This is a genomic window from Hymenobacter sp. 5317J-9, assembly GCF_022921075.1.
In the GTDB taxonomy this organism is placed as follows: Bacteria; Bacteroidota; Bacteroidia; order Cytophagales; family Hymenobacteraceae; genus Hymenobacter.
Genome location: NZ_CP095050.1, coordinates 4,290,449 through 4,404,134 on the forward strand (window position 1 = coordinate 4,290,449; position 113,686 = coordinate 4,404,134).

Sequence of the window (113,686 nt, forward strand, 5' to 3'; positions counted from 1 at the left end):
CAACGCCGAGGGCCGCCTGCTCAGCAACTCGCTCAACAGCTACAAAATCCCCGACATTTACGCCGCCCCCCGGGTGCTGGACGTGCATTTCCTCGACACGCCGGGCCACCCCAAGGCCATCCTGCGCTCCAAGGCCGTGGGCGAGCCGCCGCTCATGTACGGCATCGGCACCTACTTCGCCCTGCGCGACGCAGTGCGGGCCTTCCAGGGCCACACCGCGCTGCCGTTTTCCGCGCCGATGACGCCGGAAAAGGTGCTGGTGAGCTTGTACCCGGAGTTTGTGGGGGCAAGCGAGGCTGCTGCAGTGGCGCGGGGTTAGGGGGTTGTGTATGGCCGAACTTCCTGCAATCTTTCCACCATTGCAGGAAATGGAAATGTCGCGTCCAGTTGTCTCCGACTTAAACGTTAAACGATAGTTGATATGAAGTCATCGAAAAAACGCAACTATGAAATGTGGGCAGCTTATGTGTGGTGGTTATCACTAGCCATAAGTTCGACATTTGGCTACTTGACGCAAAGCGGAGTATTTGATAAGAACCTAGAGAAGCCAGCGTCGCCAGTAGTTCTATTCTTCTTTCACCTCATGATGGCTGGATTTGGCTACCTTGTTTGGAAGGGTTATCGCTGGGCCAAGATGCTTATGTTGGTTGCGCTTATTTACGGAGTAGGAGCAGCCATCTACAATTTTTCTAAAGGCCAGGGTATGGTTCTTCTGCATAGCCCGGCGGGTAACCATACAGTTGTTCAATGGGTTCTAGCCTTAGTAACCGCGACGCTATTGGCATTCAGCTTCATTAGAACAAGGTCAGATGAAATCGCACCTGATTTATCAATACCTGACCTTCCTGCTTCAAGCTAATACAATCATGGCGTAAGTAGGTAAACGTTTGTAATCTGGCCAAATGCATGAAAAGAGGCTGAAGCTCCCGTAGCTTCAGCCTCTTTCAGTTTCTGCCGCAGCTCAGGGCTTTGGGTAAGGGGTTGGGCGGGCGCGGGCCGGGGCGGCGATGGGGCACGGGGCGAGCTTCTCAATGCCACCCGCCGTTTTCTTTTGCCGCACCTATGACGCCGGAAAGGGTTTTCGTACTTTTGCACCCCGATTTTTACAACCCTATCCGTTCCGTGCAACTTACCCGTTCTATTCCCCTCGGCACCCACGTGCAAGGCTTCCTGATTTATGCGGCTGGCGACACTGCCGCCGCGCTGTTGCTGCATCAGTTTAGCTGGCTGCGGCTGCTGGGTATGGCCCTGGTGGGCGGCCTGCTCTACTCCACGGAGGTGCCGGCCTACTTCCGCTGGCTCGATGCGCGGGTGCCGGTGCGCCCCAGTAGCGGCCAGCTGCGCAAAACCAGCCGTGCGGCCCTCACCCTGCTCTACTTCAACCCGCTCTGGATTGCCCGGCACTACGTGTTTCTGGGCGTGTTCGGCGGGGCGGCCGAAACGCTGTCGCTGGCGCTGCTGCCCGTGGCCGGCCGCTCCTTCCTGCTGAACGCGCCGGTGTCGCTGGCGGCCAATTACTACATTCAGAACCGCGTAACAACCGGCCGGCGCTTCATGGTCAGCGCCGTATTTTCGGGCATCATGGCCGTGTCATATGCCCTAAGCGCGGCCTGGCTGTAGCCTAGGGGCGTCCGTTATCTGCTCTGCTCTACTCGAGTAGCTGGGCATAATTAATCGACTATTCTGGTCCGACCGCCCAAGGCGGTCCGACCGGTTGTGGTGAGAACAAATCGGTGGTGCTTCAACCGGTCGGACCGCCTAGGGCGGTCGGACCGGCAGCGCCTGCTCCGTACGCTTGTTTCTGCCCGACTACTTACTACTTGCAAGCATCAGCGGACTTTGGCAGCCGACTTTACCTCGTATAACACCTTGCCGCCTACCATCGTCAGCTCGCTCACCGTGGCGGGCAAGGCGGGCGGCGGCACCGTGAAAATATCCTGCGAGAGCACCGCCAAATCGGCCAGCTTGCCCGGCGCTAAGGTGCCTTTTTGCTGCTCCTGAAACTCGGCGTAGGCCGCGCCGGCCGTGTAGGCCCGTACGGCCTGTTCGCGGGTGAGGGCTTCTTTGGGGTCGGCCAGGGTGGTAGCAAACCAGATGTTGAGGAAGGGGTTCATCGGGCCATCGGAACCCAGGGCGAAGGGAATGCCGCTTTCCAGCAGCGAGCGGAAGGCGCCGTGCAGGCTGGCCGGTGCGCCGTGCTGCGGGTCGATGGCAGCGTTGATGAAATGTGAGGGATTTTGCACAATGACAACGCCCAGGGCTTTGGCGCGGGGCTGCAGTTCGGGGCCCACGCCGTCGCCGTGTTCAAAACGCACGCGTTTCGCGCGCCACGTGGCATCGTCGGCCAGCTCGTGCATGAGGCGCAGGACTAGGCTGGCGGTGCTGTCGCCGGAAACGTGCAGCATCAGCGGCTGGGAAGTTTGCAGGGCGGTGCGTAGTACTTGGCGCACGGTATCGGGCGGCAAGTTGAGGCGGCCGTACCAACCGGGGCGGCCGGCATAGGCGTGGCGCATCAGGGCACCACCATCCAGCGGCGTGGCATCCAGAATGTATTTCACTCCTTCCACGCGGGCCAGCGGCACGGGGTTCGTATCCACGGCGGCCCATTCGCGGCGATTGAAGCCGTAGGCCGTCGTCATTGGAAAGGGAATGATGCGCTGGCGGATGGGCAATGCGGCGGCCCGCACCACGCGCAGGGTTTGGTCGGGCGGCAGCGCGTCGGCCATGCTTTGCACGCTGGTGATGCCGAAGCGCACGGCAGCCGCGCCATAGCCGCGCAGCAGGCGCGTCCAGACGGAATCGGGCTGCTGGCCGTGCAGGGCGCGGCGCGGGGCCCAGTCGGCGTATTCGCTGAGCAGGCCGGTGGGGGCGCCGCCGTCGGGCGTCCGCTCCAAGGTTCCCCCCAGCGGATTGGCCGCAGCGTCGGTGATGCCCAACCGCTGCAGAGCCAGGCTGTTTACCACGCTGCCGTGGCCCCAGGGTGTGCGCAGCAGCACCGGGTGTTTGGGGGCCACGCGGTCGAGGTCATAGCGGCGCAGCTGTGGGTCTTGCAGCGCCAGCAGCCCTACTTCGCCCTCCAGCCAGGTGCCAGGCGGTACGCGGAGGGCCAGCGCGGCCAGGGTGTCGAGCACCTGGGCCGAGCTGGGGCCAGGTATCATGGACGCCTGCGGAAAGTCGAAGAAGTGGCCCAGCGGATGCCCCGGCGGCAGGTGCGTATGGGCGTCGTTGAAGCCCGGCACCACGGTGCGGCCGCGCAGCTCGATGCGGCGCGTGCGGGGACCAGCGAGTTTGCTGATGGCCGCCGTGCTACCCACGGCCACGATTTTATCGCCGCGCACCGCCAGCGCCTGCGCGTAGGGATGCGCCAAATCGGCGGTGAATATTTTGCCCCCCAGCAGCACTACATCGGGCGGGGGCGCCTGGGCCCATGAGCGTCCGGCAAAAAACAGCACCAAGCCAATGGTGAGCAACGATTTCATGCAGCTTTTGAATAGACCAATAAGAATCGACAAATTTATATAACTATCATCATTATAGTTAATAATTTATTAAGTTTGCCTCAGTACCCAGCGCCGTGTTTCATGCAGTAACCCGGCCTTCACCCCCATCAATTTCATTTTATTTATGTCAACTTCTCCTACGCGCCTGCGGCTTGGCCACCTCGCAACTCTGACTTTCCTGGTACTTGGCGCATTGCTGAGCTCGCCGGTTAGCGCCCAACAGGCGCCGGCGCGCGCAATGGCCACCACCGGCCAAACCGTATGGGTTATTGTGAACCGGGTGAAGGCCGACAAGCGCGCGCAGTTCGAGCGGTTTGTCAATGAAATCTTCTGGCCGTCGGCGGCCAAAGTGGGCGCCACCGACCAAAATGCCTTCCGCCACACGCGCGTCCTCAACCCAACCAAGCCCAGCCCCGATGGCACCTACGCCTACCTCTTCATCATGGACCCGGTGCAAAAAGGCGTGAGCTACGACATCGAAGGCCTGCTGAAGAAGGCCTTCGGCAACGAGAAAGCCGCCGAATACAACAAGCTTTTTACTGAGAGCTTGGCCGGCGAACAAATAACGTACGTCAGCACCCAAAGCAAATACTAGTGCCTGGCGTACGGCTCTGAGCTACTCCGCCTTGCTCACAAACGTCTGCTTCGCCCGGATATCCGTCGAGGAGCTGCCCACCAGCACTTCAAATTCGCCGGGCTCGACTACCCAGTTCATGTTGCGGTCGAGCAGGGCCAAATCGTCGGGGCGGAGGGTGAAGTGGATGGTTTTCTTCTCGCCGGGGGCCAGGCTCACGCGCTCGAAGCCGCGCAGCTGGCTGTCGTAGGTGATGACGGTGCTGAGCTTGTCGCGCAGGTAGAGCTGGACTACTTCGTCGCCTTTTACCGGGCCGGTGTTGGCCACGTCCACCGCAATTTCGATGGGGGCTTTGGGGGCGGCTTCGCGGGGCGTTATCTGGAGGCTGGAATAGGCGAAGGTGGTGTAGCTCAGGCCGAAGCCGAAGGGATAGAGGGGGCCGTTGGTGGCGGTTTTGCCGCCGCCGTTGGGGTCGCCGCCGATGGGCTGGTCGGCCTGGGAGGCGGGCTTGAAGGGGAAGTTGAACTCAATCTGGCCGGTGCTTTTGGGGAAGGTCATGGTGAGTTTGCCGCCGGGATTGTAGTCGCCAAACAGCGCCTCGGCGATGGCCGTGCCGCCTGACGGGCCCGGGAACCACGCCTCTAGAATGGCCGGCACCTGGCGCGCCGCCCAGTTGATGGTGAGCGGCTGGCCGTTGATGAGCACCAGCACCACGGGCTTGCCGGTGGCGTGCAGGGCCTCCAGCAGCTGTTGCTGGCGGCCGGGCAAATCGAGCGAGGTGCGCGAGAGGCTTTCGCCCACGGTTTTGTCGTCCTCGCCCAGCACGGCCACGATGACGTCGGCGGCCTGGGCTTTGGCCACGGCTTCGGCGATGCCCTGCTGCTCGGGGGCGCTCAGGGGCGTGGGCACCAGTTCGGTATCGGGCCAGCCGGGGCACACCACGTCGCAGCCCTTGGCGTACTGCACCGTGAGGCCGGGGCCGGCGGCGGCTTGCAGGCCCTTGAGCACGGTGGTGACGGGGTTGTTGGAGGGGCCGTAGCGGCTGATGGCGGGGTCGGGATTATCGGCCAGCGGGCCCACTACGAGCAGGTTTTTGAGCTGGCTTTTTTGCAGGGGCAGGCGGGCGTTTTCGTTTTTCAGCAGGACCAGTGACTCGCGGTTGGCTTGCAGGGCGAAGGCTTCGTCGGCGGGCGTGTGCACGGTTTTGTCGGCCTGCTTGGGGTCGGGCACGTAGGGCTGGTCGAAGAGGCCGAGGCGGAATTTCACGCGCAGCACCTCGCGCACCCGCGCATCGACGGTGGCCTGGGCCAGGCGGCCGGTTTTCACCAGCTCGCGCACATTGTTGATGTAGGTGGCGGGCGTGTAGAAGTTGGTCCACACGTTCAGGCCGGCCTCCACGGCCTGGCGGGTGCCGTCGAGGAAATCGGGCGCGACGTGGTGCTTTTCGGAGATGAATTCCACCGCCCGGCTATCGGATACCACGTAGCCATCGAAGCCGTATTGCTGGCGCAGCAGCTCCGTGAGGAAGTAGTGGCTGCCGGTGATGGGCACGCCGTCCCAGTCGTTGTAGCTGCTCATCACGCCCAGCGGGTGGGCCTCCTGAATGACGCGCCGGAACGGGTAGAGGAACATTTGGTGCAGCTCGCGGGGCGCCACGTGCGGGTCGGTGCGGGCGTTGCCGTCGCGCCCGCCCTTGGGCACGCTGTACACGGCGAAGTGCTTGAGCGTGGACGCCACGCCTTGGCCCTGCACGCCAAGGACCATCTGCTTGCCCAGCTCCGCGATGAGGAAGGGGTCTTCGCCGTAGCACTCCACCACGCGGCCCCAGCGCGGGTCGCGGGCGGGGTCGAGGATGGGCACGTACACGTTGGTGTAGCCCAGGGCTTTGGCTTCGCGGCCCACGGTTTCGCCAGCGCGGCGCACCAACGCCTTGTCCCAGCTGCTGCCGATGCCGATGGGGGCCGGCAAGGGCGTGGCGCGGTCGTGGTTCAGCCCGTGGATGCCTTCGTTGGTGAAATCGACGGGGATGCCCAGCCGCGTTTCTTCCACAAACCAGCGCTGCACGTTGTTGATACCCACGGCGTGCTGGCTGAACGGGTAGGTGTATTTGCTGGCGGCTTTCGGGGTGTTGCGCACGCCGTTCAGCTCCTCGTCGATGTTAGCGATGCCGTCTTTCCACACTTCATTTTTCCAGCCGGGCGTGGGCATTTCGTCTTTCAGCACCCGCCCGAACCCGTAGAGCGTGGCCATCTGGCAGGTTTTTTCGTCCAGGGTCATCCGAGCCAGCAGGTCGTCCACGCGCTTTTCCAGCGGCTGGGTCACGTCCTCGTACACATCGCGCCGGCCGTTTTTGTTGAAGTCGACCCAGCCTTTGTGGTAGAGGTTTTTCTGGGCGTGCGCCGTGGTGGTAAGCAGGTAGCCCAGAGCCAGCAGCAGGGTTTTTTGGGTCATCATAAAGGCAAGCGGGTGGGATAGATGCGCCGTAAACTTCCCGCCGGAATGGCCCGAAACCAACGGCTTTCTACGCAAACGTTTACAGGTTGCGGGGACCGGAATCCGTCATGCACCACCAAGGTATTCTCTTTCAAAGTTGCGCAGCAACTCGATGTTTCGCAGCAGACAGCCAGCGTTTCTCGTTCGGTAGCGGCACCAGAGCCGACCTGTGCTAACTTGCTGAGGCATATCGACTGCGCAATGAACAATTCATTTGGGCAGCCAGAATGCGCTCCATGACATTCCTGCCATACAGCTTCGTTATATGAGGCATTGCTACGCGCTTTTCCTATCCGGCCTGGGCCTGCTTTTGAACCTGACAGCCTGCTCACCGGACACCAAATCTGAAACCCGCGCCAGCCGAAAAACTCCGCCGGTTGCCCTGCGCGACACCGCCGCAACCAGTTCCAAAGCCGAAGTTGGACGAGTGCAGCCCGGTACCGACCAACAGCCAGCAACCGAAGCCCGTTCGGGACGCAATACGGTGCTGGCCCCAGCCGATGATGTGCCAGCAGAAGCCGCTCCCACCGTGCCGCTACCGTCTCGCCGCCAGCTGGCCCGATTTATCCGTCGGCAACGGCGCACGGCAACGTCTATCCCCGCTCCTACCCAGCCGGCTGACCCGGTGCGCCCGGCTGCATTCGCCGCCAGTGCCCCGGCCGCCGCCAGCGCTACGGAAGCAGCTCCGGCCCCCGCCGACGGCCCCAAAACGGCCCAGGTTTTCCGGATTCGGCCCGACCGCGACACCGTGCTCTACGGCACCGAAGGCACGGTGATGCGGGTACCGGCCGGCACCTTTGTGCAGGGAAATGCCCGCCAGAGCACCGCGCCAGAAGGCTTGGTCGAAATTCGGCTGCGTGAGTTTTACTCAATGGCTGACATCCTACTGGAACGCCTCACCACCATGGCCGGCCCCAAGCTGCTCGAAACCGGCGGCATGGTGCAGCTCAGTGCCACTGCAGCCGACGGCTCCGAATGCAAGCTCAAGCCTGGCAGCGCGTTCGAGCTGGGTTTTCCGGCCACCCGTTCCATCGAGGGTATGCAGCTATACAATGGACTGGCCACGCGCTACCACGGCCTCAATTGGAAGCTGGCCCCGCAAGCTAAAACGGCAAAAACCAAGGAAACAACCAAGCGGCAGTATTGGAGCAAGCCGCACTTCAAAGGTGGTTATGCGGTGGCCCGCCATCGCCTGAGCAAGGCCATCGCCTTTGAGCCAGAGACGGCCATGCGGCTCAACGGCAACCAGGCGCCCGGCCAGCTGCACCGCCAGCTCCGGCGGAAAGGCAAGCGCGCGCCGATAGTGGGCAAGGTAGACGCCAGCTTCGAACTCTCAGACAAAGGCCGGGTGATTGACGTTTATTTCCGCAATGCGGCCCGGGTCGACTCGACCTTGAAGGACGCCGTGGTGCAGGCCCTGCGCCAAATGAATGCCAGCCCCACCTACCACGGGGAGCGCCGCAACCGCAAGGCCACCCGCAGCCTGATGAAGGTGGACGTGCGCTTCACGGCCGACCGGCGCGTGCTGGTCGACCACCTGCGCTGGGACCGCGCCACCACCACCGCCTTTTTAAAAGCCGATGAGGAGCGCAAGGCCACCGGCAAAGGCCGTCTCACCAATGCCCAGTTGCAGGCCGCCCCGCTGGAAGCTGTCACCGACGAGCTGTTCAAAAAGCGTCAGGCCAATGCCAAGCGCTACACGGTGGGCACCCTGCTAAGCGAGCAGCTGAACTACGTGAAGGAGCTGGCCGTGTTCCGCATCAAGGTGGTGGCCTCGGCCCAGCCCCTGGGCGCTTACAATTGCGACCGGCCCTTGCCGGAGCGCCTGATTGCCCGCGCCCGGGGCATGGCCCGGAGCGTGACCCAGACCAGCAACATTCGCGCCCCCAGAGGCGGCCTGGATAAGCTGGCCCTGGTGCACTTGGGCCTGGAGCATCCCGCCACCCAGCCGGCCGACATCAGCCTGGTGCTGCGCGACCAGCGCTGCGTGATACGCGGCGATGCTAAGGACGGCCGCGTCATGTTTGAACAGCTGGCCGACAGCACGGCCGCCACCCTCATTGCCATTCGCCGCGAGGAAGGCCAGCTATACCTGGGCCTGCGCGACGTGGTGGTAAGCCAGCGCGTGGAGCCGCCGCTGCAGTTTCGGCCCGTCACGGTAGCCGAATTGCGGGCGGCCGTGGCCCGGTTCGATTTGTAGCTGCTTCGCAACCCCGATGATAAAGGACATCGGCTTCAGGCTGGCTAATCGATTTACCATCAACAAAAAGAGCCCACTACATGCGGTAGTGGGCTCTTCACATTAAAACTCGTCAGGCTCCCCACTCCTGGGTAGAGGGGCCGGAGGTGAGGTGTCGGCGTGAGGTTACGCCTTCGCGCGCCGCCCTTGCAGGATGCGGTAGAACGAGCGGGTCTGCACCTCTTCCAGCGTGAGGCCGGTGGCCAGGATTTCCTCTTCCGAAATCGCGCCGCAGTTCAGGGCTTTGAGGAAGAAGTTGAGCAGGCCCTGGCCGGTGGCGGCGTCGTCGAAAATGTCGCCGGTGAGGGTGCTGATGGCGGCGCGCTCCACGAAGGTTTTCAGGCGGAAAACCGCGTCGTCGTAGCTGCTGAGGAAGAAGTTGTAGGTGGCAGCATAGCGCATTGGCAGCTGCGCGGGGTTCAGGTCCCAGCCTTGGTAGAAGCCGTTGATGAGCGAGTGCGTGCTGTGGTGGTACGCTTGCCGCCAGGCGTTGTGCACCGACTCGCGGTTTTCGCGCAGCTGGGCGAAGGTCAGGTTATCGCCGCGGTGCGGGCCGATGGGCATCACGTTGGTGGCGCCGTCGGAGAGGAAGATGCCGGTGCCGCCCAGCGCCACCTTAGTCATGTGGTGGGCGAAGTCGCACACGGGGTGTGCCATGGTCTGGTACCGGGCCGTGATGCCGCAGCTGGCTGTGTAATCGTAGGTGCCGAAGTGGGCCGCGATGCAGCGCCCCTCGCTGGCCCGGATGATGCGCATGAGCGGATTGCGCCCCTCCTCGTCCATGATGATTTGCGTGGCCTCCACCATCGTCTCCATCTTGAGCGTGCCGGGGGCCAGGCCGTTGGCCTTCTCCAGCAGTTCAAACAGGCGCACCATGGTGGTCATCTGCTCGGGGATGGTCACTTTGGGCAGCATCACCACGAAGTTGTCGGGCAGCTTGCCGCCGGTTTCGGCCAGCAGCGTGGTCAGGAAGATGTCGAGCGTGCGCACGCCACGCTGCTTGAGGTCTTCAGTGAAGGGCTTGATGCGGATGCCGATAAACGGCGAGAGCGTGCCCTGCTGCATGCCTTTGGCCACTTCCTTGGCGGCGCGCACGGCGGTTTCGTCCTCCTCGGCATCCGGCCGGTTGCCGAAGCCGTCTTCGAAATCGACGCGGAAATCTTCCACGGCTTCGCGCTTCAGCTTGGCCACGATTTTATTGTAGACCGAATAAGCCAGCCAGGCGGGCTCCTGCTTGCGGTCCTCGGGGCTCATGGCATCGAGCTTGGCCGTGAGGGCAGCCACATCGGCTTCGAGGTGCGGCAGGTGCTCGTGGTTTTTGAACTGTAGCGCGCGGGCCAACTCCACGAAGTTGGGCGCGTAAGTGAGCAGGTTGTTGAGGGCGATTTCGCCCATTTTCACGCAGGTATCGGCCTTGAAGAGGTTGGCGCCGCCGTACACGGTGTGCACGGGCTGGCGGTCGGGCCGGTCGCCGGGGTAGGTCTGCTGGAATTTAATATTGGCCTCGCCGAGCTGGTCGAGCAGGGTGGCTTTGTCGGATTCGGGTAAGCTGAGTTTCATTGATGGGAATTGATGTTGCGATGTAGAGACGCAATATTTTGCGTCTCGTCGTTGCTGATGTTGTTAGTACTGCGCGGTGCTGACCGTTCTTCTTGCGTCGTTCAACGCCGAGACGCGAAGTGTCGCGTCTCTACACCGTTCTCACGAGCCGCGGTAGGTGGAATAGCCGAACGGATTGAGTAGCAGCGGCACGTGGTAATGCGCGTTTTCGGCCACATTAAACACGATTTCCACGAAGGGATAAAAATTGGCGGTGCCGTCCTGCGCGAAATATTCCTGGGTGTAAAATTTCATTTTATACACGCCCAATTCCAGCTGTTTTTCCTTAGCCAATAAATCGGGAATACGACCGTCGGCGTTGGTTTTGCCGCGCGCAATTTCCTGCCAATTGTCGCCAACTTGCTGCAGCAGCGCAGTGCTGACGTTGGCCGCCGGCCTGCCCTTGGTGGTATCGAGAATGTGGGTGGTTATCTGGCTCATGCGGCGAGAAGTTTTTCAAGGCGAATGCGGGTAATTTTATCCTGCTCGGCAGCGGCAATCAGAATTTCCTCTTCAGGATGGTTGGGCAAACGCGCTTGCAGTAGGGCCAACATTTCGTCGGCCGTTTTGCCGGTGGCGCACACAATGAAGATGTAGCCAAACCTGCGCTCGTAGTCCTCATTGCCTGTGGCTAAAGCCTCTAAAGTCGCTTGCGAAGCCTGTTTTACCGCGGCTTGCTCGCCCTCGGCCCAGGTGCTGGTGCTGGCGAATTTGGCGCGCAGGGCTTCCACATCACCGCCTATTTTGGGGTGGTGGGTGAATGCTTCGCGCCAGTCGGCTTCATCCAGCTTATTCCACACGGTGTTGGCCTCGTCCATCAGCATTTCGGCGTCAGATATGGGGAAAGCGGCGAGCATATTCTCCACCCAAGCGGTCGAGCCGCAGCACTTTTGCAGGGCTTCGGCGAGGGCGGGTTTAGGAAAGTGGTTGAGTTCTTCTAAGGTCATTATCTATTCTCTTTTTCGCGCAGTTCCGGATGGGCAATGTTGCGGGACATAAATTCAATCGTGCCTTTTCCCCGACGTGCTTTTTCAGCGAAAGCAACACCTACGCCGCAGCCGATTAGAGCAATGATTATTGCCGCACTAAATCCCAAGGCATTGCGCATATTTAACCAGATAATTACCCCGATAATTGAGCCAGTAATGGCCGGGGAAATAAATATCTGGAGCCACGCCAGCGACGAAAGTAACCATTCAATGATTTTCATCCGGGCAATTGATTACTTACTGCGGGCAAGATGCTTCGCTGCGCTCTGCATGACGTTCTATCGCACCGTCGGGAAGCGGTTCACGTTCTTGTAGTAGATGTACACCGACGGCTCCTGGCCCATGGCCGTGGCCCACTGCTGGCAATAGGGCGCCATCCAGATGGAATCGCCTTTTTTCACCGGGTACCAGCACTGGTCGAGCATGTAGATGGCCTGGCCTTCAAGGTACATCAGGCCGTGCTCCATGATGTGGGTTTCCACCATAGGCAGGTTGCCGCCGAGGCCGTAGGTGAAGATGTTCACGGCCATATCGAAGCCCGGCTCGTTCGGCAGCAGCTCCTGGATGCGCAGGGCCTCGTCGTTCATGTAGACGGGCGCTTTGCTGTAGTCGCGCTCGCCCCAGTACACGTCCGGCGTGGCGTGGCCCGCCAGCGACTCGTACACTTTGTGGAAGGTGAGCAGCTGCGTGCCGGCCTCGGGCTGGCTGAAATCGTAGCGCTGGCCCACGGGCACGTACACGTACTCGCCTGCTTTAAGCGCGCGGGTTTCGCCGCCTACGGTGGCCGTGCAGCCGCCCTGCACCACGTAGAAGAAAATCTGCGAGGCATCGGTTTCGCCCTGCACGCGGCCGGCGTCAGTCAGGGTGATGAGCGTTTGGCAGAGGCGGGCGCCCATTTGCTCGTTGATGATGACGTTGGTGGTGCAGCCGGTCCAGCCGGGCACGTTGCTGTTGATGTAGCCGTCGGGGGCAATAATGGCGTGGTTGCGCTTCACAATCGAGCGCGTCAGGGCAGACATTTCCATGTTAACGGGTGGGATTTTGGGTGCGGAGAAGGGTAATGAACCGGTCGGCCACGGCCACGGCGGCCGCCAAATCAGCCAGCTCCACGTTCTCCAGCGGGTTATGGCTGATGCCTTTGTAGCAGCGGATGAACATCATGGTGGCCGGAGCTACGAAGGAGATGGGCACCGCGTCGTGCCCGGCGCCACTCACCAGCGGAATGGTTTCGTGGCCGCTGTCGGCAATGGCCTGGGCCAGCAGCGTGTTCAGGCGGGCGTCGCAGGTTACGGGGGCGGTCTGCTGCACGGGCTTCCAGTCCAGGGCCACGTTGCGGTGCCCGGCCACGGCTTCGGCGTGGCTGCGGAGGTAGTCGTAGGCTTGGGCGAGTTGGGCTTCGTCGGGGCTGCGCAGGTCGAGGCTGCAGGTGACTTCGCCGGGAATCACGTTGCTGGCCGAATGGCTGATAGCCAGCTTGCCCACCGTGGCTACCAGCCCGCGGCCGTGCACCTGGGCAAACTGCTCGGCCGTGAGCACAAACTCGGCCGCGGCGCACAGCGCGTCCTGGCGCATGTTCATGGGCACGGTGCCGGCGTGGCCGGCCATGCCCCGGAAGGTCAGCTCCACACGCTGCTGGCCGGCAATGGCCGTTACCAACGCCACGGGCACGTTACGCTCCCACAGCACCGGACCCTGCTCGATGTGCATTTCAAAGTAGCCCAGCCAGTCGGCGGCCGGCAGGGCATCAGTGGCAATACGGGTGGCGTCGGCACCCATGGTTTCCAGGGCCTGGGCCAGGGTGATGCCGGCGGCATCGGACCGAGCCAGCCAGGTGGGCTCAAAGGAGCCGGCCACCACTTTGCTGCCCAGGTAGGTGGTGTGAAAACGCACGCCTTCCTCGTCGCTGAACGCAATCAGCTCGATGTGAAAGGGCAGCTCGACTTTTTGAGCAATGAGGTTTTCCAGCAAATCGAGGCCCATGAGCACGCCCAGCGGCCCATCGAACTTACCGGCGTTCACCACCGTGTCGATGTGCGAGGCCAGCACGAAGGTTTTGGCGTCGGGATTCCGGCTTTCGAGGCGGGCGCGCAGGTTGCCAATGCCGTCGAGACGCGTGGGCAGGCCCGCGGCTTCCAGCCAGCCTTGCACCAGGGCGCGGCCTTCCGCAAAAGCGGGCGTGCCAAAGGTGCGCGTCACGCCGTCGGCGTCTTCGCTGATGGCGGCCAGCTGCTGAATGCGCTGCATGATGCGCTCTGCGCGCAATGTGTATTCCTGCTGCATGCAGCTACCGGGTTAAGAGTTCGCCGTGGTTGGGGCGGAGGACATTCGGGCGCCGAAAAACCTGTTCGCCCCGCATCAACGTTAATTCCACCACGCCCGCCAATTCCTGGCAAATGTAAGGCGACACTTTGTGTTTGTGCTGAATCAGGTCTTCGGTGACTTCAAAGGTCTTTTCGGGGTCGAAAACGATTAAATCGGCGTCGAAACCCACGGCGATTTGGCCCTTGCGCTGGCGCTGGCTGGCCAGCTTGGCCGGGTTGGCGCTCAGCCACTTCACAATATCGGAGAGCGTGGCGCCGCGCTGGCGGGCAGCCGTCCAGAGCACCGGCAAGGCAAATTGCAGCGAGGCAATGCCGCCCCAGGCCGTGGTGAAGTCGCCGCTGGCCATTTGCTTAAGGTCGGGCGGCGCGGGCGAGTGGTCGGTGGCCACGAAATCAATAATCCCACTTTGCAGCGCGGCCCACAACTGGTCATTATTGGCTTTTTCGCGGATGGGCGGCGCGCACTTGAACTGCGTCTGACCGTCCTGAATATCCTCGGCGTTGAAATAGAGGTAGTGCTGGCCGGTTTCCACGGTCAGGGGCAGGCCTTTGGCCTTGGCGGCGGCAATGGGCGCAATGGAATTGGCCGACGACAAGTGCACGATGTGCACCCAGCAGCCGGTTTCCTCGCACAGCCGAATCATCAGGGCAATGGCCTCGTCTTCCCATGCCTTGGGCCGCGAGGCCAGGTAGTTGGGGTACGAGCGGTGGTCGTTCTGCTTCCAGGCGTCGTTGTCTTCGGATAATTCGCAGTGCACCAGCAGCGGCAGGCCGTGGCGGGCCAGAATGGGCATCACCCGTCGCAGGTCTTCCTCCGTGGCGTTCGGAAAATCGTCGATGCCGGAGTGCGTCAGGAAGGCCTTGAAGCCCAGCACGCCGGCCGCAATCAGCGGCTCTATCTCGTCGGCATTGCCCGGCACCACGCCGCCCCAGAAACCCACGTTGCAGTGCAGCTGACCCAGCGTGGCCGCGCGCTTGATTTCCAGGTTCGCGACCGAAGTGGTGACGGGCGCCGAATTCAAGGGCATGTCTACCAAGGTGGTGAGGCCGCCGGCCAGCGCGGCGCGAGTGGCCGTGTCGAAGCCCTCCCAGTCGGTGCGGCCCGGCTCGTTGATGTGCACGTGCGGGTCGATGACGCCGGGCAGCACGGCGTGGTGGCCCACGTCGAGCAGTTCGGCGCCGGCTACGTCGGCGTCGTGGGGCAGCAGCGCGCTGATGCGGCCGTTTTCGATGAGGATGGTGGCGGCGCGCTCACCCTCAGGGGTGACGACGCGCTGGCTGCGCAAAGCGAGGGTTGACATGAGTGGGGAATTTGGCGCTAAATTGGGGGCTTTTTCCCGGTTCAATTAAATTGAAAGGAAAAGAAACGTCATGCTGAGCATTCTGCTTGATGCGCAGAATGCTCAGCATGACGTTCTAATTTTTTTCGATACGCTCTCGGCGCTTTCCCATATGCTCCAATACGTTACCCTACTTGCCCTGATTCTTACGTTTCTGCTGCTGCTGGGCGTCATTTATGCGTTGCAGCGGGTGGCCAAAACGCGGCCTAACGGCGGCGCCGTGGGCGAGGGCGGCGCCACTCTGGAAGGCTACTCCTATGCGCTGATTCTGCTGGCCGTCATCGCGGCGGTGGGCATTTGCTACGTGCTGGCGCGCGACTCGCCGTGGTCGGGCCACATCATGGAATGGCTCAACATTGTGGTGCGCCTCATGCACATCACCTTCGGCATTGCCTGGATTGGCGCCTCGTTCTACTTCGTGTTCCTCGAAAACGCCCTCAACCGCACCGACAACGTGCGCGAAGAGCTGGCCGGCAACCTGTGGGCCGTGCACGGCGGCGGCTTTTATTACCTGGAAAAGTATAAAACGGCGCCCAAGCAAATCCCCAAAAGCCTGCACTGGTTTAAATACGAGGCCTATTTCACCTGGCTGTCGGGCTTCAGCCTGCTGTTTGTGGTATACTACTTCAACGCCAGTTCCATGCTGATTGACCCGCGCGTGCTCGACATTTCGCCGCTGGCGGGCGTGGGCATTGGGGTGGGCTCGTTTGTGGCGGCCTGGCTGATTTACGACGGGCTGTGCCGCACCGAGTTTGTGCGCAGTCCGTGGTTCAAGGTGGTGGGGTTCATTCTGGCCACGGGGTTTGCGTTTTTCTACGCGCAGGTGTTCAGCGCCCGGGCGGCCTACATCCACTTCGGCGCCATGCTGGGCACGCTCATGGTGGGCAACGTTTTCTTCACCATCATCCCGGCTCAGAAAGCCATGGTGAAGGCCGCCACCGAAGGCACCCCGCTCGACCCGCAGCTGGGCAAAAACGCCCTGGCCCGCTCGCTGCACAACAACTACTTCACGCTGCCGGTGCTGTTTGTGATGGTCAGCAACCACTTCCCCAGCACCTTCGGGCACTCCTACCCCTGGGCCATTCTGGCGGCCATCACGCTGGGCACCGCCGGCGTGAAGCACTGGCTAAACCTGCGCGAAAAGCACCAGACCGATACGGCCGTGTGGGTGCTGCCCGCCGCCGTGGCCGTACTGCTGGGCGTGGTATTCGTGACGGCCCCGCCCGCCCAGTCAGGTGGGGTAGCCGGGGGCAACGCCAATACCTGCGCCCAGGCAATCCCCATGAGCCAGGTGAGCCTGATTGTGCAGAAGCGCTGCATTCAGTGCCACTCCTCCCACCCCACCGACGACGTGTTTAAGTCGCCGCCCAATGGCGTGGTGTATGACACGCCTGAGGACATTATTCGCCTGAAAGACAAAATCATGCAACGCGTGGTGGTGACGAAAACGATGCCGCAAAACAACAAAACCCAGATTACCCAGGAGGAGCGCGACCTCATTGCCTGCTGGATTAATCAGGGCGCAAAAAATCAATAACGAATAATAACGGTCATGCTGAGCGCAGTCGAAGCATCTCTACTGCAGTAGTAATTCATGTATTTACAACGAAGCGGTAGAGATGCTTCGACTGCGCTCAGCATGACGTTCTTCTGTTTCTCGCTCTTCATCAAACGCAGAACCCCATGCCTTCCCCTCCCCGCGACTTGCCCGTTTGGATGCTGGCGGCGGCCAGCCTGCGAGCCGGCACGCCCGTGGCGCTGCTGTGCGTGGTGCGGAGCGAAGGCAGCAGCCCCGGCCGCCAGGGCTTCAAAATGGCGGTGACGGATGCCGTGGTGGCCGGCTCCATCGGCGGGGGCATCATGGAGCACAAGTGGGTGGAACTGGCCCGTCAGCGCCTGCGCGAAACCGACGCCGCGCCGCTGCTGCGCCCCCAGATTCATCGGCGGGAGGCGCCGGCCGACCGTTCGGGCATGATGTGTTCGGGCGAGCAGGAGGTGCTGCTGTGGCCGTTCGGTCTTGCCGATTTGGCCACGGTGGAGGCCATTGCCAACCGCCTGCAATCTGGCGGCAGAGGCTCGGTGAGCATCCGCCCGACGATGGGCCTGCAGCTGCACGCAGCTGCTTCAGAGAAATCGACCGCTGCTGAAGAAACTGAAGAAGCACTGTTTTATGCTTTCCAGCCCGGTCCGGACTGGCTTTACCGCGAGCAGTTGGGCTTCCGCGACCAGCTGACCATTGTGGGCGGCGGCCACGTCAGCCTGGCATTGTCGCGCGTGCTGGCCGCGCTCGATTTTGAGCTGACGGTGCTCGACGACCGAACTGATTTACCCACGCTGGACGCCAACGACGCGGCCCACCATCGGCGCGTTATCGACTACGAGCACGTGGCCGCCGAAATACCCGCCGGCGCGCACCGCTACGTGGTGGTGATGACCGTGGGCTACCGCACCGATACCGTGGTGCTGCGCCACTTGCTGGGCCGCTCCTGCCGCTACCTAGGCGTGATGGGCAGCGTGGCCAAGGTGGCCGAACTGCGCCGCGGGCTGCGGGAAGAAGGCTTTTCGGCCGAAGCTATTGCCCGCCTGCGCGGCCCCATCGGCCTGCCCATTCACAGCCAGACGCCGGAGGAAATTGCCATCAGCATCGCGGCTGAGCTGATTCGGGTGCGGCGGAGCAGCGAGCTATAGGAACGTCATGTCGAGCGCAGCCGAGACATCTCGCGTGCCACCACTACTCCTGTCGATTGGATTACTACCACACGCGAGATGTCTCGGCTGCGCTCGACATGACGTTCCTTCATTCCCTATCAAGCCGCAGGCATCCTTAACGTTCCGAGTCGCTGGCGCCGCTGGGGGTTATGTTGCCGTTGGCGAATTCTTCGGTGAAGACGCGGTAGCGGTCGAGGATGGAGCGCACGGAGCGTTTGAGCACGATTTCGCCCATGGGGCCTTCGGGCACGGTCACGCCGGAGGCATAGCCGTTCCACACGGCGCGGTTGGTTTTTACGTCGATGAGGGTGACGAGCAGGGTGCCTTCGGCCAGCAGCAGGCGCACAGGCTGGTAGCCCTGGCGGTCTTCGCGGGGCGTGTCGTCGTCTTCCTCGATGTTGCGCTTAATCCACTGGCTCAGGTCTTCCTGCTGGAAGCCGTGGAAGTTCATGTCGCCCTCGTACACCCGGAAATTCACCAGCATGTCGGGGCGGCGACGGGCCAGCTTGTAGCCCTGGGCCATGAAACGCTGCTGAATGGCCTCGCGCAGCGACTGGCCCAGGCGGCTGCTGTCGGAGGTGAGGCCGGTGCCGGTCACGAAATCGTAGGTGCGGTAGCGCCGGAAGTTGCCGCGGTAGCTGTAATCGGAGTCGACGCGGGCTTCGCGGGTGGTCATGCAACTGGCGAAAATCGCCGCGAAGCTTACGAGGGCAAGCAGAGTAAAAATACGACGGGTCATCTTGGGGAATTTTACGGTAAGCTGAAACCTGAATACGAAAAACAACCGCTCAACGGACTGAGGGTTAGCCTGGTTTTACGAAAAAAGCCGCTGGGTTGACACCCTTGTCCGATTTGGGCGGCGCACTGCCCATACACTCGGCGCCGAAGGCCCGGCGGTTGGCCGCAACACGGCTGAGTCCCGAAAAAAAGTGCGGCCCCCGGCAGCTCTCTGCGCCGGCGCCCGGGCGCCGGCCAACCACCGGCCGAAAACGCTGGCCGCGGGGCAAACCCGGCTCACGTAGGCCGCTGGTGAGAAGCAAAGACGCAACAGGTTGCTCATGGATACCAAGACAGAGATACGTAGCCCCAAGTTACGTAAACCCACCTGATATTCAAAGCTTATCGGTAGCACGGGGCGGCATCGCTGCCTACCTGGGATAGCAAGCGTATTTAGCCCCATAACTGGCGCAACTGGCCGGAGTGCGCAAGCGCCGAACGCGGTAGAGACGCAATATTTTGCGTCTCGTCGTTGAACGGTCCGAACCGCGCCGCCTGCGTCGTTCAGGCGTCGTTCCGGCGCAAGTCGTTCAACGACGAGACGCAAAATATTGCGTCTACATCGTTCTTTATCGGTACCCTGCCGCCTGCAGCTGAAACAGCTCCGCGTAGCGCCCGCCGCGGGCCAGCAGTTCCTCGTGCGAGCCGATTTCCACGAACTGGCCGTTTTCGATGACCAGGATGCGGTCGGCCATGCGGACGGTGCTGAAGCGGTGGCTGATGAGGACGGCGGTTTTGCCTTGGGTGAGCTCCTTGAAGCGCTGGAAGACTTCGTACTCGGCGCGGGCGTCGAGGGCGGCGGTGGGCTCGTCGAGGATGAGGAGCTGGGCGTCGCGCATGTAGGCGCGGCCGAGGGCGATTTTCTGCCACTCGCCGCCGCTCAGGTCCACGCCGCCGTTGAAGCGGCGGCCTATCATCTGGTCGTAGCCGCCGGGGAGCTTGGCAATGACGGCGTCGGCGAGGCTTTGGTGGGCGGCGGTTTCGATGCGGGGCTGGTTGTGGCGCTCCTCGATGCGGCCCACGGCGAGGTTCTGGCCGGCGGGGAGCTGGAAGCGCACGAAATCCTGGAAGATGACGCCGATTTCCTGGCGCAGTTCGGCGGGGTCGTACTCGCGCAAATCGTGGCCATCGAGCAGGATGCGGCCTTCGGTGGGGTCGTAGAGGCGGGCCAGGAGCTTGACGAGGGTGGTTTTGCCGGCGCCGTTTTCGCCCACGAGGGCCAGCTTTTCGCCAGCTTTTAGGGTAAAGCTGAGGTTGCGAATGGCCCATTTTGTACCATTCTTGTACTGGAAGCCGACGTTTTCAAACTCAAACCCCTGCTCAATGGGGCGCGGGAAGGGAATGGGCCGTTCTGTCTGACGCGGCTGCATGACAATGCGCGGCCGGAGCGCAAAGAAGTCGAAGAAATCCTGGAGATACAAGGCGCCGTCGGCCACGGAGCTGAAGCGGCTAAGGATGCCTTCGAGCAGGGCGCGCAGGCGGGCGAAGGAGCCGGCCAGGAAGGTGAGCTGGCCGAGCGAGATGCTGCCGGCCGCGGTGCGGGCGATGATGTAGACGTAGGCACCGTAGTAGCCGGCGGCGCCGATGGCGGCGAAGAGCGTGCCCCAGCCGGCGCGGCGCAGCACGAGGGACTTGTTTTGGCGGTAGAAGTCGTCGGAGAGGGTGCGGAAGCGGCCGATGAGGAAATCGGAGAGGCCGAAAATCTTGACTTCCTTGGCGGTTTCGTCGGAGGCGCCGGTTTGGCGGAGGTAGTCGAGCTCGCGGCGCTCGGGCGTCCAGGAGTGCGAGAGGGAGTAGCTGCGCTCGTTGAAGTGCGACTCGCCGAGGAAGGCGGGCACCACGGCCAGCAGCAGCAGCCCCAGCAGCCAGGGCTGGAAGGCGACGAGGCCGCCGGCGAGGAGCACGAGGGTGATGAAGTCCTGGCCCTGGCTGAGCACCTGGCTCATGAGCACGGTGCGGGAGAGGGTTTGGCGGCGGGCGCGCTCGAGCTTGTCGTAGAAGGTGCTGTCTTCGAACTGGTCGAGGTCGAGGCGGGCGGCGTGCTCCATGAGGCGGATGGAGGACTGGTTGGCGAAGAGGTCGCCGAGCAGCGAATCGAGCAGGGCCACGCCGCGGCCCAGGGCATCGGCGAGCAGCACGAGGCCGAACTCGAGGCCCACGAGGGTGAGCACGGGCGTGAGCTGGCGGGCGGGGGCGGGCAGCTTGGTGAGGGCCACCACGTCGTCGATAATCAGGCGGCCGACGTAGAGCGTGGCCAGCGGCAGAAACGCGCGCAGCAGGCGCAGCCCGAGGTTGGCGGAGGCCAGCGCGGGGCTGGTGGCCCAGATGAGTTTCAGGAAGGCGGGCAGGTGGCGCAGGGCCGATACCCGCTCGCGCACGCTCACGGCGGGCTTTTCGGGGCCGCGCCCGGCGTTGGGGTTCTTGGCGGAGATGGATTTCAGGAAGTCAAACATTGCCGGGGCGTGGGCAAGGTTGGGGCCGGGTTTGGGGGGCGGCCGTTTTGGCAGGGAGAAGCTCGAATGCTCGGAATTAAGCACTAATTAGCAGCTTGAACCACCGTTTTACCCAATTGAATTATGGAATCCAACATTCAAGTAGGCGACTTCTTAGAATTTGATGGTCTATTGTGTATCGTCGTGGCTCTTGCTGGCCCCTACGGAGACGAGGACATTCCAGAAGAACATATTGCCGTATGGTTTGGCGGCAACGACCCAGCAGGAAAGCCCGTCGAAGAGGAGCGATTCAAACCGGCGATTTGGATCATTCCGCAAGAATATTTCAAGAAAACGCCAAGGCCAGAAGTGCTGCATTAATCCGCATTTTATTTTGAGAAAGCGTTTAGCTTCCTCCCATTAAAGCCCCTGCTTCATATTGTCTGCAACAAGGGTACACATGGCTTGAATCGTTATGAAAGTTGAAGAAGTCATTGATAAGCTAACCGCCGATTTCCCCATTGCCACGCGGGCTAAGCTACGGAATCATGATGCGCCTTCGGCGTGGGCCCGATGGTTTATCCTGCCGGTTCCTGGGTATATCGAAGCATCTTCCTATGGGCCCGTCCCGAAGCGCGAGATTGAATGGATTGAACTCGACCCTGTGGAAATATGGCACATCGGCCGGCTCGTACCTCCCAAGCATATTGACCACACCCCCGCCATTTTTCAGCAACTACAAGGCCACGGGGTTGCCATGCAGATAATCGAAGGACTCATCAGAATACCTCTGCAAGATTGAAACGCTCGGTTTCCTTAACTGCGCCAACGCCCCGGCAGCGGCCAAGAAACCCGGCTATGACTCACCGTTTCCCCAGCAGCCCCAGCCCCACCAGCGGCTGGGGCTGCTTGCGGTTCCGGCCGGGGCCGATACCCGCTCGCGCACGCTCACGGCGGGCTTTTCGGGGCCGCGCCCGGCGTTGGGGTTCTTGGCGGAGATGGATTTCAGGAAGTCAAACATGGCCCGGGCGTGGGCAAGGTTGGGGCCGGGTTTGGGGGGCGGCCGTTTTGGCAGGGGGTGGTGGGCTTTGTAGCCTGCGCTACAGCCACGCGCCTGCTTATGTGCGCCAAAAAAGCTTTAGCACACGGACGTTTTAAAGAGCTGCTGACGTTTACGAAACTCATGCCTTCGTGACATTTCGTAAACGTTGATTCGTAAACCAGTTTCTTAAACTCTTCCAGTATTATAGCAGCTTAATTTGGCACTCAGCTTTGAGGCACTGCTAGTAGTACATCAAAAGGAGCATTAAGGCTTGATTCGCTTACCGTTGTAGGTCTGGATTCTTTCTTCGACTGTTGCCTTTTGCATTTGGTGTGCTACGACGCGGATGGTGACTAACAGCAGCACATAGCCAACCAAGATGCCCAACAGTGCTTTTCCGGCGAATAAAAGAGCGTCGCGCATCGGTTTGGGAGTATTGGGGTGGCTAGAGAGTGAAAAAAATGGCTCGGTTCAAATTATCGGTGGGTTTTCTGAAGACTTCTAAATTACTACCTGAAAATTATTCTCCGCCAGCGCGCGTCTGCGAGGGTCCCTCATTCATCCAGTGGAGTAGCCTAAGAAGCCCCGGCCCCGCCAGCGGCTGGGGCTTCTGGCGGTGCCGGCCGGGGCCGCTTGCACGCCACGCGGCCCCTCCTACACGCCACGGACGTGCTCCTACGCATCTCGGGCGCGCTCCTACACGCCACGGGCTTGCTCCTACACGCCACGGGGCTGCTCCTACACATCTCGCGCCTCCTCCTACACGTCTCGGGCATGCTCCTACACGCCAAGCGGCTGCTCCTACACGCCACGGGCTTGCTCCTACACGCCAAGTGGCCGCTCTTACATGCCAGGCTCCGGCCCCAACAAATTTTTGGCGGCTAAAACCCCGTCCACGGCGAATAGGAGCGGATAGCGGGGAAGACAAGTGGCGCAACGTTAGGAATACCTACCTACTACGGGGGAGAATCGGTAGCTTACTGCCTCATCATTCCCAACCCAACTACCCTTTTTATGGATGCCCAAGACACCTCCATCCTCGACAGCGGCCAGCGCGTGGGCCTGGTCGCCGCCGATTATCCCAAAGAGCTGGCGGACTTCCTGCCCCTGCAAGCCGCCAACACGGACCGCGCCGAGCTGGTGACCGCCATCGAGGCCCAGCAGCAAACCCAGGACACCCGTACCACGCCCGCGACGACCGACAAGGACGACGCCCGCGAAAAAATGGCGCAGGCCACGGCCACGCTCTCGGCCAAGGCGGTGGGCTACGCGCTGGCCACCGGGCAGCTGGGGTTGAAGCAGGCCTTCACCCTCTCCTACGCCGACGTGCGCTACGGCGAGGCCACCGAGGACGTGAACCACGTGCGCGACCTGGTGAAGGCCGTGGCGGCCCTGCCCGCCCAGGTGCGCAAAGACTACCGCCTGAGCGATGCCGTGATTCAGGCCCCGGCCGACGCGGCCCAGCTGTTCGAAGACGCCGCCGACGACCAGACCGACGCCAAAGCCGCCCCGCGCCTGGCCACGCTGGCCCTGCCCGAGCTGCTGCGCCGCCTCAGCGCCGCCCTGCGCCTGATGGAGACGCTGCTCAAGGGCCAGCGCACCGATACGGACCCGGCGTTTCAGTGGCCGGCCTTTTATGCGGCCTTCAAGGAGGCCAACAAGCGGCGGGGCCTGCCCAAACGCGCTGGCAAAGCCTCCGCGAAAACCCCGTCGAAACCCGACGGGACGGTGTAAAGGTGCTCGCGCCGGCAGGGCCACTGGGGGCGAGTTATAATGCGGCGGATTTGTACGACCACAAAAAAGGCCCTCACTTTGCGGTGAGGGCCTTTTTTATTGATGGCGGGTTTGGTTCTGGTGGCGTTGGGGCGCTTAGTCGTGGGGGTAGCGGGCGCTTCGCTGGGTTCTGGTCTTAGTGGCAGGTTAACAGGCGGGCGTGAGGGGACTACTCAGAGGCTCGGAATTAAGCACTAACTAGCAGCTTAATCCGCCGTTTTGCTGAACGACCCCGATAATTAACCTTATCAATTATGCTGCGCAACTGGTTTCGTCCTCGCTTGTGGTGGGTGTTAGTCTTGCCCTTGGGGTTTTATTTGACACACGGGCGGTACGTCTTTGACAAGTTGGACGAACAGTACAAAGTCATTAGCTTGGAGGTGTACGACAAGTTTCCCTTACAATACGAGTTCAAGGAATACTTCATACTCGGTGGGTATTACTCGCCTAACGCTTACCACGTCTGGCAATTCGTGGCTAACGCCTGTTTGGTCATCGGATGCTTAGCGCTGGGAAAGGCATTGCTGTTCACCAGACCTAAGCCCCCACAGGCATAGGCTCGGTTTCCTAAAGGTGACCAACCGGCCGCCGCAGCCCCGGCAGCGTCTCAGAAACCCGGCTACGATTCAACGTTTCCCCAGCAGCCCCGGCCCCGCCAGCGGCGGGGGCTGCTGGCGGTTCCGGCCCAGCGGAAGCCTCGGCCGGGCCGTGCTACGAGTTGGACGGCTCAGGCCCGTTCCGCTACCAGCCGATACAGGTCTTGGGCATTTTCAAACGCGGCGCCCATGGTGTTGTTGAAATAGGCATACACGTCTTTCCCCTCTTGCAGGTAGTCGTGTATCTGCTCGGCCGTGTCATGCAGAAAGTCGCGCTCGTAGGACTCGCGGTAGTTGCCCTTGGGGCCGTGGAAGCGCATATACACAAAGCCGGCCCCCTCGTTGAGTTGGGCGTTGCGGGCGGGGCCTTTGTCGTGCAGCACGAGGCTGGCGCCGTGGTGGTCCAGCATGTCAAAGGCATCATCGGCGTACCAGCTGGGGTGGCGAAACTCCACCGCTTTGCGCCACTCGTGGGCGGGGTCGGCCGCGGCAAGGGCAGCCAATACGACATTGACGGCCTGTAGCTGACGAATGGTGTTGCTGGGCGGAAACTGAATGAGCAGGCAGCCCCTTTTGGGCCCCAGCTCCCGGGCGGCCTCCAGGAAGCGGGCAATGCCGGAGAGGTCCTCGACCAGCGCCTTGGCGTGCGTAATATCGCGCCACAGCTTGATGGTAAAATCAAAATCAGGGCCGGTTTCCGCGGCCCAGGCCGCGAACGTTTTGGGCAGGGGGATGCGGTAGAAGGTGCTGTTAATCTCCACAGAATTAAACAGAGTGGCGTAGTAGGTGAGGCGGCTCGTGGCCTGGTAGGCCGCCGGAAAGGTGGCCTTGGGGCCGGGCACCACGATGCCGCTGGTGCCGGTGCGCAGGGTGCCAAGGTGGGCAGGCATGGGAAAGGACTGTGCGGGAAATTCGGGGTATAACGGGCCACGCGGCCTCGGCGTTTTACCCCAGGGGCATCTGCACGAGGCGCCAACGCATCACCGGCTGCCTAGGCCGCGGCAGGCGTTTGGCCCGGTTAAAGCGGGGCCGGCAACCAGGGCCACGCGAGATAGAGCACCGCCCCTTGCAGCAGCGTCAGCACCAGGGTAACGCTCCAGAAAGCGGCTTTGCGGTTCTTATGGTGCAACAGTAGAATTGCGGCCCACGCGCCAGGGGCTGCGCCCGGCAGCGTAGCGAGGTGCAGCGTTTTTTCGGCAATGCGCCGCTGGCCGCGTTGGGCTTTGCGCTTGTCGCGGGCGAAGAGAACGAAGCACAGGAGGTTGAAAAACAGCAGGCAGCTCAGGAGGAGGGTCATAGGGCGGGCGGCGGGCCTGGCGGAGTAGGCCGTTCGGGGTTCGGCCGGGGTGGTTGCGGCACGGGCCTGAACCAGTTGGACGAGTTAGCAAATGCGCCAGCAAGACGCAGACCAGTGGTGTGGCAGATGCAGCTGGCACCAGCAGAGCCGCGCAAGTTATGGCGCTGCATCCAAGGCAAAGGAACGATGCCCTTCAAAAACCCAGCCTTCCCAAAGACCGGTCTTCTGAAGAATCACGGCCCATCGGAACCCCGGACGGTCTACCGGGCGCGCTGCCGCTCATTACCACCGCCGAACTGCCAAAAAAGCACGCTACAAAAGCCCGTTTTTTATGGAACGAAAAATACATTTTTTATAAGCCCGGCCGTGCGGGGCAGGTTGGTACGATTGTGTAGCAGAAAGCAGCATCCTGCCACGCAGGGCGCTTTGTCTCACGCTTCTTCCCAGCTTTTATGCCATGTGCCCTCCCCTCTCGTGCTGCCACCAGCGGCTAACCCAGCCGCTGCCCACGCAAGTGTATTACCTGGTGCGCCTGCTGCTCACCCACAACTCCGACGAGCTGCTGGCCGACCAGCACGAACCCGTGAAACAGCGCCTGGAGCAGCTCTGGCACCGGGTGCCGCACGCGGTGCAGTGCCGCTGCCGCGTCTCGATGGCCCGGGCCATCGAGCTCACCGAATGCCTGGTGGCGTGCCTGCTGCGCGCCGACTGCTGCCGCCGCTCGCTGCGCCGGGCCGTGACGCTGCGCGAGGCCCTGGGCCCGGTGCTGGACTAGGGCCGGCGCCGCTGCCGGCTTGATGGGGCGGCAAAACAGCCGCCCCGGCTGTACCAGGACGGATGGGCAGCCGCACGCAGTCCCGACAGGCAAAAAGCCTTCAAATGGCCGTCAGGGGCTTTTTTGGATATAAACAGGGATATATATTTGCCCAATCATTGCTTTTGGGCTGGGCCATATTTATTAGCCAACTCGCTTGTTTCTGTTTATGAAAGCAGGTTTTACGCTTCTTCCTTTGCTTACCCTTGGCCTGCCGCTGGCCGTTTACGCTCAGAATGTGGGCATTGGCGTGGCTATTCCGCAGGCCACGCTGCACGTGGGCGGCGCCGCCAGCACCCTGCGCGTCGACGGGCTGGGCGGTAACGGCACCCGCGTGCTCACCACCGATGGAACCGGCGTACTGGGCTCGCAGGCGCAGCCCACGCTGGGCATTAGCAGCCAAACCCTGACGCTGACCAGCGGCACCAGTACCAGCAGCGTGACGCTGCCGCCCGGGCCCGCGGGGCCACAAGGACCACAAGGACCACAAGGCCCTACTGGTGCCACGGGGGCCACCGGCGCCACCGGCGCGACTGGTCCCCAGGGACCCAGCGGTGCCCTGGGCCGCTACGGCGATGGCAGCGCGGGCGCCCTCACCATCTCGTCTGGCCAAACCCTCGACCTTTCTGCATCCCTTGGCAGCCTTCCCAGCGGCGCCAACTTGCAGTTCACAACCATCACCGTTTTGGGCAGTTTGATAGTGCCCAGCGGAACGGTGCTGCGCTGCACCGGCAACGCGACTATTTCGGGTGCCATCACCGTGGTGGCCGGAGCAGTGGGCGGGCAGGCAGTGGCCGCGGGCGTGGCGCTGGGGCCACCCAGTGGGCTGGCGGGCGGCACTGGCCTTAGCGCGCTCACGGCGGCGGGCTTGCCCATAGCCGGCAGCCTGGGCGGCGGCGCGGGGCTGCGCAGCGTGGCCAGTGGCAACTCGGGGGCAACGGCGGCGGCCGGTTTGCACTGCTATGCGGCGGCAACCTGAACGTGCCCAGCACAGGCTTTATTCAGGCCAATGGCACTTCCGCTGTCAACCTCAGCACCGCGGGCCAAAGCATCCCCGGCGCGGGCGGCGGCGCGGGCGGTGTGGTGGTGCTGGCAGCCAAAGGCACCCTGACGCTGCAAGGAAACATCCAGGCCAATGGCGGCAATGGCGCCAGTGCCTTCGACGGCAACGGCGGCAACGGAGAAGGCGGCGGGGGCGGCGGCGGGGGCGGCATCGTTCGGCTGCTGGCCAGCTCCTCGCCCAGCGTGACGGGCTCCGTCCAGGTGTTGGGCGGGTCGGCGGGGGCCGCCGCAGGCTCCACCACCTCAGTCGTCGCCGGGGGCGGCGGCGGGGCCTGCGGCGGCAACGGCGGCGCGCCGGGCACCACCGGTGCATCGGCGAGCGCCGGCTCGGCGGGATATTTCATCCAAACGGTGGCGCCGGCTCCCGAAAACCTGCTCGAATAGGCACCACCCGAATGCAAACAGGCACAAGCCCTGGCCGATGGCCGGGGCTTTTTTGTGCGGTAGCTGAGGGGCCGGCAGGTGAGCGCCGCGGCCCATGACGGTGCAGGAAGGTGCTGGAAAACAGGCCGCGTAGGTTAGCCGCATCAACTTTTCCCATCCCACGCACTATGGTTCATCGTTACCTCCTAGCCTTGCTGCTGGCCCTGAGCTTTGGCCCGGCATTTTCCGCGAAATACTACGTGGCCCCCACGGGCAGCGACACCAACAGCGGCACCATTGCGGCGCCCTTCCTCAGCATTCAGCGGGCCCAAACGGCCGTGTCGGCCGGCGACACGGTGTGGGTGCGCGGCGGCACCTACCTGATGCAAAGCGCGCAGATTGCGAACTACGTGAGCCCCTACGCCTACGTGACGCAGCTGAGCAAAAGCGGCTCGGCCGCAGCCGGGCGCATCAAGTACTGGGCCTACCCGGGCGAGCGGCCGGTGTTCAACTACGCCAACATCGACCCCAACGTAGCCGTGAGCAACGGCACCGTTGCGTTTGCGGCGCCGTACCGCATCAGCGCGTTTGAGATTACGGGCTCCTACATCCACATCCGCGGGCTGGAAGTGGTGGGGGTGCGCGTGCCGGTGGTGAACACCACCACCAACACGCTGTCCATCTGCTTTTCGCAGAGCGGGGCGGGCGGCAACAACATCTACGAGCAGCTGAGCATGCACGACGGGCAGGCCATTGGCTTCTACCTCACGCGCGGCGGCAATACGCTGGTGCTCAACTGCGACGCCTACCGCAACAACGACAACCTGAACGACGGCAACACCACGGGCACCAAGAACGGCGGCAACGTGGATGGCTTCGGTTCGCACCCCAACAACGCCAACTACACCAACATCGTGTTTCGCGGCTGCCGGGCCTGGCAAAACAGCGACGACGGCTACGACTGCATCTCGGCCTTCACGGCCACCACGTTTGAAAACTGCTGGGCCTTCTACAACGGCTACACGCCGAAGTTCGTGACCCGCGGCGACGGCAACGGCTTCAAGGCGGGCGGCTACGGCACGGCCTTTTCTTTCCCGGCCGTGGTGCCCAACAACACCGTGCAGCAGTGCCTGTCGGTGCGCAACCGCTCGAACGGCTTCTACTCCAACCACCACCAGGCGGGCAGCTACTGGTATAACAACACGGCTTACCAGAACGCCACCAATTACAACATGGTGAACCGCAAGGACAAAACTGCCAGCGGCTACCTGGTGGACGTGCCCGGCTACGGCCACATCCTGCGCAACAACATCAGCTACCGGGGCCGCTCCACCTCCAGCCCCGACACGCTCAGCATCAGCCGCTCGGCCAGCACCTTCGACCACAACGCCATTGGGGCGGGCGTGACGGCGGCCGACTTCCTCAGCCTCGACACCACCCAGCTGCGCGCCCCGCGCCAGGCCGACGGCAGCCTGCCCGTCATCGGCCTGCTGCGCCTGGCGCCGGGCAGCGGCCTCATCGACGCCGGCGTGAACGTGGGCCTGCCCTACCGCGGGGCGGCTCCCGACCTCGGCGCTTTCGAGGCCGGCAGCCTCAGCACCTGGACGGGCGCCGTGAGCACCGACTGGTTTGACACCGCCAACTGGACTGCCGGCGTGCCCACGGCCACCGTCGATGCCCTTATTCCTGTTGCGCCGCGCTACCCGGCCATTGCGGCGGGCACGGCCACGGCCCAGCACCTGACCATTGCCGCGGGGGCCGCGCTCAGCCACAGCGGCGGCACGCTCAGCCTCAGCGGCGACCTCACCAACAACGGCACCTTCGCGGCTACCGGAGGCACGCTGGCCACCAGCGGCGTCGCCAACCAGTTGCTCGGCGGCACCAGCCCCGACGCCTTCCGAAACCTCACCATTGGGGCGGGCGGGGCCACGCTGGGCGCGGAGGCCAGCCTGCAGGGCGTGCTCACGCTATTGGGCAACCTCACCACCAACGGCAAGCCGCTCACGCTGCTCTCGGCCCTGAGCGGCGGCGTGGCCGCCGACGCGCTGGTGGTGAACAACGGCGGCGCGGTGCTGGGCGCGGCCACGGTGCAGCGCGCCATCGACCCCGGCCAGAACGCCGGCGCCGGCTACCGGCAGTATTCGGCGCCCGTGAGCAATTCGACGGTGGCCGACCTGGCCACCGCCGCCTTCACGCCGGTGGCAAATCCGGACTATAACTCGGCCGCGGCGCCGGCCGGCGTAACGCCGTTCCCAACGGTGTTTGGCTACGACGACAGCCGCCTGGCGCTCACCAACTCAATGAGCGACTTCGACAAAGGTTTTTTCTCGCCCGCCGCGCTGAGCGACCCGCTGGCCGTGGGCCGCGGCTACACCGTGAACATCGGCGCTTCGCAGCTCGTCGACTTCGTGGGCACGCTCACTAATGGCGACCAGACCCTGGCCCTGACCAGCAGCCGCGCCAGCTACGCCGAGGGCGGCTGGCAACTGCTGGGCAACCCCTACCCCGCCCCGCTCGACTACTCGCTGGTGGCCCCGGCCGACCGCGCCGGCCTGGAAAGCGCCATTTACGTGTACGGCAGCACGGCCCAGTACGCGGGCCAGTACCGCAGCTACGTGAACGGCGTGGGCAACCCGGTGCTGCCCGTGGGCCAGGCCTTCTTCACCCGCGTGGCCGCCGGCCAGAGCGCGGCCAGCCTCACTTTCCGCAACAGCCAGCGCCTCACCGCACCCAACGGCACCACCTTCCAGCGCGGCACTGCCGAAACCCGCCCGCTGGTGCAGCTCAGCCTGCAGGGCGTGGCCAGCCCGCTTACCGACGAGGCCACCGTATATTTCGAAACTGGCGCCACCAGCAGTTTCGACGCCGCCTTCGACGCTGCCAAGCTGCCCAACCCCAGCGGCCTGAACCTGGCCATGGCTCGCAGCGCTACCCAACCGCTCAGCATCGACGGCCAACCGGCGCTGGGCCCCGGCACGCATGCACTACCACTGGCCGTGAGCGTGCCCGCGGCGGGCGCCTACACCCTCACCGCCAGCCAGCTGCTGAACCTGCCCAACGTGCCCGTGTACCTGCGCGACCTGCAGCTGGGCACCCTCACCAACCTGCACCAGTCGCCCACCTACCGCTTCACGGCGGCCACTGCCGGGGCCCTTAGCCCCACGCGCTTCGAGTTGGTATTTGGGGCACAGCAGGCGCTGGGTACGGCCCCCGCTGCCCTGGCCGCGCAGGTGGCCCTCTACCCCAACCCCGCCCGCACCCAAGCCGTGGTGGAGCTGCCCCAGAGCCTGAGCCGCCAGCCGGTGTCGGCGGCGTTGGTCGATGCCTTGGGCCGGGTGGTGCGCCAGCGGGAGCTGCCGGCCGGCCCGGCCACGCACGCCCTGCCCCTCACCGACATTACTCCGGGCATTTACTCCCTGCGCCTGCGCACGGCGGCCGGCACGGTGGTGAAAATGCTGGTGGTGGAATAAGCAAGCTGAATTAAAACAGAAAACCCCGCAGCCAGGCCGGCGGCGGGGTTTTCTGTTTATTCCAAAAGCTGCGGGACGCAGCCGGGGCACATCATGCAGAAGGTGACAAAAGCTAGTTCAGCCACACGCGCTCGATGATTTCGAAGCGGTGCGGGGCAAAGGCGTTGTAGTACGGGGCCTCGCCCTGGAAGCTGAGCACGTGCACGAGGTCGGTGCCTTCGGCCTTGCCCTCGGTGACGCGCACGGGGTACACCTGGCCCTTCACGGGCCAGTCGCCCACGTGCCGGGCGGGGCGGTTTTCGTCGTCGACGCAGATGGCGTAGTCGATGAACGGCGCGGTGGTGGTGGCTTCGGCGAAGGTGTGGTTGGCGACTTCCATGGGCATATACGGTAAAGACTCGCCAATATACACCGCCCCCGGGCACATGGTTCCGACTCAAAGCTTCCTGCCGCCGCACGGGTGCGCGCGCCTGCCGACCTTTGCAGCCTCCTATGGTCCCTTCCGCTTCCCGCACCTACTCCGTCGGCTTCTGGCTGATGTGTTTGTCGTCGTTTCTGTTTTTTGCCAGCTTCAACCTGCTGCTGCCCGAGCTGCCCGAGCACCTCTCGCGGCTGGGCGGCGCCGAGTACAAAGGCTTCATCATTTCGCTGTTTACGCTCACGGCGGCCATTTCGCGCCCCTTTTCGGGCAAGCTGGCCGATACCGTGGGGCGCATTCCGGTGATGGTATTTGGCTCGCTGGTGTGCTTTGTGTGCGGGTTTTTCTACCCCTGGGCCCTCACCGTGTCGGGCTTTCTCACGCTACGGCTGCTGCACGGCTTCAGCACGGGTTTCAAGCCCACCGGCACGGCTGCATACGTGGCCGACATCGTGCCCGTGGAGCGGCGCGGCGAGGCCATGGGCCTGCTGGGCGTGACGGGGGCCTTGGGCATGGCTTTCGGGCCGGCCTTCGGCTCGTGGGTGGCCGAGACGTTCTCGCTCAACGCCATGTTTTACTGCTCCAGCGGCGCGGCGCTGCTCTCGGTGCTGGTGCAGGGCACGCTCACCGAAACCCTGCCCCGGGCCCAGCGGCGGCGCTTCGGCCTAGGCTTGCTCCGATTGAAATCGGACGAAATATTCGAGCCGCGCGTGCTGGCACCCTCGCTGGTCACGGCCCTGTGCCTGTTTCCCTACGGCGCCGTGCTCACCGTGATACCCGACCAAAGCCGGCTGCTGGGCCTGGCCGGCTCCACCAAGGGGCTGTTCTACATCTGCTACACGGCGGCCTCGCTGGCGGTGCGGCTGGTGGCGGGCAAGTCGTCGGACACCTACGGGCGGGTGCCGGTGCTGCGGTGGTCGGCCGGCATTCTGGCCGCGGGGCTGGCGCTGCTGGTGTGGTGCCCGTCGGTGCCGGTGTTTCTGGCCGGGGCGGTGGTGTTTGGGCTGGGCACGGGCCTGAACTCGCCCACGCTCTACGCCTGGACCATCGACCTGAGCCACCCCGAGCACCGCGGCCGCGGCGTGGCCACCATGTACATCGCCCTCGAAATCGGCATCGGCCTGGGCGCGCTGCTGGCGGGCTGGATTTTTGCCAACCAAGCCGCGCATTTGCCCTACGTCCACGGCCTCAGTCTGCTGTGCGTGCTGGCGGCCATTGGCTACCTGCTAAGCGTGAAGAGCACCGGTCCGGTGAGCCACGAAAGCGCCTCGGAAGCGCGGCCGGAGCCCTCGCCCGAAGAGGTGGTATAACCCCCTAAAAGGCAAGGATGAATAGTTTGTGAAATTCAGATAGATTCTTCTATTTTTAGGGTTTCAAAGACTGTCTACCCCTTTCTTATTTGTTGATGTCGGCTTCTTCACTGCTTTGCTGCGTGCGGCAACTGCTGCTCGCTCTGCTCGTTGGTATACTGGCTCAGCACACGGCCCACGCCCAACCCGAGCCCATCAAGTTTGGGCAGGTCGATAAGCAGGACCTGACCGCCGCGCCCTTTGCCAAAGACAGCGCCGCGGCCGTGGTGCTCTGCGACTATGGCCGCTCGCGCATGGAAGGCAAAGGCGCCGGGCTGCAGGTAGTGTTTGAGCGCATCACGCGCATCAAAATCCTTAAAAAAGCCGGGTTCAATTACGCCACCGTCGAGATACCGCTGTACCACCGCGACGGAAACCAGGAGAAACTTTCGGCCTTGCGCGGCTTCACCTACAACCTGGTGAACGGCACCGCCGAAAAAACCAAGCTGGAGACGACGGGCACGTTTGTGGAAAAGCGCACTTCCACCAACAACATCCAGAAATTTACGCTGCCCAACGTGCGCGAAGGCTCCGTGATTGAGTACGCCTACACGTTGCGCTCGGACTTTCTGTTCAACTTCCAGGACTGGACGTTTCAGCAGGACATTCCGGTGCGCTGGAGCGAGTATCGGGTCAGCATTCCTACGTTTTACAAGTACAAGATTATTTACCAGGGCAACCCGGCGTTCGACGTGAACCTGGCCCGCATCGGCACGGTGGGCCTGAGCCTCGACGACAAAGTGCCTTCCGGAGGGGGCCTGAGCGCGGGCGCGTCATCGGGCACGCTGACCGTGACGGCCACCACCGAAGAGCACCAATGGGTGCGCAAAAACGTGCCCCCCTTCCGCCCCGAGCCTTATATGACGACGGCCCGCGACTACGTGGACCGGCTCGATTTTGAGCTCACCGGCGAGCAGTGGTCTGAAAATGACTACCACGACCTCACCGGCACCTGGCCCAAAATCAACGCGCTGCTGCTGGCCGATGAAGACTTTGGCGGCCGCCTTAACCGCTCGGGCCCGCTCAAGGACCAGGTAGTGGGCCTCGCCGCCCGCTACCCGGCCGTGACTGACCGCGCCGCGGCCGTGCGCCAGCTGGTGATGGCCGCCGTGCGCTATGACGGCACCGACCGCTACGCCGCCACGGAACCGTTGCGCAAAGCCTACGACGCGCACCGCGGCAGCGCGGCCGACGTGAACCTGCTGCTCATCGCCGCCCTGCACGATGCCGGCGTGGAAGCCGAGCCGGTGCTGCTCAGCACCCGCGACCACGGTCGCATCAGCAAGGAGTTTCCGATGCTGGACCGCTTCAACTACGTGGTGGCGCTGGTGCCGCTGGCCGACGGCAAAGACCTGCTGGTGGACGCCACCGAGCCCCTGCTGCCCTGCGGCGTGCTGCCCGAACGCTGCCTCAACCAGAGCGGCCGGCTGGTGCCCGCTAAAGGGACCGAAGGCCGCTGGGTCGACCTGGTGCCGACCCAGCGCCAAGTGCGTTTTCAGCAGGTGGCCCTCACGCTCGATGCCCAGGGCGGCCTCAGCGGCAAGGTGCACGAAGAGCACGGAGGCTACGCCGGCGCTCATGCCCGCGCCGAGCTGGCCAGCCTCGGCGAGAAGAAGCTGCTGGCGGGGCTGCAGCAGCGCCACGACGCCTGGACCGTGCCCAAGCTGACGCCAAGCCAGGCCGAAACCGTGGACAAGCCGTTTCTGCTCGATTACGAGTTCAGCCAGCCGGCGGCCAGCACCGCCGCAGCCGGCACGTTCTACCTGAGCCCGCTCAGCGACTTTGGCCCTGGCCAAAACCCCTTCCGGCATCCGGACCGAACGTATGCCGTCGACTTCGGCATGACGCAGGAAGAAACCCTGCTCGTCACCCTCACGCTGCCTGCTGGCTACGAGCTGGCGAGCGTGCCCAAGCCCGCCGTGGTGGAGCTGCCCGGGCAGGGCGGCCGCTTCGTCTACAACGTGAGCGCGGCGGCCCCGGGCGTGGTGCAGCTCACCAGCCGCCTCAACCTCCGCAAGCCCGTGTACGCGGCCCAGGAATACGCCAGCCTGCGCGAGCTCTACAGCCAGCTGATGGCCCATCAGGCCGAGAAGCTCGTCATTCAGAAGAAGCCCGGCGGCTGATTGGCTACGGCCATCACGGGCTTTACCAACTGACTTACACTCTTTTTTACCACCACTTAATCCTCCATTTTATCTGCTTCATTTTTTATGAAACAAACTTTACTGTCTGCCGCGGCCCTGGGGGCCGCGCTGCTGGGCGCTTTCGGGGCACGGGCCCAAAACGCCCCCATTAAATACGGCAAGCCCGACCCGGCCGACTTCACGGCGGCGGCGTTTGTGAAGGACAGCGCCGCGGCCGCCGTGGTACTGTGCGACTTCGGCACCACCCGCTTCGAGTTCATCAACAACGATTTCCAGCTGCAGTCGGAGCGCGTGACGCGCATCAAGATTCTGAAGAAAGCCGGTTTCGACGCCGCCACGGTGGAAATACCGCTGTACCACCACGACACGCGCCAGGAAAAAATCACGGGCCTGCGCGGCACCACCTACAACATGGTGGGCGGCAAGATGGTGGCCACCAAGCTCGACGTGGGCACCTCTTTTACGGAAGAGCGGACGCCCAACGTGCGCATCCGCAAATTCACCCTGCCCGACGTGCGCGAAGGCTCCGTGGTTGAGTACAACTACACGGTGACGTCGGACTTCTTCTTCAATTTTCAGGACTGGACGTTTCAGCGCGAGATTCCGGTGCGCGTGAGTGAGTTCCGGGCCTCGATTCCGGAATATTTCCACTACAAGATGCTGGTGCAAGGCTACCACGCCCTCGACGAGCAAACCCAGTCTGAATCGACGGGCCAGTACTCCATTCGCTCGGGCGGCGTCTCGACGGGCAGTGGGTTCAGCACCGGCCGCGAAGGTCCCAGCACCGACGTGGTGACGAGCCGCGTGACCAACTACCGCTGGGCCATGAAAAACGTGCCGGCCTTCCGCGACGAGCCCTTCATGACCACCTCGGACGATTACGTGGACCGCATCACCTTCCAGCTGGCCGGCATGCAGTTTCCCAACCAAGCCTACCAGAACGTGGCCGGCTCCTGGCCCAAGATTGACATGGAACTGCTGAACGACGAGAACTTCGGCCTGCAGATGAACCGCGGCAATTTCCTGCGCGAGCAGGTGAAGCCGCTAGCCGCCAAGTACCCCGAGCTGCCGGCCCGCGCCGCCGCCGTGCGCCAGCTGGTGATGGCCGCCGTGCGCTACGACGGCACCAACCGCTACTCCACCACGGGCTCGCTGCGCAAGGCGTTTGACGCGCACCGCGGCAGCTCGGCCGACGTGAACCTGCTGCTCATCGCCGCCCTGCGCGACGCCGGCGTGGAGGCCCATCCGCTGCTGCTCAGCACCCGCGACCACGGCCGCGTGAACGAGTCGCAGCCCATGCTGGACCGCTTCAACTACGTGGTGGCCCTGGTGCCGCTGGCCGACGGCAAAGACCTGCTGGTGGACGCCACCGAGCCCCTGCTGCCCTGCGGCGTGCTGCCCGAGCGCTGCCTCAACCAGAGCGGCCGCCTCATCATGCCCAAGTCGGAAAACGGGCGCTGGGTGAGCCTCGTGCCCAGCCATCGCTACGTGCACTACCAGCAGGTGGCCCTCACGCTCGACGACAAGGGCGGCCTCAGCGGCAAGGTGCACGAAGAACACGCGGGCTACGCCGGCGCCCAGGCCCGCGCCGAGCTGGCCAGCCTCGGCGAGAAGAAGTACCTGAGCGAAATGGCGCGCCCGCACGCCGGCTGGACGGTGCCCAAGTTTGCCGTGGCTGAGCGCGACAACGTGGAAAAGCCCCTGGCTTTGGACTACGAGTTCAGCCAGCCGGCCGACGACAACAACCCCGCCGGCACGCTCTACCTGAGCCCGCTGCGCGATTTCATCAGCGACCAGAACCCCTTCCGCCACGACGACCGGCTGTTCCCCGTCGACTTCGGCGCGCCCAAAGACGACACCCAGACCATTACCTTGACGCTGCCCGCCGGCTACGAGCTGGCCGAAATGCCTAAACCCGCCGTGGTGGAGCTGCCCGAGCAAGGCGGCCGCTTCCTCTACAGCGTGGCCGCCGTGAGCCCGGGCGTGGTGCAGCTCACCAGCCGCCTCACCCTGCGCAAGCCCGTGTACGCCGCCGCAGAGTACGTGCAGCTGCGCGAGTTCTACCGCATCATGCTGGAAAAGCAGGCCGAGAAGCTGGTTATCAAGAAGAAGGCGTAACTCATGCCCGGGGCGCTGGTGAATTGCGCTGGCGCCCCGGATAGAGGAGGCATTATTCGTTTTTCGGCTTATACCCTTACAACACCTACTATGAAGACAACTCTACCGTTTTGGGCAGCCTTGGGAGTTGCCCTGCTGGGTGCCGTCTCGGCGCAGGCGCAGCCCGAGCCGTTCAAATTTGGCAAGCCCGAACCGGCCGATTTTACCGCCGCGCCTTTCGTGAAGGACAGCGCCGCGGCCGTAGTGCTCTGCGACTACGGCACGGCCCGGGTGAACTGGAACGCGAGCGGCTCCATTCAGAGCGAGCTGGAGCGCGCGACGCGCGTAAAGATTTTGCGCAAGGCCGGCTACAACTATGCCTCAATGGCAATTCCGCTGGTTGGCAGCCAAAAGCTGACCGGCCTGCGCGGCTTCACCTACAACTTGGTGAACGGCGTGGTGGAAAAAACCAAGCTGGAAAGCGCGGGCGAGTTTAAGGAGGACATTACCAAGCACATCCGGCTGTTCAAGTTCACCATGCCCAAGGTGAGCGAAGGTTCGGTGATAGAATTTGCTTATTCGGTTACGTCCGACGGCTCTGTCAACTTGCCCGACTGGCAGTTTCAGCGCAACATTCCGGTGCGCTGGAGCGAGTTCCGCATTGCCTACCCCGACATCTTTAACTTCAAAACCGTGCTGCAGGGCTATCTACCCCTGGCCGTGCGCGAGCAGAATGCGGGCACTGGCCGCGACATGCTAAGCCGCTGGGCCATGAAGGACGTGCCGGCCCTGCTCGAAGAGCCCTACGTGACGACCATGAACGACTACGTGGCCCGGCTCGACTTGGAGTTGGCCAGCGTGAACGTGCCTGGGCGAGGGTCGAAAGACTTTGCCAGCAGTTGGCAAAAAATTGACGTTTCGCTGCTGGAAAACCCGCATTTCGGGCAGTTGCTAAATAATAATGGCTTTTTAACTGCCGACCTGGCCAAGCTGGCCCTCCCCGCCGGCGCCACCGTTGAAGAACGGGCAACGGCCGTGCACGCCCTAGTGCGCGACGCCCTCAAATACGATGGCTACGCGACCATTCTCTCCTACACGCCGCTGCGTAAAATCTACCTCGACCAGCACCGCGGCAACGCCGCCGACATCAACCTGCTGCTGATTGCGGCCCTGCGGGCGGCCAAGCTGGACGCCAACCCCGTGCTGCTGAGCACTCGCGACCACGGCCGCGTCACTGAGAGCTTTCCCATGGCCTCGCGCTTCAACTATGTGGTGGCCCACTTGGCCCTGCCCGATGGCCGCGACCTGTTGCTGGACGCCACCGAGCCGCTGCTGCCCGCCGGCATGCTGCCCGAACGCTGCCTCAACGGCGCCGGCCGCCTGGTGATGACCGACACCAACCTCTCGCGCTGGGTGGAGCTCAAACCCGGCCAACGCCGCGTGCATTTCCAGCAAGTGCAACTCGACCTCACGGCGCAGGGCAGCCTCACCGGCAAGGTGCACGAGGAATACAGCGGTTACGCCGGGGCCACGGCCCGCGCTGAGCTGGATAAAGACGGCGAGCCCAAGTTTCGCACGCACTTTGCCAGCAAGCACACCGCTTGGAGCGTGCCCAAGCTCACCATTTCGGAGCGCACCAACCTGCTGAAGCCCCTCATTCTGGACTACGAGTTCAGCCAGTCCGCCGACGAGCCGGCTACGGGCGGTAACCTCTACCTAAACCCTTTAGGCGAGTTTTTGGCAGTTAACAACCCTTTCCGCCACGAAACCCGCACCTTCCCCGTCGACTTTGGCGCTTCGCAGGACGAAACCGTGCTGGTCACCCTGCATTTGCCAGCCGACTACGAGCTAGCCGACCGACCCAAGCCTGCCGTGGTGGAGATGCCCAACAACGGGGGCCGCTTTTTCTACACCGTGGCCGTGGATGGCAGCACCGTGAACCTGACCAGCCGCCTCACCTTGCGCAAGCCAGTGTACGCGGCCGAAGAATATGAGCACCTACGCGAGTTCTACCGCCTCATGTTGGAGAAGCAGGCCGAAAAGCTCACCATCAAAAAGAAAGCCTAGCCAACGGCCACTCATCCATTCTTAAGTCTAATTTCTGCTCCTTGTGAAAGCTTTCTTCTCCTTGTTGGCTGTTTGGCCACTCACCAGCTTTTTGCTGCTCCCGGCCGGCCCGGCTCCTAAATATGCCGTGGCCGACATTCCGGCCACCTTGCGCGAAGGCGCCCACGCCGTGCTGCGCGCCGACGACGAAGTGGTGACCGTGAAAAGCGCCGGCCGCCTGGTGCACACCGTGCACCGCGTGGTGACGGTGCTGGACGCCGCCGGCGACGACCAGGGCCGCCAAATGGTGAGCTACGACGCGCTGCGCACCCTGAGCTACCTGCGCGGGGCCGTTTACGACGCCGACGGCCGCCTGCTGCACCAGCTGCGCCCCACCGAAATCCACGACCAGGGCATGGGCGACGCCGGCGGCAGCTTCATGACCGACGTGCGCGTGCGCTACGCCGACCTGCGCCAGCCCCAAACGCCCTACACGGTGGAGTTCGACTACGAAATTGTGTCCGACAACACCCTGTTCTATCCCGACTGGCAGCCGCAGGACGCGGAAGGCGGCGCCGTGCAGTCGGCCACGCTGCGGGTAGTGACGCCCGCGGCGCTGCCGCTGCGCTACCAGGAGCGGCAGTTTCCGGCCGGCAGCAAGGTGGCTCACACCAGCGCCGGCGGCCAGGAAACCTACCAGTGGCAGCTGGCCAACCTGCCCGCCGTGGAAGAGGAGGAAGACGCCCCGCCCCTTTCCTACACCACGCCCGCCGTGGTGCTGGCCCCCGGCGCCTTCGAGGTGCAGGGCCACAAAGGCACCGCCGCCACCTGGCAGGGCCTGGGCCAGTGGAGCTACGCCCTGAACGCCGGCCGCGACCAGCTGCCGCCCGCCACCGTGGCCAAAGTGCAAGCCCTGGTAAAAGATGCCCCCGACGCCCGCACCAAGGCCCAGCGCATCTACGAAATGCTGCAAGGCAGCACCCGCTACATCTCGGTGCAGCTGGGCCTGGGCGGCTGGCAAACCTTCCCGGCCAGCTCGGTGGCCACCAACGGCTACGGCGACTGCAAGGCCCTGAGCAACTATACCACGGCCCTGCTGGCTGCGGCCGGTGTGCCGGCCTACGTGGCCCTGGTGGGCGCCGGCTCCGACCAGCCCGACCTGCGCGCCGACTTCCCCAGCTCGCAGTTCAACCACGCCATTGTGTGCGTGCCCCTGGCCCAGGCCGGCCGGCCCGACACGCTGTGGCTGGAATGCACCAGCCAGACCGAGGCGTTTGGCTACATGGGCAGCTTCACGGGCAACCGCCACGCGCTGCTCGTGACGCCCGAAGGCGGCAAGCTGGTGGCTACCCCGCGCTACGGCACCGCCGAAAACCGCCTGACGCGCCGCGTCGACCTGACGCTGGATGCCACCGGCGGGGCCACGGCCACCGCCCGCACCCTGCGCACCGGCCAGGAGCAGGACCTGTATTCCCAGCTGATGCACCAGCTCGGTCCCGTGGAGCAGAAGAAATACGTGACCGACCGCCTCAAACTGCCCACGTTTACGCTTACCAAATTCAACTTGGCGGCGGCTCCCACCAAGGCCGCACCCGGCATTGTCGAGACGCTGGGCTTGTCGCTGCCGGGCTTTGCCGCGCCCAGCGGCAAGCGCGTGTTCATCAATCCCAACCTGCTGAGCCGCCTGCCCGCCCTGCCGGCCCAGGTGGGCGAGCGCCAAACGCCCGTGTGGCTCACCGACGCCTGCCTGCACGCCGACACGGTGCGCCTGCACCTGCCCGCCGGTTTCCACCCCGAAACCCTGCCCGCCCCGGTGCAGCTCAACACGCCCTACGGCATCTACTCCAGTCAGTACCAAAACCTGCCCGACGGCAGCGTGCAGTACATCCGCCGCCTGGAGCTGAAGCGCGGCCAGCTGCCGGCCTCGGCCTACAGCGGCTACATCGATTTCCGCCGCAAAATCAGCGCCGCCGACAAAGCACAGGTAGTGCTGCTGAAAACGGAGAGCTAGGCGAAATCACCTGTCATTGCGAGCGCTGCGCTCGCAATGACAGGCTACTACACTCAAAATTTCACCCGCAGCTGCGCCTTCACCTCATTTCGCAGCTGGCCCTGAATGGTTTCCAGGCCGCTGCCGATGGTATCCTGGTGGCGGTAGCGGGTTTCGGCGTAGCGCAGCCAAAGGGTCATGCTGCGGTTGAGACGGATTTCGGCAATGCCGTAGATGCGCGTGCCCTGGCCGTAGAGGGGCGGAATGGACACGGCCAGCAGCACGTCTTGCTCATACACGTACTGACGGGTGTCGTAGTCGTCGGCGTCGAAGAGCGAGTAGCGGGCCGTGAGCTTGAGGCTGCGGTTGAGCTGGTAGCTCACGTCCTGGGCCAGGGCGTAGCCGCTACGCCAGGCCAGGTTGGTGTCGTCGCGCAGGCGGGAGGTTTGCAGGCGCGTGCGCAGGCTGAGGGCTGGGCTGATGTCGGTGTTGTAGTACACCAGCAGGCTTTGGCGGAGCTGTTCACCCGGCAGCGGCAGCACGCGGTTGGCAGCCAAGTTGGTGAGGTCGTCGGTGGCCAGGTCGCGGGGCTTGAGGCGCTGGCGGGCCTGCACGTAGAGCAGGCTGGTTTTGGTGGGCGAATAGGCCACGCGAATGAGGGCGTCGTGGCCGTCGGTGGGGGCGCTGGCCCGGTAGCGCAGCCACGGGAAGCGGTACTGGTCGTAATAGGCCGATATTTCCCACTGCGCAATGGGCCGCACTTTCAGGCCGATGTAGACGCCGGTTTCGTTGATGTTGCGGGTATTTTCGCTGAAAGCGTTGCCGTAGAGGGTGTGGAAAGTGGGGTCATAGTGCCGCACCAGCAGGGCCGCGTCTACCTGCGGGCCAAGGCTGGCCAGCAGGCCGTTCACGGTGCCCAGGCCGCCGCCGGTGCTGCGCGCCGTTTCGCCAAACAGCAGGAAGTTGCGGTACACATAGCTGTAGTTGATGCTCAGGGCCAGGTTTTCCTTGCCGCTGAACTCGAAGCGGTTGTACACTTCCGGCCGCTTGAGGATGGCCGTGCCGTAGTGCGTGAACACGCCCGTGGCCCCGATGGCCAGGTTGCCGTCGCGGCTGGTGTAGCCCACGTTGCCGCCCCCAATGGTTTCCTGCAGCTGGTGCCGGTTGGCCAGCTCCGAGGCCGTGCGGTGAAAGCCCGTGTAGAGCAGCCCCGACGTAAATTCATCAAACTGCGCCAGCGAATCAATGCTTTGCTGCAGGTTGGCGTCCACATTCTTACGCGACACAAAGGCCGTGGCCTGCACCGTGGGAGCCACCTGCACCGTGGCCGCCCCGCCCCGGAAAAACGTGTTTTCGAGCAGCGACGAGTACGCCCGCACGCCCAGCGACGAGCGCCGCAGCGTGGTGATGGTTTCGGCGCCCTTGCCCACGCCCAGGCCCGACGACAGCAGCAGCCCCTGCCCAAACTGCAGCTGGTAGTCGCCCAGGGCCAGCGTTTTCAGCCGTCCCCGCTCCTGAATCAGGAAGTGCGCCGACACGTAGTCGGCGCCAAACTGCCCCTTCTGGGGGTTCCAGATGAACTGCTCGCCGGCGTCCTTTTCCATCGAAAAGCCCAGGCTGAAGTCCTTGGTGTGGCTCACGCGGTAACGAATGAGCATCTTGTCGGGCGAGCCGAGGTAGCGCGTGGTGGGCTGCCCCTGGTAGATGGTGGGCGGCGTATAGCCCTGGCGCTCGGGCAGCACCCGCTCGTAGCGCAGGTACAGGGCGTTGTTGTCCTCCTTGGCAATGCGCTGCCACAGCGTGCCGCGGCTGGCGTTGGCGTTGCTGCTTTGCACCGTCACAAAGGGCAGAATGCGGCTGATGGTGCGCAGGTCGTAGCCTTCTATGCTTTGCAGCTCATACACACTCAGCAGGTCGCCGTTCACTTCGCGGTGGCGCAGCAGCGTGGTTATCTGGTTTTCGTTGAGCAGCAGCAGGCCGCGCAGCTCTTCGCGAGTGGCCGTGTTCAGGTTGATTGGCGTCTGGTAATACTGCAGCAGGGTTTCGTACAGGTCCTCGTACGGTACCTCGTCCGACTGAATTTCGGCGAACAGCTCCTGCGTGAGGCGGTCCAAATCGGGCGGGCGGCGCACATAGTCCTGCGCTTGCAGCGCATGACTTAGCAGCAAGGCGCTGCCAACTACCAAGCCGGCCAGCCCGTTTCGCATTTTTCCCGAAGCAGTGAAACGTAGAGTTGTTCTCATTATTTGCCGCCTAACGACTTACTCACGCTTAGGTGCTGGCTGAAGCCCAGCGCTTGCTGGAAGGCCGCCGCGTAGTCAATCTGAAACGCCCCGGCCGCCACGCCAATGCCGGCGCTGGCCTGCTCGGTGAGCGTGGCCAAGCCCAGCCGGGCCGCCAGCACCGGCACGGGCCGGTACTCCAGGCCCGCCTTGAAATTGGCGTCGCGCTCCACGTCTTTTTCGGTTTCCACCAATAGCGTCACCTGGGAGTTGGGGCGGTAGGCCAGGCCGGCTTTGAGCACGGTGGGCACCCGCTCGTTCTGGTAGCTGGCCAGCTTGGTTTGGCTGAGGTTGTAGAGCGAGGCGCCGAAGGTGAGGCGGTTGGGCAGTATCTCAATCTGCCCGCCCAGCGTGCCCAGCACCACGCGCCGGCTGCCCAGGCCTTCGATGCTCACCTGCAGCATGTCGACCCGCGCGCCCAAGCTGATTTGGCCGAAGCGGTAGCCGTAGCCGGCGCCCAGGCGGGTTTCGTTGTACAGCGTGCCACCAAAGCGCTGGGCCTCGAAGCCCACCACGCCGTGCCGGGCCCAGGTGCGCGCCGCGGGCACCACGGCCTGGGGCGCGGCCGCGCCGTCGGTAGGCGCCGTGGCCCCGGACTGCCGGCCCAGGGGCAGTGCCACGGCCAGCGCGCCCACGTTCAGGGCGGGGCTGAAATAGCGGTTTTCGGCGTAGAAACCCACCGTGGGCCGCTGCATCTCGCCCAGGCCGGCCACGTTGTTGCCCATGCTCCACACCTCGCCGCTCAGGGCCACCGAGGCGTTGCTGAGGCCGGCGGCGCGGGCGCCGCGCACGCCCGGCCCGTTGCCCTGCGCCGCGGCCAAGTGCCCGGCGAAGAAGAGCGAGAAGCATGTAAAAATTGAAAGATACCGGGGTAAACAGTGTTGCATGACGGGAAGGTAGCACGCCGCCGCCGATTGCACGGGGTCAGTTCCGAAATTATTTTCGGAGGTAATTCGGTTATGCAACCCGGCGCCCGTGCCGAACTTGCTCCCGTATGCCCCGCTCCTTCTCCGCCGCGCCCCGCCGCGAAACCCTGCTTTACCGCAACCAAGCCCTGCACTACACCCTGGTTTTTCGCTCCCGGCGCACGATAGGATTCGCCGTGCGGCCCGATGGCAGCGTGCACATCAGCGCGCCCGCCGGCACCTCGCCCGAGTGGGTGGCCCAGCAGGTGCTCCGCAAAGCCGACTGGATTCTCAAGCACCAGGAAGCCTTTGCCAGCCGCCCGGCGCCCGCGCCCGGCCGTCGCTACGAAGCCGGCAGCCTGCACTACTACCAGGGCCAGCCCTACACCCTGCGCTTTGCCGAAGCCCCCCGGCCCAGTGTGGTTTTAACCTCTGACGAACTGGTTATCAGCAGTCCCGCGCCGCTCACCCCGGCCCAGGCCGAAGCGCTGCTGCACGCCTGGTACGCTCGCCAAGCCGGGCCGCTCTTCGCCGAGTCGCTGCTGCGCGTGTGGCCCCGCTTCGCCGGGTTCAACCTCACCCGCCCCACGCTGTCGGTGCGGCAGATGCGCACGCGCTGGGGCAGCTGCACGCCGCGCACGGCCCGCATCCGCCTCAGCCCCGAGCTGGTGCGCGCCCGCCCCGAGTGCCTCGACTACGTGCTGCTACACGAGTGCTGCCACCTGCTGGTGGGCGACCATTCCCAGGCCTTCTACGACCTGCAAACCCGCCTGCTGCCGGATTGGAAGCGGTGGAAAGCAGAGCTGAACGCGCTGCCGAAGTGAGAAAGTAAGACGCTGTCCATTTCTCACTACTCACCCCTCACTACATAACCCATGCTCTCCCGCCTTTTCCGCGCGCTTTTCCTGGGCCTGGTGTGGTTTTACCGCCACTTCATTTCACCGCTCACGCCGGCTAGTTGCCGCTACACGCCCACCTGCTCGGCTTATGCGGCCGAGGCCATTGGCAAGTACGGGCCGTGGCGGGGCGGGCGCCTGGCCCTGCGGCGCATTGCCAGCTGCCATCCCTGGGGCGGCCACGGCTACGACCCCGTACCCTAGCCGGGGGCCTGCGTATAGGAGGAGTTCACCGTCTGAATCTCGTTCGATGCGCTTGATTTCTTTTCTGCCGGCCGCGCTGGCTGTTTTGCTTACCGCTTCCTGCTCACAGGCCCAATCCGAAAAATCCGGCAAAAACAAAACCGAGAACCACTCGCCCAAAGGCGGCGACCGCCGCAAAGACAAAAACGCCGCCGCCGAAGTCCCGGGCTTGCGCAAAGTGGGCTCGCTGAAGGGCGTGGTGCCCGAAAGCTCGGGCCTGGCCCCGGCCCCCACCGCCGGCAACTACTACAGCTTCGGCGACGACGGCAACCGCCCCATTCTCTACGAAGTGTCGGGCACGGGCCAGCTGGTGCGCACCCTCGACGTGCCTGCCGACAATATCGACTGGGAAAGCCTGAGCCGCGACGGCCAGGGCAACTACTACATCGGCGACTGCGGCAACAACGCCAGCTCGCGCCGCGACCTGCGCATCCTTAAGTTCCGGCCCGATGCCCCCGCCAAGGTGGGCACCATCGCCTTCAGCTACCCCGACCAGACCGAGTTTCCGCCCAAAAAGAAGCAGCGCAACTTCGACTGCGAAGCCAGCCTCTGGCACGACGGCCAGGTGTGGCTCTTCACCAAAGACCGGGCCCAGTCGAGCACCAGCAAAGTGTACGCCGTGCCCGACCAGCCCGGCGAGTACACGGCCAAAAAAGTGACGTCGCTGGCCATTCCCGGCGAAGTAACCGACGCCGCCCTGCGCCCCGACGGCCGCCGCCTGGTGCTGCTGGGCCGTGGCGAGCTGTTCATCCTCGACGGCAGCTCCTGGGCCGACATCCTCAAGGCCACGCCCCGCCAGGTGCCCCTCACCGGCGCCGGCCAAACCGAAGGCGCGGTATTCAAAGACAGCAACACCTTGCTTATTACCACCGAGCAGGGCGGGCTGTTTGAGTACACCCTGCCCTAGGCCGAAGTGGGCGGCAGGGCCAAAGGAGTTGGGGAAAGCCGACGGTCACGGAACCCGCGCCGTTTGGGGGGGCAGGCTCCGTCCAGCAAAGCTTGGGCTTCGGCCAGCGAAATCGTCCTTTGGCCCTGAATGATGCCTTTTTCTGGACCCCATGCGCCAATATTGGCGTTTGACTAGCTCGGTTCTCTAATTCGCTTTTTCTTGACACCCCTCCTGCCTTCTTCATCCGACGCCTCGGCCCATCAACTGGCCGTGTTGCTTGAATTGCTACCGGAGGGCGTGGCGCTGATTGGAGACGATGGACGGGTTGAAGCCCTCAACCGCCGCTTTTTTGCCCTCTGCGGCCTGTCCGATGCCCCGGCCGACTGGCTGGGCCGCCCGGCCGCCGACCTGCAGGCTCGCGTGCAAGCCCAGGTGCTCCCCACCGCCGAATTGGCCGCGCACGCACCCATGACGCAGGTGGCGGCCCTCGACCGCGGCGGCGACGTGCTGGCCTTGCGCACCGGCCGCTACCTGGCCAGCGAAACGGTGCCCGCCCCCGACGGCGTCGGCCAGCCCGGCCAAGCCCTGCTGTGCCTGCGCGACGTGACCCAGCAGCACCAGCTGACCGTCGAGATGGAGTCGCTGGCCCGCATTCCGCAGCAAAACCCCAACCCCATGCTGCGCCTGGCCGCCTCCGGCCGCGGCATTTATGCCAACGCCCGCGCCCTGAGCCTGGCGCGCGGCCTGCCCCGCCCCGAACGCGCGCGGGTGCAGCGCCAGCTGCGGGGCCTGGCCGCTCAGGTCCTGGCCGCGGCCGACCCGGCGGTGCAATACACCGACCTGGCCGTGGGCGCGCAGTACTTTACGGTGCACGTGGTGCCCTTTGCTGCCGATGGCTACGTGAACCTGTACCTGACGGAAACCACAGCCCGCGTGCACGCCAAAGCCGAAATGCACGAGCAGAAGCAATTCTACGAAAGCATTCTCGACGAGCTGCCCGCCGAAATCTTCGTGGTCGACTCTAACTACCGCTACCAGTACGTGAACCCGGCCGCCGTGCCCGACGCCGAAACCCGCGCCTGGATGCTGGGCCGCACCAACGCCGAATACAACGCCCGCCGCGGCCAACCTACCACCGTGGCCGAGCAGCGCCAGGCCCGCCTGCAGGCCGTGCTCGACGGCCGCCAGCGCCACGAGTGGGTCGAAACCCTGGGCGGCAGCCACGTGCTGCGCCGCCTCCAGCCCGTGCCCGAAGCCGGCGACGCCGTGCGCCTGGTCATCGGCTACGGCCTCGACGTGACCGAGCAGGAAACCACCCGTCGGCAGCTGCGCGAGCAACAGGAATTCATTCAGGGCATTCTGGATGCCAGTCCGAGCGTGATTTACGTGCGCGACGCGCAGCAGCGCATTCTGTTTGAAAACGCGGCCATGCAGGATGTGCGCGCCGGCTCGCGCCACCTCACGGGCGAAGCCCTCGACCCCGACGGCCTCGAAGCGCGGGAGCTGGCCCGGCTGGCGGCCAACGACCGCACCGTGCTGGAAAGCGGCCGCGAGCTGATGGTGGAGGAAGTATTGACCCAGGCCGACGGCACGGTGCGCGTGTTTCAAACCATCAAGCGGCCCCTGGTGCGGCCCGACGGTACGGTGCACGTGCTGGGCGTGAGCACCGACATCACGGCCCTGAAGCAAACCCAGCGCACGCTGGAGCGCAGCGAAAAGCAGTACCGCGACCTGATGACCTACGCCCAGGCGCTGATTTGTACCCATACCCTCGACGGCACGGTGCTCACGGCCAACCCGGCGCTCGGCGAACTGCTGAACTGTTCCGTCGATGAGCTCATCGGCAGCAACGTGGCCGACGTAATGCCTCCCGAAGACCACGCCCCCTACGCCGACTACCTGCACCGCATTGCCCACGAGCACCAGGCCTCGGGGGTGCAGCGGGTGCGCCCGCGCGGCGGGCACGGCGAGCTGCGCTACCTGCTCTACCGCAACTTCCTGGTGAGCGAGCCGGGCCAGCCGCCCTACGTCATCGCCCATTCGCACGACATCACCGAGCGCATTCGGGCCGAGCAGGAAATGAAGCGCGCCAAAGAAGCCGCCGAATCGGCTTCGCGCGCCAAGGAGAACTTCCTGGCCAACATGAGCCACGAAATCCGCACGCCCCTGAACGGCGTGCTGGGCATGGCCCGCCAGTTGGGCAAAACCCGCCTCGACACGCACCAGCAGGAGTTGCTGCGCGTCATCAACACCTCGGGCCAGCACTTGCTGGGCGTCATCAACGACGTGCTGGACATGGCCAAGATATCGGCCGGCAAGCTCGATTTTGAGCAGGTGGCGTTCAACCTGGGCGACTCTGTGGCTCAGGCGCTGCAATCGTGCCGGCTGCAGGCCCAGGAAAAAGGGCTAGCCTTCCGCAGCGCCTTCGGGCCGGGCGAGTTTCCGGCGGCCTGGGTAGTGGGCGACCCCTACCGCATCAACCAAATTCTGCTCAACCTGGTCAGCAACGCCATCAAATTCACCAAGACGGGCAGCGTGGCGGTAGCCGCCCAGCAGCTGACCGAAACTGCTACCCACCTCACCGTGGAGTTCCGCGTCATCGACTCGGGCATCGGCATTCCGGCCGACCGCCAGGCCCAGATGTTCGACGGTTTCACCCAAGCCTACGCCGACACCACGCGGCATTTTGGCGGCACGGGCCTGGGCCTGAGCATCAGCCGGGCGCTGGTGGAGCAATTGGGCGGCCAGCTCACGGTGCAGAGCGCGGTGAACCAGGGCAGCACTTTTGCCTTCGTGCTCACGCTGCCCACCGCCCCCGCCCCGGCCGCCGAAGACGGCCCGGTGCCCGTCTTCCGCAACACGGGGGCGCTGGTAGGCCTGCGGGCGCTGCTGGTCGAAGACAACGAAATCAACCGCGAAGTGGCCCGCTTCATGCTGGAAGAATGGGGCGTGGTGCTGGAAGAAGCCATGGACGGCGAGCAGGGCCTGCGCCTGCTCACGCAGCACGACTACGATGTGGTGCTGATGGACATTCAGATGCCCGGCCTCAGCGGCGTGGAAGTGACCCAGGCCGTGCGCCTGCTGCCCGACCCCGTGCGGGCGCAGGTGCCCATTCTGGCCCTCACGGCCAACGCTTTCCGCGAGGACAACGAGCGCTACCGCGCCGCCGGCATGAACGACTGCCTGGCCAAGCCCTTTGAGGAGGCCGACCTCTACGCCAAGCTCGAAGCCCTGCGCGGCACTCCGCGCAACACCGCGCCCTATAACCTGACCAAGCTGCGCAACATGGCCCACGGCCGCGACGCGTTTGTGGCAAAAATCATTCGCTCGTTTCTGGCCAACACCCCGGCCAGCTTGTCGCAGCTGCAGGCCGCGGCCGCCGAGGGCCACTGGGAGCGAGTAGCCGAAATCACCCACCACATCAAGCCCAGCCTGGAAATGATAGGCGTGACCGGGGTGACCGACCTGGTGGCCGTGCTCGAAAAAGCCCCGCGACCCATGCAGTCGGCCACGGAGCGGCCCGCCCTGGCCACGCAGCTGGTGGCGCTGGTGGAGCGGGCCCTGGCCGCCGTGCCCGCCGAACTGCCTGAGTAGGCAGCCCAGCGGGGCCTAAAAGTCGCGCAGCTGGCGCTGGAATCCTTCCTGGTAGGACTTGCCCACCGGCACTTCGTGGCGGGCAAACTGCACCATGTGGTCTTCCACCGTCTCTATACGGCGCATGTTGACGATGTAGGACCGGTGCACCCGGGCAAACTGCTGCGTTGGCAGCCGTTCTTCGAGGCGGCGTAGGGTGCTGTACACGATGAGTTTCTGCTTGTCGAGCACCAGCACGCAGTAGTCCGACAGGGCTTCCACGTAGAGAATGTCGCCCAGGTTCACGCGCATCAGCTTCTTGTTCACTTTCACAAACAGGTGCCGGGGGTCGGCCAGCGCCGTTTCGGCCGGTCCTTTGCTCTCGGCGGGTGCGGACGCGGCCTGGCGGTGCGCCACCACGCGTTGTACTGCTTGCAGGAAGCGCGGCAGTTCCACGGGCTTCACCAGGTAGTCGCTCACGCCCACGTTCAGGTCAAAGGCATCGACGGCATAGTCGCGGTGCGACGTCACGAGGACGATGTCGGGCGGGGGCACGGGCAGGATGCGTACCAGGTCCAGCCCCGACAGCTCGGGCATTTCAATGTCGAGAAATAGCACGTCGGCCCGGCCGCCCTGGGTGAAAAAAGCCAGGCAGTCGACCGCGCTATTGAACGAGGCCGTGAGGTGCAGTTGGGGGGTCAGTTCGATGAGGTGCTCCAGGTTGAAGCGGTTCATCTCGTTGTCGTCGACCACCAGGCAGGTCAGGGGAGCAGCAGGGTTCATGCAAGCAGAGAAAAGCTCCGGCCCAGGCCGGCCCCGCTGCGGAGCGAACGGCTGTGAACCCGGAATGCAGGCAAGCTATGCCCGCCCGAGAGCCATCCTCCCTGGTTTTCGTTTAACTCGTCAGGTCAGGCGTTTAAGCGGCCTGATATGCTGACGAATGAAACGTGCTTCTGCGCAGCTTGCCCGCCCTACCGGGCAGCAGGCGGCAGCGTAGCGGCATCCTTCGCCTCCAAATCGCGCGGGGCGTAGCCATAGGGATTCTTCGGGTCTTTGCCCGCGCGCCACAACACCCAGATGCCGATGAGAATGAGCGGAATGCTCAGCAGCTGGCCCTGGTTGAGCAGGCGGCCGTTTTCAAAATCGACCTGGTTTTCCTTCAGGAATTCGCCCAAGAAACGCTGCGTAAATAGCAGCACCACAAACAGCCCAAACAGCTGCCCGCGCGGCGTGTGCTTCTTGGTGCGGTTCCACATCGAGTAGAGCAGCGCGAGCAGGAAAATGCAGAACAGCGCCTCGTAAATCTGGGTGGGGTGGCGCGGCACGGCCATGGGCGAATCGGGGGCTACGGCCGTGCCTTCGGGCAGCAGGCGGTAGCTGGTGGTGCCGTCCTGAAAGCGCACCGGCTCGGCGGCCACCTGCACGGCGCCGGCGGGCAGCGGCCGCGTCACGGGCAGCAGGTGCTCGACGTCGCGCGGGAACACAAAGCCCCAGGGCGCCGTGGTGGGCTTGCCCACAATTTCGGAGTTCATCAGGTTGCCCGTGCGGATGCAGGCGCCGCCCAGCGCCACCACAATCACAATGCGGTCGAGCACCCACAGGTAATCGAACTTGTTGTTACGGGCAAACAGCCAGCAGGCAAACAGAATGCCGATGGTGGCGCCGTGGCTGGCCAGGCCGCCCTGCCAGATTTTGAACACCACCATGGGGTCAGCTTTCAGCGCCTCAAAGTCATAAAACAGCATATGCCCCAGCCGCGCGCCCACAATGGTGCCGATGAGCATGTAGATGGTAATGACGTCGACCCACTGCGGCGACACCCGCTCGGAGCGGTAGATGTGCGTGAGCACGAACGTGCCCACCACGAAGGGCAGCATGAAAAACAGCCCGTACCAGCGCAGCGTGACCGGCCCCAGGTGGGCAATGATGGGGTTGACGTTCCAGAAAACAGCGGCGAGGAAAGGCGACATGCGCAACGAAAATGAATAGTGGTTTCAAAGGTAGTCAGCCCCGGCATGCGGCTGCGCCGGCACGGGGTATGGTTGGCTGGCAGCGCAGCGGGCAGCGGCGGCCGGCAAGGACCTCAGGGCAGGGGGCGGGCGGTGGCAGCGCCGGGCACCGGGGCGGGCGCATTCAGCGCCTTGTCGTCGCCGCTGAGGGCCAGCACCAAGGCCCCGAGCAGCACGGCGTAGGCCGGCCGGCGCAGCCACCCAAGCGCGGCCGGGCGCGCGGGCGGGCCGGCCAGCCGGGCCATTACCCGGCCATAAAAGTACGGGCGGGGCCGGGCCGGGGGCTGCTCGCGCAGCTGGCGCAGCACGGCCTGCCACTCGTCATCGGAAAGCGAACGAACGGCTGGTTTAGACATGGCGAAAAGTCGATTTTAACTGCTTGCGCAGCGTTTGACGGGCCCGAAACAGCAGCGACTCCACGGCTGGCACCGTGCTGCCGAGCACGGCGGCAATTTCGTCGTAGCTCAGCTCCTGCTCGTGGCGCAGGGTGAAGGCCACCTGCTGCTGCGCAGGCAAGCGGGCCACTTGGGCCAGCAGCAGCCGCAGCTGCTGCTGGCCCTCCAGCAGCGCCAAGGGGTGGGCGTGGTCGGGCTGTTCGTGCAGCAAGGCATTGTCGAAGCCCAGCAGGCTGGTGAAATAGGCAAACCGTTTTTTGGCGCGGGCTTTCCGCAGGCTTTTCAATGCCCGCGACGTGGCCAGCCGGTAGAGCCAGGTGCTAAGCGATGCCTCGCCCCGAAAGCGGGCCACGGTCTGGTGCACTTCCACGAATACTTCCTGGGCCACGTCTTCGGCTTCCTCCGCATTGCGGAGCAGTGAGAAAACCGTGCGGTAGATGCGGTCCTGGTAGCGCTCCACCAACGTGCGGAAAGCCGCTTCGCTGCCCTGCTGCAGCTGCGCCAGCAGGTTTGCCTCGGCCGCCGCCGCATCAGGCTGGCGCGGCGGCGCCGGGGGGCTGTCGGTCAGCAATAAGGAGAGAGAATACGCCACAAAAACGAGGCAGATGCACCGGTGAAGAGTGTCCCCGGCGTGCGCCGCCGGGATGTACAACGCATTAGGCCCCGACCAGCGCACAAACTTGCGCACGCGCCTGCTTTTTTCTTCGCCCGGCCGCTATCACCGGCGGGCGGCGGCTTTCTCCAGCCGCTCGTTCAGGGCGAGGCCCAGGCGGGTGGCGGGCAGGCGCTCGGCCAGCAGCAGGCGCAGGCCCAGGGCGTCGAGGTGGTGCAGGGCCGCGTACAGCCCGTGAGCGGCCTCGGCCAAATCGCCGCGGCCGGGACTCAGCACCACTTGCTGGGCGGCGGGCAGGCCGGGCAGCGGCTCGCGCAGGGTGAGCGCGCCGGTGGTGGCTGCCGCGAACGGGGGCAGCCCCGCCAGCCCCGGGCCAAACAGCTGCAGCGGCGTGTGGGGCGCGTAATGGTATGGCAGCAGGCCGGGGCTGGCGGCGGGGCGGACCGTCTCGGGGGCGGTGCGCAGACGGGCGGCGGGCACCACGGCCTGCAGCATTTCCAGCGAAATAACGCCGGGCCGGTAGAGCACGGGCTCGCCGGCCGGCCCAAACCCCACCACCGTGCTTTCGATGCCGGCCTCGCAGGGCCCGCCATCGAGCACGTAGGGAATGCGGCCGCCGAGCTGGCTCAGCACGTGCGCGGGCCGGGTGGGGCTGATGTAGCCGAACGGATTGGCCGAGGGCGCGGCCAGCGGGAAATCAAGCCGTTGCAGCAGGTCCAACGCCACGGGGTGGGCCGGGATGCGCACCGCCACGTCGGGCAGCCCGGCCGTGACAAGGCCGGGCACCGTGGCCGGGTCGCGGGGCAGCAGCAGCGTGAGGGGCCCCGGGCTAAACGCCGCCAGCAACTGGTGTGCCGCCGCGGGCACGGCCGCCATGCGCACGTAGCCGGCCAGTTGCGCCACGCTGCCAAAGTGCAGAATGAGCGGGTTGGTGAGGGGCCGGCCCTTCACGGCGAAAATGCGGCGCAGGCTGTCTTCGCGCAGGCCGTGGCCAGCCAGCCCATACACGGTTTCGGTGGGAATGGCCACCAGCTCGCCCGCGCGCAGCAAGGCCGCGGCGTGGGCCACATCCGGGCCAATGGAAGTTGTCATGGCAAGTGGTGAGGCGTCGGAGGAGTAGAGCATACGGCTTCAAAAATAGTTTAGCCCGCTGGCGAACGCCAGCGCAGGCAAAGAAGGGACAGTCGGCGGGTGTTTTCGCTGGGCCAGGGCGGATGGTGCCCGTGGCCAACGACTTCGGGGCGAAGAAACAAGTAAACCTACCATCTTTGGCAGTACTATCTTTGCCCTGTCCGTATGCCCCCCCAGCTCCGCCTCGACCTCAACGAAAAACTCTACCTGCGCGACCCGCAGGCCACCGCTCTGGGCCGCCAGCTGGTGGCCCAGAGCGTGCTGCTGATTGACGAAATCGGGTTTGAGCAATTCACGTTCAAGAAACTGGCCCAGCGGCTGGAGTCCACCGAGGGCTCGCTCTACCGTTACTTCGAAAACAAGCACCGGCTGCTGGTGTACCTGGTGAGCTGGCACTGGGCTTGCCTGCGCTACCAGATTCGGTTTCATACCCACAACGTGGCCTCGCCCCAGGAGCGGCTGCGCCTCATCATCGGCATCCTCACCCGCGCGCATCAGGACGACCCCACCACCGAGCTCGACGAAGCCGCCCTCTACCGCATTGTGGTGCACGAGGCGTCGAAGGCCTACCTGACCCGCGACGTGGACGACGACAACCGCGAGGGGCTATTCCGGGAGTATAAACAGCTGGCAGCCAGCATTGCGGCCGTGGTGCAGGAAATCAATCCGGCCTACGCCTACCCGCACGCGCTGGTGAGCACCCTGCTGGAATCGGCCCGCAAGCAGCGGTTCTTTGCTGAGCACCTGCCCTCGCTGACCGACACGGCGGCCCACGACGTCAGCAACACCATCCGCGCCTTTCTGGAACAGCTGGCTTTTGCGGCGCTGGCGTAGCCACCGCAGGGGCCGGGCGGCTTCGGTAGCGGCCTGCCCGTCCTGCTACAGCCCCGCCAGCTCCTCGGCAAAGCCGCCGCTGAGAATGGGGAAGCGCAGCCAGGAGCGCGGGTCCACGTTGTAATCGTCGAGGTGAAAACTGGGGGCGTAGCGCTCACGCTTCCACTGGTTGCGGCTCCAGAGATTGTAGAAGCGGCGCACGTAGGTTTTCAATTGCTCTTCGTCAAAGCCCGTGCCCTCCCCTTCCAGCATGGCCAGCACCTGTTTGGGACTGAGGCGGTCGTAGAACGCCAGGCGCTCGATGCGGTTGAGCAGTGTGTAGGGCATGAGGTCGCGCTCGTCGGTTTGCTTGTCTTCGAGGGGGCGCAGTTCGGCGGTGGGCTGCAGGGCATTCACGTGGCGCAGGGCCTTGTAGCCCAGTTCGGTTTCGGCCCAGCGCAGCCATTTTTTCACAAAGTCCTTATCCACGCCTGCGATGGGCGAAATGCTGCCGGCCGTGTCGCCGTCCATGGTGCAGTAGCCCACGCTGGCCTCGGAGCGGTTGGAAGTGGTGATGAGCAGGCAGTTTTGTACGTTGGCCAAGAGCCAGATGGCCGGGGCCCGTACCCGGGCCTGAATGTTTTGCAGGGCCAGGTCGTCGGTTTTCCAGGTCAGCTCCCGGCCCAGCGCACCCTCAATCTTGCCCACGTAGCCGGTCACTTCCTCGTCAATGGTCCAGTTGTGAAAGCGGGCCCCCAAGCTGTCGGCCAGCTCTTTAGCAGAGTTGAAGGTATCGTCCGAAGAGTTGACGGTGCCCTGATAGGCGCAGGTGAGCAACTGTTGCACCAACTGCTGGTTGGCACTCAGGCCACTTGCGGGCGCGGACTGTTCCACCACTTGCGCGGCTTTGCCACCGGCGCCCTCCTGCTTCACGGTTTCGGCCGCGGCCGGGAAGCAGCCGCTGCGGCGCTTAAACTCGTCCAAGCCCAGTTCTTCCACGCCCAGCCGCACCATCTCAGCCACGCCCACGGCACAGAAGCAGGAGTCGGCCCCGCCGCTCAGGCTCAGCACGAAGCCGCGGCTGCGCGCCTTGCGCAGGTAGTCGAAAAGGGCCAGACTCATGGCTTGGTTGAGCTCTTTGTACTCGTCGGGCGTGGGCAGCGGCGCTATTTCTTCGGCCGGTGCCTGCTCGGCCGCAAAGTCAACGTCCACCCATTCCAAATCGACTTCCTTGAAGCTCAGCAGCTGGTTGCGCTTCAGCAAATGGCCGTTGCGGGCCACCAGAATTTCGCCGTCGAAAATGATGCGGCCGGCCTCGTTGCCCAGCAAATTGGCGTACAGGTAAGTGCAGTTGAACGTGCGCGAGGCCTTCATCACCAGCTGGTAGCGCACGTCGGTTTTGCTCATCGCAAAGTGGCTGGCCGAGGGATTCACAATCAAATCCACCTTGCCCATGAGGCGGCAGGCGGGGCGCACGTTATCGGGCCGCCAGGCGTCTTCGCATATCTCGAAGCCGAAGCGCACGCCTTCGTGCTCGAAGGTGAGGTCGCCCAGCGGCCAGGTTTCGCCCTCGCAGGTCACGGTGGTTTGCTCGCCCGCCAGCCAGGGCACAAAGAAGCGAGTTTCGTAGTGCACCCCGTCGTTGGCCAGAAACTGCTTGGCCGCGAAGCCGAGAATCTGGCCGTCGCGCAGCACCGCCGCCGTGTTGTAAGTGCGGTGGTTGAGGCGCACCGGCAGGCCCACCACCACGCAGATGCCCTGCGTCCACTCCCGCACCTGCTGCAGGTGCGCCAAGGCCGATTCGGGCATCCAGTCGCTCAGAAACAGGTCTTCGCAGGCGTAGCCCGTCAGGCAGAGCTCGGGCAGGCACAGCAGCTGCACGCCGCTCTCCCTGGCCAGCTCAATGGCCGTTTTGATGTTGCGAAGGTTGTTTTCCCAATCGATGGGAATCTGGTTGAGGGCGGCGCCGGCAATACGCATAAGAAGGCGGGAAAGGAAGGAGATGGTGTGGCTAAATAACTCGAAATATCTCCCGCAAGTTGTCCTTCGGGGTGGCTAGCGGCTTAGCTCGGCCAGCAGCCAGTCGCGGGTGGCGGGGCCGCTGGTTTGGGCCACTACCTCCAAGAGGGCATCGGTGGTGCTCACGTGGCGGGCGGCCACGATTGCCAGCAGGTGCACAAATTGCGCGGTGCCCAGGCGCTCGTGCAGCGCGGCCAGCACCACGGTGCCTTTGTTGTATACCACCCGCCGGTACATCGGCCGGGGGTATCGTTGGTAGTCAAATCCACGAATTGGCGGCGCGTCGCCTACAGTGGCGGCGCGTTTGGCCAATTCGGCCCGGTAGCCGGCCTCGTCCCCGTTTTCGCGCAGGTACAGCAGGCTCGAATAGGTAGCAAATGCTTCGTTCAGCCAGTCGTTGTAGTCGTGTACGCCGCCGTAGCCCCACCATTTGTGGCTGATTTCGTGGGCCAGAATCAGTAGCGCTTCCCGGTCGGCGGCCACGTCGAAGTCGGTGTAGGTTATCACCGTCGCGTTGTCCAGCACACCGAACGCGTCGGAATTGGTGCCGGGCAGAAAAATGGTGAAATGCGAAATTGGGTCCTGCCGGCCAATGGTGCGGTTGTAGAACGCCACGATGCCTTCGGCCTTGCGCAGCAGCACGGTATCGACCCGGGACAGTGTCGGGCCGGTTTTCGCCAACCGAATTAGCGGGGCGCTGCCCGAAGTCAACTGCTGAAATTGCCGGCCCACCATGGCCGTGATTTCGATGGCACTGGCCCGCCCCCGAAAAAACCACTTGCCGCCGCCCTGCCGTTGCACCTGTGTGGTGCTGAGCACGTGGTACGGGCCCGGTGCGGCCACTTCCAATTCGTACTCCACCGCTTCGTACTCGCGGTAGGGCCGAAACGGCAGCCAGTTGGTGTGGCCGCTAAACACCATGCCCTGCTCCGTGAAGTACGGCTTGCCCAACGTGCCCGCATAGGTCACGCTCACCTCCCGTTTCCGGCGGCGCGCAGGCGTAGCGTAGCGCCACACCACGCGTTGCAGGGTGTCGGCGAAATACGGGTAGAAAACCCGGCTCAGGCGCTGCGCTGCCGCGCCGGGGCTGGCCATGTGGTCGATGCGGAAGTCCCGGCTCACGTTCAGCGCGATAACAGAAGCGGTATCAGCAGCAGGCAGCGTGAGGGTGTAGCGGCAGGTAAACGAATGCGTGGCGGGCTCTACCCGAAGCGTTACCCGCACGATAGGTGCGGCACGGCCGATGAGAGGCATCGCCAACAGCAGGCTCGCCAGAACTACCAGGTATTTCATGCAATAAAATGCTCTGCACCGGCAAAACGCCCCGATGGTAGAAACCGGCAGGGAGTTGATAGCATTAACCAACGCCCAACTCCGTCAGCGCACGTTCGGCGGCCAGCTGCTCCGCCTGTTTCTTGCTCAGGCCCATGCCGGTGGCAATGACTTCCTCGTCCAGCAGCACGCTGGCCGTGAATTCCATTGCGCCGCCGGGCCGGGCCTCGCCGCTGATGTCGTAGCGCAGGGTTTTGCCTTGGCGCTGAGCCCACTCCACCAGCTTGCTCTTGAAATTGGCCGTGGTGGTGGTGAGGGTGTGCACGTCCACGAAGCCCTTCACCAGGCGCGTGAGCACAAACTTCCGGGCGGCCTTGTAGCCCAAATCCAGGTACACGGCGCCCACCAGCGCCTCCAGCGCGTTGCCGTTCACCGAGCGTGAGCGGGCGGCGCGGCCCTGCGCGGCATCCAGCTGCACCAGCTTGTCGAGGCCTAACTTCAGGGCGATGCCGTTCAGGCTTTCGCGGTTCACGATGCGGGAGCGCACTTCCGTCAGGAAGCCTTCCTGCTCGTACGGATATTTTTTAAAGAGATATTCCGCCACCACCGTGCCCAACACGGCGTCGCCGAGGAACTCCAGGCGCTCGTTGGTCTGGTGGCGGCCGATGCTGGGCTGCTGTCGCACCGCCGAGGAGTGCGTGAACGCCAGTCGGTACAGCTTGGCGTTCTTGGGCGTCTGCCCCGTGACGGTCGCCACGGCCTGCCGAAACGCCTTGTCGGAAGCAAAAAAACGGGAAACGAAGCCGAGCAAAGGAGATAAGGCTTGATTAACGGTAGAAAACTGGGGCAAAGGTAGAACGCCGGGCCGGAGAACGTCAGTGTTCGGAATCAGGGAAGAAAAGAAGCAAAAAAGAACGTCATGCTGAGCGCAGCCGAAGCATCTCGCGTGGGGTAGCAATCCAATCGTTGGGATTACTGCCGCACGCGAGATGCTTCGGCTGCGCTCAGCATGACGTTCTATAATAAGTCCGCCTTCCGCCTACAGCTTGCGGAAAATCACCGACGTGTTGTGGCCACCAAACCCGAAGGTGTTGCTCATGGCCACCCGCACGTCGCGCTCCTGCGCCACGTTTGGCGTGAAGTTCAACGCTTGGTTGATTTCTGGGTCGGGCGTGTGCAGGTTGATGGTGGGGGGCACCAGGCCGTGTTGCATAGCTAGCAAGCAGGCCACGGCCTCTACACCACCGGCACCGCCCAGCAGGTGGCCGGTCATGCTCTTGGTCGAGGAGATGTTCAGCTTTTCGGCGTGCTCGCCAAACACCTGCTCAATGGCTTTGATTTCGGCGCCGTCGCCCAGCGGCGTGCTGGTGCCGTGGGTGTTGATGTAGTCCACATCGGCGGCCGTGATGCCGGCGTCGCGCAGGGCGTTCTGCATTACCAGCACCACGCCGCTGCCCGTGGGGTCGGGCGCGGTGATGTGGTAGGCGTCCGACGACATGCCGCCGCCAATCAGCTCGGCGTACATTTTGGCGCCGCGGGCCTTGGCGTGCTCGTACTCTTCGAGCACCAGCGCGCCGGCGCCCTCGCCCAGCACGAAACCGTCGCGGTCCTTGTCGTAGGGCCGCGAGGCCGAAGCCGGGTCGTCGTTGCGCTCACTCATGGCCTTGAGGGCGTTGAAGCCGCCCACGCCCGATTCGGTGATGGCCGCTTCGGAACCGCCCGTAATCATCACGTCGGCCAGGCCGAGGCGGATGTTGTTGAAGGCCGCGATGATGGAATCGTTCGACGAGGCGCAGGCCGACGTGGTCACGAAATTCGGCCCGCGGAAACCGTTCTTAATGCTGATGTTGCCCGACGCGGAGTCGGCAATCATGCGCGGAATGAAGAAGGGCGAATAGCGCGGTGTGCCGTCGCCCCGCTCAAACTGGAAACATTCTTCCTGCAAGGACTTCAGGCCGCCGATGCCGGAGCCCCAAATCACGCCCACGCGGTCCTTGTTCACGCCGCTTTCCAGCAGGCCCGAGTCGGCGATGGCCTCGTCGGCGGCAATCACGCCAAACTGCGTGAACAAGTCCATTTTGCGGCCCTCCTTGCGGTCGAAGTAGGCGTCCGGATTATAATCCTTCACCTCGCAGGCAAAGCGGGTTTTGAACTTGCTGGGGTCGAAGCGGGTGATGGTGGCCGCGCCGCTGGTGCCCGCGCGCAGGCCTTCCCAGTAAGCGGGGGCGGTGTTGCCCAGGGGCGTGATGGCCCCGAGGCCGGTAACGACAACCCGTCGGATGGACGTCATAAGCAAGCGCCACTGGCGCGAATGATGAAGCGGGATAAAACAGCAAAACCGGCCGGCGGCTAGCCGGCCGGTATGCGCAGAACAGGGGTCACGCCGAACGAAACGAGGAACCGGGGTAAAGGCTACAACTCAAATTGCTCGCAATGCTGGACGGTGACGAAATACTACTTGGCGTGCTCTTCGAGGTAGCTAATGGCTTGGCCCACGGTGCCGATGTTCTCGGCCTGGTCGTCGGGGATGCTCACGTTGAACTCCTTTTCGAACTCCATGATGAGCTCAACGGTATCCAGCGAGTCAGCACCCAGGTCGTTGGTGAAGCTTGCTTCGGGGGTAACCTCCGAGGCTTCAACGCCCAGTTTATCAATAATAATGGCCTTTACTTTTTCTGCGATTTCAGACATTTCCGTGGGGGTTTAAGGAAAACTACGGCACAAAGTAACGAGAGATTTTCCAATGAACCCACGGCCGCGCTTTTCAAATAGGGGTACAACATTATGGCGGTGCGGCTGGCAACCGCCCCGCGCAGGCCGTAGCTTTGCCCTGCCCGCCCGCGGGTGCCCTTTTTGCGGCTGCTATGAAAACCTTCACCCTCGACGTTGACTACGAGTGCGACTTTGCCCTGTTTGGGCTGGTGAGCAGCACCCGCGACTACACCCTGGCCTGGACCCTGAACCGGGCCCTGCGCCTGCGCCTGGTGAAGCAGCCCGAACTGCTGCTCAATCTGCTCAGCCGCGGCCGGCTCGTGTTCACGCACTACCTGCACGCCACCGAGGCCCTCACCTTCCGGCTGCTGCGCAACCGCTCAGTGGCGCCCTCCACGCTCAAAAAGCCCTTTCTGGCGCCCGACATCAAGGAGTACGACTACCTGCTGGCCGTCACCAACGGCACCGGGGCCCTGGCCGACCATGAGCTGATGGAGCAGCTTGCCGCCCTCGATGCCGTGCAGTACGTGTGCCAGTTCGACCCCAATACGCTCAAGTACAAGGAGAACCTGATTCTGTGAGGTGGAGCTGGCGGGCAGTGGAATTATTGCCGCCAGCGTGGTTTGGAGACAGGGCCTTTTCGCAATGGTATTGACATCTTCATGACAATTGCCCCGTCGGCAATAGGCATTTCAATTTAATTAAACGACTTTTGCCCTGCTGGGCCCCTGTAAACCAGGGCCTGTCTCTTTCAGCGCCTGCTACTTCAGCCGATGTACTGTAGGCAACCCATCCCCTCCTTTTTCAGGTGGGGAGTTTTTTTGTACCGACATTTTTGCAATTCGCATGGATAACCCTCCTGTTTTCAACAAAACCAAAATCGTGGCCACTGTGGGCCCCGCTTCCAATACCTACGAGCGTCTGGGCGTGCTTATCCGCGAAGGCGTGGACGTGTTTCGCCTCAACTTTTCGCACGGCTCCTACGAAGACCACCTGAGCGTAATCAACACCGTGCGCCGCCTCAATAAGGACATGCGCACTTCGGTGGGGCTGCTGCAGGATTTGCAGGGCCCCAAGATTCGCCTGGGCGAAGTGGAAGGCGGCGGCGTCGAAATCAAGGCCGGCGATAAGCTGAAGCTGGTGTGCGGCGAGAAGGAAATCAGCACGGCCACGCGCCTGAGCACCATTTACATGGGCCTGGCCCGCGACGTGAAGGCCGGCGACATGATTCTGATTGACGACGGCAAGATTGAGCTGAAAGTGCTGGCCACCGACCGCGAAACCGAGGTGGACGTGGAAGTGGTGTATGGCGGCCTGGTGAAGCCCCGCAAAGGCATCAACCTGCCCGATTCGGAAGTGTCGGCGCCGAGCATGACCGAAAAAGACATCGAGGACCTGCAGTTTGGCCTGAAACACGACGTGGATTGGGTGGCCCTCAGCTTTGCCCGCAAAGCCGACGACATCCGCTTCATCAAGCAAATCATTGCCGAGGCCGGCAAAACCACCCGCGTGGTGGCCAAGATTGAGACGCCCGACGGCCTGCGCAACATCGACGAAATCATCGCCATCACCGACGCCGTGATGGTGGCCCGCGGCGACCTCGGCGTGGAGGTGAAGATGGAAGAGGTGCCAATGGCCCAGAAAATGATTATTGCCAAGTGCAACGCCGCCGGCAAGCCCGTCATCGTGGCCACGCAGATGATGGAGTCGATGATAACCGCCCCCCGCCCCACCCGCGCCGAAACCAGCGACGTGGCCAACGCCGTGCTCGACGGCGCCGACGCCGTGATGCTCTCGGCCGAAACCGCCGTGGGCGCCTACCCCGCCGAGGTGATTCGCTCGATGGTGGGCACCATTCTGAGCGTGGAAAGCCGCAGCCCGCAGCTGTTCCATAAGTGGTGGCCCATCGACCCCAACGGCCCCAACTTCATGGCCGACAGCGTGCTGTCCGCGTCCTGCCACCTGGCTAAGAATACAGGTTCGAAGGCCATTACCGGCATGACGCACCACGGCTACACGGCTTTCCAGCTGGCCAAGTACCGCCCCAAAGCCAACATTTTTATCTTCACCGATAACCGCAACCTGCTCACGGCGCTGAGCCTGGTGTGGGGCGTGCGCAGCTTCTACTACGACCGCCTCATCAGCACCGACAGCACCATTACGGACATCCGCTACGTCCTCACCACCACCGGCCACCTCGAAGCCGGCGATGTGTTCATCAACACCGGCTCCATGCCCATCCAGGACAAGGGCAAAGCCAACATGGTGAAAGTGAGCGTGGCGTAAGACACTTTGGTCTCTCACAAAAAAGCGCCCGCTGCATGTGCAGCGGGCGCTTTTTTGTGATGGGTATTTCTTATTCGTGGGTGAGCTTCCAGGTTACTGTAGCGTCCGGGCCGCTCAAGTGCAGCAGGTAGAGGCCGGCGGGCTGCCCGGCCAGGGGCACGGGCACCGTGGTTTGCCCGATGGGTACAGGCGTGCTCCACACGGCGCGGCCCAGCGCGTCGGTTAGGCGCAGGAACTGCCCCGGGCGGGCGGGCTGCGCCAGCGTGAGCGCGGCTGCGTTGGTAGCCGGGTTGGGGTGCAGGGTGGCCACGCTGGCCGCTTCGGCGGCGCGGGTGGGCAGCAGGCTGGCGAAGTTGATAAAGGAGCCGCACACCAGGGGCGTGCCCGTGCTGCGGCGGTAATACACCATGCTGGTTTCGCCGGTGGCCACGTCGCCCAGTCCCGGCGCGCCCCCAAACGACTGCTGCCACGCGAATACGTCCATGCCCAGCGAGTAGGTAGGCGGCGTGGTTGGGCCGCCCGTGCTGTTGACGTACACCCGGGTGTAGGGCAGGTAGTTGCCGCTGCTCAGGCAGTCGTTGGCGAAATTGGGCATGATGCCCACGCCCATCAGTTGCCCTTGGCGAAAGGTGAAAACGGGGTCCGGCTTGTATTCGCCGGCGAGCAATGCCAGGGCCGGAAACTGCGGCGAGGCCCCCGTGACGAGCGAAACTGCCATCCGGCGCGTTTGCACCGACCCAATGGTGACCGATGCCGGAACCCCTCCGCACACAGACCAGCCAAAATTCTCAGAACGCGTCTGTTCGCGGTACGTGAAAACCAGGCTGTCGGCCCGCTGCTGCCGCGTCAGGATGCGGCGCAGGGTGTAGGAGTTGGAACAGAAGATGCCACTTAGGTAATTGAAGGGCTCCCAATAATAGCCCATCTCATCGCCGGGCTGCATGGTGAAGAGGGCCAGCGGGCTATACGCCGACCGCAGCAGTGGTGCCGGCAGGGCGGCCATCAGCGGCGCGCTGGTCGGCGTGCCGGGGGCAGCCGCCCCCAGCCACGGCGTGGCTTCCACCAGCCCGTGGGTGCGGGAAAGCGTGAATGCCACCACCGGCGGCCCGGTGGTGGACGTGCCGTTGCGCAGTTCGATGGTCACCACCGAATCCAGTGTTCCCGCCAGGATGGGGAGTTGGCTTCGGGCTTGCACAATAGCCGTCATCAACGGCGAGGCGCTGGCCACCCACGTTTGCCCCACGCTGGCGCGCGGGTAGATGCGAAGCGCCGTCGCGTTTTGCACGTTGTTTTGGGCGTCGCTTTCCAGGATGTAAAATCCCTGCCCGGGCGTCCAGCGCATGCGCGCACCGAACAGGTTGTTGCGGCTCTTCGCAAACGTGCCCGCGCCGGAAGAGCCAGCCATTCGCCGCATCACGCGGTTGAACGCATACACCGAATCGCCGGCCGGCGTGGCATAGGCGGAGTCGACCCGCAACGTGTGCGTGACGTTGGTGCTGTTGCGTAGCGCGTAGCTGTAAATCATTCCCGGCCGAAACGGCCGCCAAGCCTGCTGGGCGTGCACGCCAAAGCCCATGAAAAGGAACAGCGCCGCCAGCAGCGGCCGCGCCCAAGAGTAGATGTGTTTCATAGCAAACCAGCAGAAGTTAGGTAGCAGATGGGCTTATTCGTGGATGAGCTTCCAGGTAGTTGAGGAACCGGAGCCGCTCAGGTTGAGCAGATAAAAGCCAGAGGGCCGCCCGGTGAGGGGCACCGTTGCTATGGTCTGCCCAGCGGCCACGGGCGCACTCCACACCACGCGGCCCAGCGCGTCGGTCAGGCGTAGCTGCTGGCCGACGCGGGCGGGCTGGGCCAGCGTGAGCGTGGCCACGTCGGTGGCCGGGTTGGGGTGCAGCGCGCCCAAAGCCGCAGCTTGCGCGGCGCGCGTGGGCAGCAGGCCCGTGAAACTACCGGCCAAGCCACACGTGTAAACCAAACCACTGGGCAGGGTGCGTCGGACGTAGCGCAACCCGAGGTCATACGTCGCCATGTCGCCTACACCGCTGGGGCCGGGGGCCGAAGGGTCGGCAACGGCAAAAGTTTGCTGCCAGCCTTGCGAGTCTATCCCAGGCCGGTATTGGCCCGGCAGGGTGTTGGCCTGAAAACTGAAAACCCGCTGGTAGCGAATCTGTAGCGGCGTTTGGCACAGGCCGCCTGCCGGAGCGCCCACAAGGACTCTTCCCATCACCAGCGGCGCACTCGGGCCGGCATGGGCGGGGCCGTATTCGCCCGTGAGGAGCGGCAGCGCCGTGAACTGCGGCGACTTGCCCGTGCGCAACGAAAAAGCCCAACGCTTCGACACCACCGGGTCCGTGAAAGGCCCCACGGGGCCGCTGCACTCGGGCATGCCGTACCGCTGTCCCCGGCGCTGCTCCTGCAGCAGAAAAACCAGGCTGTCGGGGGTCAGTTGCCGCGCCGTGATGCGCCGCAGCACCACGCCCTCTTCACAGGGGGAGAAACCGAAATAGAAAGGCTGCCACGCATACCCCAGCTCATCGCCGGGCGCCAGGCCAAATAGCGTGGTGGGATAATAGGGTGACTGCGCCAGCGTTTGGGGCACCTGCGCAGCCCGCCACTGCGCTGTGCCGCTGCCCAGCGCCAGCCACTGCGGCCCCTCCAGCAGGCCGAAGCGCCGGCTCAGCCGCAGCACCGGCCCCGTACTCAGGGTGATGGTGGCCACTGTGTCGGGCTGGCCGTTCACCGTTTGTGGGCCGCGTCTGCTCAGCGTGGCCATCACGGCGCCGCTGGCCAGCCACGTGCTGCCCACGGCGGCCCGCGGGCGCAGGCGCAGCGCGGCGCCGGTTTGCGCCGTGCCCTCGGTCAGGGTTTCCAATGTAAACTCCGAGGAACCCGGCTGCCACACCAGTCGCTGCCCGAAGAGGTTGTTGCGGCTTTTGCGGAAGGCAAACGCGTCGTTATCCGGCACTTTACCCGTCACGTCGCGCATCACGCGGTTGAAGGCCCAGGCCGAATCCCCGGCGGCCGTGACGTAAGCCGAATCGAGCTTCAGGGTATAGGCGTTGGCTGCCCCCGTTGCCGCAACCGGACTAAAGGTATAAATCAGGCCCGGCCGAAACGGCCGCCAGGCCTGTTGCGCCCGGGCGCTGAATCCAATAAAGAGCAGCACGGCCAGCAACGGCCGCGCCCAGCGGTAGGCGTGTTTCATGCGCAGGGGTAGCTTGACGTGGAACAGGACCGGTAAGGTACGCCACTTGAGCACTTTATCAAGCACCTATTGGACTGAACGCAAGAAGCCCCGCACGTTTCCGAGCGGGGCTTCTGTGATGAGCGCGAGACCAGGCCTTGGGGCGGCGCAGCCTGGCCTCGCTAAACTCGTAGTCGCACTAGAGCGCGTTAACGAGCTTTGTCAGCTTGCTTTTGTTGTTAGCAGCTTTGTTTTTGTGGATGATGTTCTTCTTGGCCAGACGGTCCAACATCGAAGTAACTTTTTTCAGCAATTCCTGAGCAGCCGTTTTGTCGGTCGTCGTGCGCAGCTTCTTGATGGCCGTGCGGGTGGATTTGTGCTGGTAACGGTTCAACACGCGCTTGGCTTCGTTGCTGCGGATGCGTTTGAGGGCCGACTTATGGTTTGCCATGAGCAGGAAATATATAGGAGCGTTATGCTTTAGTTCTGTGTTTGGGAGGGCAAAGGTACGAAACCGTCTGACATTTTCAAACCATGCCATCAAAAATATTGATGCAAAGCCGTTTCGGACACCTGCCGTCGGCAATGACGGGGAAAAAGCCCGCCACACTCGTTCAGGCCAACCGGATGCCCTATTCACGTCCACTTCATTTTGGCCTGCTAAATTAGTATGCATGCCGATTACTACCGAACTTTACTACCTGCCCACCCAGCGCGCTTCTAGTATCCGTTAGCCACCCCGCGCCATGCCCCTTGTATCGAAACCCGCTTATCAGCCGCCGTTTTACCTTTTCAACGGCCACTTGCAAACCATCGTGCCCAGCCTGTGGCGCACCGTGCCCGACGTGGCCTACCAGCGCGAACGCCTGGAGCTGCCCGACGGCGACTTCCTGAACCTGGACTGGAGCCGCCTGCCCGAGATGCGCCCCACCGATGGCCTGGCCATCGTGTCGCACGGCCTGGAGGGCGATGCTTCACGGCCCTACGTGCGCGGCATGGTGCGCGCGCTCAACCGCGCCGGCCTCGACGCGCTGGCCTGGAACTACCGTAGCTGCGGCGGCGAAATGAACCGCCTACTCCGCTCCTACCACCTCGGCGACACCGAAGACCTGGACGCCGTGCTGCGCCACGCGCTGGCTACCGGCCGCTACCGCCGGGCCTACCTGCTGGGCTTCTCGGCCGGCGGCAACGTGACCTTGAAGTACCTGGGCGAAGATGCCGGCCGCGTGCCGGCCGAGGTGCAGCGCGCGGCCGTGTTTTCGGTGCCAACCGATTTGCGGGCCAGTTCCATTCACATCGGCCGGCCGCAAAACCAAGTGTACATGCGCCGTTTCCTGAAATCGCTGCGCCAAAAAATTCGCGACAAGGCGGCCCTGATGCCGGGCGAAGTGGACGTGGAAGGCCTGGACGCGCTACGCGACTTTCCGCAGTTCGACAACAAGTACACCGCGCCCATGCACGGCTTCGACTCGGCCGATGCCTACTACCAGCACGCCAGCTCTGGGCGCTACCTGAGCGGCATCCGGGTGCCCACGCTGCTGGTGAATGCCCAGAACGACCCGTTTCTGCCGGCTTCGTGCTTTCCGCGGGAGGTGGCGGAGCAGTCGGCCTACGTATTTCTGGAAACGCCACCGGAAGGCGGGCACGTGGGCTTTGCCGAAAGCAACGGCGAGTACTATTCGGAGCGGCGCGCGGTGGAATTTCTTACGGCCGAAGTACCGGCGTAAATGGATGCCCCCTGTCCTCTTATTTCGCAGGTACAAAAACCACCTTTTTGGTTTCGAAGAATTCCTCTTCGAAAAAGCTGCTCAAATCCGTGACTTTGGCCTTGAGGCCGGACTCGGCAATTTCCTCGGTCAGGTCGCCGCCCTTCAGGTAGTAGAGGCCCGCGCCGGGTGCGCCCTGGGGTTTGAAGCGGTGCGCAATCCAAGGGTGGAAGGTGGCGAGGCGGGCCACGGCGCGGCTCACCACGTAGTCGAACTTCTGGCGCAGCTGCTCGGCGCGGGTTTGCTCGGCGGTTACGTTGTTGAGGCCCAGCGCAGCGGCCATGAACTGCACGGCCCGGATTTTCTTGCCGATGCTGTCGACGAGGTGGAAATGGACCTCCGGAAACATGATGGCCAGCGGCAGGCCGGGCAGGCCGCCGCCGGTGCCCACGTCGAGCACGGCGCTGCCTTTCGGGAACTGGATGGCTTTGGCAATGCCCAGCGAGTGCAGCACGTGGCGCTCCACAAAATTGTCCATGTCGGTGCGCGACACGAGGTTGATGGCTTCGTTGGTGGCCCGAAACTCGGTTTCAAGCTGCTGAAATAGCTGAAGCTGCTGGGGCGTGAGCGCGGGGAAGTAGTGCTGCAAAAGGTTCATGGGTGCAAAGGTGCACGGTTTGGGCCTTTGCTACGACATGGAACGTCATGCTGAGCGCAGTCGAAGCATCTCTACCGCTTCGTTGCTCCGATTACATTTAGTTGCGCACACGAGATGCTTCGCTGCGCTCTGCATGACGTTCTTATTTCTCTTCTGAACGCCCACAAAAAAAGCCCCGACTTACGCCGGGGCTTTTTCCTGCTTAAATAATTTGCTTGGTGTGCTTCACCATGTCATAGAGCAGCTCGCGGGCGCGGTGCAGCTGGGCTTTCACAGTGCCGAGCGGGGCTTTGAGCTCGGTGGCAATTTCTTCGTAGCTGAGCTCGTCGAAATAGCGCAGGCTCACGAGGCGCTGGTATTTATCGGGCAGGCGGGCCACCACGTGGCGCATGATTTCGATTTTCTGGTTGCGCACGGCGTGCTCGGCCGGGTTCAGGTCGTTGTCGCGGAAATCGATGGTGATTTCGTCGCCGTTGTCGACCTTGATGGCCGAGTCAATCGACATGGTTTTGATTTTATTCTTGCGAATAAAGTCGATGCAGTTGTTGGTGGCAATGCGAAACAGCCAGGTGCTGAAAGCGTACTCCGGGTTGAATTTGTGCAGGTTGCGAAACGCTTTGGCGAAGGCTTCGATGGTGAGGTCTTCGGCGTCGTCCTGATTGCGCACCATCTTGAGCACCACGTGGTACACGGGCTTCTTGTAGATGTGCATCAGCTCGGCATACGCCTTTTCATCGCCGTTGTCCACCGCGGCCCGAATCAACTTGAAGTCGTGCTTGGCTTTGGCGGAAAACTGCTTTTGAATATCTTGATTGTTTACTTCCATCGAAGGGTGCGGTTGAGGAATAGCGAGATTCCCAGGGCAAGGTATTGGAAAAAATAAACCACGTCGAGCACGGGTAGCAACCCGACGATTACGGGCTGACCCAGGCGGCTACTCAAACGGGCATACACCGCACCCACAAACAAAGTTCGGAGGGTGTATACCACCGCCAAAGGTACCCAATTGTTTGAAGAAAATGCTAGCGCGACCGTAGCGAAGTAGAACAACACGTTTGCCGCCACGAACGTGCCAATGCGCAACCGGTCGGCCAGGCGGTAGGCCCGGCCGGCCGACAAATGCCGCCGTTTCTGGTGCCACCAGGCACGCCAGGTGGCTGCGGGCTCGCTCAGGGTGTGGGCGCTGGCATCGGCCACCACGGTGATGCGCTGGCCGTAGCGCACGGCATCCTGCACCAGCAGGTCGTCGTCGCCGGAGAGCAGGCGCATGTGCGAGGCGTAGCCCTTAGTGGCGTTGAAGCAGGCCCGCGTGTAGGCCAAGTTGCGGCCCACGCCCATGTAGGGCCAGCCGCGCCAAGCAAAGCTGAGGTACTGCGCGGCGGTGAGCAGCGTTTCGTAGCGAATGAGGTGGTTGAGAAAGCCGGGGGCCGCGGCGTAGGCCGAAAAGCCGAGCACCACGTCGGCCCCGCCGCCGTGCGCAAAGCCGCGCTGCATGAGGCGCAGCCATTGATTGGTGGCCGGAATGCAGTCGGCGTCGGTGAAAAGCAGGCGGGCGTAGCGGGTGGTTTTGACGCCCAGCGTGAGGGCGTATTTCTTGGGAGCGAAGCCGCGGGGCGTGCGGGCCACGCTCACGAGGCGCACTTTCTCGTGGTAGTACTGGGCCAGCTGCTGGGCGTAGAGGTAGGTATCGTCGTCACTGCGGTCGTCGATGAGCACGATTTCGAAGCCGGCCGGGTAGTCTTGCTGTAGCAGCAGGGGCAGCAGGCGGCGCAGGTTGTCGAGCTCGTTGTGGGCGCATACCACGATGGAAACTGGCTCGGCATCCGGCCCGGGCGCGTCGGCCGGGGCTTCGGCGGGCCGGCTGGCGAAGGGCCAGAAGAAATACGCGGCGTACATGAACTGCACCACCACGCACGCCACGAGCAGCCAGAAAATCGGGGAAGTGGGTACGGGTATCTGCAACGGGACTATGGGCGTGAAGGGGCCGGCAAAAGTACGGGACGCCGGGCGGCTGGGCTACCTTTGTGGTTGCTTATGACTTTTGACCTTCTCGCCCAGGACCCCGCCACCAAAGCCCGCGCCGGCCGCCTCGAAACCGCCCACGGCGCCATCGAAACGCCCATTTTCATGCCCGTGGGCACGGCCGGCACCGTGAAAGCGGTGTCGCAGCAAACCCTGAAAACCGACATCAACGCCCAGATTATTCTCGGCAACACCTATCACCTCTACCTGCGGCCGGGGCTCGACGTGCTGCGTGCGGCCGGCGGCCTGCACCAGTTTAATGGCTGGGACCGGCCCATCCTCACGGACTCGGGCGGCTACCAGGTGTACTCGCTCAGCAACACCCGGAAGATTAAGGAGGAGGGCGTGAAATTTCGCTCGCACGTGGACGGCAGCCAGCATTTGTTCTCGCCCGAGGGCGTGATGGACATTCAGCGCGTCATCGGGGCCGACATCATCATGGCCTTCGACGAGTGTACGCCCTGGCCCTGCGAGTATGACTACGCCGCCCGCTCCCTCGACATGACGCACCGCTGGCTGAAGCGCTGCATCCAGCGTTTCGACAGCACCGAAGGGCTTTACGGCTACGAGCAGAACCTTTTCCCCATTGTGCAAGGCAGCACGTTCCGGGATTTGCGCATCAAATCGGCCGAGTTCATTGCCGAGCAGGGCCGGGCCGGCAACGCCATTGGCGGGCTGAGCGTGGGCGAGCCGGCCGAGCTGATGTACGAAATGACCGAGTTGGTGTGCGACATTCTGCCCAAGGACAAGCCGCGCTACCTGATGGGCGTGGGCACGCCGGCCAACATTCTGGAAAACATCGCCCTGGGCGTGGACATGTTCGACTGCGTGATGCCGACCCGCAACGCCCGCAACGGCATGCTGTTTACCACGCAGGGCATCGTCAACATCACCAACAAGAAGTGGGAAACCGACTTCTCGCCCCTCGACCCCGAACTTGGCGGGCACGCCAGCACGTTCTATAGCCGCTCCTACGTGCGCCATTTGTTCCAGTGCAAGGAGATGCTCGGCCCGCAAATTGCCTCGGCCCACAACCTGGCCTTCTACCTGTGGCTGGTGAAGGAGGCCCGCAAGGAAATCCTGGCCGGCACGTTTGGCCCCTGGAAAGACCGCATGGTGAAGCAGGTAATGACCCGCCTCTAGAACGCTACAACGGCCGTCATGCTGAGCGCAGTCGAAGCATCTCTACTGCGCAAGTACTTAATTACTGCTGCACGCGAGATGCTTCGACTGCGCTCAGCATGACGTTCTGATTACAACTTGCCCATAGCATGAACATCCTCGATAAATACATCATCAAGAAGTTTCTGGCCGCGTTTTTCTTCTCGGTGGTGATACTCGTGTCGGTGATTTGTGTAATTGATTTCACCGAAAAAAACGATGACTTTATCCAGCACAATTTGTCGATGGGTAAAATCATTTTCGGCTATTACATCTACCTGTTTCCGTATTTCGCCAACCTGCTTTCGCCGATTACCATTTTCATCGCCGTGGTGTTTGTGACGGCGCAGCTGGCGGCGCGCACCGAGATTGTGGCCATTCTGGCGAGCGGTGTGAGTTTTAAGCGACTAATGCTGCCGTATGCGCTGGGCGGGGCGGTGGTGGGGCTGCTCATTTTCGCGCTCATTGGCTGGGTGCTGCCCATCGGCAACAAGTCGCGCGTGGCGTTTGAGCGGGCGTATATCAAGCTGCCGTTTCGGTTTCAGGGGCGCAACGTGCACATCAAGATTGGCCCGAAAAGCTACGTGTACATGGAAAGCTACGACAACACGAGCAACGTGGGCTTTCACTTCGCCCTCGAAACCGTGGACGGCACCGTGCTGCGCCGCCGCCTGACGGCTGACGCCATCAACTGGGACTCGACCAAGCACGTGTGGCATTTGTCGCCGCAGCTGGTGCGCACCTTCCGCGGCGCGCAGGACGAAACCCTGCAAACCCTGCCCGCCCGCGACACCACCATGAACCTGCGCACCGAGGACTTCGCCAGCAACTACAAGCTGGCCGAAACCCTGACCCTGCCGCAGCTCAACGCCTACATCAAGGACAAGATAGAGCGCGGCGCCGACGACACCCAGCTCTACATGAGCGAGAAGTACGAGCGGTATGCCTACCCGTTTTCCATCATCATCCTGACGCTGATTGGCGTGACGTTGAGCGCCCGAAAATCCCGAGCCGGCGTGGGCGGGCAGATTGCGCTGGGGTTCGTGCTGGCCTTCATATTCATCATTTTCGTGATGCTGAGCCGCAATCTGGCCCAGGTGGGCAGCCTCTCGCCGCTGGTGGCGGCCTGGGTACCCAGCACGGTATTCAGCGTCATTGGGCTGGCGCTGTACCGGTTTGTGCCGAAGTAATATCTGGAGCAAGCAGACAAGGTGTTGGGCGGTCATGCAGAGCGCAGCGAAGCATCTCGCGTGCCACCGTTAATTCGGTTGATTGTTGCTCCGAGCGAGATGCTTCGCTGCGCTCTGCATGACGTTCTGTTTGCTTACCTTCTATGCTTCGCGACTACCTCAAGCTCCATTTCATTGTGCTCCTGTGGGGCTTCACGGCCATACTGGGCAAGCTCATTGCGCTGCCGTCGGTGGAGCTGGTATTTTGGCGCACGCTGCTGGCGGCCACGGGGCTAGCCGTGCTGCTGGGCGCGCGGCGCATGCCCTGGCGCATTCCGGCGGGGCAGGTACTGCGGCTGCTGGCGGTGGGCGCGCTGGTGGCCACGCACTGGATTACCTTTTTTCTGGCGGCGCGGCTGTCGTCGGTGAGCGTGTGTCTGGCGGGCTTGGCCACGCTGGCGCTGTGGACCTCGCTGCTCGAACCGCTGCTGCTCTGGCGCCGGGTGCGCGGCTACGAGGTGGGCCTGGGCCTCATCACCATGGTGGGCCTTTATCTGGTAAGCCAGGCCGAACTCGACCAGCTGCTGGGCCTGGGTGTTGCGGTGCTGTCGGCGGGCTTGTCGGCGCTGTTCAGCGTGCTGAACTCGAAGCTAATAAAGCAGCACCCGCCGCTGCGGCTCACCTTTTACGAGATGCTGGGGGCCTGCCTGAGCATTGCGCTGTTCTTCCCCATCTACAGCCACTTTTTCACCCAGGGCAGGGGCCTGCAGCTGGCCTGGCACGGCCTAGACTGGCTCTGGCTGGGCCTGCTGGCAGGCGTGTGCACCGTGTACGCCTTCTCCACGTCGGTAGAGCTCATGAAGCGCCTCTCCCCTTTCGCCGTCAATCTGACCATCAACCTCGAGCCGGTGTATGGCATTGCCATGGCGGCGGGCATCTACTGGCTGCACACCAAGGGCCTGTTGCACGCCCCGCAGTTCAACGGCGAACGCATGAGCATGGGCTTCTACATTGGCACCCTGCTCATTGTGCTCAGCGTGCTCATCCACCCGCTGGTGGCGCGGCTGATGAAGGACAAAGAGCCGGATTTGGAGCCGGCCATGCCAGTTTAGAGCACGCCCTGCCACACAGAATACTCGGCCGGCCACGCCATCGGCGCGGGCTGCGCGCCCGCGGGCCACAGCCCGTACACCGCTGAGCCCGAGCCCGACAGGCTGGCGTACGTAGCACCGGCCTCGTAAAGGCGCTGTTTAATATCGGCCAGTACCGGGTACGTTGGCGCCAGGGCCTTTTCAAAATCATTGGTGACGGTGTCGCGCCAGGTACTCATTGGCTGTGCCAGGGCTTCGCGCAGCGGAAACTTCGGCGCCTGCGGCACAATGCGGGCGTACGCCTCGGCCGTGCCAATGTGCAGCCCCGGGTACACTACCACGCACGTCAGGCCGGACAGGTTGAGGTCTATTTTCTCGAAAATGTCGCCTTTCTCCACGGCCAGCACGGGTTGGTTGCGAATGAAGAACGCGCAATCGGAGCCCAGACGGCGGGCGTAGTTTTCCAGGGCTTCCGGCGCGAGGCCTAACTGAAATAATTCATTGGTGGCCTTGAGCGCAAATGCCGCATCAGCCGAGCCGCCGCCCAACCCCGCCCCGATGGGCACAATCTTGTGCAGGTAAAGCTGCGCGGGCGGCAGTTGCGGAAAGTCGGCCTGTAGCAGCTCATAGGCGCGCACGCAGAGGTTGGTGGCCGGGTCGCCGGGAATGGGGCGGCCGGTGAGTGTGATGCTGGTGGGCTGGCCCGGCGCGGCGGGCAGAATTTCCAGCGCATCGGTCCAGGGCAGGGGCACAAACACCGATTCGAGGCTGTGGAAGCCATCGGGCCGGCGCTCCGTAACGTAGAGGCCGAGGTTGAGCTTGGCGTTGGGGAAAACGAGCATAAGAGCAACGCGGGCCAAAGCCTGCGACGCAAAGTTACTTTTGCGCTGTGCCCACTCCCGATTCTTTTTACGCCCGCCACGGCAAGCGCTGGCTCGACGTGGCCATTGCCTTGCCGCTGCTGCTGCTCACGCTGCCGCTGCTGATGGGCGGAGCCGCCGTGGCCGCCGCCCAAAACCGGGGCCGCTGGCTGTTTCGGCAGGTGCGGCCGGGCTGGCACGGGCGCCTGTTCACGCTCTACAAGCTCCAGACCATGACCGACACGCGCGACACCGCCGGCCAGCTGCTGCCCGATGCCGCCCGCCTGCCCGCCACGGGCCGCTGGCTGCGCGCCACTTCGCTCGACGAGCTGCCCCAGCTCTGGAACATCCTGCGCGGCGACCTGAGCCTGGTGGGCCCGCGCCCGCTGCTGCCCGAGTACCTGCCCCTCTACACGCCCACCCAGGCCCGCCGCCACGAGGCGCGACCCGGCCTCACGGGCTGGGCGCAGGTGAACGGACGCAACGCCATCAGCTGGGAAGAAAAATTTGCCTTCGACGTATGGTACGTCGATAACCTCTCGTGGCGGCTGGATATGACCATTTTGTGGCGCACGGCCGGGCGCGTGCTGCGCGGCAGCGGCGTGGCCACGCCCGGCCACGCCACCACCGTGGCTTTCCGGGGCACGCCCCCACCTCCCGTTTCCCCGTAGATAGCACCCTATGACCACCTTGTTTTTCTCAGACTACGAAGCCGGCGAAACCGGCACCCCACTCGTCATATTCGGGGCCGGCGGGCTGGGCCGCGAGGTGCTGCACCTCGTGCGCCAACTCAACGCCACGCACCCCGCCTGGGACGTGCGAGGCTTTTACGACGACGTGGCGCCGACTACCCCCACCGTGGCCGGCCTCCCCTACCTCGGCACCAGCGCCGACCTCAACGCCACCGCTGAGCCGCTGGCCGTGGCCGTGGCCGTGGGCAGCTCGGCCAGCCGGGCCGCCGTGGTGGGCCGCCTCACCTCTGCCAACCTGTCGTTTCCGGCGTTGGTGCACCCGCAGGTGGTGCTGGGGCCCGAGCAGCGCATTGCGCTGGGCGAAGGCTGCATTGTGCAACAAGGCTGCATCCTGACCTGCGACATTTCGTTGGGCCGCTTCGTGCTGCTCAACCTGGGCTGCACCGTGGGCCACGACGCCGTGCTGGAAGATTTCTGCTCCCTGATGCCGCACGCCAACCTGAGCGGCGCCGCCCGGCTGGCCGCCGGCTGCTACCTGGGCACCAACGCCACGGTCATTCAGGGCGTGCGCGTGGGAGAAGGCAGCATTGTGGGGGCGGGCGCAGTGGTGGTGCGCGACCTTCCGCCCCACGTGACGGCCGTGGGCGTGCCGGCGCGGGCACTCTGAGAGGAAGATAAATAAATCGTAGGAACCCGAATGCCGTGTCGGCTGCGCCTAGCATGACGTTCTTTGCAGCTCTTAAGCGACAGCATGCGCAGCCAGGATTACGACCGCCTTTACCTTTCCCCGCCCCACCTCGGCCGGCACGAGCTCAACTACGTGCACAAGGCCATTGAAGACAACTGGGTGGCGCCGGCCGGGCCCAACCTGGCGGGGTTTGAGGCCGACATCTGCGCGGCCGTGGGCGTGCCGTATTGCGTGGCGCTGAATTCGGGCACGGCGGCCATTCACCTGGGGCTGATTTTGCTGGGCGTGGGGCCGGGCGATGAGGTGCTGTGCCCCTCCTTCACCTTCGTGGCCACGGCCAACCCCGTGGTGTACCTGGGGGCCACGCCGGTGTTTGTCGACAGCGAGCCCGATACCTGGAACCTCTGTCCCGAGCGCCTGCGCGAGGCCATTGTGGACCGCCTAGCCCAAGGCAAAAAGCCCAAGGCGCTCATCGTGGTGCACCTCTACGGCATGCCGGCCAAGCTGCCCGAAATTCTGGCCGTGGCCAAAGAATTCGACATTCCCATTCTGGAAGATGCCGCCGAGGCCTTGGGCTCCGAGTGGCAGCAGCAGCCGCTGGGCGGCTTCGGGCGGGTGGGCGTGTTTTCCTTCAACGGCAACAAGATTCTGACCACGAGCGGCGGCGGCGCCCTCGTGACTTATGACAAGGCATTAGCTGAAAAAGCCCGTTTCCTGGCCACCCAGGCCAAGGACGACGCGCCCCATTACCAGCACTCCCAAACCGGCTACAACTACCGCCTCAGCAACATCCTGGCCGGCATTGGCCGCGGCCAGATGGAGCTGCTGGAGGAGCGGGTGAAGCGCCGCCGCCAGATTTTCGACTGGTACCGCGAGCACCTTTCCCGCCTGCCCGGCATCACGGTGGCCCTGGCGCCGGAGCCGGCCGGCAGCCGCTCCAACCGCTGGCTCACCACCATCCTGGTGAACCCCGCCGACCCGGACACCGACGCGCCCGCCCGCCCCGTCACGCCCGAAACCCTGCGCCTGCACCTGGAAACGCGCAACATCGAGAGCCGGCCGCTGTGGAAGCCCCTGCACCTGCAGCCGCTGTTTGCCAGCGCGCCCGTGTACGGCGGCGCCGTGTGCGCCGACCTCTTCGCCCGCGGCCTGTGCCTGCCCAGCGGCACGGCCATGGGCGAAGGCGAGCTGCGCCGCGTGAAAGAGGCCCTGGCCGAGGCGCTGGGGTAGCCGCTGATACCGTCGGCTAACCCTCCTTTGAGGAAGCGTAGGCGCTTGTTGGCTGGAGTTTACGAAACTCATCCCTACCAGCCATTTCGTAAACAGTGAATCGTAGACGGGTTTCGTAAACTTGGTTTGCGCTACAGGGGCCAGTTGGCCAAGAGATATAGAGCCAGTCCTTTTCGTTCTCGGAAAGGAGCGTTATTGTTTCCTCCGGGGCTCACGCACAAAAAAAGGCATATCCCCTGCCAAGTAGTCCACAGACAACGAATCCTTGCGGGGGCGCGCATTCCAGGGGCTTCCGGGTTGTAGAAATCGATAACCCATCGCGTTGTTCCCGGCACGTTTGGGGTAGTAAGCGAAGTAAAAGCGCCCGTCGGGGCTGGGCGCTACTACCTGAAAAGTGTCCACGAGCACGGGCGAGTCGCTGGCTTTTCTGCCTTTGCTCAGCGTTCCAACCAGCATCGTAGCCGGTTTCTGGAGCGGGTAGCCAAAGGACACCGAGCCCGTGTACTTTTCGCCCCAATTCAGCGTGTCCGGCGCGTCAATCAGCGTCATCATGCCGCCGGGGGATGGCTGCCCGCCCGGTTCGTATCCGTTGGCGTAGATTAACCGACCGGCCCGGTTGTAAATCTCGCGTTCCACCGGCTTGCCCAACGAGTCGAACCGCATCGTGAGCCCCGTTTGGGTACCGTTCGTGTAGTGGGCCTGTTCTTGGAGGACGCCGTTCGGGTAGTAACGCAACGCCGGGCCGTGCAGCGAGTCGTTGCGGAACGCGGAACTGTCGCGCACCCCCCCATTCGGGTAATAGAGCCGGGTAAAACCGGTGCGGCGACCGGCGACCCAGTAGGAAGTCGCACGCACCTTCCCATTTGGATAGTACGCCACGCTTCGTCCGTCCAACCGTCCGTTTAGCAGAGCAGCTACGCCACGCAGGCGGCCGTTAGGATAGCGAGAGGACTCAGTGGTACGCTCTTGCTTTGGGGTGCAACTGGCCATGCAAAGGGCCCCCAGTAGCAAGGCAAGGAATAGGGGCTGGAATTTCATGTTTTACGGGCGCCACAAAGCTAGTATGCAGCCCCAGGGCCATGCATGATTAGGCTTCTTGAGTTCAAGAAAACGGTCTATTTTCTATTCCGTCTTTTCTGTCAGTAGCAACTCGTGCGGTGCCTTCTTGTTCGCGACGAGTGCCACGAGTCACCCGGATGCGCAGCCATACGCCGCCAGGTTTCAGCGGCAACACGCACTGCCACCACCCGCAGTGCCCGGCCAGTACTCGCGGCGGGCTTCAGGAGTTGCCGAAGGGCCGCACGAGTGCTTGCAGAGCATTTCCCGATTTTCCAGAACCGGGCAACGAGGACTCGCGGGGCATTTCCGGTGTTTCGGAACCGGGCCGCGAGTCCTCGTTGCCCGCTTCCGGCAACGCCAAAGGCCCCCGCGAGTCCTCGCGGAGGCCTTGCGTATGGACCGGCAGCGGCCGGCGAGCTCGCGCTAGGGCTGGACGGGCGAGGGACCGTCCGCGGCTTTCTTTTTGGCCTTGGGCAGCTTGGCCGCCGAGAAATCGAAGAAGCTGTACACCTTCTCGGCGTCGTCGTACGTGAGTTCCAGCTGGGCCTTGAAGCGGCGCTGGGCGCGGGCAATGGCGGCGCGGTCGTCGGCCAGCTCCAGGCGGGCGTCGGCGATGGTGGCGGCCCGGGCGTCGCGGGCGGCATCGGCGGCGACCAGGGCGGCGTACCGGGCCTGGGCGCCGGCGGCCACCTCGGCGGGCAAGGCGGCTTGCTGGGCCCGGTACAGGGCCACGAGGGCCTGCGACGCGGTGAGCAGCTCGGGCTGGGCCAGCTCGGCCAGCCGGCTCTTGCCAAACTTCTTGAAGTCGGCGTAGACGGGCAGCTTGCGGAGCTTGGGCGTGACGTGGTCCTTCATGGCGTCGTCCACGAACAGCAGCCACTCGGCGCGGGCCTGGCGGAAGGCGTCGGTGCCCCCGGCCGTGGGCTGGTTGCGGTCGGTCAGGTTTTCGTCGAAGCCGGCAATGGCGGTTTCCAGCTCGGCCAGCAGCGGGGCAAACGCGGCGCCGAGGGCGGCCTCGCGGCCGGCCCGCAGGGCGTATTCGGCCTGGGCTTTGTAGGCGGGCCGCGCCATGCGCAAGGCCAGGAAGGGGTTGTCGAAATAGGTAGAGTACGCGCCTTGCATGGGGGAAGAAAAAAGAGAAAACGGTAGACCGCGGAAGTGGTCACGCGCTGACTATCAGCGGCGGCGTAAGAGTAGCGCTTTTTTGTTTACCAACCTAGCGCACACCGTAGCACGGTGTTTGCCGTTAAAGGGGCATCCATCTTTTTATTTCCATGAAAAACCTTCGCCTTTTCGCGGCCCTCCTGCTGGCCCTGCCGCTGGCCGCCGCCGCCCAGACCACGCCCACCAAAACCACCACCACGCCGGCCCCGGCCACCACTCCCGCTACGGTGCCGCCCGGCATGCAGCCCCAAACCGAAGTAACCGAAGACCTGGACCCGGCCACCGGCAAAGTCATCCGGCGCACCACGCGCACCATTTACGTGCCGGCGGGCACCGCCGCGCCGTCGTCCACGACCACCAAAACCACCACGCCCACCACCATCGACTACCCCGCCAGCACCACCGCGACCGATGCCCAGGTGAGCACCTTCTTGCGCAAGCAGACCAAGGTTTCCACCCTCACCACCACCGGCCTGCTCGACGCCTACAGCCGCTTCATGGACCGCGTGCACAGCGACCGCCAAGGCTGGAAGCCCAGCGACTGGACCACCGCCTCGGCCGTGCTCAGCCGCCTCAACGGGCGCTACGAAGAGCTGCGCGGCAGCTTCTCGTTCGACGACAAAGTGAACATTCGTGCGCAGCAGGCCGAATACCAGGCCCTGCGCACCGGCCGCCAGATTTCCGATTCGGTGTCGGACAAGCTGTAGGAAGCCACCACAACGCCGCCGTGGCTTATTGCCGAATGGCTATTTACCTAAAAGGCCCCTGTGTACGCACAGGGGCCTTTTTTATTTTCCTTAGTGGTGGTGGTGCTCCTCCTCGGGCGGCGGGGGCAGCTCGGCCGCGGCGCGGTAGAGCAGGGCCGTGGGCACGCGCGGGTAGTGGTGGTGCAGGTGATGAAAGGCAAACGAGGCCGTGATGGGCGTCCAGGCCTGGGCCAGGGCCGCGGCCGTGCGCGCCGCCGGGTTGCGCGACGACACGTGGTGCGGCACATACGACGCCCAGATGGGCATCGTCGCGCTCATCACGAAGGCCACGCCCCAGTACACCAGCCCCACCAGCGAGCCCGTGGCCCAGTACAGGACCACAAAAGCCAGCAGCAACGCCAGCGTCAGCCCGGTTTCGATGAGCTGAATGCGGCGCGTATTCGGAGCAATGCGCAACGACTCGCGGCGCAGCATGAGCGTGTGCCAGGGCCCCTGCCACAGCACCCGCGAGAAGCTCCAGGTGGCCGGCGCGCCTTCGGGGTCGGCCTCGGTGAGGCAGCGGCCGTGGTGGCGCAGGTGCGTCACCTGCAAGCCGTGGCCGCTTTTGAGAATGAGCAGCCCGGCCAGGGTCAGCACTCGCTCGTTGGCGGGCTTGGGCAGGCCCAGGGAGTTGTGCATGGCGTCGTGCATCATCACAAAAGCCGCCAGGCACACCACGGCGGCCAGCGGCACGGCCAGCCACCACCAGCCGGCCAGCGCGCAGCCCACATACAGGGCCAGCAGCACCCCGGGCCGGGCCAGTTCCACGCGCCGCTGGGCAGGAGTAAGTTCGAGTTTCATGGAATTGAATGAGGTTTATTCCCGGGCTTCATACCGCAGCGGCAAGGCGTGCGCCGGAATGTGCTCCGGGACCACGCTGTGCCAGGAAGAACGAAACGAACCCGTATAGCCAAACAGCTTGCCCAGCACCGGATTGCGCACCACCACCTCAATGCGGTAGCAGTCGGCGGCATCGTCGTACCACTCTTCCACATCGGCCAGCGCCGCCAGCACGCCGGGCAGGCGAAACGCCAGCCGGCCTTCGCGGAAGCGCTGCGCACCCGAGCGCAGCCGCAGCCCGCCCCGCTCGGTCACGGCCATGTCAATGTCCACGGCCACGTGTTGGTGGGTGCCCAGGTAGTCCACAATCGACTGGCGGGCGGCACTGCGAATCATCGTGGCATCGAAGCACCGGGTGTGCTCCGGGAAATGAAAGCGCCGAATCCAGGTCACGGTTTCGCGGCCCAAGGGATCTTGGTACGCGTAGTTTTCGATGCGAAACGGCACATTATGCCCCGTCTCCGGGAAGGTGATGTGGCGCGCCAAGCCCGCTCGCAAAAACGGCTGCGTGAAAAACGGCCCGTGCCACACCCGTTCCATCACGCCCTCGCCCACAAACGCGCGATGGTCGCCGCTGCTAAAGCCCAGCCGCTCCTGAATGCGCGGGTGCAGCTTCTCAAAGTCGGCGCCCAGCTGCTGCTGATAGATGGAAGACATGGCAGGAAACGTAGTGAATGTTAAGCAGTGGCTACGGGATTTTCCCGCGGCACGCTCGCGGCAGTGCGCGGGCTTTCCATCGGCCGACGCAGGCACCGCGTGGCACTGGGCACTAGTTCCGTCGGAATCAGCAGCGCCACCGCGGCCAGCGCCACCAGCGCCAGGTTCAGCGTGAGCGGATTGAAAGGCGCCACAAACACCGCCGGCTGGCTGAATAGCGCCCCCGCGCCCAGTACCACCAGCCCCAGCATGTTCAGCCAGTACACCGGCCGCAGCCGCTGCATCGGCAGCACCCAAAACAGCAGCCCGAACAGGATTTCGCCCACGCCCACCGCCGAGGCCACGGTGCGCGCCGCGCCCGCCGAAAAACCCGCGCCCTGCAAAATGCTCAGCTCACCGGTGTCCGGGTACAGCAGCTTGGGCACCACGCCCTGATACATCCACACAAAGCCCAGTGTGAACCGCACCAGAGCCGTTATCAGCGCCAAAGCCCGCGATACCGCCGGCCGCTGCCCCTGCTCCAGCCACAGCCGCAGGCTGTCGAAGCTCCAGGCCGTGGCCCAACCGATGAGCGGCCGAAACACCAGCCGGTCGAGCCACTCCCCCGCCGCGCCAAAACGCGTCTGGTAATCGTAGCGCGTGAAAAACCGCAGGCCGTCCTCCATTGGCACGTACTTCCAGAAGCCCGCGCCTTCGCGAATCAGCGACACCTTTTCGTCAGACCAAAACTTGAGCACCGAGGTACGCTCTCCGTTCTTCTCATTCGTGCCGAGGCTTTCGCCGCAGCCGGCCACGCCCAGCCCAAACCCGATGCGCGTGGCGTACAGAAACTGCTGCGGCTCGGCCTCCGATGGGCGCGGCAAGTACTCTATTTCGGTGAAGCGCAGGTCCCACTGCTGGTGCAGTTCGGGCTGCTGGGTGTGCGCCCACAGCTGCTCCATGGAGCAGCGCATTCGGGCTTCTACGTAAATCGAGGGCCTCTTCATTTGGTATAATGAAGGTAGGCAGGAAGGGCCGGGCACCCAAGCATTTCGGGCACCCGCGAGAGAATAAACTGCTTGGATTATTACTCCAGTGCCTGGGCCAGGTCGGCCAGCAACTCTTCCACGGGCTCGATGCCCACGCTCAGGCGCACCAGTCCTACGGTGATTCCCAACTCGGCGCGCTGCGCCTCGGTCAGGGCCCGGTGCGAGGTAGTGAGCGGGTGCGAGCACGACGAGTCCACACCCGCCAGCGAAGGCGCGAACGGAAACCGCTGGCTGCGCTGCATAAACCGGTTCACGGCCGCCTCATCAGCCAGCCGAAACGATATCATGCCGCCAAACCGGCCGCCGCCCTGCGCTACCGCCAGCGCGTGCTGCGGGTGCGCGGGCAGGCCCGGGTAATACACCGCCTCCACGGCCGGGTGCTCGTCCAGAAACTCGGCCACCAGCCAGGCATTTTCGGAGTGGGCGGCCATGCGCAGGCGCAGCGTTTTGAGGCCGCGCACGCTCAGCCAGCTTTCCATGGGGCTTAGGGTGAGGCCGTACACCGTCACGATTTGGCGCAGGCGCGCGGCATCTTCGGCCGAGCGGGCCACCACGGCCCCGGCCGTCACGTCGGAGTGGCCGGCGAGGTATTTGGTCACGCTGTGCATCACTAGGTCGGCACCATATGCCAGCGGCTTGGTGAGCACGGGCGAGGCAAACGTGTTGTCGACCACCAGCTTCAGGCCGTGCGCGTGGCATTCGGTGGCAACGCGGTGCAGGTCCACCACGCGCAGCAGCGGGTTGCTCATGGTTTCGCAGAGCAGCAGCCGGGTTGCCAGCGTCACGTGGGCCTTCAGGTCATACAGCTCCTCAAACGGCACGTAGCTCACCGTGATGCCCAGCCGCGCCAGCTCCAGATTGAGCAGCGCCGCCGAGCCGCCGTAGATGTCGGCCGCGCACAGCACGTGGTCCCCGGCCCGGCAATACGTCATCAGCGCCGCGAAAATGGCGGCCATGCCCGAGCCCGTGACCACCGCCCCGGTGCCGCCCTCCCAGCGGCTCACAGCCTCGGCCAGCTCGTCGGAATTGGGGTTGCCGTTACGCGAATACATGTAGCGGCTCTGCGGGTCGTCGATGTACTCCTGAATGGCGTGCAGGTCCTCGAACTTGAAAACCGAGGTTTGGTAGATGGGGGTGACTTTGGGCTGAATGGTCGAGAAGTCCATGGGTGGGATGAAGCACGTGGTGGCGCAAAGGTCGGCACAAGCCCGGCTTTACAGCGGCCCGGCCACGGCCTTATTCGTCGCCCGGTTTTCGCGCCGGAACACCTCCATCAGCACCAGGAAATACGACACCAGCAAGGGCCCTACCACCAGCCCAATCAGCCCAAAAATCTCTACGCCCAGCACCAGCCCCACCAGCGTCACCAGCGGGTGAATGTCGCCCATGCGCTTGGCCAGCACGATGCGCAGCAGGTTGTCGACGTTGATAATGACAATAAAGCCCGCCAGCAGAATGCCGATGGCCTGCCCGTTGTGCCCCTGCGAAAACTGATACAGCGCCGCCGGCCCCCACACCAGCGGCGTACCCAGTACCGGCAGAAACGCCATAAAAAACGCCACCACGCCCCAGAACAGCGCATCGGGCACGCCAAATATCCACAGCGTAACGCCCGTCAATATGCTTTGCACCAGCGCCACCACCACCTGCCCTAGCACGTTGGCGTTCACGTTGTTTTTCAGCGACTCGCCCAGCTCCTTCAGCGTTTCGTTGCGAAACGGCAGGTAGCGGTGCAGGCCCAGCAGAAAGTAGGTTTCTTGCATGAACATGTAGTACATCGTGAACAGCATCAGGCCCACGATGACCAGAAAGTTGAGCGCGCTGCTGGCCAGCGTGGGCAGCCAGCTGCTCACCTTGGCGCCGCCCTGCAGCAGCACCTGCCGCACATTAAACTGTTCAGTTATCTTAAATCCCACGGCCCGCTCCACCTTGTGCACCACCTCCAGAATCTGCTCCGGGTTTTGGGCAAACCGCACCAACCGGTCGAGCAGCAGCGAGCTCAGGGCGTAGAACGGAATCACGAGCACCACCACCGTCACCAGCAGCAGCAGAATGGTGACCAAGCGCCGGTTCCAGCGCCGCCGGTGCACCAGCGCCACCCACCACGGCCGAAACACCACGAACAGAATGCCCGCCGCCAAAAACGCCGTCAGGTACTGCGCCAGCCCGAATACCATGAGGGCAGCCAAGCCCAGCAATGAGGCCACCAGCAATACATAGCGCTGGCGGGGCGTGTAAATATTCTCGACGGCAATAAAGGGTTCAGAAGGTTTGTGCATAGTGGCGCAATTACGTCAGCATAGAATATTGCCTATACGCGTCAGCCGGCGTTTGGCCGCCGCGGCGCACAAAAAAAGCCGTTCCTGCGAAGCAGAAACGGCTTTTGGTACCTTACGGCTGATGCTTACGCCATGGCGCCTTCGGCCAGCACAATCACGTTATTGCGCAGCACCTCCACCACGCCGCCTTCGATGCGGATGGCTTCGCGGCCGGCCGGGCCGGTCAGCGTCACCTGGCCGGCTTGCAGGGCGGCAATCAGCGGGGCGTGATTGTTCAGCACTTCAAACAAGCCATCCGTACCCGGAAACTGGGCCGACGTCACTTCGCCTTCGAAAACCTTGCGGTCGGGGGTGATGATTTCTAAATGCATATTTTTTTTGGTGCTTGGAGCTTGGTGCTTAGTGCTTGGTATCTGGGATTGCGAGAACAACCCAAGCACCAAGCACTAAGCTCCAAGCACTACATTACTTAGCTTCGGCAATCAGGCGCTCGCCTTTCGCTTGGGCATCTTCAATGGTGCCCACCAGGTTGAAAGCCGCCTCGGGCAGGTGGTCGTACTTGCCGTCGATGATTTCGTTGAAGCCCTTGATGGTGTCTTTGATGTCAACCAGCACGCCGGCGAGGCCGGTGAACTGCTCGGCCACGAAGAAAGGCTGCGACAAGAAGCGCTGCACGCGACGGGCGCGGTTTACTACCTGCTTGTCCTCCTCGGAGAGTTCGTCCATACCCAGGATGGCGATGATGTCCTGCAGTTCTTTGTAGCGCTGCAGAATCTCCTTCACGCGCTGGGCGGTGTTGTAGTGCTCATTGCCGATTACGTCGGCCGACAGAATGCGCGAGGTCGAGTCCAGCGGGTCCACAGCGGGGTAGATGCCCAGCTCGGCGATTTTGCGGCTCAGTACCGTGGTGGCGTCCAAGTGAGCAAAGGTGTTGGCCGGAGCCGGGTCAGTCAAGTCATCGGCCGGCACATACACGGCCTGCACCGAGGTAATGGAACCGCGCTTGGTAGACGTAATACGCTCCTGCATGGCACCCATTTCGGTGGCCAGCGTGGGCTGGTAGCCCACGGCCGAAGGCATCCGGCCCAGCAGAGCCGATACTTCCGAACCCGCCTGCGTGAAGCGGAAAATGTTGTCGATGAAGAACAGGATGTCGCGGCCGGCACCGGTGCCGTCGCCGTCGCGGAAGCTCTCGGCAATGGTCAGACCCGACAGGGCCACGCGGGCGCGGGCTCCGGGGGGCTCGTTCATCTGGCCGAACACCAGGGTAGCCTGCGACTTCAGCAGCTCGTTCTGGTCCACCTTGCTCAGGTCCCAGCCGCCCTCTTCCATCGAGTGCTTGAAGGCCTCGCCGTAGAGAATGATGTTCGATTCGATGAATTCGCGCAGCAAGTCGTTGCCCTCACGAGTACGCTCGCCCACGCCGGCAAACACCGACAAGCCCTCGTAGGCCTTGGCCACGTTGTTCACCAGCTCCATGATGAGCACGGTCTTGCCCACGCCGGCGCCGCCGAACAGACCAATTTTACCGCCCTTTACATAAGGAGCCAGCAGGTCAATCACCTTGATGCCGGTGTAGAGGATTTCCGACGACGTCGCCAGGTCCTCGAATGCCGGGGGCAGGCGGTGAATGGGCAGCGAGCCTTCCGATTTCGGCTGGGGAATGCCGTCGATGGCCTGGCCGATTACGTTGAACAGGCGGCCTTTCACGGCGTCGCCGGTCGGCATCGACATCGGGGCGCCCAGGTCGCGCACTTCGGCGCCGCGGGTCAGGCCTTCGGTCGAGTCCATGGCAATGGTCCGCACCCGGTCTTCGCCCAGGTGCTGCTGGCATTCCAGAATTACCACTTGGCCGTTGTCTTTCGTGACTTCGAGGGCGTCGAGGATATTGGGCAGCTTCGTGTTCTCACCCGTGAAGCTCACGTCCACAACAGGCCCGATAACCTGGGTGATTTTGCCGGTATTGGCCATTTGGTTGTATTTATGATGAAGTTATGCAGTTTTTCAGGCCGCAAAATTACGGCAGAAGCGCGGTTTTTCCAACCCTGCCGCTCAGGAAGCTGCGCCCGCAGCCTCACTCCTGTCGCGGGGCTGGACCGGTGAAAATCAGGCAATCATGAGTTTTTAGCGGCATTCCGAGCGCCGTGGCTGATTTTTTTCTTCAGATTTTTTTGCTCCAACCCTTGTCCGAAATTTTTCCAGTAGTACATTTGCACTCCCAAACGGCACGTAGCTCGCTGGGAAATTGTCCGATGGTGTAACCGGCAACACGCTTGATTTTGATTCAAGAAAGTCCAGGTTCGAGCCCTGGTCGGACAACGACACCGCTCGCATAGCAACTGAAAGGCGCTGGCTTCTCCCCTGTCGGAGAGGCCGGCGCCTTTCTCTTTTTCCCCCAAGCTGTCGGCAGCGATTTTGCCGCCAGCCGCCTTCCGCGCATCATTCCCGCTCTCAGCACCTTCCCCTATGAAACAGGTCAAAATATTCGCCGGCAGCGCTTCCCAGGTTCTGGCCGAAAATATTGCTGCCGCCTACGGCACCACCCTCGGCGACCTCACCCTGCAGCGCTTCGCCGACACCGAAATGGGCCCCAGCTTCAACGAAAGCGTGCGGGGCTGTGAGGTGTTCCTGGTGCAGAGCACGCCCCCGCCCGCCGAGCACCTCATGGAGCTCATGCTGATGGTGGACGCCGCCAAGCGCGCCTCGGCCCACAAGGTCAACATTCTGATGCCCTACATGGGCTACGCCCGGCAAGACCGCAAAGACAAGCCGCGCGTGAGCATCGGCGCCAAGGTGGTGGCCAACATCATCCAGAGCGTGGGCACCGACCGCCTGATGACCTGCGACCTGCACGCCGGCCAGATTCAGGGCTTCTTCGACATCCCGGTCGACCATCTGGATGGCGCCACCGTCACGGCTCCTTATATCAAGTCGCTCAACCTCGAAAACCTGATTTTCGCCTCGCCCGACGTGGGCGGCGTGGTGCGCACCCGGGCCTTCGCCAAGAAGTTCGGGGCCGAAATTGTGGTCTGCGACAAGATGCGTTTGCGGGCCAACGAAATCGCCTCAATGCAGGTGATTGGCGACGTGAAGGGCATGGACGTGGTGTTCGTGGACGACATGGTGGACACCGCCGGCACCATCTGCAAAGCCGCCGAGCTGGTGATGGAGCGCGGGGCCAAGTCGGTGCGCGCCGTGGTGACGCACCCGCTGCTGAGTGGCCCCGCCCACGAGCGCATCCGCAACAGCGTGCTCACCGAGCTGATTACGACCGACACCATCCCGCTGCGCCAGGAAAACGAGAAGATTCATGTCATCACGCTGGCGCCGCTCTTTGCGGCCGCCATCCGCAACGTGGTGACGCACGAGAGCATCAGCTCGCTGTTTGTGTAGAACGGCCTGGGATTGAATAGCAGCACGTCATGCTGAGCTGGGCTTGGCATGACGTGCTTTTTTCGGCGCAATTCCCCTTCCATCCCCAAAAACTGGCACAATTTTGTAGAACTGACTTCCCAACTGGAACCTCTTTCTGCAATTGCGATGCACAAGCTTTACTCTGCTGCCTCCACCCTTTTCATGGCGCTGCTGCTCAGTGCTTGCGCTTCCTCAGTTCACATTCGGGCGCTGGCGCCGGCAGCGGTGCCCATGCCGGCCAACCTGCAAAGCGTGGCCACTGCCAACCGCATTGTACCGGAATCGCGCCGCGACAAATTTTTTGATGTGCTTGAAGGCGCTTTCACCGGCGAGGGCATCGGCGTGGACCGCGCCGGCGCCGACGAGTGCGTGAACGTGGTGGGCCAGGCGCTGGCCAACAACAGCTACCGTTTTAAGGTGACGCAGGCGCAGCTGCAGCTGCTGGGCCGCAGCCGCGAGTTTTTTCTGCCGCCGCTGGCCCCGCGCTACGTGCAGGACCTGTGCCGCCGCACGCAGGTCGACGGCCTGGTGGTGCTCGAAGCCTTCGACTCGGACATGGCCCTGAGCCGCACCAACGGCACCCGCACTGTGAAAGACAAGGAAGGCAAGGAACATCAGGTGCCTACGGTGAGCGTTGAGCTGGTGATGAAAGTGGTGACCGGCTTCCGCACCTACGGCGCCGCCCAAGGCTTCGTGCTCGACCAGGCCCGGCAGGAAGACCAACTCGCGTTCCGGGGCAGCGGCGATACTTACCGCGACGCCCTGCGCCAGCTGCCCCCGCCCGAAGAGTGCATCCGGCGGGTGGCCGTGCGCGCCGGCGACGGCTATGCGCGCCGCATCGCGCCCTCTTACGTCGACCTCAACCGCGACTATTTCACCGCCGCTAAAAAGGACGCCCTCATGAAGCAGGCCGCCGTGCGGGCCGAAGCCGGCGACTGGGCCGGCGCCGAAACCATCTGGCAGCAGGCGGCCCGCAACCTGCACCCTAAAATTGCCGGCCGCGCGTTCTTTAACTTGGCCGTGGCCAGCGAAGTGCGCGGCGACCTGCCCGGCGCCATTGACTGGGCCAAAAAGTCGGCTTTCACGTGCAACAACGGGCAAGCCAAATCTTACCTGCGCGTGCTCAACAACCGCCTGCTGGCCCAGCAAGTGGTGCAGGAGCAGTTGAAGAGCGTGCCGGCCAACTAGCTTAATTCTTCGTAAAGCGCTGGTTTTTTAGCCCAAAAGCCCCTACCTTTGCGGCCCGTTTGCCCCCAACGTCGGGAGCAAACGGGTCATTTTTTTATCTTCAAAAACCACTTTTATGAAAAGCCTCGAGATTGTAGGGTTTAAAAGAGCGAATCTCGGTAAGACGGACGCCAAGGCATTGCGCCTCGACGCCCAAGTACCGTGCGTGTTGTATGGCGGCAAAGAGACCGTGCACTTCTCCGTGCCCGCTATCCTGTTCCGCGAGTTGTTGTACACGCCGGAGGCTCACATTGTGGACCTGAACGTGGAAGGCACCACCTACCGCGCCATCGTGCAGGACGCCCAATTCCACCCCGTGAACGAAATGCTCCTCCACGTTGACTTCCTCGAGTTGGAAGAAGGCAAAGAGGTGAAAATGGACATCCCCGTGAAGTACGTGGGCGTGTCGCCGGGCGTGCTGGCCGGCGGCAAGCTGGTGAGCAAGCTGCGCAAAGTGAAAGTGCGCGCTACCGCCGACAACCTCCCCGACTACGTGGAAGTGAACATCAGCGGCCTCGAACTCGGCAAATCCATCAAGGTGGGCGCCGTGGAGCCGAAGAACTACACCATCCTGACCAACGCCGCTGCTCCGATTGCGACCATCGCCATCCCGCGTGCGCTGAAAGGCGAAATGGCTGCCAACAAGTAATTCTGCCCCACGGAGTCGACGAATTTTCGAATTGGTCGGATTTTGTGGACGACTTACTGCTGTTTCAAAAAAGCCGCTCCAATTTTGGGGCGGCTTTTTATTTATTGCGCCCGGCTTACTGCCTGTTTAGTTTTTCTGCTATTATGAAATTTCTGGTTCTCTGTCTGGGCAATATCGGGCCCGAATATGCCGACACGCGGCACAACATCGGCTTCATGGTGGCAGATTTTCTGGCGGCCAAATTCGATGCGCCGCGCTTTGAAATAGGCCGCCACGCCTTCACCACCGAAATCAAACACAAAGGCCATACATACGTGCTGGTGAAGCCCACCACCTACATGAACCTCAGCGGGAAAGCCGCCGCGCACTGGCTGGCCACGCTGAAAATCCCGGTCGAAAACATGGTGGTCGTGACCGACGACCTGGCCCTGCCCTTTGGCAAGCTGCGGCTGAAAGGCCAGGGCTCGGCCGGCGGCCACAACGGCCTGAAAGACATTCAGGCCACTTTGGGCACCGATGTATATGCCCGCCTACGCTTTGGCGTGGACGCTAACTTTCCGAAAGGCCGGCAGGTAGACTATGTATTGAACCCGTTTTCGGCCGACGAATTAATTGAACTGCCGACCCGCGTCGAGAAAGCCGCCGATGCCGTGCTGGCATTTGGTGCGCTGGGCCTGGAACGGGCCATGAATGTCGTGAATGTGAAGTAGCCGATTCACGTTGCAAAAAGAAAGGCCGACCGCAATAATGCGGTCGGCCTTTCTTTTTGCAACGTGGTTATTTATGCCACGCCGCTGCCGTTGCGCACGGGCGCACTGGGCTGCATCAGGGCGAGGGTACCGTCGGCATTTTCAGCCATGAGCAGCATGCCCTGGCTCTTGATGCCTTTGATTTCACGCGGGGCCAGGTTGAGCAGCACCTGCACCTGCTGCCCTACGAGGGCTTCAGGAATAAAATATTCGGCAATGCCGCTCACGATGGTGCGCTGCTCCAGGCCCACATCAACGGTAAGCTTCAGCAGCTTTTTGGTTTTAGCAACTTTTTCGGCGGCCACGATGGTGGCCACGCGCAAATCCATCGCGCCAAAATCATCAAATGATACGTCCGATTTAGCGGGCGTGACGGGCGTGTTGGCCAGTTGATTTTCCTTTTTGGTATCCAGCAGCTTTTGCACCTGGGCTTCCACCACGGCATCCTCAATTTTGGCGAATAGCAGGGCTGCTTCGCGCAATTGATGGCCGGCTTTCAGAGTATCGCGGCGGCCGGCGCTGGCCCAGTTGCCCAACTCCATATCAAGCATATTGGCCAGTTTCTGCGCCGATTCGGGCAGGAAGGGCTCCAGCACCGGAGCCAGGGCGGCGGCAATTTGCAGGGCTACGTGCAGCACCGTACCGGTGCGTGCGGCATCGGTTTTAATCAGGTGCCAGGGCTGCGTTTCGGCGAGGTATTTATTGCCTAAGCGGGCCAAGTTCAGCACTTCGGCCAAGGCGTCGCGGAAACGATAATTTTCAATCAGCTCGCCAATTTTCGCGGGAAATTCGGCGAACTGCGCAAATGCTTCCTCATCAATGGGCTGCAATTTTCCCAATTCCGGCACTTTGCCTTCAAAGAATTTGTGCGTCAGCACGGCGGCCCGGTTCACAAAATTGCCGAGCGTGGCCACCAATTCGTTGTTGTTCCGGGCCTGAAAATCTTTCCAGGTAAAATCGTTGTCTTTCGTTTCGGGCGCGTTGGCGCACAGCACGTAGCGCAGCACGTCGGCCTGGCCGGGGAAGTCGGCCAGATATTCGTGCAGCCACACCGCCCAGTTGCGCGAGGTGCTGATTTTGTCGCCTTCCAGATTCAGAAATTCATTGGCCGGCACGTTGTCCGGCAGCACGTAGTCGCCGTGCGCTTTAAGCATTACCGGAAAAATAATGCAGTGAAAAACGATGTTGTCTTTGCCAATGAAATGCACCAATTTGGAATCCTTGTCTTTCCAATAGGTCTCCCACTCATTGGGGAATGCTTCCTTAGTAGCCGAGATGTAGCCAATGGGCGCATCAAACCACACATACAGCACTTTACCTTCGGCGCCGGGCACCGGCACGGGCACGCCCCAATCCAGGTCGCGCGTCACGGCGCGGGGGTGCAGACCCTGGTCAATCCAGGATTTGCACTGGCCGTACACGTTGGTTTTCCAGTCGTTTTTGTGGCCTTCAATTATCCATTCGCGCAGCCAGGGCTCGTATTGGTCGAGGGGCAAAAACCAGTGTTTGGTATCGCGCAACACGGGGTGCGCGCCGCTGAGCATGCTGCGCGGATTAATTAGTTCCGTGGGGCTGAGTGAGGTGCCGCAACGCTCGCACTGGTCGCCATAGGCGTTTTCGTTGCCGCAATTGGGGCAGGTGCCCACGATGTAGCGGTCGGCCAGGAATTGTTGCGCCGACTCGTCGAAATATTGTTGCGTGGTCTGCTCAATGAATTTGCCCTCGTTATTGAGCTTGGTAAAAAACCCGCTCGACACCTCGGCGTGCGTGGCCGACGACGTGCGCGAATACACGTCGAACGACACGTTGAATTCCTTAAACGAATCGCGAATGAGGGCGTGGTATTTATCCACCACTTGCTGCGGCGTCACGCCTTCTTTCTGGGCGCGAATGGTAATGGGTACGCCGTGCTCGTCGGAGCCGCAAATAAATTTCACGTCGCGTCCCGCCGAGCGCAGGTAGCGCACATAAATATCGGCCGGTAAATAAACGCCCGCCAGGTGGCCAATGTGCACCGGGCCATTGGCATAAGGCAACGCAGCGGTGACGGTGTAGCGTTTAGGAAGAGAAGACATACGTAAACTGAAAAATAAAACAACTCATTGAGCGCGCAGCTAAAACACGCGCAAACAATGATTGCAAAGAGAAAGAAACATTAAAAACTATCGGTTTTAAATCAACTTAAAACCAACAAAACCGTTTGACAAGCAATTCATTTTACATTTGAACGCGGCGTATTCACACCGACGTACAAATAAGCGCTTCTCTTCTGCCTTTCTTCACCTTCATCAACCATTTTTTTTCACATGAAAAAACCTGCTTCTCCGACTCAAACGGAAAAACGCGCGAAACGCACGCCGGAAGAAAAAGCGGCCCGCAAATCGGCAAAAAATGCCGGACGCGCCAAGTCCGAACTGAACGATGACCGGGCCAGCCGCAAAGCCAGCCAGAAAAAATCGCTCAAATCGGCCGCCAAGCAATTGCAGAAAGAGTTGAACAACCGCATGAGTGAGGTGGTGACTCGCATCCGCAAAGAAACGAAAGCCAAGCTGAAGGAAGTGGTGAAGGAAGCCACGCGTCGCCTCGACGTGGATACGGAGCGCATGTTTGAGGAAGCCCTGCACACCATTGTGCGGCACTACGACTCGGTGGCCGGCAGCGGCAGCACCGCAGGTGCCGCCAACGTCGCCGCCGATGACAGCACCACCAGCCGCGGCCGCAAAAAAAGCCAAACCCTGAACAAAGACGGCTCGCCGCGCAAACCCCGCGCCACGCGCGCCGACGCAGGCGCTGCCAGCAGCAACGAAGCTGCTCCGGCCGCCACTGGCACACGCGGCCGCAAGCCAGCCGCCGCCGCGGGAGCCCGGCGTGGCCGGCCCGCGGCAGCAGCTGCCACCGGTGCGCGCCGCGGCCCTAAGCCCCGCGCCCAGGCCAGCACCGCGCCCGAAGCCAACGACGTAATGAACTCAGCCGATAGCCCTGGCACCGGCGAAATCAGCGCATAGCGCCACTATTGCCTCCGCAACCAAAAGCCCGCTTCTGACATCAGGAGCGGGCTTTTTGCAATGTGCGATGTGATGAGCGCAGGCTACGGGCGGCGCGCCGTGTCGAGGGGGGCGGGATAGTTTAACTGCCGAATGCGGGTTTCGGGCGAGGTGGTGTTAGCGTCGTTGGTGTTCACGCTTTCGATGCGCTTTTGCCGGTTGATGTCGGAGGCCTGCTCGCCGAGACGCACGCGGTTAGGCGTGGCGTCGGGCACGGCCGAGCTGGTGCCCGCCCCGTTGCCGTTGTAGATGGCGCGGCGGTCGGCGTCGGAGTTCACTTGCGTGGGCGTGGCGGTTTCGGCCGTTTGCTCGGTGGCCGTGCAGCTCACCAGCGCCACCGCCAGGCCGGCAGCCGCTCCCAGGCGGAAGCCTATTATTCTACAGTTCAACATGGACAGCGCCGGTATAGCGCAGCCAGAGGCGGCTGCGCCCTTCAAACGCAGACCCGGCCCGGCTGGTTCGGGGCGGTGCGCTACGCCAGCGCGGGGCGGGCGCCGGCCAGCTTCACGCCGTCCCAGAGGGCCATGCGGGCTTCGAGGCAGCGCACCACCACCTGCTGGGCCTCCAGCCAGCGCTCGGGATAGTCGGCGCACAGCTCGCGCACCATTTGCCGGGCCAGCGGGGCGTGCACGTCCTCGTCGAGCTCGATGTGGCGGTTGAGGTAGTAGGTGAACGTGTCGAGCTGGCCAGGAAATCGCGTGCTCAGGTCGTCCACCAATTGGCGAAACATGTCCGGGATTAAATCCTCACGGCCGAAGGTGAAGGCCGCGGCCACCGCGTGGGGCCGCCCCCCACGGATAATGTCGAACGTCGTGAGCACAAACTCGCGCACCGATTCCGGCACCTGGGCCGCTTCCAAGGCCCGCTCCACAGTGTCGCCGGCCGCCACGGCAGCCACCAGGCGGCGAATGGGGCCCGTGTCGGCGCCGCATTCGTCCATGGCGCGCACGTAGAGTTCGAAATGGCTGGTGGCGTGGCCCGCCGGGTCCACGTCGGACTCCTCTTCGAGCACGATTTCGTTGATGAGGCGCCGCATGGCCGAGTTGGCGGTGGGCACCCAAGGCACCTGCACGCAGGTCAGGTCGCCCTGCAGGGCCTTGAGCAGCGACATAAAGTCCCACACCGCAAACACGTGGTGCTCCATAAAGCGCCGCAGGTCGGCCATGGACTGAATGCCGCGGTACAGGCTATTATTGAGCAGCAGGCGGCGCGTAGGTGCTATTTCCTGCTGCAGAAATTCGATGGGGTCAGAGGTAGTTTCCATAGGGAGAGAAGAAAAATTATAATTTTTCTCAGAGAGATATTCCTGCAACAGCACGTCCATAAGAGCAGGCTGCCTAGATTCATCAACGAAAAAGGCCCGGTGAGTGGTTCTCGCCGGGCCTCTGTTTTGTGAATTTTCCTATAATAATACAGGAAGGTCTACTTTTTCTTCTCAAACACCAGGGCGTTGCCGTCCATGCAGTAGCGCTGGCCGGTGGGCTTGGGGCCGTCGTCGAACACGTGGCCGAGGTGGCCGCCGCACTTGGCGCACACTATTTCGTCGCGGCTCATGCCGAAGGTGTTGTCTGAAGCCACTTTCACGCTGTTGTCGGTGGCCGGAGCGTAGAAACTGGGCCAGCCGGTGCCCGACTCAAACTTGGTATCGGAGGTAAAAAGCAGGTTGTGGTCAGCGGCGCAGTAATAGGTGCCGGCGGCGTGATTGTCGTGGTATTTGCCGGTAAAGGCGCGCTCGGTGCCCTTTTCACGCAGGATGTAGTACTGGTCGGGCGTGAGCAGTTTTTTCCACTCGGCTTCGGTGTGGCGCACCGGAAATTCGTCGGGCTTGCCGGTCACGGGCTTGGGCTGAAAGTAGGTTTTGCCGGCCGCCGCGCGAGCCGCCGCGGGCGTGTTAGCGGCCACGTCGGCGCGCTTCTGCGAGCAGGCGGTGTCGAGCGTGAACAGGGAAACGAGCAGGAGCAACAAGGAAAAGCGCATGAGCAGGAATGGGCTGGGGTGATGGTAAGTCAACATACGGCACGGTGCCGGGGTTCGGACTGCGGGATAGACGAAAACCAGGCGGGAACCTTACAGTGGTCCTAAGCCATTTAAGGCGACGCGCTTGGCGGTGCGGCCGGCGGCCGGAGCGGGCCGGTTGTTAAACATTGATTACCACAAGGCTTTGCGCCATTTTTTCCGTACCTTTGCACCCGCAAAACCAACCCATATGGCCCAGAATATCCGGAACATTGCCATCATCGCTCACGTTGACCACGGCAAGACCACCCTGGTGGATAAGATTATCCACGCATCTAAAATTTTCGACGCCCACCAGCAGTTCGACGACCTCATCCTCGACAACAACGACCTGGAGCGCGAGCGTGGCATCACCATCGTTTCCAAAAACGTGTCGGTGCGCTACAAAGACGTTAAAATCAACATCATCGACACCCCTGGTCACGCCGACTTTGGCGGCGAGGTAGAGCGCGTGTTGAAGCTGGCCGACGGCGTGCTGCTGCTCGTGGATGCCTTTGAGGGCGCCATGCCGCAGACGCGTTTCGTGCTGGGCAAAGCCATTGATTTGGGCCTGAAGCCCATCGTGGTGGTAAACAAAGTGGACAAAGAAAACTGCCGTCCCGACGAGGTGCACGAGCAGGTGTTCGACCTGATGTTCAACCTCGGGGCCTCGGAAGACCAGCTTGATTTCGTGACCCTGTACGGCTCGTCGAAGCAGGGCTGGATGAGCACCGACTGGAAGGTAAAAACCGACAACATCACCCCGCTGCTCGACGCGGTGCTGGAGTCGATTCCGCCGGCGCCGGCCCTGGAAGGCACGCCTCAGATGCAGATTACCTCGCTCGACTACTCGTCGTTCGTGGGTCGTATCGCCATCGGCCGTGTGCACCGCGGCACCCTGCGCGAAGGCGCCAACATGAGCCTGATGAAGGCCGATGGCACCATCAAAAAGGTGAAAATTCGCGAGCTGCACGTGTTTGAAGGCCTGGGCCGCAACAAAGTGAGCGAAGTGAACAGCGGCGAAATCTGCGCCGTGTCGGGCATCGAAGGCTTCGACATTGGCGACACGCTGGCCGACTTCGAGAATCCGGAGGCGCTGGAGCGCATCAGCATCGACGAGCCAACGATGAACATGCTGTTCACCATCAACAACTCGCCGTTTTTCGGCAAGGAGGGCAAGTTTGTGACCTCGCGCCACCTGCGCGACCGCCTGTTCAAGGAAACCGAGAAAAACCTGGCCCTGCGCGTGCAAGTGACCGACAAAGAGGATACGTTCCTCGTGTTCGGCCGCGGCATTCTGCACTTGTCGGTGCTCATCGAGACCATGCGTCGCGAGGGCTACGAGCTGCAAGTGGGTCAGCCGCAGGTAATCTTCAAGGAGGACGACAACGGCAAGCGTCTGGAGCCGATGGAACTGCTCGTGGTGGACGTGCCTGAGGAAACCGCCGGCAAGGTGATTGAGCTGGTGAGCATGCGCAAGGGCGAAATGACCATCATGGAGCCCAAAGGCGACCTGCAACACCTCGAATTCCGCATCCCGAGCCGCGGCCTGATTGGCCTGCGCAACAACGTGCTGACGGCTACTGGCGGCGAGGCCATCATGAACCACCGCTTCATCGATTTCGAAGAGCACAAGGGCACCATCCCCGGCCGCATCGCGGGCTCGCTGATTTCGCTGGAGACCGGTCCCGGCACCGCTTACACCATCGACAAGATGCAGGACCGCGGCGCGTTCTTCGTGGACCCGGGCGAGGAAGTGTACGCCGGCCAGGTAATCGGCGAGCACACCCGCCCCAACGACCTGACCATCAACATCCAGAAAGGCAAGAAGCTGACCAACATGCGCGCTTCCGGTTCGGACGACAACGCCAAGATTGTGCCCAAGCGCCAGTTCTCGCTGGAAGAAGCCATGGAATACATCCAGAAGGATGAGTACCTGGAAGTGACGCCGAAGTCGATTCGCATGCGCAAGATTCTGCTCGACGAGAACGAGCGTCTGCGCTACGCCAAGCAGGCCGACTAATTATTCTCAATTGAATAGTTTTGGGAAGGGCGCGGCTTTGGTCGCGCCCTTTTTCATTCACCCCCGCCCCAATATGAACCAAGAAAATCTGAGCCGCTTTGTGCAGCTTTTTACGTTGAATGACGCCGCGGCTACCCAGCGCGTGAGCGAGCGGCTGGCGCTGGCGCTGCAACGCCCGGCGGCTTACCAGGAGCAGTTTGCCGAGGAATTGGAGGAGCGCGGCATTACGGCCGTGCTGCCCGAGCCGGAACTGCGCGCCGTGGCGCTGATTGACGCGCTGCTGGCCGAGGAGCTGGTGTGGGAAAGCGACTGGCAAGACCCCGCCGCCGACCTGGTGTATGGCCTCAATGAAACCCTAACCCAACAGGGCCGGGCCATGCGGGTGGGCGAACCCGCGCCGGGACGCACTGCCGTGACCGGCCCCGATGCCCTGGACCTGCTGCAAGACCTGCTGGAGCCCCTTGGCCTGGCGCTGGTGCTGTTGACGCTGGATAGCGACGCCTACGCCTTGACCGTGGTGGCCGATGCCCAAGCCGAGGAATCCCGCCAGCTGGCTCAGGAATTGGGCTTCGGTGTAACGGTTTACTAACCTCTGCCCTCCCCGCGCTGGCGCACGGCCTCAAAGGCCAGCACGGCGCCGGCCACGCTCACGTTGAGCGAGTCGATGCGGCCCATCATGGGGATGATGATGGTTTCATCGCAGGCGGCCTGGGCGGTGGGCGTCAGGCCGTCGGCTTCGGTGCCGAGGACGAGGGCCGTGGGGTAGCGAAAGTCGCACTCGAGGTAAGAGTGCGCTTTCGGCGTGAGGGCGGCGGCGTAGCTGCGGATGCTTTTCTGGCGCAGAAAATCGAAAATATCCGCCATGGGCGCGGCCACCACGGGCACCGAAAACACGCAGCCGATGCTGGACCGAATGGTGTTGGGGTTGAAGAGGTCGGTGCGCGGGTCGCCGATGAGGACGGCGTCGACGGGGGCTGCGTCGGCGGTGCGGAGGATGGCGCCGAGGTTGCCGGGCTTTTCCACGGCCTCTAGCACCAGGACGAGCGGGTTGGCGGGCAGGCGCAGGTCGGCGAGGGTGCGGCCGGGCGTCTTCAGCACGGCCAGCAGGCCGTCGGAGCCTTCGCGGTAGGCCACTTTTTCGAAAACCGGGCGCGTGACTTCGAACCACTCAGGAGCGTCTTTTTTGCCGGCAAACAGCTTTTGTAGGTCGCCCAGGCCGGTTTCGCCGGCTAGCTCGGGGCAGCTGTAGAGGGTGGCCACGGCCACGCCGGCGTCTACGGCGATGGTTAATTCGCGCAGGCCTTCGACCAGGGTGAGGCCCAGGGCGCGGCGCTCGGCTGATTTCTGCTGCAGCTTGAGCAGCTGCTTGATGCGGGGGTTTTGGGGGCTGCTGAGGCGGTCGGAGGGGGCAAACGGCATGGGCGCAAAGATACCCGGCCGCGGGCCGGGCCCAACCTTAGCGGCAGCGCGGGCGTAGGGCGGCCCAGTACATTCGCTGCCCATGAAATCGAAAATTGACCCCAAAATCATCGTCGGCTTGGCCTTGGCCGTGGGCGTGCTGCTGCTCACGGCCGCGGCTTCGTTCTGGAGCATTCGGGGCCTGAAGGTGCAAACCGAGCGCGTGGAGCACACCTATCAGGTGCTGCAGGAAGCCGAAACCATCACGGCCGTGCTCAAAGACGCACAGGCCGGCACCCGGGGCTACTTGCTCACTGGCGACACGGCCTACCTGCGGCCCTACAGCATTGCCACGGGCGACCTGCCGGCGGCGCTGGCCCGCGTGCGCACCCTCACCGTGGATAACCCCGCGCAGCGCGCCCGCCTCGACTCGCTGCAGGCACTGGTGGAGCAGGAATTTCACATTCTGCGGCCACTCACCGAAATCAAGAAGTCCATGAGCCAGTCGGCCATGCAAACCTTGCTCGACACCGACCGCCAGACGCTGCGTCAGGTGCGCTCGCTGTATGCCCGCATCAAGGGCAGCGAAATGGCGCTGCTGGCCCAGCGCAGCAAGCTGCAGGACATTTTCGAAACCGCTACGCCCATCGTGGTGCTGGTATCGGCGGTGCTGGCGGTGCTGATTGTGGTGTGGCTGGTGATGAAAATAGTGCGGGAGCTGGCCGACAACCGGCGCCTGCAGGACGAACTGGCCGCCATTAATGCCGAAGTAAGCCGGCGCATTGCCCAGATTCGGGTGCTGGCCGAGCAGGTGGTGCAGGGCGACTACACCGTGAAAATCACCGACACGGCCGAAGACAACCTCGGCGGGCTGGCCACTTCCCTCAACCGCATGACCCAGACGCTGGACGAGAGCTTCAGCGCCCTGGAAAAGCGCAACCAGGAACTCGACCAGTTTGCCTACGTGGCCTCGCACGACCTGAAGGCGCCCCTGCGCGGCGTGACCACCATCGTGAAGTGGATAGAAGATGAGCTGGCGGCCGAGCTTTCGCCCCAGCTGCGCACTTACCTCGACCAGATGAAGGGCCGCCTCAGCCGCCTCGAAGACCTGATAAACGGCCTGCTAGCCTACGCCCGCGTGGGCCGCGTGGCCCAGCCGCCGGCTCCCGTCGACGTGGCCCAGCTGTTGCAGGAAGTGGCCGAACTGGTGGTGCCGCCCGACTTTACGCTGCGCGTGGGGCCCGACATGCCCACCCTGACCACCGACCGACTGGGCCTGCAGCAGGTGTTCACCAACCTGCTTTCCAACGCCGTGAAGTACCACCACCGCGGCGCCGGCCAACTGGAAGTAAGCTGCCGCGACATCGGCCGCTGCTACGAGTTTCGGGTGCAGGACGACGGGCCGGGCATTGCGCCCGAATACCACCAGAAGATTTTCCTGCTCTTTCAGACCCTGCGCGACCGGCACACGGCCGAGAGCACCGGCATCGGCCTGAGCATTGTGAAAAAAATTATTGACGAGCACAAGGGCACCATCAAGGTCGAATCGGCACCGGGCCAGGGGGCCGGGTTTATTTTTACGTGGCCGAAGTAAATTCCCAAGAGTGGGAACCTGAGGGGCCCCATTGTGCTTGTGCAGGTTCGGCTTTTATCAACCGGCCGACTCTATTTCCTGAAGCGTATGCGTTCTGTTCTACTCGTCGAAGACGATATTTTTGATACCATGACGGCGGAGAAGTCCTTCGCCAAGTTCAACGTGCCGCACCGGCTGCACACAGCCTTCAACGGCGAAGAAGCCCTGGACCTGCTGCTGGGCCGCAACGGCACCGAGCCCCTGCGCCCGCTGCCCGAGGTCATCCTGCTCGACCTGAACATGCCGCGCATGAACGGCATCGAGTTCCTGACCGAGCTGCGCGCCAACCCCGAATTTCAGCACATCCCGGTGTTTATCACCACCACGTCGGGCATGGACGTGGACCGGGTGAACACCGGCAACTTGGGCATCAGCGGCTACATCCTCAAGCCGTTGGATTTTGAAACCGGCACCGACCTTTCCGACAGCTTAAGCCTGCTGGAGAAGCTGTTGAACTAGCCCGGCGGGCGGTTAGCCATTCACGCAAACTTCACGGCCGCCGCGCGGAATTTGTGCAGGCCGCCGGGGGTTTGCGTGAATGGCTAACTGCCCGCAGCAGGTGTTTCGGTCCTTTGGGCGAATATTTGCCGGGTGTTGCTACCTTGTTCGGCCTCGTGGCCATTAGCGCTGTTCAACTTATGAGAATTCCCGTTGTTTGTTCCGCATTGCTGGTGGCGCTGCTGGGCGGCTCGGCGGCCCGCGCCCAGGACGAGGGCCCGCGCCAGCTGGGGGCCCCGCCCTCCCTGCCCACACCGGCCAAGCCCCGCGTGGCCCCGGCCCCGCGCCAGCTCGAGAGCGTGCCCGTGGCCCCGCCCGATACCACGCGCCGCGCCACCGTGACGGCTCCGCTGCCCGCGCCCATGCCCGCACCGGTATACGCACCCACGCCCGCCGGCCAGCTTCCCGGCAACAACACGCGCCCGCCCCGCTTCCAGGTGGGCCTGAAAAACGGCCTGCTCTACAGCGCCAACGACGTGGAAACCAAGACGCCGCTGTTTGGCCGCTCCTACCTGCTGCTCGACGGGCAGCGCAAGTTTGAGTTGGCCGAAGTCGGGTTTTATGAAGACGAAACGGGTCACTACGTGCGCACCAACCTGCCGGGTTCTTCGCGCGAGACGACCCTGCGGCGCGAGAAAACCGGCCGCATCAGCCTGTATTCCATCACCACCACGCAGTACAACTCGGGGCCGGGCGGCTTTGGCTACCCCGGCTACGGCTACGGCGGCTATGGCTACGGCGGTTTCGGGGGCTACCCCTACGGCGGCTACCGCACCGTGAAAACCGAGTATTTCTCGAAAGACAACGGCCCCATTCAGAACCTGAACTCCCGCAACCTGATGCTGGCCACCACCGACAACGCCGGTGCCCAGCAGCTGCTGGCCGATGCCCAACGCTACCAGCACGCCACCGTGGGCGCCTACGTGGTGGGCGGCGGCCTGCTCATCTACGGGCTGCTGCAGTCGGTGCGGCCCACCGATGCGGGCCGCAGCATTTCGCCGCTGGTGTACGCGGCCATTCCGGTGCTCATCGTGCCCATTGTGCTGCAAAGCAAGCAGGCCAACAACCAGCGCCAAGCCATTGCGCTGTACAACTCGGGGCGCTAAGACAGAGAATAAGCCATGCGGCGGAGGCCCACAGAACCGGCTTAGCCGTGCTTCTGTGGGCCTCCTTCATGTTGTGTTGCATTGGTCGCATAACCCCAACCTACATGGCACGCGTAGGCAGCAGATGAAATCCGCTTCCACGGCCGATGCCCTGACTACCGATTTTGCTGCGCTTCAAGCCAAGGCCTTGCTGGTGCACGAGCGGCTCTGCGCCGAGTACGGCGCCCCGTTTCGCTTCTTCAGCACCAAAGACCCGCTGAGCGAGCTGGTGAGCGCTCTGCTCTCGCACCGCACCAAAAACGCCGACTCGCACCGCGCCTACCAGGAGCTGCGGGCCACGTTCCCGACCTGGGAGGCCGTGCGCGACGCCCCTACCGAAGCCGTGCAGCACGCCATCCGGGCCTGCACCTGGCCCGAGCAAAAGGCGCCCCGCATCCAGGCCGTGCTGCGCGAAATCAGCCAGCGCTGCGGTACCGATGCTCCCTGCTCGCTGGATTTTCTGGCCGACATGCCCATTCCCGAGGCCCGCGCCTGGCTGGAAAGCATCAGCGGCGTGGGACCTAAAACCAGCGCGGCCACGCTCCTCTTCAGCTCGCTGCGCATCCCGGCCATGCCCGTCGACAGCCACCATCATCGGGTGGCCCAGCGTCTGGGCCTGATAGGGCCCAAGGTGGGCGAAGGCCCGGCCCACAAGCTGCTGGAGGCGCTATTGCCGCCCGGCTGGGACGCCCAGCAGGTGTACGACCACCACGAGGCGCTCATGTTTCATGGGCAGAAGTGCTGCTATTTCAGCGGGCCGGCCTGCGGCCGCTGCGTGGTGCTGGACCAGTGCCCCTTTGGCCAGGCACGGGTTGGGGGATAGTGGTGAGGTGGTAAGTAAAAAAGAACGTCATGCTGAGCGCAGTCGAAGCATCTCGCGTGCAACAGTAAACCAATTTCATTGAGTTACTACCACACGCGAGATGCTTCGACTGCGCTCAGCATGGCGTTCTTTATTTCGTTAAACCATTACTCCGCCAACTCGCCAACCCATGATTCTGCACCTGCGCGCCAAGCCCAATGCCCGGCAAAACCAGCTGCTGCGCGCCGCTGATGGCAGCCTGACCGTGCGCCTGCAAGCACCGCCCCAGGACGGCCAGGCCAATGCGGTGCTGCTGGCGTTTCTGGCCGCCACGTTTGGCGTGCCCAAAAGCCGCGTGACGCTGCTGAGCGGCCACACGGCCCCGTTTAAGAAAGTGGAAATTGAAGGTATGAGCGAGGAAGAGGGCGAGCGGGCGCTGGCGCAGCTGCCCGCCTGAGGACTTGGGAAGGCGCGGCAGCCGGCGGCCGGTGCTAACTTCCGGCTCGATTTTCCCAGCCCTTGCCCACCACCATGTCTGCCGAACTCCAGCCGCTGCTCGACGCCCTGCAATTTTCGCCCGATAACCTGCCCCTGCGCCAGCACCTGGCCCGCCAGCTCAACGCCGCTGGCCGCCACCAGGAGGCCGAAACCCTGTGCCGCGACGGCCTGCGCCAGCACCCCACCGACGACGCTTTGCGCCTGAGCCTGGCCGAGGCCTATTTTGCTAGCAACAAGCATTCGGCCGCTTTCGTGGTAGTGGAGGAACTACTGGACCAGCACGCCGATAATGCCGCTGCCCACCTGTTGCACGCCCGCCTGCTGCTGGCCGCCGGCCAGCCCGCCGAAGCCCGCGAGGCCTACGCCCACGCCCTGGAAATCAACCCCGGCCTGGCCGACCGCGACCTCGGCCAGGCCCTGGAAGCCGCCGCGCCCGCCCGCCGCGTGCCCGCCAGCGGCTACAGCCCCGCGCCCGCGCCCAACGAGGACGAACCGAGCCCTCAGGCCAAGCTTCTGGGCCTGGAACGGCCGAAAATCAACTTCGCCGACGTTGGCGGCATGGAGGCGGTGAAGGACGAAATCCGCCTCAAAATCATTCATCCGCTGCAATTCCCGGACCTGTACAAGGCTTATGGCAAAGCCAGCGGCGGCGGGCTGCTGCTCTACGGCCCGCCCGGCTGCGGCAAAACCCACCTGGCCCGCGCCACGGCAGGCGAAGTGCAGGCTAGCTTCATCAGTGTGGGGATTGCCGATATTCTGGACATGTGGCTGGGCAACAGCGAGAAAAACCTGCATCAGTTGTTCGAGCTGGCCCGCAGCCAGGCGCCGTGCGTGCTATTTTTCGACGAAGTGGACGCCCTGGCCGCCAACCGCCACGACCTGCGCCAGAGCGCGGGCCGCACCGTCATCAACCAATTTCTGGAGGAGCTGGACGGCGCCACGCGCTCCAACGAGGGAGTGCTCATCATGGCCGCGACCAATGCACCCTGGCACCTCGACCCCGCCTTCCGCCGCCCCGGCCGCTTCGACCGCATCACGCTGGTGACGCCGCCCGACGAGCCGGCCCGCGCCGCCATCCTCGACATCCTGCTGCGCGGCAAGCCGCTGGCGCCCGGCGTGAACACCACGGCCGTGGCCGCCCGCACCGCCGGCCTCAGCGGCGCCGACCTGATGGCGCTGGTAGACGGCGCCGTGGACGTGTGCCTGCGCGCCTCCATGCGCAGCGGCCGCCCCCTGCCCATCGAGCAAAGCCACTTGCTCGACGCTGCCAAGCTGGTGAAGCCCAGCACCAAGGAGTGGTTTGCCACTGCCCGCAACTACGCGCTGTACTCCAACGAAGGCGGGCTGTACGACGACATTCTGGTGTATTTGGGGGTGAAGAAGCCGGGATAATAGTCCGGACTGGCCCGACTGCCAACGACGATTTCGACATGAACACCCCGTCCAAAAAACGACTCAGTGCGCGGTTGCCCGGCATGCAGCGCATTTGGCTGCTGCTAAAGCTCAACCGGCCGCGGCTGGCCATGGAGCTGGCCCAAGTGCGCCTGGCCAGCCAACCCACCGACCTTGGTGCCCGGCTAGCCTTGGTCGACGCGCTGCTCTTGGACCGACAGGCTATGCGGGCACTGGACCAAGCTAAAACCGCCGTAGGGCAGGCTCCCGAAAACGCCGACAGCCATTTTGCGCTGGCGCGGGTGCACGGGCAGCTCGGCAACCTGCACACGGCTGCCCAAGGCATGCGCGAAGTGCTGCGGCTCAATCCTTATGAGGCCGATTTTTTCGCGTTTCAGGCTCAGGTGCAATTCCTCATTCAGGCATATGCCAACGCGGTGGCAGCGGCCGAATCCGGGCTTTCGTTGCACCCGCGGCACGGCGAATGCCTGTTGTGGCTGATGCGGGCGGCGGAGCAACAAGGCCATCTGCCCATCGCCGACGCAGCCCGGGAGCGTTTGCTGGCGGTGGCCCCGAACAGTGGCCCCGTACACCGCGCAATAGGCCAGCTTCTGCTGCGTCGGGGCGAGGCCACTCTCGCCGCCACCCACCTCGCCCAGGCCTTGGCCTTGGAGCCCCCGCAAGCCGCCAGCTTGGTGCCCCTGCTCCGGCAGGCGCGGCGGTGGGAAAGCTGGCCGCCGGAGCTACTGCGCCTGGGCGACTATGGACGCGCCCCCTACTTGGCAGGCTGGTCTGCTGTTCCGAGCTTTTTTGTCCGCGTTGTTTGCACGCCGGTGGCGTGGTACTACATGGCCGTGGCCAACGCCAAAACCAAGCAAGACCCCTTGTTTCAACGTGAGCCCAGCCCGCCTGCTCCCGCTATCGGAACCAAGGAGGACCTGGATGTTCTGGCAAGCGCGGCCACAGCCTCGCCAGGTAAATGGCTGGCTTTTGTGGGCTTCATTGGCCTGCTGGGCTGGATTTCGGTAGCATGGAAGCTCCCGCCTGCTGGGGTCGCAATCATCGCCTTTTTTCTGGGCCGCAGCCTGCTGCGACAACACCGCTAACTTTCTGGCTTGCCGCCTGCCCCCTCCGTGCACCCTACTCCGCAACGCCTCCCTTCGTTGGCTAGCATCTGGCAGCTGCTGGAGCTGCACCGGCCCGCCCTGGCCGAGGCCGCGGCCCGGGAGCGCTTGGCCGTTGACCCCACCGACTGGCAAACCCTGCTGGCCCTGACCGAGGCCCTCCGACAGCAGCGGCGCCTGGAAGAAGCCGTGCACACCGCTACGGCGGCCATCCAGGCGGAACCCAACGCCCACGAGGCCCATTTTGCGCTGGCGCAGGTACTGGGCATGCAGGGCCAGCTGCGCCAGGCCGACATCGCCCTCCGACAAGCTCTGCGCCTGAGCCACCGGGAGCCCGGCTACCACGCGTTTCGAGCGCAGCTTTTTTACTTGCAGCGCAGCTACAACGCGGCCATCAGCTGCGCCGAAGATGGCCTGCAGCTGGCGCCCGCACACGCCGACTGCCTGCTGTGGCGTGCCCTGTCCCAGGAGCGCCTCGACCAGCCCGCCGCGGCCGACGATGACTTTCAGCGCCTGCTGCGCGTGGCCCCGGAGAGCGATTTGGTGCACGCCCGCCTGGGCCGGGTGCTGTTCAACCGCTACCAGCCCGCTGCCGCCGACCGCCACCTCACCGAAGCGCTGCGCCAAAACCCCGCCTTGGCGCCTGAGCTGGTGCCCCTGTTGCGCGAAGCCCGCCGCCAGCAGCTGTGGCCCGAGTGGCTGTTGCGTAGCGAGCGCCAAGGGGCCGCGCGCCGCGCCCTGGGCCTCGACCCCGGCCTGGGCATGCTTTTCAACCGCATTCGGGCCACGGGCGCGGTGACCCGGGCATGGTGGCACACTCGGCGCGACCCGTTGTTTCGCCACCGCCTGCCGCCGAACCCGCACAGCCGCTGGCGCTGGCAGCTGAAGGTGTGGGGCGTGGTGCTGGTCATTATCGGCGGCATCATCGGGCTCACTGCGCTCAGCGTGCAGTTGGGTTTGCCGGCCATGACGGGCCTTGTCGTCGGGTCCGGCTTGCTGGCCATTGCGCGCTACCTGCAAGAGCGCCGCGATGAAGACTAATAACCAAAGGGAACCAAGGGCTTGATTGCGGGACGGCCTGCGGCCCCGCTGACCGGGGCAGGCTATATTCGAACCAACTTGCTGACCGGCCCTGGCAATCAGACGCAAAAGCACCCTATCCTTCTATTCGTTTGGAAAACGCTACCGACTACCTCCCGCGTGTGGAGTTGCTGCTGAGCCAGCACCGCCACGCCCACGCCACCCAGGAGCTGCGCCGCCAGCTCGCGCAGGACCCGCACGATGCCATTGCCCACGCCCTGCTGGCCGTGTGCCTGCTGGAGCAGAAGCAGCTAGCCGAAGCGCAGTCCGAAGCCGAGCTGGCCATTCACCTGTCGCCCGAATACGACTTCGCATTCTACGCGCTGGCCTTGATTGAAAACCGCCGGCACCGCCCCAAAGAGGCGCTGGCCGCCATCAACGAAGCCCTGGCGCTAGACCCCAACGACGCCGACTACTACCACCTGCTTGGCCAGCTGCGCCTGCAAAGCGGCCAGTGGCAGGCCGCCCTGCAAGCCGCCCAAACCGGCCTCGGCCTCGACGCCGAGCACGCCGGTCTGCACGGCCTGCAGGCTCGCGCCCTGGCCCGCCAGGGCCGCCCCGACGAAGCCGGCACCGCCGCCCGCTCGGCCCTGAGCTATGCGGCCAGCAGCAGCAGCACCCAAGCCCAGGCCGGCTGGGTGGCCCTCGAAACCAACCGCCCCAAAGAAGCCCTGGAGCACTTCCGCGAAGCCCTACGCCTCGACCCCGAATCAGACTTTGCCCGCGAGGGCCTGGTGGAGGCGCTGAAGGCCCGCTACTGGGTGTACCGCACGTTCATGCGGTTCGTGTACTGGTCGGGCACGCTGAGCGAGGGCGCGCGGCGCGGCTTGTTTCTGGGCGCCTGGGTGGTGGTGCGCTTTGTGCGGGTGCTGCTGCCGGTGTACCTGCTGTTTGTGTTCCTGAGCTGGTTTGCCGACGTTATTTTCGAGAGCCTGCTGCGCGTGAGTGCCTACGGCCGGCTGGCCCTGAGCGAGCGGCAGACGCGGCACTCCAACCAGTTTCTGGGTTTGCTGGCGGTGGCGGCGGGCGCACTGGCCGGGCGGCTGGCGGCGCCAACCGTACCGGGCACCAGCACGCTGGGCATGGTGGCGCTGGGGCTGCTGTTTCCGCTGGCGGGCACCTGGCGGCTGCCGGCGGGCACACTGGCCTGGCAACGCTCGCGCTGGGCGGGCTTCGGGCTGGCCGCGGTGGGCGGGCTAAGCGTGGCGCTGGAAGTACTGGGCCTGGGTGGCGACGGCGTGGCGTTCGGCGCCTTCCTCGTGGGCACCTTGGCCTACACCTGGGTTTTTGCCCTGCGGTAGTAGGCGGGGCTACTTGCCGCGCTTCCAGCGGTAGTACTTGCGGTACCAGGCCGACGTTTTTTTGAACAGACTGCTGGTCGACTCGTTCGGAAACATGTTGATGCGGAACACCTGCATGCGGTCGTCTTCAATGGTCAGGCCGCCGGTGTCGGTGGCTACGCCCAGGGCGAAACCGGCGGCGCGCACCGCTTCTTTCACGGGCTCATTGAGGTCGCCGTAGGGATAGGCAAAGCTCACGATTTTGGTTTGCAGCGCTTCTTCCAAGGCGGCTTTGCTGCGCACTAGTTCCTGGGCGGCTTCGGGCAGTGGCAGCGTGGTGAGGCGCGGGTGCGACATGGTGTGCGCTCCGATTTCCCAGCCGGCCGCTACAAACGCCTGCTTTTGCCCCCGGTCCATGATGTCGGAGCGGGGCTCGGTGGGGTCGGCGGCGAGGTCCCACTGGTTGTGGCGCACGTCGAAATCGCCGAGCAGGTAGAGCACGCCGCGGTAGCCGTACTGCTGCATCAGGGGCAGCAGGTTAGTGTAGTTATCGGTGTAGCCGTCGTCGAAGGTAAGAATGATGGGGCGGGCCGGAAACTCGCTCAGCGGCCGTTCGCCAGCGGCAAATTTCAGGTAGTCGGCGAAGGTGATGGGCGTGAGCTTGCGCGACTTGAAATAGGCCAGATGCCGGGCAAAATTGTCTTTGGTGACGTAAATCTGATGCTTAGTAGCCAGCGGCGCGTCCGGGATTTTGTGGTACATCAGCACCGGGATGAAGGCGGGCACGGCCTTCTGCATGCGGGCGGCCTGGTAGGTTTCCAGCACCCGCGCCGCCACGGTGCGGAGGTCGTAGTGCGCCCGTACCTGCTGCTGCAGGGCAGTTGTCACGGGCTGCGGCGCCTGCAGGCAGCCCCACGCCGCGGCCAGCACCGCCGAAAAATCCACCGCCGAAGGCGCCTGCCGGGCCGAGATGTCGCCAAAATTGGAAGCCGCGGCCGCGCCAAAGGTGGCTTCGGCCACCAGCCCCTCATAGGTGGCTTCGCCCAGGGCCAGCACCGGCCGGCCGGCACCCAGCGCCTCAATGGCCACCCGCCCCGCCCCGATGACCAGCGTGGTACGGGCCAGCCAGCCGGGCACGTCAGAAGTGAAGCCCACGACTTCCACCCGCTCGCCAAACTCCGCCTGCAGCTGCGTCAGAGCTACTTTACCGGCCTCGGGCAAGTGTTCCAGCTCGCCGCCGATGAGGGCCACGCGCAAGCCCGGCAGCTCCCGCAGCAGCACCGGAAACACCTGTTGCAGCAGGTCCGCCGCCCGCTCGCCCTTGCCACCATTGAAGCGCCCGATGAATGCAAGCCTAAGCGGCTCAGCTGATTCTGCTTCGGGCGCAGCCCCAAAGCTCACGCCATTCGGAATTTCAACAATTTTGGCCATCTGCATCTTCACCTCATCGACAAGATGCGTGCGCAGGTTGCCGCAGATGGCGATGACTTTGTCGCCGTAGATATCGAAGAGTGAGGTGGAAGTGTGCAGGTGCTGGCGACCGTGCACGGTGCTCACCAGCGGCACCTTCAGGCCGCGCAGGGCCACGTAGCTCACCCAGCTGGCCGCCCGCGAGTGGGCGTGCACCACCTGAATGTCTTCGGCTTGCACCAGCCGGCGAATGAGCCGGGCGTTGCGCAAGCGCTGCCCGAAGCGGCGGTTGCTGATGGGCGCCATAACCAGCGTAGCCCCCGTGGGAAGCTGCGCCGCATCTGACACCATCCACACGTGGTGCCCCTGCGCGCGGTGCGCCTCGGCCAGCTGCACGGCATAGGCCACCGAACCCGCAAAAAACTCAGCCGACAAAACGTGGAGGATGCGCATGGCGCAAAGGTATTGCCGGGCTTGGGCTGTTGGCCGAAAAGCAAACGTCATGCTGAGCGCAGTCGAAGCATCTCTACCGCGCAACTAAATTCTTGCGTGAGGTAGAGATGCTTCGACTGCGCTCAGCATGACAGTATTTCTTGGTGACTTGGCGAGGCTAGCTTTTTGCGCGGCCGGCCACATTGTCCATGTATTTCTGGCCGTTGCCGGTGTTCAGGAGCAGCACATTCTCGTCGGGGTGCAGCCAGCCGGTGCCGAGCAGCTTGCGGGCGGCCATCCACACGGCCGCGCCTTCGGGGGCCACGAATAGGCCTTCCTGCTGGCCCAGGTCGCGCATGCCGGCCAGCATGTCTTCCTCGCTGATGCTCACCACCGTGCCGTTGGATTCGCGCAGCACGCGCAGCATCATGGCCTCGCCCAGCGGGTGCGGCACGGCCAGGCCGTTGGCCAGCGTGGGGCTGCCGTGGTAGGCGTGGCAGTTGGCCTGCCGGCCGGCGTAGGTTTCGAGCAGGGGGCAGCAGTTTTTGGCCTGCACGGCCACCATGCGCGGCAGGCGGGTTTCGGGGGCCAGCCAGCCCAGGGCTTTCATCTCCTGAAACGCTTTCCAGATGCCGATGAGGCCCGTGCCGCCGCCGGCGGGGTACAGCAGCACGTCGGGCAGCGTCCAGTTGAGCTGCTCCGCAATTTCGTAGCCCATGGTTTTCTTGCCTTCGAGGCGGTAGGGCTCTTTCAGGGTCGAGATGTCGAGCAGGGCGCCGTCGGCGTTGCGCTGCCGCACCCGGGCGCCGCAGTCGCTGATGAGGCCGTCAATCAGCTCCACCTCGGCGCCGTACCAGTAGCATTCCTCCTTGAAGGCCTGGGGCGTGTGGCGGGGCATCACCACCACGGCTTTGAGACCGGCGCGGGCGCAGTAGGCGGCCATGGCCACGCCTGCATTGCCAGCGGTGGGAATGATGCAGCCGTCCACGCCCAGTTCCTTGGCCTTGGAGATGGCCATGCTAAGGCCGCGCGCCTTGAACGAACCGGTGGGATTTTGGCCCTCGTCCTTCAGCAGAAGCGAGGACAATTCGTGGCGCGCGGCCAGGCGCGGCAAGCGCAGCAGCGGAGTAAAGCCTTCGCCCAGGGTCACTTTATTTTCTTCGCTGAGCAGCGGCAGCAAGGCGCCGTAGCGCCACATCGAGGAATCGGCCTGGTCGATGACGTCGCGGCCCAGGGGTTCAAACAGGGCGTAGTCGGCCACCAGGGGCACATTGCAGCAGGCCGACACGCGCTGCAATTCAAACGCCGAGTAGGCAGTGCCGCACGCCGAGCAATGCAGGGCGCTGAGGCGGGAAGGAGATTCGAGGGCCACCATTTTCATGGGGCAAAGTACGGGAGTCCCCCAGCCGCGGTATGCCTTATGGGCATAGGCTTTTGGAATAGGCTATGCCTTCCCAGAATAGTAGCGCTTGGTAAAAAGCAGAAAGTCGCGGTAGGGCGCGTTGTTTTCGGTGCCCTTGCGCTGAATGAAATTGAACTCTCGCTTCAGGGGAAAATTATTGATTTTCACTTCCGAAAACTCGCCCGACGCCAGCTCCTTCAGCACGGCCTGCCGGGGCAAAAACGCCAGGCAGTTGTCGACGCGCACGAAGTTTTTGAGGGCTTCGGTGCCGCCCAGGCGCACGCGCACCGGCAGCGCGGCCAGCTTGATGCGGTGCTGGGCCAGGGCTTCTTCGAGCACGGCCAGCGTGCCGGAGCCGGCCTCGCGCAGGGCCAGCGGCGTGCTGAGCAGGTCGTGCACTTCGAGGGTGCGGTTTTCGAGCGGATTGTTGGCGGCGCACACGGCCACCACGTCGTCGGTGAGCAGGGGCGTGTACGTCACGTGGCTCACCTTGTGAATGCCCTCGATGATGCCGAGCTCGATTTCGTGGTCGAGCAGGGCGCGCAGAATGTTGTCGGAATTGCGGTTTTTGAGGCTGAGCTGGCGGTTGGGGTGCTGGCGCAGGTAGGCCGACACCACCGGCGGCAGCACGTACAGCGAAATGGTGGTGCTGGCCCCGATGAGCAGGTGCATGCTGGGCGCAAAATCGGTGCTGAGCGCGCTCATTTCCTGGTGCAGCTCCTGCTGCAGCTGCTTGGCCTGCAGCAATTTTTGGTAGAGCTTGAGGCCGGCCGGCGTGAGCTGAA

At 63.5% G+C, this 113,686-nt stretch carries 102 protein-coding genes and 1 tRNA gene (2 of these 103 cut by a window edge); 51 read left to right on the top strand and 52 right to left on the bottom strand.

Features of this window, described 5'->3' with window-relative positions; all coding sequences use genetic code 11:
• The 3 genes from MUN81_RS17985 to MUN81_RS17995 all read left to right on the top strand — a co-directional run.
• Positions 1-319, top strand: partial view of a molybdopterin cofactor-binding domain-containing protein gene (locus MUN81_RS17985; protein WP_245112959.1) — the end only. It extends 1,973 nt beyond the left edge of the window; only the last 319 of its 2,292 coding nucleotides appear in the window; its start codon lies off the left edge, out of view; the stop codon is at positions 317-319.
• Positions 320-421: 102 nt separating this feature from the next.
• Positions 422-859, top strand: coding sequence for a hypothetical protein (locus MUN81_RS17990; protein WP_245112961.1), 438 nt, complete (start codon positions 422-424; stop codon positions 857-859).
• A 263-nt stretch (positions 860-1,122) separates the two neighbouring features.
• Positions 1,123-1,620 carry a hypothetical protein gene (locus MUN81_RS17995; RefSeq protein WP_245112963.1) on the top strand — a complete coding sequence of 166 codons (498 nt, stop codon included), beginning with the start codon at positions 1,123-1,125 and terminating at the stop codon, positions 1,618-1,620.
• 209 nt (positions 1,621-1,829) lie between these two features.
• On the opposite strand, the gene MUN81_RS18000 is transcribed toward MUN81_RS17995, so the two are convergent.
• Positions 1,830-3,479, bottom strand: coding sequence for an amidohydrolase (locus tag MUN81_RS18000; protein ID WP_245112964.1), 1,650 nt, complete (start codon positions 3,477-3,479; stop codon positions 1,830-1,832).
• A gap of 145 nt (positions 3,480-3,624) precedes the next feature.
• On the opposite strand from MUN81_RS18000, the gene MUN81_RS18005 reads away from it, so the two are divergent.
• The gene (locus tag MUN81_RS18005) at positions 3,625-4,095 is read left to right on the top strand and encodes a hypothetical protein (protein WP_245112966.1); all 471 of its coding nucleotides are present in this window, start codon (positions 3,625-3,627) and stop codon (positions 4,093-4,095) included.
• 21 nt (positions 4,096-4,116) lie between these two features.
• Here MUN81_RS18005 and MUN81_RS18010 read toward each other — a convergent pair whose 3' ends face one another.
• On the bottom strand, positions 4,117-6,528 hold the full coding sequence (locus MUN81_RS18010) for a glycoside hydrolase family 3 N-terminal domain-containing protein (RefSeq protein WP_245112968.1): 2,412 nt from the start codon (positions 6,526-6,528) through the stop codon (positions 4,117-4,119).
• A 304-nt stretch (positions 6,529-6,832) separates the two neighbouring features.
• Here MUN81_RS18010 and MUN81_RS18015 point away from each other — a divergent pair, with 304 nt between their 5' ends.
• On the top strand, positions 6,833-8,767 hold the full coding sequence (locus tag MUN81_RS18015; protein ID WP_245112969.1) for a hypothetical protein: 1,935 nt from the start codon (positions 6,833-6,835) through the stop codon (positions 8,765-8,767).
• 165 nt (positions 8,768-8,932) lie between these two features.
• Here MUN81_RS18015 and MUN81_RS18020 read toward each other — a convergent pair whose 3' ends face one another.
• The 7 genes from MUN81_RS18020 to allB form a co-directional block, all read right to left on the bottom strand.
• Positions 8,933-10,366: an aldolase/citrate lyase family protein gene (locus MUN81_RS18020; protein WP_245112971.1), complete on the bottom strand. Its 1,434-nt coding sequence runs from the start codon at positions 10,364-10,366 to the stop codon at positions 8,933-8,935.
• Positions 10,367-10,507: 141 nt separating this feature from the next.
• Positions 10,508-10,846, bottom strand: coding sequence for a hydroxyisourate hydrolase (gene uraH / locus MUN81_RS18025; RefSeq protein WP_245112973.1), 339 nt, complete (start codon positions 10,844-10,846; stop codon positions 10,508-10,510).
• Complete coding sequence (gene uraD / locus MUN81_RS18030; protein ID WP_245112975.1) at positions 10,843-11,352, bottom strand: 2-oxo-4-hydroxy-4-carboxy-5-ureidoimidazoline decarboxylase; 510 nt, start codon at positions 11,350-11,352, stop codon at positions 10,843-10,845. Before uraD ends, uraH begins: the two co-directional genes overlap by 4 nt.
• Complete coding sequence (locus tag MUN81_RS18035; protein WP_245112977.1) at positions 11,352-11,615, bottom strand: hypothetical protein; 264 nt, start codon at positions 11,613-11,615, stop codon at positions 11,352-11,354. The genes uraD and MUN81_RS18035 overlap by 1 nt, the downstream gene beginning before the upstream one ends.
• Positions 11,616-11,672: 57 nt before the next feature.
• On the bottom strand, positions 11,673-12,413 hold the full coding sequence (allE, locus tag MUN81_RS18040; RefSeq protein ID WP_245112978.1) for a (S)-ureidoglycine aminohydrolase: 741 nt from the start codon (positions 12,411-12,413) through the stop codon (positions 11,673-11,675).
• A gap of 7 nt (positions 12,414-12,420) precedes the next feature.
• Positions 12,421-13,674, bottom strand: coding sequence for an allantoate amidohydrolase (locus MUN81_RS18045; RefSeq protein WP_245112980.1), 1,254 nt, complete (start codon positions 13,672-13,674; stop codon positions 12,421-12,423).
• Positions 13,675-13,678: 4 nt separating this feature from the next.
• Positions 13,679-15,016, bottom strand: coding sequence for an allantoinase AllB (gene allB / locus MUN81_RS18050; protein WP_245112982.1), 1,338 nt, complete (start codon positions 15,014-15,016; stop codon positions 13,679-13,681).
• A gap of 151 nt (positions 15,017-15,167) precedes the next feature.
• Here allB and MUN81_RS18055 point away from each other — a divergent pair, with 151 nt between their 5' ends.
• Together MUN81_RS18055 and MUN81_RS18060 are read left to right on the top strand one after the other, a co-directional pair.
• Positions 15,168-16,592, top strand: a complete 1,425-nt coding sequence (locus MUN81_RS18055; RefSeq protein WP_245112984.1) for a urate hydroxylase PuuD — start codon at positions 15,168-15,170, stop codon at positions 16,590-16,592.
• A gap of 146 nt (positions 16,593-16,738) precedes the next feature.
• The gene (locus MUN81_RS18060) at positions 16,739-17,743 is read left to right on the top strand and encodes an XdhC/CoxI family protein (RefSeq protein WP_245112985.1); all 1,005 of its coding nucleotides are present in this window, start codon (positions 16,739-16,741) and stop codon (positions 17,741-17,743) included.
• Between the two features lie 136 nt (positions 17,744-17,879).
• Here the strand turns inward: MUN81_RS18060 and MUN81_RS18065 are convergent, their stop codons facing one another.
• Together MUN81_RS18065 and MUN81_RS18070 are read right to left on the bottom strand one after the other, a co-directional pair.
• Positions 17,880-18,440 (bottom strand): DUF4136 domain-containing protein, encoded by a 561-nt coding sequence (locus MUN81_RS18065; protein ID WP_245112986.1) that lies wholly within the window; start codon positions 18,438-18,440, stop codon positions 17,880-17,882.
• Positions 18,441-19,110: 670 nt separating this feature from the next.
• Positions 19,111-20,994: an ABC transporter ATP-binding protein gene (locus tag MUN81_RS18070; protein WP_245112987.1), complete on the bottom strand. Its 1,884-nt coding sequence runs from the start codon at positions 20,992-20,994 to the stop codon at positions 19,111-19,113.
• 123 nt (positions 20,995-21,117) lie between these two features.
• Here MUN81_RS18070 and MUN81_RS18075 point away from each other — a divergent pair, with 123 nt between their 5' ends.
• Positions 21,118-21,354 (top strand): hypothetical protein, encoded by a 237-nt coding sequence (locus MUN81_RS18075; RefSeq protein WP_245112989.1) that lies wholly within the window; start codon positions 21,118-21,120, stop codon positions 21,352-21,354.
• A 94-nt stretch (positions 21,355-21,448) separates the two neighbouring features.
• On the top strand, positions 21,449-21,775 hold the full coding sequence (locus tag MUN81_RS18080; RefSeq protein WP_245112990.1) for a DUF6678 family protein: 327 nt from the start codon (positions 21,449-21,451) through the stop codon (positions 21,773-21,775).
• 54 nt (positions 21,776-21,829) lie between these two features.
• Here the strand turns inward: MUN81_RS18080 and MUN81_RS18085 are convergent, their stop codons facing one another.
• Both MUN81_RS18085 and MUN81_RS18090 read right to left on the bottom strand, forming a co-directional pair.
• Positions 21,830-21,994, bottom strand: a complete 165-nt coding sequence (locus MUN81_RS18085) for a hypothetical protein (RefSeq protein WP_245112992.1) — start codon at positions 21,992-21,994, stop codon at positions 21,830-21,832.
• 285 nt (positions 21,995-22,279) lie between these two features.
• A complete protein-coding gene (locus MUN81_RS18090) occupies positions 22,280-22,438 on the bottom strand; it encodes a hypothetical protein (RefSeq protein ID WP_245112994.1) in 159 nt (52 codons plus the stop codon).
• Positions 22,439-23,029: 591 nt separating this feature from the next.
• On the opposite strand from MUN81_RS18090, the gene MUN81_RS18095 reads away from it, so the two are divergent.
• A complete protein-coding gene (locus MUN81_RS18095) occupies positions 23,030-23,749 on the top strand; it encodes a hypothetical protein (RefSeq protein ID WP_245112995.1) in 720 nt (239 codons plus the stop codon).
• A 766-nt stretch (positions 23,750-24,515) separates the two neighbouring features.
• Here MUN81_RS18095 and MUN81_RS18100 read toward each other — a convergent pair.
• Entirely contained in the window at positions 24,516-25,274 is a 759-nt protein-coding gene (locus tag MUN81_RS18100) for a DUF72 domain-containing protein (protein WP_245112997.1), read from the bottom strand.
• A 128-nt stretch (positions 25,275-25,402) separates the two neighbouring features.
• Complete coding sequence (locus MUN81_RS18105) at positions 25,403-25,681, bottom strand: DUF1294 domain-containing protein (protein ID WP_245112999.1); 279 nt, start codon at positions 25,679-25,681, stop codon at positions 25,403-25,405.
• Positions 25,682-26,138: 457 nt separating this feature from the next.
• On the opposite strand from MUN81_RS18105, the gene MUN81_RS18110 reads away from it, so the two are divergent.
• From MUN81_RS18110 to MUN81_RS18125, 4 genes are all read left to right on the top strand, one after another.
• On the top strand, positions 26,139-26,456 hold the full coding sequence (locus tag MUN81_RS18110) for a hypothetical protein (RefSeq protein ID WP_245113001.1): 318 nt from the start codon (positions 26,139-26,141) through the stop codon (positions 26,454-26,456).
• 235 nt (positions 26,457-26,691) lie between these two features.
• Positions 26,692-27,474 carry a hypothetical protein gene (locus MUN81_RS18115; protein ID WP_245117451.1) on the top strand — a complete coding sequence of 261 codons (783 nt, stop codon included), beginning with the start codon at positions 26,692-26,694 and terminating at the stop codon, positions 27,472-27,474.
• Between the two features lie 2 nt (positions 27,475-27,476).
• Positions 27,477-27,941 (top strand): hypothetical protein, encoded by a 465-nt coding sequence (locus MUN81_RS18120; RefSeq protein WP_245113002.1) that lies wholly within the window; start codon positions 27,477-27,479, stop codon positions 27,939-27,941.
• A 167-nt stretch (positions 27,942-28,108) separates the two neighbouring features.
• Positions 28,109-31,390 (top strand): T9SS type A sorting domain-containing protein, encoded by a 3,282-nt coding sequence (locus tag MUN81_RS18125; protein ID WP_245113013.1) that lies wholly within the window; start codon positions 28,109-28,111, stop codon positions 31,388-31,390.
• 112 nt (positions 31,391-31,502) lie between these two features.
• On the opposite strand, the gene MUN81_RS18130 is transcribed toward MUN81_RS18125, so the two are convergent.
• A complete protein-coding gene (locus MUN81_RS18130) occupies positions 31,503-31,769 on the bottom strand; it encodes a hypothetical protein (RefSeq protein WP_245113015.1) in 267 nt (88 codons plus the stop codon).
• A 113-nt stretch (positions 31,770-31,882) separates the two neighbouring features.
• Between MUN81_RS18130 and MUN81_RS18135 the strand changes: the two genes are divergently transcribed.
• The 5 genes from MUN81_RS18135 to MUN81_RS18155 all read left to right on the top strand — a co-directional run bounded on the left by MUN81_RS18135 (position 31,883) and on the right by MUN81_RS18155 (position 41,455).
• Positions 31,883-33,118 carry an MFS transporter gene (locus MUN81_RS18135; RefSeq protein WP_245113017.1) on the top strand — a complete coding sequence of 412 codons (1,236 nt, stop codon included), beginning with the start codon at positions 31,883-31,885 and terminating at the stop codon, positions 33,116-33,118.
• 122 nt (positions 33,119-33,240) lie between these two features.
• Positions 33,241-35,280 carry a DUF3857 domain-containing protein gene (locus tag MUN81_RS18140; RefSeq protein ID WP_245113026.1) on the top strand — a complete coding sequence of 680 codons (2,040 nt, stop codon included), beginning with the start codon at positions 33,241-33,243 and terminating at the stop codon, positions 35,278-35,280.
• 87 nt (positions 35,281-35,367) lie between these two features.
• Positions 35,368-37,419, top strand: coding sequence for a DUF3857 domain-containing protein (locus MUN81_RS18145; protein ID WP_245113028.1), 2,052 nt, complete (start codon positions 35,368-35,370; stop codon positions 37,417-37,419).
• A gap of 90 nt (positions 37,420-37,509) precedes the next feature.
• A complete protein-coding gene (locus tag MUN81_RS18150; RefSeq protein WP_245113030.1) occupies positions 37,510-39,465 on the top strand; it encodes a DUF3857 domain-containing protein in 1,956 nt (651 codons plus the stop codon).
• 43 nt (positions 39,466-39,508) lie between these two features.
• Positions 39,509-41,455, top strand: a complete 1,947-nt coding sequence (locus tag MUN81_RS18155; RefSeq protein ID WP_245113038.1) for a DUF3857 domain-containing protein — start codon at positions 39,509-39,511, stop codon at positions 41,453-41,455.
• A gap of 53 nt (positions 41,456-41,508) precedes the next feature.
• Here the strand turns inward: MUN81_RS18155 and MUN81_RS18160 are convergent, their stop codons facing one another.
• Together MUN81_RS18160 and MUN81_RS18165 are read right to left on the bottom strand one after the other, a co-directional pair.
• Positions 41,509-43,641, bottom strand: coding sequence for a helix-hairpin-helix domain-containing protein (locus MUN81_RS18160; RefSeq protein ID WP_245113040.1), 2,133 nt, complete (start codon positions 43,639-43,641; stop codon positions 41,509-41,511).
• 35 nt (positions 43,642-43,676) lie between these two features.
• Positions 43,677-44,603 carry a hypothetical protein gene (locus MUN81_RS18165; RefSeq protein WP_245113042.1) on the bottom strand — a complete coding sequence of 309 codons (927 nt, stop codon included), beginning with the start codon at positions 44,601-44,603 and terminating at the stop codon, positions 43,677-43,679.
• 107 nt (positions 44,604-44,710) lie between these two features.
• Here MUN81_RS18165 and MUN81_RS18170 point away from each other — a divergent pair, with 107 nt between their 5' ends.
• The 4 genes from MUN81_RS18170 to MUN81_RS18185 all read left to right on the top strand — a co-directional run bounded on the left by MUN81_RS18170 (position 44,711) and on the right by MUN81_RS18185 (position 50,243).
• Positions 44,711-45,445 (top strand): SprT family zinc-dependent metalloprotease, encoded by a 735-nt coding sequence (locus MUN81_RS18170; protein WP_245113044.1) that lies wholly within the window; start codon positions 44,711-44,713, stop codon positions 45,443-45,445.
• Positions 45,446-45,496: 51 nt separating this feature from the next.
• Positions 45,497-45,721, top strand: coding sequence for a membrane protein insertion efficiency factor YidD (gene yidD / locus MUN81_RS18175; RefSeq protein ID WP_245113045.1), 225 nt, complete (start codon positions 45,497-45,499; stop codon positions 45,719-45,721).
• 46 nt (positions 45,722-45,767) lie between these two features.
• On the top strand, positions 45,768-46,667 hold the full coding sequence (locus tag MUN81_RS18180; RefSeq protein ID WP_245113047.1) for a hypothetical protein: 900 nt from the start codon (positions 45,768-45,770) through the stop codon (positions 46,665-46,667).
• Between the two features lie 201 nt (positions 46,668-46,868).
• Complete coding sequence (locus tag MUN81_RS18185) at positions 46,869-50,243, top strand: PAS domain-containing protein (protein WP_245113049.1); 3,375 nt, start codon at positions 46,869-46,871, stop codon at positions 50,241-50,243.
• Positions 50,244-50,258: 15 nt separating this feature from the next.
• Here the strand turns inward: MUN81_RS18185 and MUN81_RS18190 are convergent, their stop codons facing one another.
• The 5 genes from MUN81_RS18190 to MUN81_RS18210 all read right to left on the bottom strand — a co-directional run bounded on the left by MUN81_RS18190 (position 50,259) and on the right by MUN81_RS18210 (position 54,331).
• Entirely contained in the window at positions 50,259-51,005 is a 747-nt protein-coding gene (locus MUN81_RS18190; protein WP_245113051.1) for a LytTR family DNA-binding domain-containing protein, read from the bottom strand.
• Between the two features lie 188 nt (positions 51,006-51,193).
• Positions 51,194-52,192 carry a prolipoprotein diacylglyceryl transferase gene (gene lgt / locus MUN81_RS18195; RefSeq protein ID WP_245113053.1) on the bottom strand — a complete coding sequence of 333 codons (999 nt, stop codon included), beginning with the start codon at positions 52,190-52,192 and terminating at the stop codon, positions 51,194-51,196.
• A gap of 113 nt (positions 52,193-52,305) precedes the next feature.
• Positions 52,306-52,587: a hypothetical protein gene (locus MUN81_RS18200; protein ID WP_245113055.1), complete on the bottom strand. Its 282-nt coding sequence runs from the start codon at positions 52,585-52,587 to the stop codon at positions 52,306-52,308.
• On the bottom strand, positions 52,580-53,218 hold the full coding sequence (locus MUN81_RS18205) for an RNA polymerase sigma factor (protein WP_245113057.1): 639 nt from the start codon (positions 53,216-53,218) through the stop codon (positions 52,580-52,582). The genes MUN81_RS18200 and MUN81_RS18205 overlap by 8 nt, the downstream gene beginning before the upstream one ends.
• A gap of 126 nt (positions 53,219-53,344) precedes the next feature.
• Positions 53,345-54,331 (bottom strand): L-threonylcarbamoyladenylate synthase, encoded by a 987-nt coding sequence (locus MUN81_RS18210; RefSeq protein ID WP_245113059.1) that lies wholly within the window; start codon positions 54,329-54,331, stop codon positions 53,345-53,347.
• Positions 54,332-54,535: 204 nt separating this feature from the next.
• Between MUN81_RS18210 and MUN81_RS18215 the strand changes: the two genes are divergently transcribed.
• Entirely contained in the window at positions 54,536-55,204 is a 669-nt protein-coding gene (locus MUN81_RS18215) for a TetR/AcrR family transcriptional regulator (RefSeq protein ID WP_245113061.1), read from the top strand.
• A gap of 45 nt (positions 55,205-55,249) precedes the next feature.
• On the opposite strand, the gene nadE is transcribed toward MUN81_RS18215, so the two are convergent.
• The 5 genes from nadE to MUN81_RS18240 form a co-directional block, all read right to left on the bottom strand.
• Positions 55,250-57,163, bottom strand: a complete 1,914-nt coding sequence (gene nadE / locus MUN81_RS18220) for an NAD(+) synthase (RefSeq protein WP_245113063.1) — start codon at positions 57,161-57,163, stop codon at positions 55,250-55,252.
• Between the two features lie 75 nt (positions 57,164-57,238).
• The gene (locus MUN81_RS18225) at positions 57,239-58,495 is read right to left on the bottom strand and encodes a M1 family aminopeptidase (protein WP_245113065.1); all 1,257 of its coding nucleotides are present in this window, start codon (positions 58,493-58,495) and stop codon (positions 57,239-57,241) included.
• A 64-nt stretch (positions 58,496-58,559) separates the two neighbouring features.
• Positions 58,560-59,285 carry a ribonuclease III gene (rnc, locus tag MUN81_RS18230; protein WP_245113066.1) on the bottom strand — a complete coding sequence of 242 codons (726 nt, stop codon included), beginning with the start codon at positions 59,283-59,285 and terminating at the stop codon, positions 58,560-58,562.
• A 228-nt stretch (positions 59,286-59,513) separates the two neighbouring features.
• Positions 59,514-60,764: a beta-ketoacyl-ACP synthase II gene (gene fabF, locus MUN81_RS18235; RefSeq protein ID WP_245113068.1), complete on the bottom strand. Its 1,251-nt coding sequence runs from the start codon at positions 60,762-60,764 to the stop codon at positions 59,514-59,516.
• A 164-nt stretch (positions 60,765-60,928) separates the two neighbouring features.
• Positions 60,929-61,165 (bottom strand): acyl carrier protein, encoded by a 237-nt coding sequence (locus tag MUN81_RS18240; RefSeq protein ID WP_019948606.1) that lies wholly within the window; start codon positions 61,163-61,165, stop codon positions 60,929-60,931.
• A 173-nt stretch (positions 61,166-61,338) separates the two neighbouring features.
• Here MUN81_RS18240 and MUN81_RS18245 point away from each other — a divergent pair, with 173 nt between their 5' ends.
• Both MUN81_RS18245 and pyk read left to right on the top strand, forming a co-directional pair.
• Positions 61,339-61,767, top strand: coding sequence for an IPExxxVDY family protein (locus tag MUN81_RS18245; RefSeq protein WP_245113070.1), 429 nt, complete (start codon positions 61,339-61,341; stop codon positions 61,765-61,767).
• Positions 61,768-62,032: 265 nt separating this feature from the next.
• Positions 62,033-63,472 carry a pyruvate kinase gene (pyk, locus tag MUN81_RS18250; protein WP_245113072.1) on the top strand — a complete coding sequence of 480 codons (1,440 nt, stop codon included), beginning with the start codon at positions 62,033-62,035 and terminating at the stop codon, positions 63,470-63,472.
• 70 nt (positions 63,473-63,542) lie between these two features.
• Here the strand turns inward: pyk and MUN81_RS18255 are convergent, their stop codons facing one another.
• From MUN81_RS18255 to rpsT, 3 genes are all read right to left on the bottom strand, one after another.
• Entirely contained in the window at positions 63,543-65,102 is a 1,560-nt protein-coding gene (locus tag MUN81_RS18255; protein WP_245113074.1) for a T9SS type A sorting domain-containing protein, read from the bottom strand.
• Positions 65,103-65,135: 33 nt separating this feature from the next.
• Positions 65,136-66,677, bottom strand: a complete 1,542-nt coding sequence (locus MUN81_RS18260; protein WP_245113075.1) for a T9SS type A sorting domain-containing protein — start codon at positions 66,675-66,677, stop codon at positions 65,136-65,138.
• Positions 66,678-66,855: 178 nt separating this feature from the next.
• Positions 66,856-67,107: a 30S ribosomal protein S20 gene (rpsT, locus tag MUN81_RS18265; RefSeq protein ID WP_168674786.1), complete on the bottom strand. Its 252-nt coding sequence runs from the start codon at positions 67,105-67,107 to the stop codon at positions 66,856-66,858.
• Between the two features lie 295 nt (positions 67,108-67,402).
• Here rpsT and MUN81_RS18270 point away from each other — a divergent pair, with 295 nt between their 5' ends.
• On the top strand, positions 67,403-68,383 hold the full coding sequence (locus MUN81_RS18270; protein ID WP_245113077.1) for an alpha/beta fold hydrolase: 981 nt from the start codon (positions 67,403-67,405) through the stop codon (positions 68,381-68,383).
• A gap of 19 nt (positions 68,384-68,402) precedes the next feature.
• Here MUN81_RS18270 and rsmG read toward each other — a convergent pair whose 3' ends face one another.
• The 3 genes from rsmG to MUN81_RS18285 form a co-directional block, all read right to left on the bottom strand.
• Positions 68,403-69,020 (bottom strand): 16S rRNA (guanine(527)-N(7))-methyltransferase RsmG, encoded by a 618-nt coding sequence (gene rsmG / locus MUN81_RS18275; RefSeq protein ID WP_245113079.1) that lies wholly within the window; start codon positions 69,018-69,020, stop codon positions 68,403-68,405.
• Positions 69,021-69,222: 202 nt separating this feature from the next.
• Positions 69,223-69,846 (bottom strand): sigma-70 family RNA polymerase sigma factor, encoded by a 624-nt coding sequence (locus MUN81_RS18280; protein WP_190922977.1) that lies wholly within the window; start codon positions 69,844-69,846, stop codon positions 69,223-69,225.
• On the bottom strand, positions 69,837-70,982 hold the full coding sequence (locus tag MUN81_RS18285; protein ID WP_245113086.1) for a glycosyltransferase: 1,146 nt from the start codon (positions 70,980-70,982) through the stop codon (positions 69,837-69,839). Before MUN81_RS18285 ends, MUN81_RS18280 begins: the two co-directional genes overlap by 10 nt.
• 72 nt (positions 70,983-71,054) lie before the next feature.
• On the opposite strand from MUN81_RS18285, the gene tgt reads away from it, so the two are divergent.
• The 3 genes from tgt to MUN81_RS18300 all read left to right on the top strand — a co-directional run bounded on the left by tgt (position 71,055) and on the right by MUN81_RS18300 (position 74,484).
• Positions 71,055-72,185, top strand: coding sequence for a tRNA guanosine(34) transglycosylase Tgt (tgt, locus tag MUN81_RS18290; protein WP_245113088.1), 1,131 nt, complete (start codon positions 71,055-71,057; stop codon positions 72,183-72,185).
• Between the two features lie 128 nt (positions 72,186-72,313).
• Positions 72,314-73,393 carry an LptF/LptG family permease gene (locus tag MUN81_RS18295; RefSeq protein ID WP_245113090.1) on the top strand — a complete coding sequence of 360 codons (1,080 nt, stop codon included), beginning with the start codon at positions 72,314-72,316 and terminating at the stop codon, positions 73,391-73,393.
• Between the two features lie 143 nt (positions 73,394-73,536).
• Positions 73,537-74,484, top strand: a complete 948-nt coding sequence (locus tag MUN81_RS18300; RefSeq protein WP_245113092.1) for a DMT family transporter — start codon at positions 73,537-73,539, stop codon at positions 74,482-74,484.
• On the opposite strand, the gene ispE is transcribed toward MUN81_RS18300, so the two are convergent.
• Positions 74,481-75,305, bottom strand: coding sequence for a 4-(cytidine 5'-diphospho)-2-C-methyl-D-erythritol kinase (ispE, locus tag MUN81_RS18305; protein ID WP_245113094.1), 825 nt, complete (start codon positions 75,303-75,305; stop codon positions 74,481-74,483). The genes MUN81_RS18300 and ispE overlap by 4 nt on opposite strands.
• A gap of 47 nt (positions 75,306-75,352) precedes the next feature.
• Here ispE and MUN81_RS18310 point away from each other — a divergent pair, with 47 nt between their 5' ends.
• The 3 genes from MUN81_RS18310 (at position 75,353) to MUN81_RS18320 (ending at position 77,933) form a co-directional block, all read left to right on the top strand.
• Positions 75,353-75,994, top strand: coding sequence for a sugar transferase (locus tag MUN81_RS18310; RefSeq protein WP_280638219.1), 642 nt, complete (start codon positions 75,353-75,355; stop codon positions 75,992-75,994).
• Between the two features lie 10 nt (positions 75,995-76,004).
• Complete coding sequence (locus MUN81_RS18315) at positions 76,005-76,682, top strand: acetyltransferase (RefSeq protein ID WP_245113096.1); 678 nt, start codon at positions 76,005-76,007, stop codon at positions 76,680-76,682.
• 63 nt (positions 76,683-76,745) lie between these two features.
• A complete protein-coding gene (locus tag MUN81_RS18320) occupies positions 76,746-77,933 on the top strand; it encodes a DegT/DnrJ/EryC1/StrS family aminotransferase (RefSeq protein WP_348533146.1) in 1,188 nt (395 codons plus the stop codon).
• Positions 77,934-78,125: 192 nt separating this feature from the next.
• Here MUN81_RS18320 and MUN81_RS18325 read toward each other — a convergent pair whose 3' ends face one another.
• Positions 78,126-78,788, bottom strand: a complete 663-nt coding sequence (locus MUN81_RS18325) for a hypothetical protein (RefSeq protein ID WP_245113098.1) — start codon at positions 78,786-78,788, stop codon at positions 78,126-78,128.
• A gap of 627 nt (positions 78,789-79,415) precedes the next feature.
• Positions 79,416-80,114 carry a hypothetical protein gene (locus tag MUN81_RS18330; RefSeq protein WP_245113099.1) on the bottom strand — a complete coding sequence of 233 codons (699 nt, stop codon included), beginning with the start codon at positions 80,112-80,114 and terminating at the stop codon, positions 79,416-79,418.
• Positions 80,115-80,266: 152 nt separating this feature from the next.
• On the opposite strand from MUN81_RS18330, the gene MUN81_RS18335 reads away from it, so the two are divergent.
• Positions 80,267-80,863: a hypothetical protein gene (locus tag MUN81_RS18335; RefSeq protein ID WP_245113100.1), complete on the top strand. Its 597-nt coding sequence runs from the start codon at positions 80,267-80,269 to the stop codon at positions 80,861-80,863.
• A gap of 90 nt (positions 80,864-80,953) precedes the next feature.
• Here MUN81_RS18335 and MUN81_RS18340 read toward each other — a convergent pair whose 3' ends face one another.
• The 7 genes from MUN81_RS18340 to atpD all read right to left on the bottom strand — a co-directional run bounded on the left by MUN81_RS18340 (position 80,954) and on the right by atpD (position 87,677).
• Positions 80,954-81,703: a fatty acid desaturase gene (locus MUN81_RS18340; RefSeq protein WP_245113102.1), complete on the bottom strand. Its 750-nt coding sequence runs from the start codon at positions 81,701-81,703 to the stop codon at positions 80,954-80,956.
• Between the two features lie 15 nt (positions 81,704-81,718).
• Positions 81,719-82,399: a DUF4166 domain-containing protein gene (locus MUN81_RS18345; RefSeq protein ID WP_245113103.1), complete on the bottom strand. Its 681-nt coding sequence runs from the start codon at positions 82,397-82,399 to the stop codon at positions 81,719-81,721.
• 20 nt (positions 82,400-82,419) lie between these two features.
• The gene (locus tag MUN81_RS18350) at positions 82,420-83,385 is read right to left on the bottom strand and encodes a DoxX-like family protein (protein WP_245113105.1); all 966 of its coding nucleotides are present in this window, start codon (positions 83,383-83,385) and stop codon (positions 82,420-82,422) included.
• Between the two features lie 80 nt (positions 83,386-83,465).
• Entirely contained in the window at positions 83,466-84,593 is a 1,128-nt protein-coding gene (locus MUN81_RS18355; RefSeq protein ID WP_245113106.1) for an aminotransferase class I/II-fold pyridoxal phosphate-dependent enzyme, read from the bottom strand.
• 48 nt (positions 84,594-84,641) lie between these two features.
• Positions 84,642-85,706 (bottom strand): AI-2E family transporter, encoded by a 1,065-nt coding sequence (locus MUN81_RS18360; protein WP_245113108.1) that lies wholly within the window; start codon positions 85,704-85,706, stop codon positions 84,642-84,644.
• A gap of 125 nt (positions 85,707-85,831) precedes the next feature.
• On the bottom strand, positions 85,832-86,077 hold the full coding sequence (gene atpC / locus MUN81_RS18365) for an ATP synthase F1 subunit epsilon (RefSeq protein ID WP_245113110.1): 246 nt from the start codon (positions 86,075-86,077) through the stop codon (positions 85,832-85,834).
• 94 nt (positions 86,078-86,171) lie between these two features.
• On the bottom strand, positions 86,172-87,677 hold the full coding sequence (gene atpD / locus MUN81_RS18370; RefSeq protein ID WP_245113111.1) for a F0F1 ATP synthase subunit beta: 1,506 nt from the start codon (positions 87,675-87,677) through the stop codon (positions 86,172-86,174).
• 275 nt (positions 87,678-87,952) lie between these two features.
• On the opposite strand from atpD, the gene MUN81_RS18375 reads away from it, so the two are divergent.
• The 5 genes from MUN81_RS18375 (at position 87,953) to pth (ending at position 91,706) form a co-directional block, all read left to right on the top strand.
• Positions 87,953-88,025: transfer RNA gene (locus MUN81_RS18375), tRNA-Gln, on the top strand.
• A 147-nt stretch (positions 88,026-88,172) separates the two neighbouring features.
• Entirely contained in the window at positions 88,173-89,099 is a 927-nt protein-coding gene (locus MUN81_RS18380; protein WP_245113113.1) for a ribose-phosphate pyrophosphokinase, read from the top strand.
• 147 nt (positions 89,100-89,246) lie between these two features.
• Positions 89,247-90,308 (top strand): DUF6340 family protein, encoded by a 1,062-nt coding sequence (locus tag MUN81_RS18385; protein WP_245113115.1) that lies wholly within the window; start codon positions 89,247-89,249, stop codon positions 90,306-90,308.
• A 115-nt stretch (positions 90,309-90,423) separates the two neighbouring features.
• On the top strand, positions 90,424-90,996 hold the full coding sequence (locus MUN81_RS18390) for a 50S ribosomal protein L25/general stress protein Ctc (protein WP_245113116.1): 573 nt from the start codon (positions 90,424-90,426) through the stop codon (positions 90,994-90,996).
• Positions 90,997-91,139: 143 nt separating this feature from the next.
• On the top strand, positions 91,140-91,706 hold the full coding sequence (gene pth / locus MUN81_RS18395) for an aminoacyl-tRNA hydrolase (RefSeq protein ID WP_245113118.1): 567 nt from the start codon (positions 91,140-91,142) through the stop codon (positions 91,704-91,706).
• A gap of 71 nt (positions 91,707-91,777) precedes the next feature.
• On the opposite strand, the gene metG is transcribed toward pth, so the two are convergent.
• Positions 91,778-93,820, bottom strand: a complete 2,043-nt coding sequence (metG, locus tag MUN81_RS18400; RefSeq protein ID WP_245113119.1) for a methionine--tRNA ligase — start codon at positions 93,818-93,820, stop codon at positions 91,778-91,780.
• A gap of 231 nt (positions 93,821-94,051) precedes the next feature.
• Here metG and MUN81_RS18405 point away from each other — a divergent pair, with 231 nt between their 5' ends.
• Complete coding sequence (locus MUN81_RS18405) at positions 94,052-94,750, top strand: hypothetical protein (RefSeq protein ID WP_245113121.1); 699 nt, start codon at positions 94,052-94,054, stop codon at positions 94,748-94,750.
• A gap of 83 nt (positions 94,751-94,833) precedes the next feature.
• On the opposite strand, the gene MUN81_RS18410 is transcribed toward MUN81_RS18405, so the two are convergent.
• The 3 genes from MUN81_RS18410 to msrB all read right to left on the bottom strand — a co-directional run bounded on the left by MUN81_RS18410 (position 94,834) and on the right by msrB (position 96,766).
• Positions 94,834-95,181 (bottom strand): hypothetical protein, encoded by a 348-nt coding sequence (locus MUN81_RS18410; protein ID WP_245113123.1) that lies wholly within the window; start codon positions 95,179-95,181, stop codon positions 94,834-94,836.
• 80 nt (positions 95,182-95,261) lie between these two features.
• The gene (locus MUN81_RS18415; RefSeq protein ID WP_245113130.1) at positions 95,262-96,053 is read right to left on the bottom strand and encodes a DUF3050 domain-containing protein; all 792 of its coding nucleotides are present in this window, start codon (positions 96,051-96,053) and stop codon (positions 95,262-95,264) included.
• 158 nt (positions 96,054-96,211) lie between these two features.
• Positions 96,212-96,766, bottom strand: a complete 555-nt coding sequence (gene msrB / locus MUN81_RS18420) for a peptide-methionine (R)-S-oxide reductase MsrB (RefSeq protein WP_245113132.1) — start codon at positions 96,764-96,766, stop codon at positions 96,212-96,214.
• A 229-nt stretch (positions 96,767-96,995) separates the two neighbouring features.
• Between msrB and typA the strand changes: the two genes are divergently transcribed.
• Positions 96,996-98,807, top strand: coding sequence for a translational GTPase TypA (typA, locus tag MUN81_RS18425; RefSeq protein WP_245113134.1), 1,812 nt, complete (start codon positions 96,996-96,998; stop codon positions 98,805-98,807).
• A 73-nt stretch (positions 98,808-98,880) separates the two neighbouring features.
• Complete coding sequence (locus tag MUN81_RS18430) at positions 98,881-99,396, top strand: hypothetical protein (RefSeq protein ID WP_245113136.1); 516 nt, start codon at positions 98,881-98,883, stop codon at positions 99,394-99,396.
• Here MUN81_RS18430 and MUN81_RS18435 read toward each other — a convergent pair.
• Positions 99,393-100,226, bottom strand: coding sequence for a TrmH family RNA methyltransferase (locus tag MUN81_RS18435; protein ID WP_245113139.1), 834 nt, complete (start codon positions 100,224-100,226; stop codon positions 99,393-99,395). The two genes, MUN81_RS18430 and MUN81_RS18435, sit on opposite strands and share 4 nt — an antisense overlap.
• Before the next feature lie 82 nt (positions 100,227-100,308).
• Between MUN81_RS18435 and MUN81_RS18440 the strand changes: the two genes are divergently transcribed.
• The 9 genes from MUN81_RS18440 (at position 100,309) to MUN81_RS18480 (ending at position 109,678) form a co-directional block, all read left to right on the top strand.
• Positions 100,309-101,799, top strand: coding sequence for a CHASE3 domain-containing protein (locus MUN81_RS18440; protein ID WP_245113141.1), 1,491 nt, complete (start codon positions 100,309-100,311; stop codon positions 101,797-101,799).
• An 87-nt stretch (positions 101,800-101,886) separates the two neighbouring features.
• Positions 101,887-102,297 carry a response regulator gene (locus tag MUN81_RS18445; RefSeq protein WP_245113143.1) on the top strand — a complete coding sequence of 137 codons (411 nt, stop codon included), beginning with the start codon at positions 101,887-101,889 and terminating at the stop codon, positions 102,295-102,297.
• 179 nt (positions 102,298-102,476) lie between these two features.
• Positions 102,477-103,442, top strand: a complete 966-nt coding sequence (locus MUN81_RS18450) for a hypothetical protein (RefSeq protein WP_245113146.1) — start codon at positions 102,477-102,479, stop codon at positions 103,440-103,442.
• Positions 103,443-103,566: 124 nt separating this feature from the next.
• Positions 103,567-104,304: a Fe-S cluster assembly protein HesB gene (locus tag MUN81_RS18455; RefSeq protein ID WP_245113148.1), complete on the top strand. Its 738-nt coding sequence runs from the start codon at positions 103,567-103,569 to the stop codon at positions 104,302-104,304.
• 169 nt (positions 104,305-104,473) lie between these two features.
• Entirely contained in the window at positions 104,474-104,740 is a 267-nt protein-coding gene (locus MUN81_RS18460; RefSeq protein ID WP_245113150.1) for a DUF167 domain-containing protein, read from the top strand.
• Between the two features lie 74 nt (positions 104,741-104,814).
• Complete coding sequence (locus tag MUN81_RS18465) at positions 104,815-106,173, top strand: ATP-binding protein (RefSeq protein ID WP_245113152.1); 1,359 nt, start codon at positions 104,815-104,817, stop codon at positions 106,171-106,173.
• Between the two features lie 38 nt (positions 106,174-106,211).
• The gene (locus MUN81_RS18470; protein ID WP_245113153.1) at positions 106,212-107,279 is read left to right on the top strand and encodes a hypothetical protein; all 1,068 of its coding nucleotides are present in this window, start codon (positions 106,212-106,214) and stop codon (positions 107,277-107,279) included.
• 57 nt (positions 107,280-107,336) lie between these two features.
• The gene (locus MUN81_RS18475; protein WP_245113155.1) at positions 107,337-108,338 is read left to right on the top strand and encodes a tetratricopeptide repeat protein; all 1,002 of its coding nucleotides are present in this window, start codon (positions 107,337-107,339) and stop codon (positions 108,336-108,338) included.
• A gap of 131 nt (positions 108,339-108,469) precedes the next feature.
• On the top strand, positions 108,470-109,678 hold the full coding sequence (locus tag MUN81_RS18480; RefSeq protein WP_245113157.1) for a tetratricopeptide repeat protein: 1,209 nt from the start codon (positions 108,470-108,472) through the stop codon (positions 109,676-109,678).
• 9 nt (positions 109,679-109,687) lie between these two features.
• On the opposite strand, the gene MUN81_RS18485 is transcribed toward MUN81_RS18480, so the two are convergent.
• From MUN81_RS18485 to MUN81_RS18495, 3 genes are all read right to left on the bottom strand, one after another.
• Positions 109,688-111,520 (bottom strand): polysaccharide deacetylase family protein, encoded by a 1,833-nt coding sequence (locus MUN81_RS18485; RefSeq protein ID WP_245113160.1) that lies wholly within the window; start codon positions 111,518-111,520, stop codon positions 109,688-109,690.
• Between the two features lie 157 nt (positions 111,521-111,677).
• On the bottom strand, positions 111,678-112,880 hold the full coding sequence (locus MUN81_RS18490) for a threonine synthase (protein ID WP_245113162.1): 1,203 nt from the start codon (positions 112,878-112,880) through the stop codon (positions 111,678-111,680).
• Positions 112,881-112,943: 63 nt separating this feature from the next.
• On the bottom strand, positions 112,944-113,686 hold the 3' portion of the coding sequence (locus tag MUN81_RS18495; protein WP_245113163.1) for a LysR family transcriptional regulator. Its footprint extends 163 nt past the window's final position; only the last 743 of its 906 coding nucleotides appear in the window; its start codon lies off the right edge, out of view; the stop codon is at positions 112,944-112,946.

Excerpts from the sequence above, each read along its gene's own strand:
- MUN81_RS17990 (WP_245112961.1), top strand. The coding sequence starts at position 422 with ATGAAGTCATCGAAAAAACGCAACTATGAAATGTGGGCAGCTTATGTG.
- MUN81_RS18000 (WP_245112964.1), bottom strand. The coding sequence starts at position 3,479 with ATGAAATCGTTGCTCACCATTGGCTTGGTGCTGTTTTTTGCCGGACGC.
- MUN81_RS18005 (WP_245112966.1), top strand. The coding sequence starts at position 3,625 with ATGTCAACTTCTCCTACGCGCCTGCGGCTTGGCCACCTCGCAACTCTG.
- MUN81_RS18010 (WP_245112968.1), bottom strand. The coding sequence starts at position 6,528 with ATGATGACCCAAAAAACCCTGCTGCTGGCTCTGGGCTACCTGCTTACC.
- MUN81_RS18015 (WP_245112969.1), top strand. The coding sequence starts at position 6,833 with ATGAGGCATTGCTACGCGCTTTTCCTATCCGGCCTGGGCCTGCTTTTG.
- MUN81_RS18020 (WP_245112971.1), bottom strand. The coding sequence starts at position 10,366 with ATGAAACTCAGCTTACCCGAATCCGACAAAGCCACCCTGCTCGACCAG.
- uraH (WP_245112973.1), bottom strand. The coding sequence starts at position 10,846 with ATGAGCCAGATAACCACCCACATTCTCGATACCACCAAGGGCAGGCCG.
- uraD (WP_245112975.1), bottom strand. The coding sequence starts at position 11,352 with ATGACCTTAGAAGAACTCAACCACTTTCCTAAACCCGCCCTCGCCGAA.
- MUN81_RS18035 (WP_245112977.1), bottom strand. The coding sequence starts at position 11,615 with ATGAAAATCATTGAATGGTTACTTTCGTCGCTGGCGTGGCTCCAGATA.
- allE (WP_245112978.1), bottom strand. The coding sequence starts at position 12,413 with ATGTCTGCCCTGACGCGCTCGATTGTGAAGCGCAACCACGCCATTATT.
- MUN81_RS18045 (WP_245112980.1), bottom strand. The coding sequence starts at position 13,674 with ATGCAGCAGGAATACACATTGCGCGCAGAGCGCATCATGCAGCGCATT.
- allB (WP_245112982.1), bottom strand. The coding sequence starts at position 15,016 with ATGTCAACCCTCGCTTTGCGCAGCCAGCGCGTCGTCACCCCTGAGGGT.
- MUN81_RS18055 (WP_245112984.1), top strand. The coding sequence starts at position 15,168 with ATGCTCCAATACGTTACCCTACTTGCCCTGATTCTTACGTTTCTGCTG.
- MUN81_RS18060 (WP_245112985.1), top strand. The coding sequence starts at position 16,739 with ATGCCTTCCCCTCCCCGCGACTTGCCCGTTTGGATGCTGGCGGCGGCC.
- MUN81_RS18065 (WP_245112986.1), bottom strand. The coding sequence starts at position 18,440 with ATGACCACCCGCGAAGCCCGCGTCGACTCCGATTACAGCTACCGCGGC.
- MUN81_RS18070 (WP_245112987.1), bottom strand. The coding sequence starts at position 20,994 with ATGTTTGACTTCCTGAAATCCATCTCCGCCAAGAACCCCAACGCCGGG.
- MUN81_RS18075 (WP_245112989.1), top strand. The coding sequence starts at position 21,118 with ATGGAATCCAACATTCAAGTAGGCGACTTCTTAGAATTTGATGGTCTA.
- MUN81_RS18080 (WP_245112990.1), top strand. The coding sequence starts at position 21,449 with ATGAAAGTTGAAGAAGTCATTGATAAGCTAACCGCCGATTTCCCCATT.
- MUN81_RS18085 (WP_245112992.1), bottom strand. The coding sequence starts at position 21,994 with ATGTTTGACTTCCTGAAATCCATCTCCGCCAAGAACCCCAACGCCGGG.
- MUN81_RS18090 (WP_245112994.1), bottom strand. The coding sequence starts at position 22,438 with ATGCGCGACGCTCTTTTATTCGCCGGAAAAGCACTGTTGGGCATCTTG.
- MUN81_RS18095 (WP_245112995.1), top strand. The coding sequence starts at position 23,030 with ATGGATGCCCAAGACACCTCCATCCTCGACAGCGGCCAGCGCGTGGGC.
- MUN81_RS18100 (WP_245112997.1), bottom strand. The coding sequence starts at position 25,274 with ATGCCTGCCCACCTTGGCACCCTGCGCACCGGCACCAGCGGCATCGTG.
- MUN81_RS18105 (WP_245112999.1), bottom strand. The coding sequence starts at position 25,681 with ATGACCCTCCTCCTGAGCTGCCTGCTGTTTTTCAACCTCCTGTGCTTC.
- MUN81_RS18110 (WP_245113001.1), top strand. The coding sequence starts at position 26,139 with ATGTGCCCTCCCCTCTCGTGCTGCCACCAGCGGCTAACCCAGCCGCTG.
- MUN81_RS18125 (WP_245113013.1), top strand. The coding sequence starts at position 28,109 with ATGGTTCATCGTTACCTCCTAGCCTTGCTGCTGGCCCTGAGCTTTGGC.
- MUN81_RS18130 (WP_245113015.1), bottom strand. The coding sequence starts at position 31,769 with ATGGAAGTCGCCAACCACACCTTCGCCGAAGCCACCACCACCGCGCCG.
- MUN81_RS18135 (WP_245113017.1), top strand. The coding sequence starts at position 31,883 with ATGGTCCCTTCCGCTTCCCGCACCTACTCCGTCGGCTTCTGGCTGATG.
- MUN81_RS18145 (WP_245113028.1), top strand. The coding sequence starts at position 35,368 with ATGAAACAAACTTTACTGTCTGCCGCGGCCCTGGGGGCCGCGCTGCTG.
- MUN81_RS18150 (WP_245113030.1), top strand. The coding sequence starts at position 37,510 with ATGAAGACAACTCTACCGTTTTGGGCAGCCTTGGGAGTTGCCCTGCTG.
- MUN81_RS18160 (WP_245113040.1), bottom strand. The coding sequence starts at position 43,641 with ATGCGAAACGGGCTGGCCGGCTTGGTAGTTGGCAGCGCCTTGCTGCTA.
- MUN81_RS18165 (WP_245113042.1), bottom strand. The coding sequence starts at position 44,603 with ATGCAACACTGTTTACCCCGGTATCTTTCAATTTTTACATGCTTCTCG.
- MUN81_RS18170 (WP_245113044.1), top strand. The coding sequence starts at position 44,711 with ATGCCCCGCTCCTTCTCCGCCGCGCCCCGCCGCGAAACCCTGCTTTAC.
- yidD (WP_245113045.1), top strand. The coding sequence starts at position 45,497 with ATGCTCTCCCGCCTTTTCCGCGCGCTTTTCCTGGGCCTGGTGTGGTTT.
- MUN81_RS18180 (WP_245113047.1), top strand. The coding sequence starts at position 45,768 with ATGCGCTTGATTTCTTTTCTGCCGGCCGCGCTGGCTGTTTTGCTTACC.
- MUN81_RS18190 (WP_245113051.1), bottom strand. The coding sequence starts at position 51,005 with ATGAACCCTGCTGCTCCCCTGACCTGCCTGGTGGTCGACGACAACGAG.
- lgt (WP_245113053.1), bottom strand. The coding sequence starts at position 52,192 with ATGTCGCCTTTCCTCGCCGCTGTTTTCTGGAACGTCAACCCCATCATT.
- MUN81_RS18200 (WP_245113055.1), bottom strand. The coding sequence starts at position 52,587 with ATGTCTAAACCAGCCGTTCGTTCGCTTTCCGATGACGAGTGGCAGGCC.
- MUN81_RS18210 (WP_245113059.1), bottom strand. The coding sequence starts at position 54,331 with ATGACAACTTCCATTGGCCCGGATGTGGCCCACGCCGCGGCCTTGCTG.
- MUN81_RS18215 (WP_245113061.1), top strand. The coding sequence starts at position 54,536 with ATGCCCCCCCAGCTCCGCCTCGACCTCAACGAAAAACTCTACCTGCGC.
- nadE (WP_245113063.1), bottom strand. The coding sequence starts at position 57,163 with ATGCGTATTGCCGGCGCCGCCCTCAACCAGATTCCCATCGATTGGGAA.
- MUN81_RS18225 (WP_245113065.1), bottom strand. The coding sequence starts at position 58,495 with ATGAAATACCTGGTAGTTCTGGCGAGCCTGCTGTTGGCGATGCCTCTC.
- fabF (WP_245113068.1), bottom strand. The coding sequence starts at position 60,764 with ATGACGTCCATCCGACGGGTTGTCGTTACCGGCCTCGGGGCCATCACG.
- MUN81_RS18240 (WP_019948606.1), bottom strand. The coding sequence starts at position 61,165 with ATGTCTGAAATCGCAGAAAAAGTAAAGGCCATTATTATTGATAAACTG.
- MUN81_RS18245 (WP_245113070.1), top strand. The coding sequence starts at position 61,339 with ATGAAAACCTTCACCCTCGACGTTGACTACGAGTGCGACTTTGCCCTG.
- pyk (WP_245113072.1), top strand. The coding sequence starts at position 62,033 with ATGGATAACCCTCCTGTTTTCAACAAAACCAAAATCGTGGCCACTGTG.
- MUN81_RS18255 (WP_245113074.1), bottom strand. The coding sequence starts at position 65,102 with ATGAAACACATCTACTCTTGGGCGCGGCCGCTGCTGGCGGCGCTGTTC.
- MUN81_RS18260 (WP_245113075.1), bottom strand. The coding sequence starts at position 66,677 with ATGAAACACGCCTACCGCTGGGCGCGGCCGTTGCTGGCCGTGCTGCTC.
- rpsT (WP_168674786.1), bottom strand. The coding sequence starts at position 67,107 with ATGGCAAACCATAAGTCGGCCCTCAAACGCATCCGCAGCAACGAAGCC.
- MUN81_RS18270 (WP_245113077.1), top strand. The coding sequence starts at position 67,403 with ATGCCCCTTGTATCGAAACCCGCTTATCAGCCGCCGTTTTACCTTTTC.
- rsmG (WP_245113079.1), bottom strand. The coding sequence starts at position 69,020 with ATGAACCTTTTGCAGCACTACTTCCCCGCGCTCACGCCCCAGCAGCTT.
- MUN81_RS18280 (WP_190922977.1), bottom strand. The coding sequence starts at position 69,846 with ATGGAAGTAAACAATCAAGATATTCAAAAGCAGTTTTCCGCCAAAGCC.
- tgt (WP_245113088.1), top strand. The coding sequence starts at position 71,055 with ATGACTTTTGACCTTCTCGCCCAGGACCCCGCCACCAAAGCCCGCGCC.
- MUN81_RS18295 (WP_245113090.1), top strand. The coding sequence starts at position 72,314 with ATGAACATCCTCGATAAATACATCATCAAGAAGTTTCTGGCCGCGTTT.
- MUN81_RS18300 (WP_245113092.1), top strand. The coding sequence starts at position 73,537 with ATGCTTCGCGACTACCTCAAGCTCCATTTCATTGTGCTCCTGTGGGGC.
- ispE (WP_245113094.1), bottom strand. The coding sequence starts at position 75,305 with ATGCTCGTTTTCCCCAACGCCAAGCTCAACCTCGGCCTCTACGTTACG.
- MUN81_RS18315 (WP_245113096.1), top strand. The coding sequence starts at position 76,005 with ATGACCACCTTGTTTTTCTCAGACTACGAAGCCGGCGAAACCGGCACC.
- MUN81_RS18330 (WP_245113099.1), bottom strand. The coding sequence starts at position 80,114 with ATGCAAGGCGCGTACTCTACCTATTTCGACAACCCCTTCCTGGCCTTG.
- MUN81_RS18335 (WP_245113100.1), top strand. The coding sequence starts at position 80,267 with ATGAAAAACCTTCGCCTTTTCGCGGCCCTCCTGCTGGCCCTGCCGCTG.
- MUN81_RS18340 (WP_245113102.1), bottom strand. The coding sequence starts at position 81,703 with ATGAAACTCGAACTTACTCCTGCCCAGCGGCGCGTGGAACTGGCCCGG.
- MUN81_RS18345 (WP_245113103.1), bottom strand. The coding sequence starts at position 82,399 with ATGTCTTCCATCTATCAGCAGCAGCTGGGCGCCGACTTTGAGAAGCTG.
- MUN81_RS18350 (WP_245113105.1), bottom strand. The coding sequence starts at position 83,385 with ATGAAGAGGCCCTCGATTTACGTAGAAGCCCGAATGCGCTGCTCCATG.
- MUN81_RS18355 (WP_245113106.1), bottom strand. The coding sequence starts at position 84,593 with ATGGACTTCTCGACCATTCAGCCCAAAGTCACCCCCATCTACCAAACC.
- MUN81_RS18360 (WP_245113108.1), bottom strand. The coding sequence starts at position 85,706 with ATGCACAAACCTTCTGAACCCTTTATTGCCGTCGAGAATATTTACACG.
- atpC (WP_245113110.1), bottom strand. The coding sequence starts at position 86,077 with ATGCATTTAGAAATCATCACCCCCGACCGCAAGGTTTTCGAAGGCGAA.
- atpD (WP_245113111.1), bottom strand. The coding sequence starts at position 87,677 with ATGGCCAATACCGGCAAAATCACCCAGGTTATCGGGCCTGTTGTGGAC.
- MUN81_RS18380 (WP_245113113.1), top strand. The coding sequence starts at position 88,173 with ATGAAACAGGTCAAAATATTCGCCGGCAGCGCTTCCCAGGTTCTGGCC.
- MUN81_RS18385 (WP_245113115.1), top strand. The coding sequence starts at position 89,247 with ATGCACAAGCTTTACTCTGCTGCCTCCACCCTTTTCATGGCGCTGCTG.
- MUN81_RS18390 (WP_245113116.1), top strand. The coding sequence starts at position 90,424 with ATGAAAAGCCTCGAGATTGTAGGGTTTAAAAGAGCGAATCTCGGTAAG.
- pth (WP_245113118.1), top strand. The coding sequence starts at position 91,140 with ATGAAATTTCTGGTTCTCTGTCTGGGCAATATCGGGCCCGAATATGCC.
- metG (WP_245113119.1), bottom strand. The coding sequence starts at position 93,820 with ATGTCTTCTCTTCCTAAACGCTACACCGTCACCGCTGCGTTGCCTTAT.
- MUN81_RS18405 (WP_245113121.1), top strand. The coding sequence starts at position 94,052 with ATGAAAAAACCTGCTTCTCCGACTCAAACGGAAAAACGCGCGAAACGC.
- MUN81_RS18410 (WP_245113123.1), bottom strand. The coding sequence starts at position 95,181 with ATGTTGAACTGTAGAATAATAGGCTTCCGCCTGGGAGCGGCTGCCGGC.
- MUN81_RS18415 (WP_245113130.1), bottom strand. The coding sequence starts at position 96,053 with ATGGAAACTACCTCTGACCCCATCGAATTTCTGCAGCAGGAAATAGCA.
- msrB (WP_245113132.1), bottom strand. The coding sequence starts at position 96,766 with ATGCGCTTTTCCTTGTTGCTCCTGCTCGTTTCCCTGTTCACGCTCGAC.
- typA (WP_245113134.1), top strand. The coding sequence starts at position 96,996 with ATGGCCCAGAATATCCGGAACATTGCCATCATCGCTCACGTTGACCAC.
- MUN81_RS18430 (WP_245113136.1), top strand. The coding sequence starts at position 98,881 with ATGAACCAAGAAAATCTGAGCCGCTTTGTGCAGCTTTTTACGTTGAAT.
- MUN81_RS18435 (WP_245113139.1), bottom strand. The coding sequence starts at position 100,226 with ATGCCGTTTGCCCCCTCCGACCGCCTCAGCAGCCCCCAAAACCCCCGC.
- MUN81_RS18440 (WP_245113141.1), top strand. The coding sequence starts at position 100,309 with ATGAAATCGAAAATTGACCCCAAAATCATCGTCGGCTTGGCCTTGGCC.
- MUN81_RS18445 (WP_245113143.1), top strand. The coding sequence starts at position 101,887 with ATGCGTTCTGTTCTACTCGTCGAAGACGATATTTTTGATACCATGACG.
- MUN81_RS18450 (WP_245113146.1), top strand. The coding sequence starts at position 102,477 with ATGAGAATTCCCGTTGTTTGTTCCGCATTGCTGGTGGCGCTGCTGGGC.
- MUN81_RS18455 (WP_245113148.1), top strand. The coding sequence starts at position 103,567 with ATGAAATCCGCTTCCACGGCCGATGCCCTGACTACCGATTTTGCTGCG.
- MUN81_RS18460 (WP_245113150.1), top strand. The coding sequence starts at position 104,474 with ATGATTCTGCACCTGCGCGCCAAGCCCAATGCCCGGCAAAACCAGCTG.
- MUN81_RS18465 (WP_245113152.1), top strand. The coding sequence starts at position 104,815 with ATGTCTGCCGAACTCCAGCCGCTGCTCGACGCCCTGCAATTTTCGCCC.
- MUN81_RS18470 (WP_245113153.1), top strand. The coding sequence starts at position 106,212 with ATGAACACCCCGTCCAAAAAACGACTCAGTGCGCGGTTGCCCGGCATG.
- MUN81_RS18485 (WP_245113160.1), bottom strand. The coding sequence starts at position 111,520 with ATGCGCATCCTCCACGTTTTGTCGGCTGAGTTTTTTGCGGGTTCGGTG.
- MUN81_RS18490 (WP_245113162.1), bottom strand. The coding sequence starts at position 112,880 with ATGAAAATGGTGGCCCTCGAATCTCCTTCCCGCCTCAGCGCCCTGCAT.